99 protein-coding genes, 10 tRNA genes and 2 pseudogenes (2 of these 111 running past the window's edge) are annotated in these 115,343 nt (G+C 22.1%); 64 read left to right on the top strand and 47 right to left on the bottom strand.

The window, feature by feature from the left end:
• The 3 genes in view from leuC to leuB are tightly spaced (at most 5 nt apart) and all read left to right on the top strand, a layout consistent with a single transcriptional unit that may run on beyond the window.
• A protein-coding gene (leuC, locus tag H0H41_RS02805; protein WP_185872184.1) for a 3-isopropylmalate dehydratase large subunit crosses the window boundary here: on the top strand, positions 1–242 show its 3' portion. It extends 1,153 nt beyond the left edge of the window; the window shows 242 of its 1,395 coding nt (coding positions 1,154–1,395); its start codon lies beyond the left edge, outside the window; its stop codon occupies positions 240–242.
• Positions 217–819, top strand: a complete 603-nt coding sequence (leuD, locus tag H0H41_RS02800; RefSeq protein WP_185872183.1) for a 3-isopropylmalate dehydratase small subunit — start codon at positions 217–219, stop codon at positions 817–819. The genes leuC and leuD overlap by 26 nt, the downstream gene beginning before the upstream one ends.
• A gap of 5 nt (positions 820–824) precedes the next feature.
• Positions 825–1,883 carry a 3-isopropylmalate dehydrogenase gene (gene leuB / locus H0H41_RS02795; protein ID WP_185872182.1) on the top strand — a complete coding sequence of 353 codons (1,059 nt, stop codon included), beginning with the start codon at positions 825–827 and terminating at the stop codon, positions 1,881–1,883.
• Here leuB and H0H41_RS02790 read toward each other — a convergent pair.
• Both H0H41_RS02790 and H0H41_RS02785 read right to left on the bottom strand, forming a co-directional pair.
• Entirely contained in the window at positions 1,880–4,519 is a 2,640-nt protein-coding gene (locus H0H41_RS02790; protein ID WP_185872181.1) for a PD-(D/E)XK nuclease family protein, read from the bottom strand. The genes leuB and H0H41_RS02790 overlap by 4 nt on opposite strands.
• On the bottom strand, positions 4,503–5,441 hold the full coding sequence (locus tag H0H41_RS02785) for a bifunctional riboflavin kinase/FAD synthetase (protein ID WP_185872180.1): 939 nt from the start codon (positions 5,439–5,441) through the stop codon (positions 4,503–4,505). Before H0H41_RS02785 ends, H0H41_RS02790 begins: the two co-directional genes overlap by 17 nt.
• 74 nt (positions 5,442–5,515) lie before the next feature.
• Between H0H41_RS02785 and atpD the strand changes: the two genes are divergently transcribed.
• Positions 5,516–7,021 (top strand): F0F1 ATP synthase subunit beta, encoded by a 1,506-nt coding sequence (gene atpD / locus H0H41_RS02780; RefSeq protein ID WP_185872179.1) that lies wholly within the window; start codon positions 5,516–5,518, stop codon positions 7,019–7,021.
• A gap of 23 nt (positions 7,022–7,044) precedes the next feature.
• Entirely contained in the window at positions 7,045–7,278 is a 234-nt protein-coding gene (locus tag H0H41_RS02775) for a FoF1 ATP synthase subunit delta/epsilon (RefSeq protein ID WP_185872178.1), read from the top strand.
• Positions 7,279–7,308: 30 nt separating this feature from the next.
• On the opposite strand, the gene pdxA is transcribed toward H0H41_RS02775, so the two are convergent.
• On the bottom strand, positions 7,309–8,328 hold the full coding sequence (pdxA, locus tag H0H41_RS02770) for a 4-hydroxythreonine-4-phosphate dehydrogenase PdxA (RefSeq protein WP_185872177.1): 1,020 nt from the start codon (positions 8,326–8,328) through the stop codon (positions 7,309–7,311).
• A gap of 34 nt (positions 8,329–8,362) precedes the next feature.
• Between pdxA and H0H41_RS02765 the strand changes: the two genes are divergently transcribed.
• On the top strand, positions 8,363–8,971 hold the full coding sequence (locus H0H41_RS02765) for a riboflavin synthase (RefSeq protein WP_185872176.1): 609 nt from the start codon (positions 8,363–8,365) through the stop codon (positions 8,969–8,971).
• Here the strand turns inward: H0H41_RS02765 and H0H41_RS02760 are convergent.
• The gene (locus tag H0H41_RS02760; RefSeq protein WP_185872175.1) at positions 8,958–10,529 is read right to left on the bottom strand and encodes a phosphoenolpyruvate carboxykinase (ATP); all 1,572 of its coding nucleotides are present in this window, start codon (positions 10,527–10,529) and stop codon (positions 8,958–8,960) included. The two genes, H0H41_RS02765 and H0H41_RS02760, sit on opposite strands and share 14 nt — an antisense overlap.
• Positions 10,530–10,634: 105 nt before the next feature.
• On the opposite strand from H0H41_RS02760, the gene H0H41_RS02755 reads away from it, so the two are divergent.
• The 5 genes from H0H41_RS02755 to yihA are packed head-to-tail and all read left to right on the top strand — an operon-like array spanning position 10,635 to position 14,282.
• Positions 10,635–10,910: an acyl carrier protein gene (locus tag H0H41_RS02755; protein WP_185872529.1), complete on the top strand. Its 276-nt coding sequence runs from the start codon at positions 10,635–10,637 to the stop codon at positions 10,908–10,910.
• A 20-nt stretch (positions 10,911–10,930) separates the two neighbouring features.
• A complete protein-coding gene (fabF, locus tag H0H41_RS02750; protein ID WP_185872174.1) occupies positions 10,931–12,190 on the top strand; it encodes a beta-ketoacyl-ACP synthase II in 1,260 nt (419 codons plus the stop codon).
• Complete coding sequence (locus H0H41_RS02745; RefSeq protein ID WP_185872173.1) at positions 12,180–12,917, top strand: ribonuclease III family protein; 738 nt, start codon at positions 12,180–12,182, stop codon at positions 12,915–12,917. The genes fabF and H0H41_RS02745 overlap by 11 nt, the downstream gene beginning before the upstream one ends.
• Before the next feature lie 11 nt (positions 12,918–12,928).
• Positions 12,929–13,717 carry an alpha/beta fold hydrolase gene (locus H0H41_RS02740; protein WP_185872172.1) on the top strand — a complete coding sequence of 263 codons (789 nt, stop codon included), beginning with the start codon at positions 12,929–12,931 and terminating at the stop codon, positions 13,715–13,717.
• Positions 13,692–14,282, top strand: a complete 591-nt coding sequence (gene yihA, locus H0H41_RS02735; protein ID WP_185872171.1) for a ribosome biogenesis GTP-binding protein YihA/YsxC — start codon at positions 13,692–13,694, stop codon at positions 14,280–14,282. The genes H0H41_RS02740 and yihA overlap by 26 nt, the downstream gene beginning before the upstream one ends.
• A gap of 5 nt (positions 14,283–14,287) precedes the next feature.
• On the opposite strand, the pseudogene aroQ reads toward yihA, so the two are convergent.
• From aroQ to H0H41_RS02720, 3 genes and pseudogenes are all read right to left on the bottom strand, one after another.
• A pseudogene (aroQ, locus tag H0H41_RS02730) lies at positions 14,288–14,712 on the bottom strand (type II 3-dehydroquinate dehydratase).
• Positions 14,709–15,425, bottom strand: a complete 717-nt coding sequence (locus H0H41_RS02725; RefSeq protein WP_185872170.1) for a pseudouridine synthase — start codon at positions 15,423–15,425, stop codon at positions 14,709–14,711. Before H0H41_RS02725 ends, aroQ begins: the two are co-directional and overlap by 4 nt.
• A 24-nt stretch (positions 15,426–15,449) precedes the next feature.
• Positions 15,450–16,397 (bottom strand): GHMP family kinase ATP-binding protein, encoded by a 948-nt coding sequence (locus H0H41_RS02720; protein ID WP_185872169.1) that lies wholly within the window; start codon positions 16,395–16,397, stop codon positions 15,450–15,452.
• Positions 16,398–16,499: 102 nt separating this feature from the next.
• On the opposite strand from H0H41_RS02720, the gene H0H41_RS02715 reads away from it, so the two are divergent.
• The 4 genes from H0H41_RS02715 to H0H41_RS02700 all read left to right on the top strand — a co-directional run bounded on the left by H0H41_RS02715 (position 16,500) and on the right by H0H41_RS02700 (position 21,276).
• Entirely contained in the window at positions 16,500–17,396 is an 897-nt protein-coding gene (locus tag H0H41_RS02715; protein WP_185872168.1) for an NAD kinase, read from the top strand.
• Between the two features lie 69 nt (positions 17,397–17,465).
• A complete protein-coding gene (locus H0H41_RS02710; RefSeq protein WP_185872167.1) occupies positions 17,466–18,197 on the top strand; it encodes an isoprenyl transferase in 732 nt (243 codons plus the stop codon).
• A 59-nt stretch (positions 18,198–18,256) separates the two neighbouring features.
• On the top strand, positions 18,257–20,755 hold the full coding sequence (locus tag H0H41_RS02705; protein WP_223843725.1) for a BamA/OMP85 family outer membrane protein: 2,499 nt from the start codon (positions 18,257–18,259) through the stop codon (positions 20,753–20,755).
• Between the two features lie 20 nt (positions 20,756–20,775).
• Positions 20,776–21,276 carry an OmpH family outer membrane protein gene (locus H0H41_RS02700; RefSeq protein ID WP_185872165.1) on the top strand — a complete coding sequence of 167 codons (501 nt, stop codon included), beginning with the start codon at positions 20,776–20,778 and terminating at the stop codon, positions 21,274–21,276.
• A gap of 19 nt (positions 21,277–21,295) precedes the next feature.
• On the opposite strand, the gene H0H41_RS02695 is transcribed toward H0H41_RS02700, so the two are convergent.
• Positions 21,296–21,368: transfer RNA gene (locus tag H0H41_RS02695), tRNA-Phe, on the bottom strand.
• Positions 21,369–21,738: 370 nt separating this feature from the next.
• Here H0H41_RS02695 and H0H41_RS03060 point away from each other — a divergent pair.
• From H0H41_RS03060 to H0H41_RS02680, 3 genes are read left to right on the top strand one after another with little or no spacing between them, the layout of a single operon-like run.
• Positions 21,739–21,945 (top strand): hypothetical protein, encoded by a 207-nt coding sequence (locus H0H41_RS03060; RefSeq protein WP_223843724.1) that lies wholly within the window; start codon positions 21,739–21,741, stop codon positions 21,943–21,945.
• The gene (locus tag H0H41_RS02685; protein WP_185872164.1) at positions 21,942–23,213 is read left to right on the top strand and encodes a hemolysin family protein; all 1,272 of its coding nucleotides are present in this window, start codon (positions 21,942–21,944) and stop codon (positions 23,211–23,213) included. The genes H0H41_RS03060 and H0H41_RS02685 overlap by 4 nt, the downstream gene beginning before the upstream one ends.
• Positions 23,214–23,216: 3 nt before the next feature.
• Entirely contained in the window at positions 23,217–25,349 is a 2,133-nt protein-coding gene (locus H0H41_RS02680) for a SurA N-terminal domain-containing protein (RefSeq protein WP_185872163.1), read from the top strand.
• Between the two features lie 80 nt (positions 25,350–25,429).
• Here H0H41_RS02680 and H0H41_RS02675 read toward each other — a convergent pair.
• Positions 25,430–25,597, bottom strand: a pseudogene (locus H0H41_RS02675) (Sec-independent protein translocase subunit TatA/TatB); the annotation flags it as partial.
• Positions 25,598–25,601: 4 nt separating this feature from the next.
• The gene (gene secD / locus H0H41_RS02670) at positions 25,602–28,325 is read right to left on the bottom strand and encodes a protein translocase subunit SecD (RefSeq protein ID WP_185872162.1); all 2,724 of its coding nucleotides are present in this window, start codon (positions 28,323–28,325) and stop codon (positions 25,602–25,604) included.
• A 293-nt stretch (positions 28,326–28,618) separates the two neighbouring features.
• On the opposite strand from secD, the gene H0H41_RS02665 reads away from it, so the two are divergent.
• Positions 28,619–29,317 (top strand): DUF475 domain-containing protein, encoded by a 699-nt coding sequence (locus H0H41_RS02665; RefSeq protein WP_185872161.1) that lies wholly within the window; start codon positions 28,619–28,621, stop codon positions 29,315–29,317.
• On the opposite strand, the gene H0H41_RS02660 is transcribed toward H0H41_RS02665, so the two are convergent.
• The 5 genes from H0H41_RS02660 to folP all read right to left on the bottom strand — a co-directional run bounded on the left by H0H41_RS02660 (position 29,314) and on the right by folP (position 34,582).
• A complete protein-coding gene (locus tag H0H41_RS02660; RefSeq protein WP_185872160.1) occupies positions 29,314–30,462 on the bottom strand; it encodes a dihydrolipoamide acetyltransferase family protein in 1,149 nt (382 codons plus the stop codon). The two genes, H0H41_RS02665 and H0H41_RS02660, sit on opposite strands and share 4 nt — an antisense overlap.
• 48 nt (positions 30,463–30,510) lie before the next feature.
• On the bottom strand, positions 30,511–31,506 hold the full coding sequence (gene pdhA, locus H0H41_RS02655; RefSeq protein WP_185872159.1) for a pyruvate dehydrogenase (acetyl-transferring) E1 component subunit alpha: 996 nt from the start codon (positions 31,504–31,506) through the stop codon (positions 30,511–30,513).
• An 82-nt stretch (positions 31,507–31,588) separates the two neighbouring features.
• A complete protein-coding gene (locus H0H41_RS02650; RefSeq protein WP_185872158.1) occupies positions 31,589–32,905 on the bottom strand; it encodes a UDP-N-acetylmuramoyl-tripeptide--D-alanyl-D-alanine ligase in 1,317 nt (438 codons plus the stop codon).
• A 13-nt stretch (positions 32,906–32,918) separates the two neighbouring features.
• Positions 32,919–33,680, bottom strand: a complete 762-nt coding sequence (locus H0H41_RS02645; protein ID WP_394798447.1) for a diadenylate cyclase — start codon at positions 33,678–33,680, stop codon at positions 32,919–32,921.
• 68 nt (positions 33,681–33,748) lie between these two features.
• Entirely contained in the window at positions 33,749–34,582 is an 834-nt protein-coding gene (gene folP, locus H0H41_RS02640) for a dihydropteroate synthase (protein WP_185872156.1), read from the bottom strand.
• 80 nt (positions 34,583–34,662) lie between these two features.
• On the opposite strand from folP, the gene H0H41_RS02635 reads away from it, so the two are divergent.
• The 3 genes from H0H41_RS02635 to H0H41_RS02625 all read left to right on the top strand — a co-directional run bounded on the left by H0H41_RS02635 (position 34,663) and on the right by H0H41_RS02625 (position 36,061).
• Complete coding sequence (locus tag H0H41_RS02635; RefSeq protein ID WP_185872155.1) at positions 34,663–35,157, top strand: nucleotide modification associated domain-containing protein; 495 nt, start codon at positions 34,663–34,665, stop codon at positions 35,155–35,157.
• 51 nt (positions 35,158–35,208) lie between these two features.
• Entirely contained in the window at positions 35,209–35,967 is a 759-nt protein-coding gene (gene tpiA, locus H0H41_RS02630; RefSeq protein WP_185872154.1) for a triose-phosphate isomerase, read from the top strand.
• 20 nt (positions 35,968–35,987) lie between these two features.
• A tRNA-Arg gene (locus H0H41_RS02625) sits at positions 35,988–36,061 on the top strand.
• A gap of 54 nt (positions 36,062–36,115) precedes the next feature.
• Here H0H41_RS02625 and H0H41_RS02620 read toward each other — a convergent pair.
• The 5 genes from H0H41_RS02620 to ubiE all read right to left on the bottom strand — a co-directional run bounded on the left by H0H41_RS02620 (position 36,116) and on the right by ubiE (position 41,780).
• Positions 36,116–36,979 (bottom strand): sigma-70 family RNA polymerase sigma factor, encoded by an 864-nt coding sequence (locus tag H0H41_RS02620; protein WP_185872153.1) that lies wholly within the window; start codon positions 36,977–36,979, stop codon positions 36,116–36,118.
• Between the two features lie 11 nt (positions 36,980–36,990).
• A complete protein-coding gene (locus H0H41_RS02615; protein ID WP_185872152.1) occupies positions 36,991–39,129 on the bottom strand; it encodes a polyribonucleotide nucleotidyltransferase in 2,139 nt (712 codons plus the stop codon).
• 39 nt (positions 39,130–39,168) lie between these two features.
• Complete coding sequence (gene rpsO, locus H0H41_RS02610) at positions 39,169–39,432, bottom strand: 30S ribosomal protein S15 (protein ID WP_185872151.1); 264 nt, start codon at positions 39,430–39,432, stop codon at positions 39,169–39,171.
• A 64-nt stretch (positions 39,433–39,496) separates the two neighbouring features.
• Positions 39,497–41,005 (bottom strand): GH3 auxin-responsive promoter family protein, encoded by a 1,509-nt coding sequence (locus H0H41_RS02605; protein ID WP_185872150.1) that lies wholly within the window; start codon positions 41,003–41,005, stop codon positions 39,497–39,499.
• A gap of 43 nt (positions 41,006–41,048) precedes the next feature.
• Positions 41,049–41,780 (bottom strand): bifunctional demethylmenaquinone methyltransferase/2-methoxy-6-polyprenyl-1,4-benzoquinol methylase UbiE, encoded by a 732-nt coding sequence (gene ubiE / locus H0H41_RS02600; protein WP_185872149.1) that lies wholly within the window; start codon positions 41,778–41,780, stop codon positions 41,049–41,051.
• Positions 41,781–41,887: 107 nt separating this feature from the next.
• Here ubiE and H0H41_RS02595 point away from each other — a divergent pair, with 107 nt between their 5' ends.
• Genes H0H41_RS02595 through H0H41_RS02570 form a run of 6 tightly spaced genes read left to right on the top strand, consistent with a single transcriptional unit; the run spans position 41,888 to position 48,673 of the window.
• The gene (locus H0H41_RS02595; RefSeq protein WP_185872148.1) at positions 41,888–42,994 is read left to right on the top strand and encodes a 3-oxoacyl-ACP synthase III family protein; all 1,107 of its coding nucleotides are present in this window, start codon (positions 41,888–41,890) and stop codon (positions 42,992–42,994) included.
• Between the two features lie 16 nt (positions 42,995–43,010).
• Complete coding sequence (locus H0H41_RS02590; protein WP_185872147.1) at positions 43,011–43,265, top strand: type B 50S ribosomal protein L31; 255 nt, start codon at positions 43,011–43,013, stop codon at positions 43,263–43,265.
• A gap of 16 nt (positions 43,266–43,281) precedes the next feature.
• Positions 43,282–44,472: a putative sugar nucleotidyl transferase gene (locus tag H0H41_RS02585; RefSeq protein WP_185872146.1), complete on the top strand. Its 1,191-nt coding sequence runs from the start codon at positions 43,282–43,284 to the stop codon at positions 44,470–44,472.
• Positions 44,473–44,514: 42 nt separating this feature from the next.
• The gene (gene metE, locus H0H41_RS02580) at positions 44,515–46,818 is read left to right on the top strand and encodes a 5-methyltetrahydropteroyltriglutamate--homocysteine S-methyltransferase (RefSeq protein WP_185872145.1); all 2,304 of its coding nucleotides are present in this window, start codon (positions 44,515–44,517) and stop codon (positions 46,816–46,818) included.
• Positions 46,819–46,859: 41 nt separating this feature from the next.
• Positions 46,860–47,309: a SufE family protein gene (locus tag H0H41_RS02575; protein WP_185872144.1), complete on the top strand. Its 450-nt coding sequence runs from the start codon at positions 46,860–46,862 to the stop codon at positions 47,307–47,309.
• Between the two features lie 5 nt (positions 47,310–47,314).
• Positions 47,315–48,673 (top strand): aldehyde dehydrogenase family protein, encoded by a 1,359-nt coding sequence (locus tag H0H41_RS02570; protein WP_185872143.1) that lies wholly within the window; start codon positions 47,315–47,317, stop codon positions 48,671–48,673.
• Here H0H41_RS02570 and rpoN read toward each other — a convergent pair.
• The 6 genes from rpoN to leuS form a co-directional block, all read right to left on the bottom strand.
• Complete coding sequence (rpoN, locus tag H0H41_RS02565) at positions 48,668–50,146, bottom strand: RNA polymerase factor sigma-54 (RefSeq protein WP_185872142.1); 1,479 nt, start codon at positions 50,144–50,146, stop codon at positions 48,668–48,670. The genes H0H41_RS02570 and rpoN overlap by 6 nt on opposite strands.
• Before the next feature lie 8 nt (positions 50,147–50,154).
• Positions 50,155–51,564 (bottom strand): asparagine--tRNA ligase, encoded by a 1,410-nt coding sequence (gene asnS, locus H0H41_RS02560; protein WP_185872141.1) that lies wholly within the window; start codon positions 51,562–51,564, stop codon positions 50,155–50,157.
• Positions 51,565–51,570: 6 nt separating this feature from the next.
• Positions 51,571–52,125 carry a ribosome-recycling factor gene (locus H0H41_RS02555; protein WP_185872140.1) on the bottom strand — a complete coding sequence of 185 codons (555 nt, stop codon included), beginning with the start codon at positions 52,123–52,125 and terminating at the stop codon, positions 51,571–51,573.
• A 3-nt stretch (positions 52,126–52,128) separates the two neighbouring features.
• Complete coding sequence (gene pyrH / locus H0H41_RS02550) at positions 52,129–52,854, bottom strand: UMP kinase (protein ID WP_185872139.1); 726 nt, start codon at positions 52,852–52,854, stop codon at positions 52,129–52,131.
• Between the two features lie 45 nt (positions 52,855–52,899).
• Entirely contained in the window at positions 52,900–54,345 is a 1,446-nt protein-coding gene (locus H0H41_RS02545) for a Glu/Leu/Phe/Val family dehydrogenase (RefSeq protein WP_185872138.1), read from the bottom strand.
• Between the two features lie 122 nt (positions 54,346–54,467).
• The gene (gene leuS, locus H0H41_RS02540) at positions 54,468–57,248 is read right to left on the bottom strand and encodes a leucine--tRNA ligase (protein WP_185872137.1); all 2,781 of its coding nucleotides are present in this window, start codon (positions 57,246–57,248) and stop codon (positions 54,468–54,470) included.
• A 133-nt stretch (positions 57,249–57,381) separates the two neighbouring features.
• Between leuS and mgtE the strand changes: the two genes are divergently transcribed.
• On the top strand, positions 57,382–58,743 hold the full coding sequence (mgtE, locus tag H0H41_RS02535) for a magnesium transporter (RefSeq protein ID WP_185872136.1): 1,362 nt from the start codon (positions 57,382–57,384) through the stop codon (positions 58,741–58,743).
• Here mgtE and H0H41_RS02530 read toward each other — a convergent pair.
• Entirely contained in the window at positions 58,738–59,754 is a 1,017-nt protein-coding gene (locus H0H41_RS02530; RefSeq protein WP_185872135.1) for an RluA family pseudouridine synthase, read from the bottom strand. The genes mgtE and H0H41_RS02530 overlap by 6 nt on opposite strands.
• Entirely contained in the window at positions 59,751–60,836 is a 1,086-nt protein-coding gene (locus H0H41_RS02525) for a PASTA domain-containing protein (protein WP_185872134.1), read from the bottom strand. The genes H0H41_RS02530 and H0H41_RS02525 overlap by 4 nt, the downstream gene beginning before the upstream one ends.
• A 75-nt stretch (positions 60,837–60,911) precedes the next feature.
• On the opposite strand from H0H41_RS02525, the gene H0H41_RS02520 reads away from it, so the two are divergent.
• Complete coding sequence (locus tag H0H41_RS02520; protein ID WP_185872133.1) at positions 60,912–61,895, top strand: D-alanine--D-alanine ligase; 984 nt, start codon at positions 60,912–60,914, stop codon at positions 61,893–61,895.
• 142 nt (positions 61,896–62,037) lie between these two features.
• On the opposite strand, the gene feoB is transcribed toward H0H41_RS02520, so the two are convergent.
• The gene (feoB, locus tag H0H41_RS02515) at positions 62,038–64,104 is read right to left on the bottom strand and encodes a ferrous iron transport protein B (RefSeq protein ID WP_185872132.1); all 2,067 of its coding nucleotides are present in this window, start codon (positions 64,102–64,104) and stop codon (positions 62,038–62,040) included.
• Positions 64,092–64,334, bottom strand: a complete 243-nt coding sequence (locus H0H41_RS02510) for a FeoA family protein (protein ID WP_185872131.1) — start codon at positions 64,332–64,334, stop codon at positions 64,092–64,094. Before H0H41_RS02510 ends, feoB begins: the two co-directional genes overlap by 13 nt.
• A 102-nt stretch (positions 64,335–64,436) precedes the next feature.
• Here H0H41_RS02510 and rseP point away from each other — a divergent pair, with 102 nt between their 5' ends.
• The gene (rseP, locus tag H0H41_RS02505) at positions 64,437–65,771 is read left to right on the top strand and encodes an RIP metalloprotease RseP (RefSeq protein WP_185872130.1); all 1,335 of its coding nucleotides are present in this window, start codon (positions 64,437–64,439) and stop codon (positions 65,769–65,771) included.
• On the opposite strand, the gene H0H41_RS02500 is transcribed toward rseP, so the two are convergent.
• Together H0H41_RS02500 and H0H41_RS02495 are read right to left on the bottom strand one after the other, a co-directional pair.
• Positions 65,761–66,348 carry a 5-formyltetrahydrofolate cyclo-ligase gene (locus H0H41_RS02500; RefSeq protein ID WP_185872129.1) on the bottom strand — a complete coding sequence of 196 codons (588 nt, stop codon included), beginning with the start codon at positions 66,346–66,348 and terminating at the stop codon, positions 65,761–65,763. The two genes, rseP and H0H41_RS02500, sit on opposite strands and share 11 nt — an antisense overlap.
• An 18-nt stretch (positions 66,349–66,366) precedes the next feature.
• Positions 66,367–67,167 carry an alpha/beta fold hydrolase gene (locus tag H0H41_RS02495; RefSeq protein ID WP_185872128.1) on the bottom strand — a complete coding sequence of 267 codons (801 nt, stop codon included), beginning with the start codon at positions 67,165–67,167 and terminating at the stop codon, positions 66,367–66,369.
• Between the two features lie 143 nt (positions 67,168–67,310).
• Here H0H41_RS02495 and H0H41_RS02490 point away from each other — a divergent pair, with 143 nt between their 5' ends.
• On the top strand, positions 67,311–68,087 hold the full coding sequence (locus H0H41_RS02490; RefSeq protein WP_185872127.1) for a type III pantothenate kinase: 777 nt from the start codon (positions 67,311–67,313) through the stop codon (positions 68,085–68,087).
• Between the two features lie 5 nt (positions 68,088–68,092).
• On the opposite strand, the gene H0H41_RS02485 is transcribed toward H0H41_RS02490, so the two are convergent.
• The 7 genes from H0H41_RS02485 to recG all read right to left on the bottom strand — a co-directional run bounded on the left by H0H41_RS02485 (position 68,093) and on the right by recG (position 76,410).
• Positions 68,093–68,497, bottom strand: coding sequence for an HIT family protein (locus tag H0H41_RS02485; RefSeq protein WP_185872126.1), 405 nt, complete (start codon positions 68,495–68,497; stop codon positions 68,093–68,095).
• Positions 68,490–68,972 (bottom strand): transcription elongation factor GreA, encoded by a 483-nt coding sequence (gene greA / locus H0H41_RS02480; protein ID WP_185872125.1) that lies wholly within the window; start codon positions 68,970–68,972, stop codon positions 68,490–68,492. Before greA ends, H0H41_RS02485 begins: the two co-directional genes overlap by 8 nt.
• Before the next feature lie 259 nt (positions 68,973–69,231).
• Positions 69,232–70,548, bottom strand: coding sequence for a UDP-N-acetylglucosamine 1-carboxyvinyltransferase (gene murA / locus H0H41_RS02475; RefSeq protein WP_185872124.1), 1,317 nt, complete (start codon positions 70,546–70,548; stop codon positions 69,232–69,234).
• A 14-nt stretch (positions 70,549–70,562) separates the two neighbouring features.
• Positions 70,563–71,171, bottom strand: a complete 609-nt coding sequence (locus H0H41_RS02470; protein WP_185872123.1) for a DUF4290 domain-containing protein — start codon at positions 71,169–71,171, stop codon at positions 70,563–70,565.
• 55 nt (positions 71,172–71,226) lie between these two features.
• On the bottom strand, positions 71,227–72,219 hold the full coding sequence (locus H0H41_RS02465; RefSeq protein WP_185872122.1) for a cation diffusion facilitator family transporter: 993 nt from the start codon (positions 72,217–72,219) through the stop codon (positions 71,227–71,229).
• 10 nt (positions 72,220–72,229) lie between these two features.
• Positions 72,230–74,359, bottom strand: coding sequence for an ATP-dependent helicase (locus H0H41_RS02460; protein WP_185872121.1), 2,130 nt, complete (start codon positions 74,357–74,359; stop codon positions 72,230–72,232).
• Complete coding sequence (recG, locus tag H0H41_RS02455; protein WP_185872120.1) at positions 74,350–76,410, bottom strand: ATP-dependent DNA helicase RecG; 2,061 nt, start codon at positions 76,408–76,410, stop codon at positions 74,350–74,352. The genes H0H41_RS02460 and recG overlap by 10 nt, the downstream gene beginning before the upstream one ends.
• A 67-nt stretch (positions 76,411–76,477) precedes the next feature.
• On the opposite strand from recG, the gene H0H41_RS02450 reads away from it, so the two are divergent.
• The 4 genes from H0H41_RS02450 (at position 76,478) to ribD (ending at position 78,613) form a co-directional block, all read left to right on the top strand.
• Positions 76,478–76,552 (top strand) — tRNA-Val (locus H0H41_RS02450).
• Positions 76,553–76,583: 31 nt separating this feature from the next.
• On the top strand, positions 76,584–76,781 hold the full coding sequence (gene rpsU / locus H0H41_RS02445; protein ID WP_185872119.1) for a 30S ribosomal protein S21: 198 nt from the start codon (positions 76,584–76,586) through the stop codon (positions 76,779–76,781).
• Between the two features lie 34 nt (positions 76,782–76,815).
• Positions 76,816–77,592, top strand: coding sequence for a shikimate dehydrogenase family protein (locus tag H0H41_RS02440; RefSeq protein ID WP_185872118.1), 777 nt, complete (start codon positions 76,816–76,818; stop codon positions 77,590–77,592).
• Complete coding sequence (ribD, locus tag H0H41_RS02435; protein WP_185872117.1) at positions 77,582–78,613, top strand: bifunctional diaminohydroxyphosphoribosylaminopyrimidine deaminase/5-amino-6-(5-phosphoribosylamino)uracil reductase RibD; 1,032 nt, start codon at positions 77,582–77,584, stop codon at positions 78,611–78,613. The genes H0H41_RS02440 and ribD overlap by 11 nt, the downstream gene beginning before the upstream one ends.
• Here the strand turns inward: ribD and H0H41_RS02430 are convergent.
• Positions 78,610–79,656, bottom strand: a complete 1,047-nt coding sequence (locus H0H41_RS02430; RefSeq protein ID WP_185872116.1) for an acyl-CoA reductase — start codon at positions 79,654–79,656, stop codon at positions 78,610–78,612. The two genes, ribD and H0H41_RS02430, sit on opposite strands and share 4 nt — an antisense overlap.
• Before the next feature lie 26 nt (positions 79,657–79,682).
• Here H0H41_RS02430 and H0H41_RS02425 point away from each other — a divergent pair, with 26 nt between their 5' ends.
• Positions 79,683–80,030 (top strand): 4Fe-4S binding protein, encoded by a 348-nt coding sequence (locus H0H41_RS02425; RefSeq protein ID WP_185872115.1) that lies wholly within the window; start codon positions 79,683–79,685, stop codon positions 80,028–80,030.
• A gap of 92 nt (positions 80,031–80,122) precedes the next feature.
• Here H0H41_RS02425 and lpdA read toward each other — a convergent pair whose 3' ends face one another.
• The 3 genes from lpdA to rny all read right to left on the bottom strand — a co-directional run bounded on the left by lpdA (position 80,123) and on the right by rny (position 84,195).
• Positions 80,123–81,559, bottom strand: a complete 1,437-nt coding sequence (gene lpdA / locus H0H41_RS02420) for a dihydrolipoyl dehydrogenase (protein WP_185872114.1) — start codon at positions 81,557–81,559, stop codon at positions 80,123–80,125.
• A gap of 75 nt (positions 81,560–81,634) precedes the next feature.
• Positions 81,635–82,612: a deoxyhypusine synthase family protein gene (locus H0H41_RS02415; RefSeq protein ID WP_185872113.1), complete on the bottom strand. Its 978-nt coding sequence runs from the start codon at positions 82,610–82,612 to the stop codon at positions 81,635–81,637.
• An 11-nt stretch (positions 82,613–82,623) separates the two neighbouring features.
• A complete protein-coding gene (gene rny / locus H0H41_RS02410; protein WP_185872112.1) occupies positions 82,624–84,195 on the bottom strand; it encodes a ribonuclease Y in 1,572 nt (523 codons plus the stop codon).
• A 245-nt stretch (positions 84,196–84,440) separates the two neighbouring features.
• On the opposite strand from rny, the gene H0H41_RS02405 reads away from it, so the two are divergent.
• From H0H41_RS02405 to rplS, 9 genes are read left to right on the top strand one after another with little or no spacing between them, the layout of a single operon-like run.
• The gene (locus tag H0H41_RS02405) at positions 84,441–85,613 is read left to right on the top strand and encodes a cysteine desulfurase family protein (protein WP_185872111.1); all 1,173 of its coding nucleotides are present in this window, start codon (positions 84,441–84,443) and stop codon (positions 85,611–85,613) included.
• A gap of 54 nt (positions 85,614–85,667) precedes the next feature.
• Positions 85,668–86,324: a succinate dehydrogenase cytochrome b subunit gene (locus H0H41_RS02400; RefSeq protein ID WP_185872110.1), complete on the top strand. Its 657-nt coding sequence runs from the start codon at positions 85,668–85,670 to the stop codon at positions 86,322–86,324.
• A 27-nt stretch (positions 86,325–86,351) separates the two neighbouring features.
• On the top strand, positions 86,352–88,385 hold the full coding sequence (locus H0H41_RS02395) for a fumarate reductase/succinate dehydrogenase flavoprotein subunit (RefSeq protein WP_185872109.1): 2,034 nt from the start codon (positions 86,352–86,354) through the stop codon (positions 88,383–88,385).
• Positions 88,386–88,396: 11 nt separating this feature from the next.
• Positions 88,397–89,173, top strand: coding sequence for a succinate dehydrogenase/fumarate reductase iron-sulfur subunit (locus H0H41_RS02390; protein WP_185872108.1), 777 nt, complete (start codon positions 88,397–88,399; stop codon positions 89,171–89,173).
• An 18-nt stretch (positions 89,174–89,191) separates the two neighbouring features.
• Positions 89,192–90,154 carry an acetyl-CoA carboxylase carboxyltransferase subunit alpha gene (locus H0H41_RS02385; RefSeq protein ID WP_185872107.1) on the top strand — a complete coding sequence of 321 codons (963 nt, stop codon included), beginning with the start codon at positions 89,192–89,194 and terminating at the stop codon, positions 90,152–90,154.
• 47 nt (positions 90,155–90,201) lie between these two features.
• Positions 90,202–91,743 carry a replicative DNA helicase gene (gene dnaB / locus H0H41_RS02380; RefSeq protein ID WP_185872106.1) on the top strand — a complete coding sequence of 514 codons (1,542 nt, stop codon included), beginning with the start codon at positions 90,202–90,204 and terminating at the stop codon, positions 91,741–91,743.
• A gap of 7 nt (positions 91,744–91,750) precedes the next feature.
• Positions 91,751–92,983, top strand: a complete 1,233-nt coding sequence (locus H0H41_RS02375; RefSeq protein ID WP_185872105.1) for an ABC transporter permease — start codon at positions 91,751–91,753, stop codon at positions 92,981–92,983.
• Positions 92,984–93,034: 51 nt separating this feature from the next.
• Positions 93,035–94,423, top strand: a complete 1,389-nt coding sequence (gene glmM / locus H0H41_RS02370) for a phosphoglucosamine mutase (protein WP_185872104.1) — start codon at positions 93,035–93,037, stop codon at positions 94,421–94,423.
• A 6-nt stretch (positions 94,424–94,429) separates the two neighbouring features.
• Complete coding sequence (gene rplS, locus H0H41_RS02365) at positions 94,430–94,774, top strand: 50S ribosomal protein L19 (RefSeq protein WP_185872103.1); 345 nt, start codon at positions 94,430–94,432, stop codon at positions 94,772–94,774.
• A 71-nt stretch (positions 94,775–94,845) separates the two neighbouring features.
• Here the strand turns inward: rplS and H0H41_RS02360 are convergent, their stop codons facing one another.
• Complete coding sequence (locus H0H41_RS02360; RefSeq protein WP_185872102.1) at positions 94,846–95,115, bottom strand: hypothetical protein; 270 nt, start codon at positions 95,113–95,115, stop codon at positions 94,846–94,848.
• 202 nt (positions 95,116–95,317) lie between these two features.
• Between H0H41_RS02360 and guaB the strand changes: the two genes are divergently transcribed.
• The gene (guaB, locus tag H0H41_RS02355; RefSeq protein ID WP_185872101.1) at positions 95,318–96,778 is read left to right on the top strand and encodes an IMP dehydrogenase; all 1,461 of its coding nucleotides are present in this window, start codon (positions 95,318–95,320) and stop codon (positions 96,776–96,778) included.
• 9 nt (positions 96,779–96,787) lie between these two features.
• Here guaB and H0H41_RS02350 read toward each other — a convergent pair.
• The 3 genes from H0H41_RS02350 to mutS all read right to left on the bottom strand — a co-directional run bounded on the left by H0H41_RS02350 (position 96,788) and on the right by mutS (position 99,507).
• Positions 96,788–96,872, bottom strand: a tRNA-Leu gene (locus tag H0H41_RS02350).
• Between the two features lie 58 nt (positions 96,873–96,930).
• Positions 96,931–97,003 (bottom strand) — tRNA-Gly (locus tag H0H41_RS02345).
• A gap of 62 nt (positions 97,004–97,065) precedes the next feature.
• Positions 97,066–99,507 (bottom strand): DNA mismatch repair protein MutS, encoded by a 2,442-nt coding sequence (gene mutS / locus H0H41_RS02340; RefSeq protein ID WP_185872100.1) that lies wholly within the window; start codon positions 99,505–99,507, stop codon positions 97,066–97,068.
• Positions 99,508–99,570: 63 nt separating this feature from the next.
• Between mutS and ileS the strand changes: the two genes are divergently transcribed.
• The 17 genes from ileS to rpoC all read left to right on the top strand — a co-directional run.
• The gene (ileS, locus tag H0H41_RS02335) at positions 99,571–103,017 is read left to right on the top strand and encodes an isoleucine--tRNA ligase (RefSeq protein WP_185872099.1); all 3,447 of its coding nucleotides are present in this window, start codon (positions 99,571–99,573) and stop codon (positions 103,015–103,017) included.
• 8 nt (positions 103,018–103,025) lie between these two features.
• Positions 103,026–103,424 (top strand): TraR/DksA family transcriptional regulator, encoded by a 399-nt coding sequence (locus tag H0H41_RS02330; protein WP_185872098.1) that lies wholly within the window; start codon positions 103,026–103,028, stop codon positions 103,422–103,424.
• 15 nt (positions 103,425–103,439) lie between these two features.
• Complete coding sequence (locus tag H0H41_RS02325; protein ID WP_185872097.1) at positions 103,440–104,087, top strand: lipoprotein signal peptidase; 648 nt, start codon at positions 103,440–103,442, stop codon at positions 104,085–104,087.
• A gap of 84 nt (positions 104,088–104,171) precedes the next feature.
• Positions 104,172–104,245: transfer RNA gene (locus tag H0H41_RS02320), tRNA-Thr, on the top strand.
• A gap of 33 nt (positions 104,246–104,278) precedes the next feature.
• Positions 104,279–104,363, top strand: a tRNA-Tyr gene (locus H0H41_RS02315).
• Positions 104,364–104,379: 16 nt separating this feature from the next.
• Positions 104,380–104,452, top strand: a tRNA-Gly gene (locus H0H41_RS02310).
• Between the two features lie 15 nt (positions 104,453–104,467).
• A tRNA-Thr gene (locus H0H41_RS02305) sits at positions 104,468–104,539 on the top strand.
• Between the two features lie 31 nt (positions 104,540–104,570).
• Positions 104,571–105,758, top strand: a complete 1,188-nt coding sequence (gene tuf / locus H0H41_RS02300; RefSeq protein ID WP_185872096.1) for an elongation factor Tu — start codon at positions 104,571–104,573, stop codon at positions 105,756–105,758.
• Positions 105,759–105,785: 27 nt separating this feature from the next.
• Positions 105,786–105,858: transfer RNA gene (locus tag H0H41_RS02295), tRNA-Trp, on the top strand.
• 32 nt (positions 105,859–105,890) lie between these two features.
• Positions 105,891–106,070: a preprotein translocase subunit SecE gene (gene secE, locus H0H41_RS02290; protein WP_185872095.1), complete on the top strand. Its 180-nt coding sequence runs from the start codon at positions 105,891–105,893 to the stop codon at positions 106,068–106,070.
• Between the two features lie 9 nt (positions 106,071–106,079).
• Complete coding sequence (gene nusG, locus H0H41_RS02285) at positions 106,080–106,634, top strand: transcription termination/antitermination protein NusG (protein WP_185872094.1); 555 nt, start codon at positions 106,080–106,082, stop codon at positions 106,632–106,634.
• Positions 106,635–106,654: 20 nt separating this feature from the next.
• Positions 106,655–107,101, top strand: a complete 447-nt coding sequence (gene rplK, locus H0H41_RS02280; RefSeq protein ID WP_185872093.1) for a 50S ribosomal protein L11 — start codon at positions 106,655–106,657, stop codon at positions 107,099–107,101.
• 22 nt (positions 107,102–107,123) lie between these two features.
• Positions 107,124–107,810 carry a 50S ribosomal protein L1 gene (gene rplA, locus H0H41_RS02275; protein WP_185872092.1) on the top strand — a complete coding sequence of 229 codons (687 nt, stop codon included), beginning with the start codon at positions 107,124–107,126 and terminating at the stop codon, positions 107,808–107,810.
• Between the two features lie 7 nt (positions 107,811–107,817).
• Positions 107,818–108,366 (top strand): 50S ribosomal protein L10, encoded by a 549-nt coding sequence (gene rplJ, locus H0H41_RS02270; protein WP_185872091.1) that lies wholly within the window; start codon positions 107,818–107,820, stop codon positions 108,364–108,366.
• A 38-nt stretch (positions 108,367–108,404) separates the two neighbouring features.
• Positions 108,405–108,776, top strand: a complete 372-nt coding sequence (rplL, locus tag H0H41_RS02265; RefSeq protein WP_185872090.1) for a 50S ribosomal protein L7/L12 — start codon at positions 108,405–108,407, stop codon at positions 108,774–108,776.
• Between the two features lie 44 nt (positions 108,777–108,820).
• On the top strand, positions 108,821–112,633 hold the full coding sequence (rpoB, locus tag H0H41_RS02260) for a DNA-directed RNA polymerase subunit beta (RefSeq protein ID WP_185872089.1): 3,813 nt from the start codon (positions 108,821–108,823) through the stop codon (positions 112,631–112,633).
• 41 nt (positions 112,634–112,674) lie between these two features.
• Positions 112,675–115,343, top strand: partial view of a DNA-directed RNA polymerase subunit beta' gene (rpoC, locus tag H0H41_RS02255; protein WP_185872088.1) — the 5' portion only. Its footprint extends 1,567 nt past the window's final position; 2,669 of the gene's 4,236 nt are visible here — the first part of the coding sequence; it begins with the start codon at positions 112,675–112,677; its stop codon lies beyond the right edge, outside the window.

Raw genomic sequence — 115,343 nt, 5'->3', positions numbered from 1 at the left:
TTAAAAATTGTGGATTTGAATTTCGTCAACCTGGATGTTCTGCTTGTTTGGGAATGAATGAAGATAAAATTCCTTCAGGAAAATATTGTATTTCTACATCTAATAGAAATTTTGAAGGAAGACAAGGACCAGGATCTAGAACTTTACTGACAAGTCCTTTAACAGCTGCTATTATAGCTATTGAAGGAAAAATTGTAGATATAAATAAATATATTAATGAAAAAATTTACGACTTTAATTAGTAAAGCCGTACCATTACCTATAGTAGATATAGATACGGATCAAATTATTCCAGCTCGTTTTTTAAAAGAAATTAAACGTGAAGAGTGTAGAAAAAATCTTTTTATTGATTGGCGTTATAAAAAAGATGGATCTATTAATAAAGATTTTATATTAAATAATTCTCTTTTTTGTGGAAAAATTCTTATTTCAGGAAAAAATTTTGGTTGTGGATCTAGTCGTGAACATGCTGTATGGGCTATTTATGATTATGGATTTAGAGTTGTAATATCTAGTTTTTTTGCTGATATTTTTAAAGAAAATGCATTAAATAATGGATTACTAATTGTAGAAATATCTGAATATTTTTTAAATAGATTATTTAATTTAATTAATAAAAATCCTAATATTCAAATAAAAGTAGATTTAATGAATCAAAAAATAACAATAATAGAAACAGGAGAATTTGAAACATTTTATATACACCCATACAAAAAAAATTGTTTTTTGAATGGGTATGATGATATAGATTTTTTAATTTCTATAAAAGAAGATGTTAAAAATTTTGAAAAAAATAGAATAAAATTTTTTTTAAATTAAAAAATATGAAAAAAAATATTTCTGTTATAGAAGGAGATGGAATAGGTCCTGAAATAATGAAACAAACAATCAAAGTTTTAAATTCTATAACCAAAAAATATGGTCATAATTTTTATTATAAAAATATTCTAGCTGGATCTATAGCTATAGAAAAGTTTGGTACTCCAATGCCAAAAGAAACTATAGATACTTGTTTAAAATCAGATGCTGTTTTATTGAGCTGTATAGGAGATCCTAAATATGATAATAATACAATAGGAATGAGACCTGAAGATGGATTATTAAAATTAAGAAAAATAATGAATTTATATTGTAATATTCGTCCTATAGTAGTTTATTCTCAAATTAATAAATCTCCTATAAAAAAGGAATTATTAGATGAAGTTGATTTTATAATATATCGTGAATTAACAGGAGGTATTTATTTTGGAGAAAAAGGTCGTTCTAAAAATAAAGAAATTGCTTATGATTATTGTATTTATTCAAAAAAAGAAATTCAAAGAATTGGTATAATGGCTTTTAAAGCTTCTCTTTCAAGAAGAAAAAAAGTAACACTAGTAGATAAAGCAAATGTACTAGAAACTTCTAAATTATGGAGAGAAGTCATTCAAGAAATAGCATTAGATTATCCAGATGTAAGTTTAGACTTTTTATATATAGATAATGCTGCTATGCAAATTATCATGAATCCTAAAAAGTTCGATATTATATTAACAGATAATATGTTTGGAGATATTCTTTCAGATGAAGCTAGTGTTATTACAAGTTCTTTAGGATTATTACCTTCAGCTTCTATAGGAAATAAACAATCTATGTTTGAACCAATACATGGATCTTATCCTCAAGCAGCTGGAAAAAATATAGCAAATCCTTTGGGATGTATCCTTTCAGCATCTATGATGTTAGAATATTTTAAAATGTATAAAGAAAAAAATCTTTTAGAAGAAGCTGTCAAAAAGTCGATAGAAAATAAAGTATGTACATCAGATATTATTGATATAGAATATTCTTCAACTACTGAAGAAGTAGGAAATTATATAGATACATATATTAAAAATCATTAAATTGTTTCTATAATTGGTGTTTTTGGATCTAATATTTCTGAAATTCTATTAATGAGAAATGGTAAAAAATTAATTTTATAATCTTCATATGTAATATTTATTTTTTTTTGATCAAAAAAATTTATAGGTATTTGTAATATTATTCCATTTTTTGCAGGAGATACTATTCCTATCCCTATAGGAGTAGTTATTCTTTTTTTTTTAAAAGAAATAGAATATTTAAACCACAAATAAACATAAATTAATAATTGCATTATATTGGCGTAATTTGGGTCTTGAAAAATATTTTTAATATTTTTTAAAGAAATATTCATTTCTTTAATTTTAGAAAATCCAATTTTGTAATCAATAATACGAGTAATTCCGTCATACTCATCTATACGATCTATTATACCATGTAAATTTACTTTTATTGATCCAATATTTAACACTGTAGATATTTTATATTCTATTTTTTTTAGAAAAATTTTGTGTCCATTTTGAATAGATTTTTCATCCCATTTTATAAAATTTTTTATATAAGTTTTTATTATATAATAAAATAACATATTTTCCCCTTTCATTATTTTTTTTTTACCTAAAAGAATTTTTTTTATAATAGATTCATATATTTTTTTCATTTTATAAATATGATTAATATTTATAAAACTTTCTTTTATAGGATAATATAAAATTTTTAATATTTTATGAATAACTTTTCCTACTTCTTTTTTATTAAAATAATTTTCTTCAGGATCGTTTAAATTAAGTATTTTTTTATAATAAAATAAAAGAGGATTATAATTATATAAACGAATAGAAGAAGGAGATAATCCTTTAGTAATTAATTCATGTAAACGATGAATAATTGATTTTGTTTTTTCAATTACAATTGGTTTTTTTGTAAAATTGATAGGAAAAAATGTATTTTTTATTTTTTCTGTTGAAATTTTATAATTCATTTCTATTTGATGAATAAAACGACTTTTTTCTCCAGAATTAATTTCATCTTGTTTATTTTTATATATTAAATATATATATTTAGAATATTGAAATATTCTCATAAAATGAGAAAAATAAATGTCATTATTAAAATCTTTTATTTGTAATTTCTTACGAAGATCCAAAGAAATAAAAGAATAATTTTTTTCATAATTTTTAGGAGGAATTATACCTTCATTAAAAGAAGTAATAATCACTGTATCAAAATTTTTAAGAAAAAAATCTTCATAACCTGTTATGTGTAATCCTCTTTTATTTTTATGTATATATCTTATACTTTCTGTATTTACGAATTGTTCATATATATGAAATACGTTATTAATTCCTAAAATTAAATTTTTCTTTCTAACTATTATTCTTAATTTTTGTATATAAATTTCTAGTTTAAAAAGAAATTTTAACTCTAAAAAATGTTTATTAATATTTTTGAAAAGAAGTTTTTTAAATTTTCTAATAAAACTAATAATACTTAAAAGAATAATTTTTGTATTATAAATTGGAATTTGAAAAATAATCCATAAATCATTTTTTAATAAATATTTTTTTATTACATTTTCAGAAATCATATTGGAATCGTTATCAATTATCAATTTTTTTAATAAAAAATTTTTTTTTAAAAAAAATTTCTGAATATATCCATCAGATAATAATTTTATAACATTTTTTTTATCTAAAAATTTTACATATTTATCTTTTTTTAATAAAAATTGAAAAATATAGTAAAAAGTATAATAAATTGGAATATTTTTATATGAATAATCTATATTAATAGATAAATTAATATTTAATTTTTTTATAGAATGTAATAATGGAATTAATAAAAAATTATCTCCAGGTATTATAAGTATATTATAGGGTTTTTTTCCTTTTTGAATTAATTTTTCTATTATATTTTCTACAACTTTAACTTGTTCTAATTCTTTAGAAACTTCAATTATTTTTAAATTACTTAATTTTTTATGTTCTTTTGAAATTATATTTTTATTTTCAAAAATATTTTTATCATATAAATTATAAACTAATCCATTATCATATTGCATTATTTTTTGAACAAAAATTTTTTCACATTGATTTAATATAATATCTATGAAAAAAATAATATTTATTTTTGAATTTTTATATAAAAAAAAATTAAAATGAGAAAGAGCTCTTTTAAAAAGCATTCCTTTATAAGTGAATCCTTTTTGTAAAAATTGAGATTGCATAATATAATAATATTCACGAATTTTTTCCCAAAAAAAATTTTTTTTTTGTTCTAAAATATTAAAATTCCACTTTTTTATTTTTTCTGTAGAAATAATAGAAGAAAAAAAATATTCCACATTAATCATATTAATATCTATACTTTGAAAATCATTCAATATTTTAGGTCCCCAATGAAAAAAATTATTAAAATTTTCATGCAAAAAATCTTCTGTTTTTAACATATAAAAAAAATCAAGAAGAATAGAATGATTATTTAAAATTTTTAATCCAGAAATTTTTTCAAAAAATTTCTCCATTGTAAAAAATTCAGTTTTTTGATTAAATTTCGATTTATATTTATTTTTTATATATTCTATAATTGCATCCTCTTTTGATATGAATATGTATTTTTGATTTAAATTTATTTTTTGTAATAAATGTTGAATTATTTGATCAATTTTTTTTTTCACAAGAAAAAAATTTTTTAATATTTATTTGATCTTCTTTAATTTGTTTTCTTAATTCTTGAAGTGTATTAAATTTTTTTTCTTCACGAATCATATGAATGATTAAAATATCTATTTTTTTTCCATAAATATTTTGAAAAAAATTAAAAATATGTACTTCTATATAAATTTTTTTAGTATACTGATTAATAGTAGGATTTATTCCTATATTTAACATTCCTTGATAAATATTATTTAAATAATTAATTTTTACAGCATAAACTCCATTTTTTGGAATTAATTTTTTTAAATCTACTTGTAAATTTGCAGTTGGAAAATTAATAGTCTTACCTATACCTTTTCCTTTTATAACATTTCCGGATAATGTATAATAATATCCTAAAGCTTTATTAGCCCATTTTATATTTCCTAATAAAATAGATTTCCGTATATTAGTAGAACTGATTATTTTTTTTTTATATTTAAAAGGTTTAACTTGATAAAGTTTAAATCCGTAAATGTGAGAAAAATTTTTTAATTTTTCATAATTACATTCTCTATTTTTTCCAAAATGAGAATCATATCCAGTAATAATTCGTTTTATTTTAAATTTAGGATCTAAAATTTTTTGAAAAAAATTTTTTGTACTTAATTTTGAAAAATTTATAGAAAAAGGATGAATAATTAAATGTTCTATTCCTATTTTTTTTAATTTATATATTCTTTCGGAAAGAGTATTTAAATAGAAAAATTTTTTATTAGGATTCAATATTTCTTTAGGATGTGGATAAAAAGTAAGTAAAACAGTACAATACTTTTTTTTAGCTCTAAAAATTAAATTTTTAATAATTTCTTGATGTCCTATATGAACTCCATCAAAAACTCCAAGGGTAAATGCACATGGAAAAAAAGAAGAAAATTCATCAATAAATGAATAAATTTTCAAAATGTTTTATTACAAATATACTAAATTTATATTTAATGACTATTAAAATATGACTATTAAAAATAGATTACGTAATGTATAAAAAAAAATTAAAGGGAATAATTACTAGAATTATAGGTCCTGTAATTGACGTTTCTTTTAAAGATGTGGATTCTATTCCTAAAATTTATGATGCTTTGGAAGTTCATTTATCCTCCAAAAATAAAATAGTTTTAGAAGTTCAACAACATATTGGAGATAAAAATGTTCGTTGTATTTCAATGGAGGTAACAGATGGATTAAAAAGGGGTCAGGAGGTACAATCTATTGGAACCCCAATTAGCGTACCTGTAGGAAAATCTATAAATGGTAGAGTTTTTAATATTTTAGGAGATTGTATAGATGGGTTAGGAGATATAGATAGATCTATGACTAGACCTATTCATAATGAACCTCCTAAATTTCAGGATTTATCAACAGAAACAGAAATATTATATACAGGAATTAAAGTAATAGATTTAATAGAACCTTATCCAAAAGGAGGTAAAATTGGATTATTTGGAGGAGCAGGAGTAGGAAAAACTGTATTAATACAAGAGTTAATAAATAATGTAGCTAAAGGACATGGAGGAAGATCTGTTTTTGCAGGAGTAGGAGAAAGATCTAGAGAAGGAAATGATTTATTAAGAGAAATGTTAGAATCTGGAATTATAAAATATGGAGATTCTTTTATGAGATCTATGAAAAATGGATATTGGGATATTTCTAAAGTGGATAAAGAAGCTCTAAAGGATTCTAAAGCTGTTTTTGTATTTGGACAAATGAATGAATCTCCTGGAGCTAGAGCTAGAGTTGCTTTATCTGGATTAACATTAGCTGAATATTATAGAGATCAATATACAGAAGGAAAAGAAAAAAAAGGACAAGATGTTTTATTTTTTATAGATAATATATTTAGATTTACTCAAGCTGGATCAGAAGTTTCAGCATTATTAGGAAGAATTCCTTCATCTGTAGGGTATCAACCAACTTTATCATCAGAAATGGGTTCTATGCAAGAAAGAATTACATCTACAAAAAAAGGATCTATTACTTCAGTACAAGCTGTTTATGTTCCTGCAGATGATTTAACAGATCCTGCTCCTGCTATAACATTTTCTCATTTGGATGCAACAACAGTTCTTTCAAGAAAAATAGCATCTTTAGGTATTTATCCTGCCGTAGATCCTTTAGATTCTACTTCTCGTATTTTATCTCCAGATATAATAGATAAAGATCATTATAATTGTGCACAAAGTGTTAAAGAAATTTTACAAAAATATAATTCTTTACAAGATATTATAGCTATTCTAGGAATAGAAGAATTGAGTGAAGAAGATAAATTAATAGTTTCTAGAGCTAGACGTGTTCAGCGTTTTTTATCTCAACCATTTCATGTTGCAAAACAGTTTACAGGAATTGAAGGAAAATTTGTAAAAATTGACGATACTATAAAAGGATTTAATATGATAATAAATGGGGAGTTAGATTATATTCCGGAAATAGCATTTAATTTAAAAGGAACAATTGAAGAAGTGATCAAATCTGGAAAAAAAATGTAAAATAATATAATTAATATAATATTATGAAAATAAAAATTATTTATTATAATAAAAATTTATATAAAGAAAATATAATTTCTATTATTGCTCCTGGATTATATGGATATTTTCAAATATTAGAAAATCATGATTATTTTATTTCTATATTAAAAAATGGAATAATAAAATTTTATTCAGAAGTAGATAATCAAAAAAAAATAAAAATAAAAGGTGGAATTTTACAAGTAAAAAATAATTTTATCATTATTCTTTTATAAAAAAAAATAAATAGAAAAGAAAAAAAAATTTCATTTTATATTTTCTTTTCTATTGTTAAATATTTTTATAGCACTAAAAATAGCTTCTTCAAAAGAATTTTCATTAGCAATTCCTTTTTTTGCTATATCATAGGCAACTCCATGATCTGGAGAAGTTCGTATATGAGAAAGTCCTGCGGTAAAATTTACTCCTTGATTAAAAGTTAATGTTTTAAAAGGAATTAATCCTTGATCATGATACATAGATAAAATAGCATCAAAATGACGATATTTTTGATTTCCAAAAAAACTATCTGCAGAATAAGGTCCAAAAATGAGCCATCCTTGTTTTTGAAATAAATTATCAATAGCAGGTTTTATTTTTGTTTTTTCCTCATCTCCTATTAATCCATTATCACTAGAATGAGGATTACATCCTAAAACGGCAATTTTAGGTTTTTCTATAGAAAAATCAATAATAAGAGATTTATGTAGAATTTTTATTGATTTTATTATTTTTTTTACATTTAATTCAAAAGATACCTTTTTTAAAGGTAAATGATTAGTTACTAAAGCTACTTTTAAAAGATCATGAATCATAACCATTAAGGATTCTCCTTCTAAAATATTTTGTAAATATTCAGTATGTCCAAAAAATGAAAAATTTTTAAAATTCATATATTTCTTATTTACAGGAGAAGTAACAAGTACATCTATTTTTCCTTCTTTTAAAGCCTTAACAGCTTTTTCTAAAGATAGAATAGAATAGATTCCTGAATCTGGATTATTTATTTTTATAGATTCAAATTGAATATCTTCTTTCCATATATTAAATACATTAATTTTATAATCCATAATTTCTTGAAAATTTTTTATTTCTCGTATATTATTGATTTCTATATTTAGAATATTCTTATAAAAAAAACATAATTTAGTTGATCCAAATAATATTGGTGTAAAAAAATCTAAAAGTCTTTTTTTACGACATACTTTTAAAAAAATTTCCATTCCTATACCATTAATATCACCTGTAGTGAATCCAACTTTAATTTTTTTTTTTTTATAATTCATTGAAAATTTAATTTAATAAAAATTATTATAAACTATGTTTACTGGTATTATAGAATGTACAACAAAAGTATATAAATTTAATTTTTATAAAAAAAATCTTTATATTACTTTTATTAATCCATTTTCATATGAAATTAAAATAAATCAAAGTATTTGTCATAATGGAATATGTTTTACTATTATTCATGTAAATGAAAAAACTTATTCAGTTATAGCTTCTGAAGAAACTTTATTCCGTACTAATTTAAATTTTTTAAAAATTAAAGATGAAATCAATTTGGAAAGAGGATTAATGATGGGTGAAAGATTAAATGGACATATAGTACAAGGACATGTAGATACAACTGCCAAAATTTTAAAAATAGAAAATAGAAATGGAAGTTGGTTATTTTTTTTTAAATCTAAAAAAAAATTAACTACCAAAGTAGTAGAAAAAGGGTCTATTGCTATAAATGGGATAAGTCTTACTATTATAACATGTAATCAATACACATTTAGTGTTTCTATTATTCCTTATACTTACAAAAAAACAAATATATCTTTTTTAAAGGTCGGAGACATTGTTAATGTAGAATTTGATATTTTAGGAAAATATATTAGTAAATATATTATAAATTATAATGATATGTTTATTCTAAAATAGGTTCTCCAGATGAAATATTTTTATCTGTATATTTTCTATATATATTAAAATGATTAATGAATTTTTTTGCAAGTATTTTTACTTGATTTTGATAATCTTTTTCATTTTTCCATGAATTTTTTGGATTTAAAATATGAGAAGATATTTCTGGGCAATATTTTGGTATTTTAAAATTAAAAATTGGATATATTTCATAAGGGACATTTAATAAAAAACCATTTAAAGCATTTTCTACAATTTTTCTAGTATCATTTAATTTTATTCGATATCCTTCTGATATCAATCCTGTATTAACCATCCAAACATTTATTTCAGTATTATATAATTTTTTTATGAACATATTTGTATATTGAATAGGATGTAAAGTCATAAATGGAGCTCCAAAACAAAAAGAAAATGTAGCTTTTGGATTATTTATATTTAATTCAGTACCAGCTACTTTAGAAGTATATCCTAATAAAAAATAATAAGAAGATTGAGCTCTATTTAATTTAGAAATGGGAGGTAAAATACCAAAAGAATCATATGTAAGAAAAAAAATATTTTTAATATTAGAAGAATATAATTTTTTTTCAATATTTTTTATAAAATAAATAGGATAACTAATTCTCATATTTTTAGTAATAGAATCATCTAAAAAATCAATTTCATTATTTTCATTTTTTAAAATAACATTTTCTAACATTGATCCTTTTTTGATAGCATTATAAATCATAGGTTCTTTTTCTTTAGAAATACCCAATATTTTTGCATAACATCCTCCTTCAAAATTAAAAATAATATTATCACAAGTCCATCCGTGTTCATCATCTCCTACCAAATTTCTATTTATATCATTAGAAATAGTTGTTTTTCCTGTTCCAGATAATCCAAAAAAAAGAGCTGTATCTTTTTTATATTTTCCTACATTTGCTGAACAATGCATGGGAAAAACATTTTTATATATTGGAAGTATAAAATTTAAAACAGAAAAAATAGATTTTTTTATTTCTCCTGTATAGCCAGATCCTCCAATTAAAATTATTTTTTTAGAAAAATTTAATATAGAAAAATTTTTTTGACGTGTTCCATCATTTATTGGATTTGCTTTAAATCCTGGGGCGCAAAATAATAACCAATCTGGTATAATTTTTTTTATTTTTTTAAATCGTAAAAAAAGATTATGAATAAATAAATCCGACCATGGATATTCACTAATAGAACGAACATTTAATTGATAACGTTTATCAGAACATAGATAACCATCTCTAATATATAATGTTTTTCCAGATAAATATTTTACTATTTTTTGGTATAAATTATCAAATTTTTCTGGATCAAAAGATTGATTAAATGTTTTATTCCACCATATTTTTTTTTCTGTAATACTGTCTTTTACAATAAATCGATCTTCAGGAGATCTACCAGTAAAAATCCCAGTATTTATTGCTAAAACTCCTGATTTTGTCTCAACTCCCATTTTTTTTTGAATAATTATATTTTGTAACTCATAAGGAGTTAATTGGTAATTCTCATAAGAATTAAATATTCCGTAATTTTCTAATGAAAAAAATATCATATATTCCTCTTTCTATTTTCTATACTTTATCTGTATAACAGCAAATTTATATATGATTTATAAAAGTTTACTAATTTTGTGAAAGAAAAAAAAAATTATGATCCTATGTCTGATATTGCATCCAGAGTAAATGCTCTTATTGTAGATAAATTAAGTGTAGATGAAAGTGAAATTATTTCTACTGCTAGTTTTACTAATGATTTAGGCGCCGATTCCTTAGATATAGTAGAACTTATTATGGAATTTGAAAAAGAATTTAATATTAGTATTTCTGATGAAAAAGCGGAAAAAATAACAACAGTCGGCGAAGCCATACAGGCTATAGAATATCTTTTAATGGAAAAAAATAAAAATAATATTGATAAAAAAAAATCTGATTAGTATTTTTATTATGTATGAGTATGGAGAACTTAAAAAAAGTAGTAATAACTGGTATTGGTTCTATTACTCCGATAGGAAATAATGTAGAAGAATATTGGATTTCTCTGATTAATGGAAAAAATGGATGTGCTCCTATAACTTATTTTAATACAAAAAAATACAAGACTAAATTTGCTTGTGAATTAAAAAATTATGATCCAAACCTTTTTTTTAGTAGAAAAGAAAAACGAAAATTAGATCCATGTGCACAATATGGAATAATTGCTTCTGAAGAAGCTATAAAAAATAGTGGTATTAATTTTTTAAAAGAAAAAAAAGAAAGAATTGGAGTAATTTGGTCTTCAGGAATTGGAGGTCTTCTTAATTTGGAAGAATCTATTTCTGATTATTTAAATGGAGGAAAATATCCTAGATTTAGTCCATTTTTTATTCCTAAAATGTTAATAGATATTACTGCTGGTTTTATTTCTATGAATTATGGTATTCATGGACCAAATTACGCAACTGTTTCTGCTTGTGCATCTTCTTCTAATGCTATTGTAGATTCTTATCATTTAATATGTTTAGGTAAAGTAGATATTATGATTACTGGTGGATCTGAAGCCGCTATTACACAAAGTGGAGTAGGAGGATTTAATGCTTTACATGCCTTATCTACTAGAAATGATGATTATAAAACAGCATCTAGACCTTTTGAAAAGGATAGAGATGGTTTTGTATTAGGAGAGGGAGCAGGATGTCTTATTCTTGAAGAATATCAACACGCTAAAGAAAGAGGAGCTAATATATATGCAGAAATAGGAGGAGTAGGAATGTCTGGAGATGCTTATCATATTACTGCACCTCATCCAGAAGGAAAAGGAATAGTTTTAGCAATGGAAACAGCTATTAGAGAAGCAGGTATTAAATATGAAGATGTTGATCATATTAATTCTCATGGAACTTCTACTAAGTTAGGAGATATTGCAGAAGTAAAAGCTATTCAAAAAGTTTTTAAAAAAAATGTATATAATATATATATTAATTCTACAAAATCTATGACAGGACATTTATTAGGAGCTGCGGGGGCGATAGAAGCAATAGCTTCTATACTTCCTTTAACAAAAGGAATAATACCTCCAACTATAAATTTATTTCAATTAGATAAAAATATAGATTCTAAAATGAATTTTATTCCAAATATAGCTATCAAAAAAGAAGTACAAATTAGTTTATGCAATACTTTTGGTTTTGGAGGACACAATGTTTGTATTTTATTTAAAAAGATAAATGTTATCTAATCCTCTTTTTGAAAAAGATATAGATTCTATTTTAGTTAAAAAATTAATAAAAATATTAGGATTTTGTCCAAAAAATACTAAATTCTTAAAAGAAGTATTTATTTATAATTTTTCTACAAAAAGAAAAAATTTAAATCAAAATTATTCTATTTCTTTTCAAAGACTTGAATTTTTAGGAGATTCTGTATTAAATACTATAATATCACATTTTTTATGTGAAAAATTTCCTAAAAAAAAAGAAGGTGAATTAACTCAAATACGATCTAAAATAGTATGTAGAAAAAATTTGAATAAAATATCTAGAAAATTAACGATTACGGATATTTTTTTAAATAAACCTATTATATCTGATAATATATTGGGAAATACCCTTGAAGCTTTAATAGGATTTATTTATTTAGAAATAGGATATCAAGGTTGTAAAAATTTTGTATATCAAAAAATATTACAATTTCATATAAATATAGTAAAATTACAAAGTGAAATTTTTAGTTATAAAGTATGGATAATGGAATGGTCTCAAAAAAATAAGTTTACAATAAATTTTAAAACTTTTAGAGAAAAAGAAGAAAAAGATAAAAATATAATTATTTATTTATCGGAGTTAACTATATTAGAATGTGGAATTCAAACTGAAGGTAGAGGTACTTCGAAAAAAAAATCGGAAGAGCTTTCTGCAAAAGCAGCTTATTTTTTTGTCCAAAAAAAATATAGTAAAACTACTTAATAGCATGATTTATGTTTTTTTTTAATAAAAATAAAAATTTTCCTCATGTAAAAAAAGGAAAAGGGCACCCTTTGATTTTACTTCATGGATTAATGGGAGGATTAAGCAATTTTAAAGCGCTTTTGGATTTTTTTCCACAAAAAGGTTATAAAGTAATTATTCCTTCATTACCTATTTATAATATGCCATTATTTTTAACAAATATTTCTAATTTATCTAAATATATTATTCAATTTTTGATACAAATAGGAATTAAAAAAGCTACTTTAGTGGGAAATTCACTTGGAGGACATATTGCTTTAATTATAGCAAAAAAAAGAATAGATTTAGTACATTCTTTAGTTCTTACGGGAAGTTCAGGTTTATTTGAAAAATCTTTTGGATATGCTTTTCCAAAAAGAGAAAATTATGAATTTATAAGAAAAAAATCACAAGAAATATTTTATGATCCTAAAATAGCTACCAAAAAATTGGTTGATGAAGTATTTCATATTGTTAATGATAAAAAAAAGGGAATTAAAATTTTATATATTGCTAAAAGTGCTATGAAATATAATATGTCTAAAGATTTATCTATTATTCAACAACCTATTTGTTTAATATGGGGGAAACAAGATCATGTAACTCCACCGGAAATAGCGGAGGAATTTCATAGATTATTACCTGATTCTGAATTACATTGGATTGATAAATGTGGACATGCTCCTATGATGGAACATCCTAAAAAATTTATAGAAATATTAGATAAATGGCTTTCTAAATTTAATTTCCATCATGAAAATTTTTTCTGTAAAATTTAAAGGAAGTTCAAAAGAACTAAATAAAATTAATAATTTTAATTTTCCTGAATATGCTTTTGTAGGACGTTCTAATGTTGGAAAATCTAGTTTAATAAATTATATAGTAGGAAGAAAAAAAATAGCTAAAGTTTCTTCTTATCCTGGAAGAACTCAATATATAAACCATTTTTTAATAAATAATCAATGGTATTTTATAGATTTACCTGGATATGGATTTTTTTCAAAAAAAAGAATTAAAAAAGAAACACAAAAATTAATTTTAGATTATATTTTTTATACAAAAAATCTTTTTTGTTTATTTTTATTAATAGATAGTAGATTTTTTATACAAAAAATTGATTTAGATTTTATAAAAAAACTAAATAATCTTAAAAAAAATTTTTGTATTATTTTTACAAAAATAGATAAATTGAATCGTAAATTTATTGAAAAAAATATTTCTTTTTGTATTGAAAAAATTAAAAATAACGGTTTTATTATTCCTATTTGGTTTAAAGTTTCTGTAAAAAAAAGATATGGAAGAAAAAATATTATTCAATATATTCAAAAATTCCATAATCATTAATAATCTTATAAAAGAAAACTAATGATTCCTAATTCATAAGATTTTAATCCAAATCCAAAAATTGTTCCTTTACATACAGGAGATAAAAATGATTTTTTCCGAAAAGATTCTCTTGAATGAATATTAGAAATATGAATTTCTATAACAGGTGATGATATAGATTTTATTGCATCAGCAATTCCTATAGAAGTGTGAGTATAAGCTCCAGCATTTAATATAATTCCATCCATTTGAAATCCTAAAGAATGTAAAAGATCTATAATTTTTCCTTCACTATTATTTTGATGATAAATAATTTCTATATTATTAAAAATTTTTTTTTTTTTAATTTATTAAAATAATCTAAAAAATTTTCATTTCCATATAATTTTGGTTCTCTTTTTCCTAAAAGATTTAAATTAGGTCCATTGATAATGGTGAATTTTTTCATATTATAATATTTTCTATTTCTTTTTTATTTAAATAACACCATTTTCCTATTTTTATATTTTTTTTAGATAATCCTCCAAAATAAACTCGATCTAATTGAATTACTTGATAATCTAATTTTTTAAAAATACGTTTAATGATTCTATTCCATCCTATATATAATCCTATTTTAATTTGATTTTTTGTATAACCTTTATTTACAAAAATAACTGTCACTTTTCCTTCTTTTAAATATATTTTTCCTTTTCTAATTTTATCTAAATCTTCATTTTTAATTTCTTTATTTAACAAGACATGATAAATTTTTTTAATTTTATATTTTGGATGAGTTAATTTTTCAGATACAAATCCATCATTTGTTAAAAGCAAGACACCAGTAGTAGAACTATCTAATCTTCCTACTGGAAAAATTCTATATTTTGAAAAAAAAGGTATTAAATTCATTACTATTTTTCTGTTAAATGGATCTTTTGTAGTAGTGATATATCCTTTAGGTTTATTGAGCAATATATAAATTTTATTTTGAATTTTTATTTTTGATCCATAAAATGTAACAATATCATTTATATGAATAATTGTTCCTAATCTACAAATAGATTTTCCATTAACTTTTATGGCTCCAGATAAAATTAGTTTATCCGCTTCTCTTCTAGAAGAAATTCCAGCATTAGATAAATAATGATTTAATCTAATTTTATTATTATTAATTTGCATAATTATATTTTAATTAAAAAAAAATTAAAAACGAAAGAGAACTTCCATTGTATATTGTTTTAATTTTTTTTTTGATATATTATAATTTGGAGTAAATCCTAAAATAAATCCTCCTCCTCCAGATCCACATAATTTTAAATAATGTATATTATTCAAAAGGCCTTCTTCCCATATTTCATATATATTTTTTGGTATCATTGGACGAAAATGATAAAAAACCCATGTAGAAAGTTTTTTTACATTTTTTAATAAAATTTTGAAATCTTCTTTTAAAAAATTTTCAATACATTTTTCGTTGTATATAATGAATTCTTCTTTTAAAATTTTTTTAAATTTATTATTTTTTAATTTTTCTAAAAAAATCTTTATTACAGAAGAAGTTTTGCTAGGAATTCCAGAATTTAATAAAAAAATAGCTCCTTTTCCTTTTCTTTTTTTAGGAATTTTTATTATAGAAATATCTGTTTTTGAACGAATTAAAAGAGGTAAATTTAAATAACAAATTAAAGGATCTATTCCAGAACTTTTTATATGAAAAAAAGATTCCATTTGACTAAATATTTTTTTTAAAATTATTATATTTTCATTTATGAAACATTTTTTTAATTTATTTTTTGCATATTTATCATAAATAGCAGCAACTAATGCTCCAGAACTTCCTAATCCATATCCTTGAGGAATATTGGAATGAAAAAATAAACCATTTTGTATATCTTGATATAATTGTTTTAAATTTAATTTTTTTAAAATTTGTTTTTTTTTTAAAAAAGATAAAAAATTATAATATTTTTTAATTTTATAATTAGAAGATAAGATCTCTTCATTTTTATGAATTTTATTAAATTTATAATGTAATTTTAAAGTTCCTTTATAAAAATTATGAGGAATAGAGAGACCACTAGAATTTTCTAAAATTCCATATTCTCCAAATAATAATACTTTTGCAGGAAATAAAGATTCTGATTTTTTCATATTCTTTTTTCCTTTTTATTCAAAAAACAAATTTAATACAAACTAAACTAAATTAATTACAAATTTATTTAATTAAATAATTAATTTATAAAAAAAATTAAAATGAAAATAGCCGTATATGGACAAAATTTTTTGGAAAAAAATATACCATATTTAAATCAGTTTATCGGTTATGCATATAGTAATTCAATAGAAATTTATATTGAAAAATCCTTTTTTGATATTTTGTCTTCTTTTGAAGAATTTAAAAATTTAGATTTTCCTATTTTTTCTAATTATAAAGAATTAACTAAAGATTTTAGTTTAATGTTTACTTTTGGAGGAGATGGAACTATTTTATCAGCTATTACATTAATAAGAGATTCTGGAATTCCTATAGTTGGAGTTAATACAGGAAATCTTGGTTTTTTAGCTACTTTTAATAAAGATGTTTTTATTCAAAAAATAGATCAAATTTTTAATAAAAAATTTCATTTAATGCCTAGAAGTTTATTATATTTAAAAACTTCAATTACAAATATTAACACTAATCATAACAAATTTTTTAATTTTGCATTAAATGAAATTGTTATTCTTCGTAAAGAAACAGTATCTATGATTACTATAGATGCTTATATTGATAATGAATTTTTAACTTCTTATTGGGCAGATGGATTAATCATTTCTACTCCTACTGGATCAACTGGATATTCTTTGAGTTGTGGTGGTCCTATTATTAGTCCTGATAATCATAATTTTGTTATTACACCTATATCTCCTCATAATTTATTTTCACGTCCACTAATTATATCAGATAATCAAAAAATTCATTTAAAAATTCATAGCCGTGTAAAATATTATTCTTTATCTATGGATACTAGATTAACTTCTTTAAATAAAGAAAATGAATTATATATACAAAAAGCTCCTTTTTATATTTATCTTCTTCAAGAAGGTAAAAATACTTATTATAAAACATTACGAGAAAAACTTTTATGGGGAATAGATCAAAGAAATTGAAAATGAAAAATATTTGTTTTTTATTTATTTATATCTTTGTTAAAGATGTATTTATGATTTATATTTCTCATGAAAAATTTATTAGAAAAAATAGATTATAATAATATTCCTCATCATGTAGCTATTATTATGGATGGAAATGGACGTTGGGCGGAAAAAAGAGGAAAATTAAGAACGTTTGGTCATGAAAAAGCAATGCAATCTGTAAGAGATACTATAAATGGATGTAAAGAATTAAGAATTCCTTATGTTACTTTATATGTTTTTTCTTCTGAAAATTGGAATAGGCCACAAAAAGAAATAAATGATTTAATGCGTTTATTTCATACTAATTTAAAAATTCATTTAAAAGAAATTCATGAAAAGAATGTAAAAATTATTATAATAGGAGAAATTGAAAAATTTTCAAAAATTATTCAAAAAGAATTATTTTTTTTTATGAAAAAAACAGAAAATAATACGTCTGGAACTTTGATTTTAGCATTAAGTTATAGTGCAAGAAAAGAGATATTAAGAGCAACGAAAAATATTGCTAAAAAAGTTTCTAATGGATTTTTTTCATTACAAGATATAAATGATTCTTTTTTTCAAAATCATTTATATACTAAAGATTTACCAGATGTAGACTTAATTATAAGAACTAGTGGAGAACAACGTATTAGTAATTTTTTACTTTGGCAATCTGCTTATGCAGAATTATATTTTACAAATATTTTATGGCCAGATTTTAGGAAAAAAGATTTTTTTGAAGCTATTATAAATTATCAAAAAAGAAAACGTCGTTTTGGAAACGTTGAATAACTTTTTTATTCATGAAAAAAAATATATTTCTAATAGGCATTTTTTATTTATTAATGATAATGCTACAAATCCAACATGGATACTCTTTTAATCAAAAGAACCAACATGGATACTCTTTTAATCAAAAGAAAATTTTTAATATTCAAAAAAATGAAAATTTAAATATAGTTGTAAAATCAATTCATATAATAGGAAAATCAAAATATAATAGTCAATTTATTTCCAAATTATCTGGTATTTATGATGGAGATTTAATTGATTTTTATGGAATTAAGATAGATTTTGCTATTAAAAAATTATGGAACAGTCATCTATTTAAAAATATATCTATTTATAAAAAAAATATTTCTAAAAATGAAATAGATTTATTTTTTGAATTAGAAGATTTAATAGAAATTCATGAAGTTAAAACAATAGGAATTAGAAAAGAACAGTTCCCTAATATAAAAAAAATAAAATATGGAGATAAAATTTCTGATGATTTAATTCAAACTATAAAAAACGATATTCAAGAATATTATATAGAAAAAGGATATAATGAAATTAAGATAAAAAGTGAAATAACTAAAATAAATAATAAAAATATATTATATATATCTGTTGATAAAGGTAAAAAAATTGAAATAGAAAAAATATTCTTTGAGGGAAATAATATCATTAATGATAAAGACTTACTAAGTTTAATGATAAAAATTAGAAAAAATTTTTATATTCCAATTATAGAAAAATCTATTTATTTATTTGTTCAAGAAAATATAAAAAAAGATTTAAAAAATATTATAGATAAATATAAATCTATGGGATTTCTTGATATTCAAATATTTTTAGATTCTGTTTGGAAAGAAAAATCTGGAAATTATGGAATAAAAATAAAGGTTATTGAAGGAGATAGATATTATTTAGGAAATGTAGATTTTTTAGGAAATATAAAATTGAAAAATAATTTTTTAAAAGAAATTTTATTTTATAAAAAAGGAAATATTTATAATAAAATTGAAATTGAAAGAAATATTTTAAATGCTTCTTTTCCTAAAAGTATTTTATCTACTTACCTAGACTTAGGTTATTTATTTGTAAATATAATTTTAATAGAAAAAAGAGTAATAAATCATCAAATAGATTTAGAAATACAAATAAAAGAAAATAACCCAGTATATATAAATAAAGTTAAAATATTAGGAAATTTAATAACAAAAGATCATGTTATTAGAAGAGAATTAAAAACTTATCCAGGAGATCTTATTAATCCTAAAAATATCAGATATAGTTTATTAAACTTAGAAAATTTAAATCTTTTTGAAAAAGTACATTCTGAAATTATTCCAAATAAAAAAAATAATTTTGTAGATATAGAATGGCATATTATCGAAAAAAATACAAATGAATTTCAATTTCATGGAGGATTTGGGGGAAAAAATATGAAAAATATTATTGGTAATTTTAAATTAAATTTTGGGAATTTTTCTTTTAAAAATTTTTTTAAATGGAAATTATGGAATCCTATTCCTCAAGGAGACGGTCAAAAATTAATTATTTTTAGTCAATTAGGAAAAGATTTTTTATCTTATGGTTTTTCTTTTACAGAGCCTTGGATAGAAAAGAAAAATCCTACATCTTTAACTTTAATAGGGAATTATTCCAAAAAGAAAATAAAAAAAGAAGAAGATTTTTATTTATTATCTCAAATATATAAAAATGATAAAATTGAGGAAAAACAATTTTTAGAAAAAATAGGAACTTCTATTAGTTTAAATAAATTTTTATCTTTTTTAGATCCTTATTCAAAAATTTTAACATCTATTGATTACGATAAATTTTTTTTAAAAAAAGAAATTTCTTCTGATTTTTATCAAAAAAAAATATTACATAATATTAATTTTTTGATTTCATTACAAAGAATTTCTACAGAACCCGATGTCATATTTCCATTAAAAGGATCACAAATCCAATTAAATAGTAAATTTACTCCTCCATATTCTATTATTTTAAATAATAATGATCAAAATGAAATAAAATGGATAGAATATTTTAAATTTAAAATAAATTTTTTTTGGTATAAAAAAATTATAGAAAAAATGGTATTAAAAATAGGAAATGAATTTGGATATTTAGGACAATATGATAATTCAAAAGAATTATTTCCTTTTCAAAAATTTTATATAGGTGGAGTACAAAATAATTTATTTGTATCAAAATTAGAAAATTTTGATCATATTCCATTAAGAGGATATTCTTTTATAAAAAATAATTTTAGATATCCAATTCCAAGTAATGGAGGAGTTATTTATAATAAAATTATTTTAGAAATACGTTATTTAATTAAAAATTTTTCAAATTTAAAAATTTGGAATACTTTTTTTATGGAAGGAGGAAATGTTAGTGATTCTTATCAAAAATTTTATCCATTAAAAATGAATAAATCTATTGGATTTGGTATTCGTTTTTTTTGGAGTCCAATAGGATTTTTAGGTATAGATATAGGATATCCTATAGATGATGTAGATATAGGTAATAAATCAAAATGGAAAAAACATTTTATTATAGGAAAAGATTTGTAATTAACAATTAAAATATATATATGAAAAAAAATACAATTTTTTATTTTTTATTATTTTTCTTACTATTTGGATATTCATTTTCTTTTTCTAAAGATTGTAAACAAAAAATAGTTTGTCTTAATAGTATAGTACTTATAGAAAAAATGAAAGAATTCTCTAATGCTCAAAAAGAATTAACTAAAATTAGTAAAATGCATGAGAATATACTTGATAAATTAGCAAAAGAATTTCACAAAAAAGTAGAAAAATTTAAAAAAAATAAAAATCCAATTCTTAAAAAAGAATTAGAAATTTTACAAGCAAGAGCTCATGCATATCAAAAAAAAGCATCTGATGATTTAAATAAAAAACAAAATAAATTATTAAATCCCATATATAAAAAAATAGAAAATGCTATTTATAAAGTAATAGAAAAAGATAAAAATATTATAAGAGTGGATGATTGTAGTCCTGGAAAAGGAGTTTTAATTAATAAAGGAACAGATATAACAGAGGAAGTTAAAAAAGAATTAGGTATATAATTATATATTATATTTATAGTGGTATCTCCCGGAATCGAACCGGGGACACAAGGATTTTCAGTCCTTTGCTCTACCAACTGAGCTAAGATACCAAATAAAAAAAATGATAAACAAAAATACAATAATAAGTAATAATAATAATTCAAAAAATTCCATTATCATATTTTTTTTATTAATTTTATTTTTTTTTTCTTGTAAAGAAAAAAAATTTTTTATAAAAAAAAAATTCCTCAAAGAATTTTTATTAATACAAGTATTTTATACAAAGAAAATGGAATATTAAAAATTTTTCTTTATTCACCAATAATAAAAGAATATACATATTATACCTTATTTCCAAATGGTTTTTATTTATTAATTTACGAGAATAATACTAATAAATATACTTATATTAAAGCAAATTGGGTAAAATCAATTGGTGTTAAAAAAATAATTTATCATATTAAAGGAAATATTCAAATTATGAATTCTAATGGATACTTTGTTAAAACTGAAGAAGTTTTTTGGGATAAACAACAGAAAAAAATTTTTAATGAAAAATATACAATGATATCTAATTTAGATGGAATTATATTACATGCAATAAATGGAATAGAAGCTTCTGATGATTTAAAAAAAATTAAATTAAAAAATATTCGTGGAACTTTACCTTTGATATATATAATATGATTTTTCATATTAGTATAGTTTTAATTACTATACTTATATCTGCTTTTTTTTCTGGAATGGAAATGGCTTTAATTTCTTCTAGTTTATTTCAAATAGAATTAGAGAAAAAAAAAGGATCATTTCGTTCTAAAATTCTTTCTAAAAGCATTAATAAACCTAAAAAATTTATAACTACAATGCTAATTGGCAATACCATTTCTTTGGTTATATATGGTATTTATATGAGTAAATTATTTTTTTCTATTTTACCAAAAGAATTATTAAATAATTCTTTATGGATAATTTTTTTAGAAACAGTTTTTTCCGCTACTGTTATTTTAATTATTGGAGAATTTATTCCTAAAATAATATTTAGTGTATATTCCAATGAATTATTGAATTTATTTATTATTCCTGTATATTTTATATGTAAAATATTTTCTCCTATCACTAATTCTATTATTTGGATTTCTAATGTTTTTTTGAAAATATTAGGAGAAAAAGAAAATGATAAAAAAAAATTCTTTGATAAAGAAGATTTAATTTATTTTTTATCAGAAAATATGAGAAATAGTGTTAAAGAAAAAGAATTTATAGAATCTGAAATTGAGATTTTTCATAAAGCTTTGGATTTTTCTGAAAAAAAAGCACGAGAATGTATGGTTCCTAGAAAAGAAATAGTTTCTTCTAATATTACATTTTCTTCTATGGATAATATTCGTAATATCTTTACAGAAAGTGGATTATCTAAAATTGTTATTTTTAAAAAAAATATAGACAATATTATAGGATATATTCATTATTTAGAATTTTTAAAAAAGCCAAAAAATATTGAATCTGTAATTAGATCTGTGGAATTCGTTTATATTACTACACCTGTGAGAGAAATTATGGATCTTTTAATTAAAAAAAAAAGAAGTATAGCTATAGTTTTAGATGAATATGGAGGAACGGCAGGAATGATAACTATAGAAGATATTTTAGAAGAATTTATTGGAGATATAAAAGATGAACATGATGAAAATTTTTTATTAGATAAAAAATTGAATAATTACGAATTTTTATTTTCTGCACGTTTAGAAATAGATTTTATTAATTCCAAATATGATTTAGATCTTCCAAAATCAGAAAAATATGAAACTTTAGGTGGTTTGATAGTTACTTATACAGGAAATATTCCTAAATATGGAGAAATAATTATTATTAATAAAAATTTTTTTATTGAAATTAAAAAAGTATCTAAAAATAAAATAGAAGAAGTTTTTCTTCAAAAAAAAATATTGAATTAAAAAATGAGTTTTTTAGAAAAAATTAGAAAAAATACATGGTTAATTTTTGTATTTATAGTAATTTCTTTAATTTTTTTTATATTAGATCCTAATATTTTATTAAAATTTTTTTCTTCAAATTCTAACGTTATAGGTAAAGTAAATGGAGATAATATTTCTTTTAAAGAGTATTTTGATAATTTTCAATTTTTAAAACGATTTCGTGATGGAGAATCTGATTCTTCTTTAAAAAATGATGCTTGGAAGTTTTTAGTTCATGAAAAAGTATTAACACAACAAGCAGGTAAATTAGGAATACAAAGTACAAAAAAAGATTTTTGGAAAGCTATAGAAAAACAATCTATATATAGTAATATTATTGATTTTCAAGATGAAAAAGGTAATATGGATATAAAAAAATTTCGATTATATCTGAAAAATATAGAAAAATTATATAAAAAAAATAAAACACCTCAAATAGAGGAAGAAAAAAATATTTGGTCTTATGAAAAAAATAATATTTTAAAAAGAATTATTGCAAGAAAATATGTAGAAATGTTAATGTATGGATTAAATACTTCTTTCATAGAAGCAAAATTAAATTATAGAGATAAAAATTATTTTTCAATTATTGATTATATTTTTGTTCCTTATTCAGAAATAGAAAAAAAATATATATCAATAAAAAATTATGAGATTTATGATCATATTAAAAAAAATAAATTTCTATATAAAAAAGAAAATTTAAGGAATCTTAGTTTTGTTATATTACATTCTAATCCATCTTTAGATGATAAAAAAAATATGGAACTGAAAATCAGTAAATTATTTAATCAATTTAAATATTCTAATCATAAATCTATGATTATTTCTAATCAATCTGAAAATCCTTTTGATCCAAACTTTTATTTAAAAAAAAATCTTCCTCCTATTTTACAAAATTTTGTAGAAAAAAATAATGATATTGGTACTATATTCGGTCCTATTAAAGATAATAATATTTATATTATGGCTAAATTAACTGGAAAAAAAATGATATATAATTCTATTTTATCCAGTCATATATTAATTTCTCATAAAGAAGCTATCCGTTTTTATAATAAAAGATCTAAAAAAGAAGCTCAACATATAGCTAAAAAAATATATAATATTGTTAAAAATAATCCTTATAAATTTCATTCATTAGTAATGAAAATATCTGATGATTTTATTAATATAAAGAAAAATAAAGGAAATTTAGGATGGATCAAATATGAAGAACAAAATAATGTTCTTAAATCAGATATTTTTTCTTTAAAAAATAAAAAAGGAATAATAATTTTTTATGAAACTAGATTTGGTTATCATATTTTAAGGATAGATGATCAAAAAGATATACAGCCTGTATATCAATTCTCTATTTTTGTAAAAACACTTATTCCATCAAAAAAAACGGAAGATTTACTTCATAAAAATGTTTTTCAATTTATGAAAAATAATACTAATTCTAGTTTGAATAGATTTATTAATAATGCAAGAAAAAAAGGATATGAAACTATTTTTTTAGAAAAAGTAAAAAATAATCAATGGAATATTGATGGATTAAACTCTGAATTAGATAAAGAAATTATAAATTGGTCTTATGAAAAAAATAGAAAAGAAGGAGATAAAAAAATTTTTTATACATCAAATAGAGATTATATTATAGTATTTTTATCTAAAATTCAAACAAAAGGATATTCTATTGAAGAAATAAAAAATAATATAATACCTATTTTGATTAAAAATAAAATTTATAAAAATTTATTATTAAATAAATTTTCTTCTAAAAATTTAGAACAAATATCTGTTCATTTTTCTAAAAAAATAAATAAATCTTGTTTAATTAATTTTTATAATTCTATGATTGATCAATACATAGAACCTAAAGTAGTAGGATATGCTTTTTCTTCAAAATTATATAAAACTTCTATTCCTATTTTAGGGGAAAAAGGTATTTTTTTTGTAAGACCATTAAAACGTTTTAATACATCTAAAAATACTTCTAAAAATAATTCTTATTTTTCTTCTGAAATAGAATTTTTAAATTCTTTTTTAAGAAGAAATGTTATAGAACAATTAGGAGATGTATTAATTGATAAATCTATTATTAAAGACTATAGAAAAGATGATATTTAATAAATAAATAATTAAATAGAATATATTATATAATAAAAATATAAAATATATATTTTTTTTTGTAAAATTGGTTTTTTTTATGATCTAAAGATATCATTTTTTATTTTTTCTTTAGCATTTTTTAAATATCGTATTCCTTCTCCTAATCCACGAGCTATATCTGGTATTTTTTTTGGTCCAAATATGAGTATAGCTATAAAAATAATAAAAAAACTTTCTTCAATACTAATAAATAAAAAATTTGTCATATTTCTATATTTTTTTTTTACAAAAATCGTACACAATAGATGGTGCAATAAATAAAGAAGAATAAGTTCCAATACTTATTCCAATAAATAAAGCTAACGTAAAACTACGAAGAGTAGTTCCTCCAAATAAAAAAATAATAGTAATTACTAATAAAGTAATTAATGAAGTATGAATAGTTCTTGTTATAGAATTAATAATACCAGTGTTAATATTTTTTCTCATGTTTAAAAATATTGTTTTTTTTGAAATTTTTCTTATTTGATCATAAATAATTACAGTATCATTAATAGAATAACCAATTATAGTTAATAACGCTGCTATAAAAGATTGGTCTATTTCTAGAATAGGAAATTTTTTGTAAAAAAAAGAATATATTCCAAGTACAATAATTGAATCATGAATTAAAGAAATTATAGCTCCTAATCCAAATTGCCATTTTTTAAACCTTATAAAAATATATAAAAATATTACAACTAAAGAAACTGTGATTGATATCACAGATTTTTTTTTCATATCTTGAGCTATTATAGGTTCTACTTTTTCATAAGATAAAATTCCTAAAGGTTTATTTTTTTCTTTTTCTATGCTTTTAAAATCATTAAATTGAAAATGAATAGGAAAATAATCTTTCAAAGATAAAAACATTTTTTTTAAAATTTCTTCGTCTATTTGAGAATTTTTTTCCCATATTTTATATTTAGTTATTATTTTCAATTGATTTTCTTTTCCAAATGTCATTACCCTTGGAAAGGAAGGTTTTCCTTTTTCTAGGAATGTTTTTGATAAAATTTGTGAAATTTTATCAGGAATGATTTTTTTTTCAAAAAGAATTACATAAGAACGTCCTCCTACAAAATCTAATCCTAGATTTAATCCTTGAAAAATTAAAGAAAATATACTAAATGTTAAAAGAATAGAAGAAATTATATAAGCCCATTTTCTTTTAGATAAAAAATCCCATTGTATATTTTTAATTTTATAAAAAAAATTAATAAACATTTTATTAATAAAAGTAATTTTATTATATTTTTTTAAATGCCATTCTAATAATAATCTTCCTAAACAAGTAGAAGTAAATACAGATATTATAATTCCAATAATTAAAGTAGTAGAAAATCCTTTAATTGGACCTGTACCAAAATAAAATAAAATAATTCCACATAATAAAGTTGTAATTTGTCCATCTATAATAGAAGATAAAGCTCCATGAAATGTATAACTATTTTGAATAGATGCAAAAATAGAAATTTTATTGTTTATATTTTCTTTAATTTTTTCATAAATTAAAATATTTGCATCCATAGACATGGCTAATGTTAATATAATTCCTGCAATTCCAGGAAGAGTTAATACAGCATTGATTGAAATAATAATTCCAAAAATTAATATAATATTTAAAATTAAAATAATATTAGAATATAACCCTGGAATTGAATAATAAAAAATCATCCAAAAAAATACAAAAAATAAGGCTATTAAAAAAGATTTTATTCCTTTTTGAATAGAAACTATACCTAAATAAGGTCCTATAATATCAGTTTGTACAATATTTACTGAAATAGGATATTCTCCTGCATTTAATACATTGATTAAATCATTAGACTCTTGTATAGAAAAATGTCCAGATATTTGAGACATACCGTTTGGTATAACTGATTGAACTAATGGGGTTGCATAAACTAAATTATCAAGTACTATTGCTATATTTTTCCCTATATTTTTTTTAGTAAATATTTTCCATTTTTTAGTTCCTTCTTGATTCATTTTTATATTTATTGATATTTCATTAAATGGACCAAAAGATTTATAAGCGTTAGTTACAATATCTCCATTTAAAGAAGAATCCATTTCATTGATTTTTACAGCAAATAATTGAAAAAAATTTTTATTTAAAAAATTTTTATTTCCCCATAAAAATTTAACATTTTGTAAATAATATGGTAATACTTCTGAAGATTTCATTAAATTAAAAAAATCAGAAATTATTTTTTTATTTTTTTTATGAACTAATCCAACTATATTATTCGATTTTATATTAGATAGATTCAAAATATTTATAAAAGATTTTTTAAATTTTTTATAAAAAATTGGATCTATTTTTTGAAAAAATGGAAAAATTTCTTGAATATTATAAATTTCAAAAAAATGTAATTCTGCTTTTCTCTCTAAAATATTTTTTATTCTACTTATATCTGTTATTCCAGATAATTCTATTAATATTTTGTTAGTATTTTTAATACGTTGTATATTTGGTTGTAAAATTCCAAATTGATTGATTCTGGATATTAATATATTTTGAATAGAAATAATAGATGATTCTATTTTTTTTCTAAGAAAAGCTTTCACTTCTACATTTGAACTATTAGAATCAATTTGTCCTATATTATATCTATTTCCAAATAAATCGGGAGAAGATAAACTAATATTAAATTGATTGAAGAAATCAATAAAAAATGATAAATAATCTATATTTGTATTATTTTTTTTTTTATTATCAGCATATTCTAATGCATTTAGAAAAAAAGAATTTTTAGAATTTTCAGAAAGTTTTTTTAATAAATCCTTTTCCGATACATCTAAAATTATGCTAATACCTCCTTTTAAATCTAATCCAAGATTTAGAGTATTTTTATTATTTTTTAATAATGTACTAGAACATATATAATATAAGCAAATTATAGTCAATATTATAGTTATAAAAATTGTAAAAAAATTTCCTATACGCATTTTATTTGTTTATAAAAATAGGATTATTTAATTTAATAAAATTTCTAATAATCATTATTTTTTTTTTTGATTACTATATATTAACTATATATTATTATAATATATTTAAATCAGTAAATCAGTAAATCAGTAAATCAGTAAATCAGTAAATCAGTGAATCAGTGAATTAGTGAATTAGTGAATTAGTGAAATTATTATAAATATAAAATAATAAACTTTTATAATATAAAATATAAAATGATTTTAATTATTTAATTTATTTAAAATGGATAAAAAAATTTTTTAAAAAAAAAATGAATTTTGTAAAATATTTTATAGAAATTATTAATCATCCTATCTTATCTATAACTATTATAGGAAATTTATTTTTAATAGAAAGTATTTTATCTATAGATAATGCAGCTATGTTAGCTTCCATGATTGTTAATTTAAAAAAAGAAGATAGAAAAAAAGCTATAAAGTATGGAATTATCGGAGCTTATTTTTTTAGAGGATTATGTTTATTATTTGCTTCTACATTAATAAAAATATGGTGGTTAAAACCATTAGGAGGAGGATATTTAATTTTTATAGGATTAAATCATTTTTTGAAAAAAAAATTTTTTTTATCAAAAAATTCAAATAATTTGAAAAAAAAAGATTCTTTTTGGAGAATTATTTTTTTAATAGAAATTATGGATTTATTTTTTTCTATTGATAATATTTTTGCTTCCGTTGCTTTATCAAAAAATTTTATATTAATTTTTTTAGGTGTATTTATAGGAATTTTTTCTATGAGATTAATTTCTCAATTTTTTATTCAATTAATAAATAAATTTCCAGAATTGAAAAATTCTACTTTTTTCATAATTATTATTCTCGGAATAAAACTTATTTTTTCTTCTTTTATAAATTATAATTTTCCAGAAGAAATTTTTTCATTATTAACTCTTTTCATATTTATTTTTTCTATTTTTATTTCATTAATAAAAAAAAAATTGTATAAAAATTAAAATAATATAGTAATAGGATCTTCTAAATAATTTTTTAAAGAATAAATATAATTACTTGCTATAGCTCCATCTATAATTCTATGATCACAAGATAAAGTAATTTTCATTATGTTTCCTATTTCTATTTTAGAATTTTTAATAATTGGTCTTTTCATAATAGATCCTATAGATAAAATAGAAGAATTTGGAACATTAATAATGGAAGTAAAAGATTCTATTCCATACATTCCTAAATTAGACACTGTAAAAGTACTATTTTCTATTTCTTCTGGTTGTATTTTTTTTGATTTTGAACGAAATACTTTATCTTTAATTTCTTTGGAAATTTGTAATAATGATTTTTGGTCAGAATTTTTAATAACTGGGACTATTAATCCATCTTTTATTGCTACAGCTATTCCAATATGAATATGTGAATGAAATAAAATTTCTTCTTCATTCCAAGAAACATTCATATTTGGATTTTTCTTTAAAGATTGAGCGACTGCTTTTATAATAATATCATTAAATGATATTTTTTCTTCTAAAGAAAGTTTATCATTTAATTTTTTTCTAAATTCAATTAATTTATCTACATGAATTTCATTAAATAAGTAATAATGTGGAGCAGAAAATTTAGAAAAAGTTAAATGTTTTGCTATTTTTTTTCTCATAGAAGAATGAGATATTTTTTTATGAAATTTATTTTCCTTTAATTTTGTTTTTTTATAATATTTATCAATATCTTTTTTAATAATTCTTCCATAATCTCCACTACCTTTATTAATATCACTTAAAGATATTCCTATTTTTTTAGCCATTTTTTTTGCTAAAGGAGAAATAAATATTCTATCTTCTTTATTGATTTTATCCTTTTTTTCTTTTTGTATTTTTTTTGATTTTGAAATTAAATGATTGATATCTTCTCCTTCCTCTCCTATAATCGCTAATATATCATTAACACGTGTTTTTTCTCCTTCTTTTACACCAATAAAAAGAAGAATACCACTAACATCTATTTCAAAATCTTGAGTAGCTTTATCTGTTTCTATTTCCGCTAAAATATCTCCTTCATAAACTTTATCTCCTATTTTTTTATTCCATTTAATTACAGTGCCCTCTTCCATTGTATCACTTAATTGGGGCATAGATATTATTTCTGCCATTATTGTATTTTTTAATTATAAAAAAGGTATAATTTTATATTTTTTTATTTATATAAAATCTAAAAAAGGATAATCTTTCTCATTATAAACAACATTATACATTTCTTCTAAAGAAGGTGTATCTGAGTTTTCTGCAAATTCTACACAATATTCTACTTTCCTTTTTACTTCATTTTCTATAGTATTTAAATTATCTATAGTTTCCCATTTATTTTGTACAATAATATTTTTTAATTTTAAAATAGGATCTTTTTTTTTATATAAAATCACTTCCTCTTTATTACGATATGATTCAGCATCTGACATAGAATGCCCCCTATATCTATATGTTTTAATATCTAAAAAAGTAGCTCCTTCTCCTTTTCTCGCTTTTTCTATTGCAATAGAAGCTATTTTTGCTATTTTTTCAGGATTCATTCCATCTACAGGATAAGATGGCATTCCATATGATAAACCTATTTTATATATTTCTTTCATATTTGTGCTTCTTTTTACAGAAGTACCCATAGCATATCCATTATTTTCACATATAAATACAACAGGAAGTTTCCATATCATAGACATATTAAATGTTTCATGTAAAGATCCCTGTCTTACAGCTCCATCTCCCATAATAGTTAAAGTAACTGCATCTCTATTGAAATATTTATCAGCAAAGGCAATACCAGCTCCTAATGGAATTTGTCCACCTACAATACCGTGTCCTCCATAAAAACGATGTTTTTTGCTAAAAATATGCATAGAACCACCCATTCCACGAGATGTTCCTGTTTTTTTTCCCAAAAGTTCTGCCATAATTTTTTTTGGATCAACTCCCATAGATAATGGAAATATATGACATCTATAAGCAGTTATAATTTTATCTTTAGACATATCCATTGCATGAGTTAATCCTGCAGGTAAAGCTTCTTGTCCATTATATAAATGTAAAAATCCTCTAATTTTCTGTTTTAAGTATAAGGAACGACATTTATCCTCAAATTTTCTCCAAAAAGACATATCTTTAAACCACTTAATATAGGTTTTTGTGGTAATTTCTTTCATAAGAAAAAATTTTACAAAATTAGATTATTTTATTTATATATATACAAATGTAATTTAATAAAATTAAATTTGCAAAGAATAATTAAATGAAATCAATAAGGTTTTCTAATGAGTATTTTCTAGAACCTTTAATAAGTATATAATCAATTTTTTGTTTTTGAATAGAATTTTTTTTTATCCATTCAATAAATTTTTTTTTATTTATAAATTTTTTTATTTTTTGAGAAATTTTTAAATCAGTATTAAAAAAATTTTTTCCAATTAAAAATGTTATATTTATGTGACTTTTTTCTAAAAAAAAAATTATTTTTTTATGTTCATAATTAGAATAAAGTCCTAATTCTAACATATCTCCTAATATAGCAATTTTATTACCTTTTATATTATTATTATTAAAAAATTTTAAAGCATAAATCATGCTAGTAGGATTTGCATTATAACAATCTATAAAAATTTTTATATTTTTTTTATGTATAATTTGAGAACGATAATTTTTTGGAATATATTTTTCTACAGCATTTTTTATTTTTTTTAAAGAAACTTTAAAATATTTTCCAATAGATATAGCCGAAGCTATATTATATAAATTGTAATTTCCTATTAAATCAGAACTAATTTTTATATTATCAATATATAAAATTGATTGTAAATAAGATTCTTTCCATAAATATTTAATTTTTATATCTGATTTTTCTTTTTCAGAAAAAATAAATCTTTTAATTCCTATACTTTCTTTTAATTGAATAGGATCATCTCCATTAACAAATACTATTTTTTTATTTTTTTTTAAAAAATTATATAATTCTAATTTACCACGTATAATTCCTTCTATACTTTGAAATCCTTCCAAATGAGCTTTTCCAAAATTAGTTATATATCCATAATCTGGTTTTATGATAGAACACATTTTTTCAATTTCTTTTTCATGATTAGCTCCAATTTCGATAACAGAAATTTCTGTATTTCTAGACATAGATAATATAGTTAATGGAATTCCTATATGATTATTAAAATTATTTTTAGTAAAATGAACTTTTTTATATTTCTGAGATAAAATAACTTGAGTAAGTTCTTTTGTAGTAGTTTTTCCATTACTTCCTGTAATAGCTATAATAGGAATATGACGTAATTGGTATCTATGATACATTGCTAATTTTTGTAAAAAATGCAAAGTATTATCTACAAAAATAATTTTGTTCTTATTATTATAAGAAATAAAATTTTTATTATCTATTATGGATAATATAGCTCCGTTTAAAATGGCTTCTTTAGAAAATTGATTCCCATCAAAATTTTTTCCTTTTAAAGCTATAAAAATAGATCCTTTTCGAACTTTTTTACTATTTATTTCTATTCCTGAAGAGATCATATATAATTTATATATATTTTTTATATTCATTTTTTTCATTATTTTAAAGTAAATCTTCTTCAAGTTTCATTTTTAAATTATTTATATTAGTTATAATAGTTCTTTTTTGATCTTTAATATAAGATATATAACCTGTTTCTTCTGAAATAACAAGACAAATAGCATCTGTTTTTTCAGATATACCAATAGCGGCTCTATGACGTAGTCCTAAACGTGATGGAATTTCTTTATCATAAGATACAGGAAGTATTGCTCTTGTTCTCACTATTTTATTTCCTATAATAATTACAGCTCCATCATGTAATGGACTATTTTTATAAAAAATACTTTCTAATATAGAAATATTTACTTTAGCGTCCATTTCATCTCCATTTTGAATAAATTCTTTTAAATCTTGATGTAATTGAATTACGATTAAAATACCTGTTTTATCTCCTGAAAAAATGGCGCAAGATTTTACTATACTATCTATAGTTTCAGTTTTTATAGATACATTTGATTTTTTAAAAAAAAGAGAAAATATAAATTTTTTAAAAAAATTTTTACTTCCTACTATGAGAAGAAATTTTCTTATTTCTGGTTGAAATACAATAATTAATGCAAGGAATCCCCCTTTAAAAAAAGCACTTATAACTATGCTTAGGAGTTTCATTTCATAAATTTCTACTATTTTCCAGAAAATAAAAGTTGCAATGATTCCATAAAAAATGTTTAAAGCAGGGGTACTATAAACTAATCTATAGACTTGAAATAAAATAATAAATACTAAAAATATATCTAAAATATCAATGAAAGAGATCTTCAAAGAAAATAATAATGATAATAATAAAAAAAAGGATTTATACAAAAAATAATACAAAATTAATTAATGAATTAGTAAATATTTTTGTAATATTGTACTAATTTAATACATTCAATAGCTTCTTTGACATCATGTACACGTAATAATTTTGATCCATTTAATAGTGCAATAGTATGAATTATTGAAGTAGCATTTAATGATTTTTTATGAGAAATTTTTAGTATGTGTTGAATCATAGATTTTCTAGAAATTCCTATTAAAATTAAATGGTCTTGAAATCCTAATAAAGATAAATATTTTAATATTTGAAAATTTTGTTTTAATGTTTTTCCAAAACCAAATCCAGGATCTAAAATAATGTCTTGAATTCCATTTTTTTTTAAATAAAAAATTTTTTTTGAAAAAAAATTATTTATTTCTATAATTATATTATTTTTATAATATATATTTTTTTGCATATTTTTAGGAATTCCTTTTATATGATTTAATATATATGGAATTTTAAGTTTCCCAAGTAAAGGAAACATATTTTTATCTAAATTTCCTCCTGATATATCATTTATTATTACAGCACCTTCTTCAACAGCTATTCTTGCTACTTCACTACGAAAAGTATCTATAGATATTCTAATTTTAGGAAAATTTTTTATGATATACCGAATAGGTTTTATAACTCTTTTTATTTCTTCTTTTTCTGGTATAAATTTTGATTTTGGACGAGTAGAACAACCTCCGATATCTATAAAATCAGAACCTTCGTTTAATAAATTTTCTACATGCTTTAATATTTTATTTTTAGAATCTAATTGTCCACCATCATAAAAAGAATCAGGTGTTAAATTAACTATTCCCATAATTTTTGGTTCTTTTAAAGATAATAAAGATCCGGCACAATTAATTATCATTTAAAAATTATTTATTTGTAAATTTTATTTTTCATATATATAATTACACAAATAATAAACATATAATAAAATTATATGACATGAATTATTATTCTATTGATTTTATTATTAAAAAATGTAGAAAATTATTTTTTAATAAATTAAAAGATTATGGTTTATCATGGAAAATTTTAAAAAATTCTTCTATAATAGATCAAATTTTTATTAAAATAATTCGTATAAAAAATATTCAATCAAAAGGATATCAAAAAATACAAGAAGAAAAAATAACTGATACATATATAGATATTATAAATTATCTTATAATTATTTTAATTAAAATAGATATTTTTTTTATTTTAAATTTTAATAAAATATCATATAATGATGTTATTTTTCTTTATAATAAAAAATTTGAAAAAATACAAAATTCTTTTCATGAAAATTTCAAGTATAAAATATTTTCTATTAATAATATTATAAAAAATATTTTATACTTGAAAAAAAATAAAGAAAAAATATCATTTAAAAAATTAGAAAAATTTTATTGGAAAATGTTATTTGAAACTATTTTTATATTAAAAAAAAATTTTTGATTTTAATATAAAAATATTTATTGTTTATATATTTTAAATTAAAAAAAAAAAATGAAGAAAAAGATTGTCATAGCAAATTGGAAAATGAATCATGATTTTCATGAAACAACTTCTTTTCTTAGAAATCTTTTAAAAAAAATTTTTGAACAAAAAATAAATCATAATAAAGAAATTATTATTGCTCCTTCTTTTCCTTTCTTACATATTTCAAATCATATTCTACAAGGAAGTCCTTTAAAAATTGCTGCTCAAAATATTCATCAAATGGATAAAGGTTCATATACAGGAGAAGTATCCGCTTCTATGTTAAAATCTATAGGAATTTCTAAAGTTATATTAGGACATAGTGAACGTAGAAAATTTTTTTGTGAAAAAAATAATATTTTATTAGAAAAAATAAAAATAGCATTAAAATATGGATTTAATATTATTTTTTGTATAGGGGAAACATATTTTGAAAGAAATAAAAATCAACAATTTAATGTTATAAAAGATCAATTAAAACATACTGTTTTTCATTTTTCAGAAAATGAAATAAAATTTTTTCATATAGCATATGAACCTATTTGGGCTATTGGAACAGGAAAAAGTGCAACATATCAACAAGCTCAAAAAATGCATGAATTTATTCGTTCTTTATTTTTAAAAAAATATGGAGAAAATATTTCAAATAAAATATCTATTTTATATGGAGGAAGTATTAATAATTTTAATGCAAAAGATTTTTTTTTACAAAAAGATATAGATGGAGGTCTTATAGGAAATTTTTCATTAAATTTAGAAAATTTTTTAAAAATTATTTATTCTTGATATATATTTGTTATTTTATAGGCCTCGTAGCTTAATTGGATAGAGCATCTGACTACGGATCAGAAGGTTATGGGTTCGAATCCCTTCGAGGTCGCATTTTATTTCTATTTGATAGAAATCAAAATATATATAAATGAACTTAATTGAGTTAACCTAAATAAGGTTTAAGAATTTTACTTCTAGAAGAATGTTTTAATCTTTTTAATGCTATACTTTCTATTTGTCTTACTCTTTCTCTTGTTAAATCGCAAGATTGACCAACTTCTTCTAAAGTCATTGGAGGAGATCCATTTAATCCAAAATGTAAAATAATAACACGACGTTCTCTTTCACTTAAAGTTTCTAAAATTCTTTTAATATCTTTTCTTAAAGATTCTTTTTCTAAATGTTCATCTGGACGAGGAGATTCATCAGATCTAACTAAATCATATAAATTAGAATCTTCTCCCTCTATCAATGGTGCATCCATAGAAACATGTCTACCCGAATTTTTAATAGAATCTTCTACATCTTTTTCATTCATATTAAGATATTCTGCTATTTCTCTAGCAGAAGGAGTTCTTTGCAATTCTTGCTCTAATTGAGCAAGAGTTTTTAATATTTTATTAAGTAAAGCTAATTTATTTGTAGGTTGTCGAATGGAACGTGATTGTTCTGCAATAGCTTGTAAAATAGCTTGTCTTATCCACCAAACAACATAAGATATACATTTAAATCCTCTTGTCTCATCAAAACGTAGTATTCCTTTTATTAATCCTAAATTTCCTTCATTAATTAAATCACATAAACTTAAACCTTGATTTTGATATTGTTTTGCTACAGAAACTACAAAACGTAAATTTGCATTTACAAGTTTATTTATAGCTAAAGTATCTCCTTCCCTTGCTCTACGTGCATATTCTACTTCTTCTTCTGGAGTTAATAATGGAATTTTTCCTATTTCATGAAGATATTTATCTAATGATTCAGATTCACGATTTGTTACTTGTTTAGTTATTTTAAGTTGTCTCATTATTCTTATTTTTAATCATTTTTTTTTCCTGGACGAGGAAGCAGAACTTTTCTAGAAAGTTTCATTTTTTTATTTTTTTCATCTATTCCCAAAAATTTAACATCAATAATGTCTCCAATATGTAATTCTTCTTCTATATGATTCAATCTTTTCCATCCTATTTCTGAAATATGAAGTAATCCTTCTACACCTTTAGCTATTTCAACAAAAGCTCCAAAATCTTTTATTGATTTTACTTTTGCTTTATATACTTTTCCTAATTCAGGAATAAAAGTAATTTGTTTAATTCTATCAATAGCTTTTTCTATTTTTTCATAATCTTTTCCAATAATTTCAATATAACCAAAATCTTTTTTGTCTTCAATTAATATATTTGTATTTGTACATGACTGTATTTCTTGAATAACTTTTCCTCCTGGACCTATAACAGAACCAATAAAATCTTTAGGAATATTAAAAGTATATATTTTTGGTGCATTATTTTTCATTTTTTTTCTATATTGAGGCAATACTTCTAACATTTTCTGTAAAATATAAATTCGACCTTCCCAAGCTTGTATCAAAATTTTATTTAAAATATCATATGTAATACCTTGTATGTTTTTAACATCCATTTGACAAGCTGTAATTCCATTTTTAGTTCCCGTTATTTTAAAATCTAAATCTCCAAAATAATCTTCTTCTCCTATTATATCAGATATAATAATTTTTTTCTCATTATCTATAAATAATCCCATTGCGATTCCAGAAACTGGATTTTCAATAGAAATTCCAGAATCCATTAAAGCTAAACTCGCAGCGCAAACTGTAGCCATAGAAGAAGATCCATTAGATTCTAAAATATCTGAAACAATACGTATTGTATAGGGATTCTTAGGTATAATATTTTTTAATGCACGTTGAGCTAAATTACCATGACCAATTTCACGTCTAGAAACACCTCTTATTGGACGTATTTCTCCTGTAGAAAAAGGTGGAAAATTATAATGTAAATAAAATTTTTCCTGATTTTCCATAATAACATTATTTATTTTATTAGCATCTAAAGATGATCCTAAAGTAACTGTAGTGAGAGATTGAGTTTCTCCTCTAGAAAATAAAGCAGAACCATGTACACCAGGTAAATAATCAACAACACTAGATATTGAACGAATTTGTGTATTTGTTCTTCCATCTAATCTAATTCCTTTTTTTAAAATTAAATTTCTGATTATTTTTTTTTTAATTTCTTCATAAAATTGATCAATAAAAATTTCTTTTTTTTCTTCTATTAAAAATTTTTTTTTAAAATTTTTTAAAATAATTTGTTCTTGATTATATCTATTTTTTTTAGATAAAAAATTATTATAAATTTTTTCTATTTCTTTATAAGCAAAAGAAATTAATTCTTTTTTTAAAAATTCATTTTCTATTTTTTCTTTTTCTGATTTTTTTTCTTCATCTTCAAAGAAAAAAAAATTCTTTTTTGATAATTTTTTAGATAAACGTATTTGAGCTTCTATTTGAGGTTTAATCGCTTCATGAGCTTTAATTAAAATATTTAAAAGTTCATTTTCTTTTATTTCTTTCATTTCTCCTTCTATCATAAGAATAGAATTAATAGAACCTCCTACTATTAAATCTATATCTGCTTCTTTTAATTGATCTAAACTTGGATTAATAATAAATTTTTTTTTTAAACGTATAATACGTATTTCAGATATAGGTCCATTAAAAGGAACTCCAGCAACAGATAAAGCTGTTGATGCTGCTAATCCTGCTAATCCATCTGGTAAAACATTTTTATCATACGATAGTAAAGAAATCATAATTTGTATTTCTCTTTTAAAATATTCTGGAAATGTAGGTCTTAAAACACGATCAACTAATCTCATCGTTAATATTTCTTCATCAGAAGGTCTCCCCTCTCTTTTTATAAAACCTCCAGGAATTTTTCCACCTGCATAATATTTTTCTCTATAATCTACTGTTAAAGGCAAAAAATTTATTTCATTTTTTATTTCTTTGGAAACTACTACAGTAGCTAATAACATAGTATTACCTATACGTACTGTTGCAGATCCATCAGCTTGTCTAGCTAATTCTCCTGTTTCAATAGTAATAGCACGACCATCTTTAAGAGTGATGGTTTCTTTGACTATATCTGGCATATTTTATTTTTATTCTTTTTTTTCTACTATATGTTTTAATTATTTTCTTAATCCTAAATTTTTAATTATGTTTTTATAACTATTTATATCACGTTTTTCTATATATTTTAATAATTTTTTTCTTTTTCCTACTAATTTAACCAAAGCTCTTTCTGTATTAAAATCTTTTTTATTTTTTTTTAAATGATTACTTAAATGATTAATTCTGTAAGTAAATAAAACAACTTGTACTTTTGAAGAACCTGTATTATAAATAGATTTTCCATAATTTTTGAATATTTCTTTTCTTTTTTCTTCAGTCATACAATAATAATGAGTTTAAAATAATTAAGATGATATAAAGTTAAAAATATTTCTATTAAAATTTTTATTCTATTTTCAGAATAGAATCTATATATTTCCTATCATTAGATAAACGAGGAATTTTATTTTGTCCTCCTAATTTTTTATTTTTTTTTAACCAATCATAAAATAAACCTTTTCTAGCTACATGTATAATAGGTGGATTAAGAATAATATTTTTATATCGTTTAATTTCATAATCGGAATTGAGAGATTTTAATTCTTTATCTAAAATTTTACTAAAAATATTTAAATCTTGTGGTAATTTTTTAAATTCTATAATCCATTCATGAGCTCCAGAATTTTTTTCTCCCATATAAAATGGTCCTGCTGTATATTCATGAATAATAGAATTTGTTTTTAAACAAGTAAAATTTAAAGCTTTTTCTGCATTTTCAATAATTAATTCTTCTCCAAAAGAATTAATGTAATGAGTTGTTCTTCCTGAAATTAAAATGCGATATGGTGATAAATTAGTAAATTTAACAGTATCTCCAACTATATATCTCCATAATCCAGAATTAGTAGAAATAACTAATGCATAATTTTTATTTAATTCTACATTTTTAATAGATATAATTTTAGGATTATTTTTTTTAATATCTTCCAAAGGAATAAATTCATAAAAAATTCCATGATTTAATAAAAGCAAAAGATCTTCAACATTTTTTTGATCTTGAATTGCAAAAAATCCTTCTGAAGCACTATATATATTATAATAATTAATAGATTTTTCAAATAAATTATTATATTGAATAATATAAGGTTGTAAACTTACTCCTCCATGAAATATTACTTCAATATTAGACCATATTTCGTTAATTTTTTTTTTATTAAATTTTTTTAATAATTTTTTTAAAAAAATTAATAACCAAGAACAAACACCTAATAAAATACGAACATCTTTATGCCCTGTTTCTTTTACTATTTTTTCTAATTTTGTTTCCCATTCACTCATTAAAGCTATTTTTTTTTTAGGAATACAAATATTTTCTGCCCAAAAAGGAGTATTTTGAATTAAAATAGAAGATAAATCTCCATAAAATGTATTATAATTTTTATATAACTCATGACTACCTCCTAACCGAACAGCTTTTCCTAAAAAAATTTTTGTTTTTGGATGATTATGAATATAAATAGATAACATATCTTTTCCTGCTTTATAATGACATTCATTCATAGATATATTTGTTACAGGAATATATTTACTTTTTGTATTTGTAGTTCCAGAAGATTTAGCAAACCATTTTATTTTTCCTGGCCATAATATATTTTTTTCTCCTCTACGAATTTTTTTTATGGTATATTCTAAATCTGAATATTTACATATAGGGATTCTTTCAGAGAATTGCTGATATTTTTTAATATCACAAAATCCATATTTTTTTCCAAATTCAGTATTTTTTGCATACAAAATCAATTGATTCATCAATTGATTTTGTATTTCTATTGGATAACGCATGAAAAATTCTATATTTTTAATTCTTTTTTTTAGAAAAGTAGATGTTAAATATTCAGATAAATATTTTATCATGATAAAAAAAATTTAATTAAAATTCAGAATAAAAAAATAAAATTCATTTTATTGATAAATAAATAGAGGTAACTTCAAAAGTTAATTTTTTTGTATAAACTGTATTAAATTTATGATATTTTAAAAGTTTATTCATTTTTTTACCATAAAAAGAAAATGATTGAATAGATTCTTTTAAATAATTATATGCAAAATAATTATTTGATATAAAATTTCCTATTTTATTCATAATAAAATGAGTATAAAAATAATAAATTTTATTTATCCAATAATTAGATGGTTGAGAAAATTCTAATATTCCTAATATCCCTAAAGGTTTTAAAATTCTATATATTTCTTTTAATGAAAGATGAAGAAATTGAAAATTTCTTATTCCGAAAGCAATAGTTACTGCATCAAATGTTTCATTTTTAAATGGAATATGTTGTGAATATCCTTGAATTAATTTTATTCTGTTTTCTAAAGAATTTTTTTGTATTTTATTATGAGCTATTTGTAACATTTTATCGGATGGATCTAATCCAATAATACAAGAAGAATTATCAAATTTTTTTGCTAATAAAATAGCTAAATCACCAGTTCCAGTTGCTAAATCTAATATATTTTGAATTTTTATTCCTTGATTTTTATTAAATTGATATAATAAATAAATTATTTTTTTTCTCCAAAAAAAATCCATTCCAAATGATAATATATGATTAATTAAATCATATTTTTTATAAATATGATTAAACATATTTTTTATTTTTTTTTCTTTTAGAGAGTTTTTTTTCATAAAAATATTATATAATATACTTTAAATTTTGAATAAAAAATGGGTATTTTATTATTTAAAAAATTTTATTTTTTTACTTTATCCATTAATTTTGATTTTAAAAACAAATGATTCAATCAATCATTACAGGAACTGGTCATTATTTACCAAAAAAAATTATAAAAAGTGATTATTTTTTAAAACATAAATTTTACGATAAAAAAGGATTAAAAATTGATAAATCTAATGAAGAAATTATTAATAAATTTCAAAAAATAACGGAAATAGAAGAAAGAAGATATATAAATAAAGGATTATTGAATTCTGATATTGCAACGATTGCAGCAAAAAGAGCTTTAATGAATTCTAAAATTTATAAAGAAAAAATAGATTATATTATATCAGCTCATAATTATGGGGACATTCATCCTATTTCTTATCAATCTGATTTAATGCCTTCTATATCTTCTAGAGTAAAAAATAAACTTCAAATTAAAAATAAAAAATGTAGACCATATGATATGATTTTTGGTTGTCCAGGCTGGATTGAAGGAATGATTCTTGCTGATCAACTTTTAAAATCTAAATATGCTAAAAATATATTAATTACTAGTTCCGAAACTTTATCTAAAGTTATAGATCCACATGATAGAAATTCTATGATCTTTTCTGATGGGGCGGGAGCTGCTGTTTTATCAGGAATAGAAAATATAGAAAATGAAAAAAATGGAATTATTTATTATGAGACTCAATGTAATAATAATGAAGAATTATATTATTTAACTAATGGTCCTTCTTTAAATACCAATTATAAAAAGTCTTTACTGAACATTAGAATGAATGGAAGAAGAATATATGAATATGCATTAACAGAAGTCCCAAATATGTTAAAAAATCTTCTTGATCATGCTAATTTACATCTAAAAGATGTTAAAAAAATTCTTATTCATCAAGCTAATGCAAAAATGGATTATGCAATTTTAAAAAGATTATTAAAATTATATAATTATACTTCTTTTAAAAATTTTAATTTATCAAAAATAATGCCGATGACTATCAAAAAATTTGGAAATTCTTCTGTAGCTACTGTTCCTACTTTATTAGATTTAATTTTACAAGGAAAAATGCCATCTCATGAAATAAGACCTGGAGATATTATATTAATGGCGTCTTTAGGAGCAGGAATGAATATTAATGGAATGATTTACCGTTTTCCAAAAAAAAATATAATATAGAAATAAAATAAAAAATATGAAAAAAGAAATACATCCTAAAAATTATAGATCTGTTGTTTTTAAAGATATTAATAATGAAAAAATTTTAATTTGCCGATCAACAGTAAAAACAAAAGAATTTATTCAACTTAATGGATGTAATTATCCATTATATAAAATGGAAATATCTAGTTATTCCCATCCATTTTTTACTGGAGAAAAAAAATTTTTAGGAAAAACAGGCCCAGCAGAAAAGTTTAAGAAAAAATATGAAAAATATAAAAAAATTTAATATTTAAGTATTAATTATGAATGTTAATTTTATATTATATGATGGTATAGAATGGAAAAGTTTATTTCCTATAACATTTACTCGTCCTATATCAGAAATACGTTTAGGATTATTTACTATAAAAGAAAGATGGGAAAAATATATTGGTAAAAAAGCTTATGGTATTATTACACAACCATTTCTTTCAAAAAAATATTCATTAATAAATAATGATTTTTTTTTTAAAAATATATTATTAATAAATTCTTCTTATTTACCAAATGAAGAATTAATTCAAATGATTTTTTCTTTAAAAGAAAATGAAGCTATTTTTTTTAAAAAAAAAATTGTAGCTGTAAAAAAAAATTTTTCTTCTTATGATAAAAAAGAAAATTTAATTTCTTTTCATAAAAAATATGATATTAAAAAAATTATTCATATACAATATCCATGGGATATATTTATAAATAATAAAATTATATTAAAAAAAGATTTTATATTTTTAACAAAAGGAAAAAAATCTTTTTCTTTATTAGGAAAAAATTATATTCTTAATAAAAAAGAAATTTTTTTAGAAGAAAATATAAAAGCAAATAATGTTGTATTAAATGCTCATTTTGGTCCAATATATATTGAAAAAGGAGTTGAAATAATGGAAGGATCTGTAATAAGAGGACCAGTATGTATTGGAAAAAACTCAATATTAAATATTGGTTCAAAAATATATGGAGGAACAACTATTGGTCATTCTTGTAAAATAGGTGGAGAAATTATAAATTCTGTAATTTTTTCTTATTCTAATAAAGCTCATGATGGATTTTTAGGAAATACTATTTTAGGAGAATGGTGTAATTTAGGAGCTGGAACTAATGTTTCTAATTTAAGAAATGATTATCATAAAGTAACAGTTTGGAATTATGAAAAAAAAGATTTCATTCCTATTGATTTACAATTTTTTGGTATTATTATGGGAGATCACTCTAAATCTGGAATAAATACCCAATTTAATACAGCTACAATAGTAGGAGTTAGTTCTAATATTTTTGGATATGGATTTCCACCTAGATATATTCCTTCTTTTTCTTTTGGTGGAATACAATATAGAAAAAAAATACCTTTTTATCAAGTTTGTGAAACAGCTCATATGATGATGATAAGAAGAAATATTTATTTTTCTATTTTAGATAAAAAAATTTTAGAATATTTATATCAAATATTAGATATTTAGAAAAAAAAATTCAAAAAAATAGATAGATTTAATTAATAAAATATGCTGAAACATAATTTGGGTTATCCTCGTATAGGAATAAAAAGAGAATTAAAAAAAGCTTGTGAAGCTTATTGGTCTCAAAAAATTGATTTAAATGCTTTATTTGAAGTAGGTAGAAAAATAAGGAAAGAAAATTGGATAATGCAGGAAATAGCAAATTTAGATTTAATTCCATGCAACGATTTTAGTTTTTACGATCATGTTTTAGATATGTCCTTTTTATTAGGAAATATACCAGAATCTTATCTTTCTATAAAAACTATTGAAAATAATATTGATTTATATTTTGCTATGGCAAGGGGTTTTCAAAAGGATGGATGGGATATAAAAGCAATGGAAATGACGAAATGGTTTAATACAAATTATCATTACATAGTTCCAGAATTTTATAAAAATCAAAAATTTTATATTTTTTCAAAAAAAATTTTCGATGAATTAGAAGAATCAAAAAACTTATTCAAGTCAGTAAAAAAAATAAAGCCTGTATTAATAGGACCAATATCTTACCTTTTTTTGGGAAAAGAAAAAAAAGAAAAAGATAAATCCTTTCATAGGATGGATTTAATTGAAAATCTTGTTCCTGTTTATATAAAAATTATCAATGATTTAAAAAATAAAGGAGTAAAATGGATTCAATTAGATGAACCTATTTTAGTTTTAGATATGTCTGAAAAAGAAAAAGAAGCATTTCAATATGCTTATAAAAAAATATCTCAATTTTGTTCAGAAATTAATATTTTATTGACTTCTTACTTTGATGGAATTTCGGAAAATCTTTATCTTTTGAAAGATATTTTTATAAAAGCTTTGCATATAGATTTAGTAGAAGACTCAGAACAATTAGAAAAAATACTTTTCTTTTTCAAAGAATCAAAAATTATTTTATCATTAGGTATCATTGATGGAAGAAATATATGGAAAAATAATTATACTCATTCAATCAATAAAATTAAAAAAACAATAAAATATATAGGAGAAAATCGTGTAATGATAGCACCAAACTGTTCTCTTTTACATATTCCTATAAATATAGAATATGAAAATTTTATTCATAAAGACATCAAAAATAGAATGTCTTTTGCTAAACAAAAAATTTATGAATTAAATGATTTAGAATGTATTATAAAAGGAGATAAAAATATTTTATTAAATAATTTTTCTTTTTTTGAAAAAAATAAAAATTCTTCTATTTTTCATGATAAAAAAATAAAAGAAAGAGTAAAAAAAATAAAAGATAAAGATATACAAAGAAAAAATCCTTTTTCTATTCGACAAAGAATACAAAAAGAAAAATTTAATCTTCCTTTATTTCCAACTACTACTATAGGATCTTTTCCTCAAACGAAAGAAATACGTAGTTTACGAAATAAATTTCGTAAAAACGAATTAAATAAAGAAGAATATGATAAAAAAATACAACATTATATTATAAATGTTATTAAAAAACAAGAAGAAATAGATTTAGATGTTTTAGTTCATGGTGAATTTGAACGAACTGATATGGTAGAATATTTTTCTGACAAATTAAAAGGAATACTTTCTACTAATAATGGATGGGTTCAAAGTTATGGAAGTCGATGTGTAAAACCTCCTATTATTTATGGAGATGTTAATCGTATTGGTAATATGACTATTGATTGGATATGTTTTGCTCAATCGAAAACAAAAAAATTAATGAAAGGAATGTTAACTGGTCCAGTTACCATTTTACAATGGTCTTTTGTTAGAGATGATCAACCTATTTATTATACTGCTTATCAAATAGCTTGGGCTATTAGAGAAGAAGTTTTATCTTTAGAAAAATTAGGAATTAAAATTATTCAAATTGACGAACCTGCTCTGAGAGAAGGATTACCTTTGAAAAAAAAGAATTGGAATTTTTATTTTGATTGGGCTATTAAATCATTTCGTATTTCTTCAAGTGGTGTAAAAGATGAAACTCAAATTCATACACATATGTGTTATAGTGAATTTAATGATATATTAAAGCATATTTCACATCTTGATGCTGATGTCATTACTATGGAAACTTCTAGATCAAAAATGGAATTATTAAAAGCTTTTTCTGTTTTTTCTTATCCTAATGAAATAGGACCAGGGGTATATGATATTCATTCACCTAGAATTCCTTCTGTAGAAGAAATTTTTGATTTAATAAAAAAAGCTTCTAAAACATTACCAATTAAAAATATTTGGGTAAATCCCGATTGTGGATTAAAAACTAGAAAATGGGAGGAAGTATTAAAATCTTTAAAAAATATGACAGAAGCGGCGAAACTAGCAAGAATAAAACTTTCTAATTAATATTCTTAATTTTTTTATTTTATTTATATAAAAATTTAGAAATGACTTTACATAAAAAAGAAGAAATAATAAAAAAAGAGTTTCATATTCTAAATAGTTGGGAAGAAAAATATGAATATTTGATAGATTTAGGAAAAAAATTACCAAAAAAATCAGATAATTTTAGATCAAATGAAAAATTAATTCAAGGTTGTCAATCAAAAATTTGGCTAGATGCTAAATTAAAAGAATCTCGTATTTTTTTTTCTGCTGACGGTGATGCATTATTACCTAGAGGTATGGCAGCTCTTATGATTCGTGTTTATTCAGGTTTATTTCCTTTTGAAATTATTTATTCAAATACGAATTTTATTTATGAAATAGGATTTCAAACTTTTTTATCTCCTATTCGAGCAAATGGAATGCTTTTATTTTTAAAAAAAATAAAATTATATGCTATAGCTTTTAATGCAAAAATTTCTATTGGATTGAATGGTAAAAGTAAAATTTAAAAAAAATGTTTCAAACTATTAATCCTGTAAATAATAAAATTTTAAATAATTATTATTTTTTATCTGAAAAAAATATTAAAAAAAAATTATCTATAGCTCATAATGCATATAAAAAATGGAAAAATTTTTCCTTTAATACTAGAATTAAATATATAACGGAATTATATTTTTGTATGCAAAAAAATATAGATATTATATCCTATTTAATAACCCAAGAAATGGGAAAACCTATTACTCAATCTCGTTTAGAAGTAAATAAAAGCATACACTTATGTAAATATTATTGCCAATTAAAAGAATCTATTTTTTTTCAAAAAATATATACTGAATATGAAAAATCTTATGTATTATTTGAATCAATAGGTGCTATATTAGGAATTATGCCTTGGAATTATCCGATTTGGCAAACTATAAGGTCTACTATTCCTAATTTAGTATTAGGAAATGTAATTCTTATTAAACCAGCTTTAAATACATCAGAAAGTTGTATAACTTTGGAAAAAATGTTTATAAAATCTGGTTTTCCAAAAGGAATTTTTCAAGTTTTATTAATAGATGTTTCTAAAATAGAATTAGTTATAGCAAATCCAATAATACAAGGAGTAACATTTACAGGAAGTTCTTTATCTGGAAGTATTATAGGATCATTATCTGGAAAATATACTAAAAAATCTATTTTAGAATTAGGAGGAAATGATGCTTTTGTGATTATGAAAGATGTTGAAAATATTAAAAAAATAGCAAAAATAGCTACAGAATCAAGATTAAATAATACTGGACAAACATGTATTTCTGCAAAAAGATTTATTGTAGATAAATTGATTATTGATGATTTTATAGATATAGTTATTCAAGAAATGAAAAAATATAAAAGAGGTGATTTATATGATGAATATACTAAAATTGGTTATATTTCCCGTTCTGATTTATCAAAAAAATTATATCAACAATATAAGAATATAATATCAAATGGAGGAAAAATATGTTTAGATACTCATAAAGATGGGAATTTTTTTTCCCCATCTTTATTGATGGTAGAAAAAGATAATTTTATAATAAAAAAAGAAGAAATATTTGGGCCAATAGGAATTATTTATTCTTTTTCTATAGAAGAAGAAATTCCTGATATAGTTAATAATACATGTTATGGATTAGGGGCATCTATTTGGACAAAAGATTTAGAAAAAGCTGAAAATTTTTCTAAAAAAATAGAAACTGGTATGGTATTTATTAATGAAATTGTAAAATCAGATGTTAGATTTCCTTTTGGAGGAGTAAAAAAATCTGGATATGGTAGAGAATTATCTTTTTTATCTATAAAAGAATTTTCCAATTGGAAAACAATAATTATAAAAAAATTATAAATTTTTTCGCATTCTTGCAACAGGAATATGCATTTGATCTCTATATTTAGCTACTGTTCTTCTAGCTATTAAATAACCTTTTTTTTTGAGTATTTTAGATAACTTTTCATCAGTAAAAGGTTTTTTTTTATTTTCCTTTGCAATAGATTCTAATAAAAGTTTTTTAATTTCAATAGAAGAAATTTCTTCTCCTTCTTTATTTTTCATTTTTTCGGAAAAAAAACTTTTTATTAAAAAAGTTCCATATGGTGTATTAACATATTTACTATTAGCAACACGAGAAACTGTAGAAATACCTAAACCAATTTTTTGTGAAATATTTTTTAAAATCATAGGTTTTATTTTAATTATATCTCCAGTTAAAAAATATTCTTTTTGATAATCCATAATAGCATTCATTGTTAACATTAATGTATTTTTACGTTTTTTAATTGCATCTACAAACCATTTAGCTGAATCTATTTTTTGTTTTAAAAAAACAATAGTTTCTTCATTTTTTTTAAAACTTTTTTCTTTTGAAGATTTATAAGAATTTAACATTTTTAAATAAATAGATGAAACTTTTAATTCTGGAATATTTTTTTGATTTAAAGAAAGTTCTAATTTATTATCTACTATACAAATAGTAAAATCAGGAATAATATAATCAAAATTTTTTGTATTATCAGAATAAATTCTTCCTGGTTTTGGATTTAATTTTTCTATTTGAAGCATCGATTCTCGTAATTTTTTTTTTGTTATTCCTAACTTTTTTTGCAATTTTTGATAATTTTTTTTTATAAAAAATTCAAAATTTGATTGTATAATTTTTTTAGCTAAAATAATTTTTTTAGTTATTTTTTTTTTACCTAATTGAATAAGTAAACATTCTTGTAAATTTCTAGCTCCTACTCCGACAGGATCTAATTTTTGTATATAATTTATAATTAATTGTTCTACTTTATTTTTAGTAACTAATATTCCAAGTGTTAATAAAATATCATCTACTATAGATGTAATTTTTCTTCTTATATAACCATTATCATCTATATTTCCTAATATAAAATCTGCTATCAATAAATCTTTTTCCGTCAAAAAAAAAGTATGTAATTGATTTTTTAAATATTCTTGAAAAGAAATTCCAGAAATAATAGAAATATTTTTTTCTATTCCGTAATTTTTATGATTAACTTGAAAATCTTCCATTTCATCATAACTGAAATATTCATCAATATCAGAAATATTTATAGATTGATTTTGATTTTCTATAATATCAGAATCATAATTTTTTTCTTCTAATTCTAATATTTCTGATTCTGAATGTTTTTCTTCTAAATCAGAAAAATATTCTTCTTCTAAAGCAGGATTTTCTTCTAATTCTTTTTGAACTCTTTGTTCAAAATCTAAAGTAGATAATTGAACTAATTTCATTAATTTAATTTGTAATGGAGAAAGTTTATGTAGTCCTCTTTGGGATAATTGATGTTTTAACATAATATGTTTTAAAATTCTGCATTATTTGGAGTTCTTGGGAATGGAATAACATCACGAATATTATTCATTCCTGTGATAAATTGAACTAAACGATCAAATCCTAACCCAAATCCACTATGAGGGACAGAACCAAAACGACGTGTATCTAAATACCACCAAAGTTTATTTTTATCCGTATTTGTATCTTTTATGCGTTGTAATAATATTTCATAACGTTCTTCTCTTTGAGATCCTCCAATAATTTCTCCTATTTCTGGAAATAAGATATCCATAGCTCTAACTGTTTTTCCATCATTATTAATACGCATATAAAAAGCTTTAATACAAGAAGGATAATCAAATATAATAACAGGTATTTTAAAATATTTATTAACTAAATATTGTTCATGTTCTGATTGTAAATCCATACCCCAAATAATTGGATGAAAAAATTTTATATTTTTATTTTTTTCTTCTTTAAGAAGAATTTTTATAGCTTCTGTATAAGAAATTCTTTTAAATGGAAATTTTAAAATGAGATATAATTTATCTAAAAGATATTTTTTATCATTTTTGTTCCATTTTTTAAAATATTCATTTAAAAAAAATAAATCTTCTATATTCTTATTAAGAATATATTTAATAATAAATTTTAAAAAATCTTCAGCTAAATTTATATTTTCTTCTAGATTATAAAAAGCAATTTCTGGTTCTATCATCCAAAATTCGGATAAATGTCGTGAAGTGTTAGAATTTTCTGCACGAAATACAGGTCCAAATGTATAAACTTTTCCTAATCCTAAAGCGGCTGTTTCTGCTTCTAATTGTCCAGATACACTTAAATAAGTTTTACATTTAAAAAAATCTTTTGTAAAATCTATTGGATTTTTTTTAAAATCCATAGTAGTAATTTGAAACATTTTTCCACTACCTTCACAATTTAAAGTAGTGATTATTGGAGTATGAATATAAAAAAAATCATTAATATGAAAATATTTATGAATACAAAAAGCTATATGATGACGAATTCGCATAACACAACTAAAAATATTTGTTCTAAAACGTAAATGAGCTTGTTCACGAATTTTTTCAAAACTATGTTTTTTAGGTTGTAAAATAGATTTTTGAAGAATTGATGAATTTACAGATTCATATATAGTAATATCTGAAGATAGTAATTCTATGTATTGTTTTTTTCCGATACTTTTTATTACAGTTCCTATAACTTGAATGGAAGTTCCAATTGTTATTTTTTTATAAATTTTTTTTTCCAATTTTTTGGATAAAATAATTTGCAAATTTTTAATTGTAGATCCATCATTTAAAATAATAAAAATAGAATAACGAAAAGAACGAATCCATCCTTCAACTAAGACTTTTTTATTTATAACATCTTTTCCTTTATTTAATAATTCTTTAATTGAATATTTTTTTATCATTATACATTATATTATCAATATTTCTTGTTCTTTATAAAGAAATAAATCTTCTATTTTTTGTATATATTCACTTGTTATTTTTTGTATTTTATTTTCTCCTACTTTTAAAAAATCTTTAGATATTTTTAATTTTCTTATATATTGTTTATTTTTTTTTCGTACATTTCTTATAAGAATTTTTGTATGTTCTGTTTGTAATTTAATTTTTTTTATTAAATTTTTTCTTCCTTCTTCTGTAATAATTGGTAAATGTATATGAATAAATTCTCCTTTATTAGTTGGCATAAATCCTAAATTAGCATCTATTATAGCTTTATCTATATGTGTTATAATAGAACGATCCCAAGGATGAATCGTTATATTCATACTGTCTAAAACAGTAATATTTGCTACTTCTATAAGTAGGAAATAACTTCCATAACATTTTATTTTTATTTTTCCTAAAAAAGAAGATATAGATTTACTACCTAATCGAATACGATGAATTTCTTCTTTTAATTTTTTTAAAATTTTTTCCATATCTTTTTTACAAGAAAAAAAAATATTGTTTAATTCATCCATAATTCATATATTATATTTTTTTTTAGAAACTAAAGTTCCTATTTCTTCTCCAGAAATTACTTTTTTAAAATTTCCTTTTCTATTAATATCAAAAATTATAATTGGTAAATTATTTTCATTTCCTAAAATAAATGCAGTTTGATCCATAACTTTAATTCCCATTTGGTATACCATATCAAAAGATATATTTTTAATTTTTTTTGCATATTTATCTTTTTCAGGATCTGTAGTATAAATTCCATCAACTCTAGTTCCTTTTAATAAAATATCGGCTTTAATTTCTATAGCACGTAAAACAGCAGCTGTATCTGTAGTAAAATAAGGATTTCCTAATCCTGCGACAAATATTACAACTCTTCCTTTTTCAAGATGATGAATAGCTCTATCTTTACCAAAAGGTTCTGCTATTTGATCCATTTTAATAGCTGTTTGAATATAAGCACATATTCCTATATTTTCTAAATATGATTGAAAAGCTATACCGTTAATAACGGTAGCTAACATACCCATATAATCTCCTTCTATACGATTTATAGTCTTTTCCTTTATTCTAGAAAATCCTCTAAATATATTTCCTCCTCCAATGACTATAGCTACTTGAGCTCCCATATCTACTACTTTTTTAACTTCTTCAGCATATTGTTGAAGACGAGTAGAATGAAGTCCAAATTCGTTGTTTCCCATTAAAGCTTCTCCGCTTAATTTCAATAATGATCTTTTGTACTTCATGAAAAAGATATTTACATAAAAATATATTTTTTAAGAAAAAGGATTTTATGGAAAAATTCCTAATTTTTCATAAGAATCTACAATTTTATTTATAGCAAAAACAAATGCTGCAGTACGCATATTTTCTATTTTTAATGATTTTTGTAAATCACGAATTTTATGAAATCCACTAATCATTGTATCTTCTAATCCACTTCTAACTAAATCTATTTCTCTTGGTCCTCTTAATATTATTTTTTTTTCTTCTTTTGAAATTTTTTTTTTGCAAATAGTTTCAACAATTTGTAATAATTCTGCATTCATATTTTCACTAAATCTTTTTTCCATTCGTCCATAACGAACATGACTTAAATTTTTTAACCATTCAAAATAAGAAACAGTTACTCCACCTGCATTTAAATAAATATCTGGAACTATAATAATTCCTTTTTTTTCCAATATTTCATCAGCTTCTGGAGTAATAGGACCATTTGCAGCTTCTCCAATAATTTTAGCTTTAATACGATTTGCATTATTTTTATGAATAACATTTTCTAATGCTGCAGGAATTAAAATATCACATTCTAATTCTAGAGCATGTTCTGTATTTTCAATATTTTTTGCTTCTGGAAAATTTAATATAGATCCAGTATTTTTTAAATGTAAAATAACTTCGGAAATATTTAATCCTTTTTTATTATAAATAGCTCCTTCTCTTTCTGCTAAAGCAATAATAATAGCTCCTGATTCATGAAAAAAAGTAGCAGCATGATAACCAACATTTCCTAATCCTTGTATTATAATTTTTTTATCTATTAATCCTACATCAAGTCCTATAGATTTCATATCTTCTTTGATAGAACATAATTCTCTAATACCATAAAAAACACCTAATCCTGTTGCTTCTTTTCTTCCTCTAACCCCTCCCTGGGATACAGGTTTTCCTGTTACACATGCTAATGCATCTACATCTCCCGGACGTATAGATAAATAAGTATCAAAAATCCAACTCATTTCTCTTTCTCCAGTTCCATAATCAGGAGCTGGAACATCTATTCCTGGACCAATAAAATTTTTTTTAATTAATTCAGAAGTATAACGACGAGTTATTTTTTCTATATTCTCATATGATATAATTTGTGGATCAATTTTAATACCACCTTTAGCTCCTCCAAAAGGGACATCTACTATAGCACATTTATAGCTCATTAAAGCTGCTAAAGTCATAATTTCATCTTGATTAACTTTTATGCTGTATCTAATTCCTCCTTTACATGGTAATTTATGATGAGAATGTTGAACTCTATAAGCTTCAATAACTTTTATTTTTTTTCCTATTTTTACAGGAAAATTCATATGATATACAGAATTACAAGCTTTAATATGTTCTAAAAGACCTTTTTCAATAGAAATAAATCGTGTAGCTTTATCAAAATTTTTTTCTATACAATTAAAAAAACTGTATGTACCAGTTTTAATTTGTTTTTTTTTGACATAAAAGTTTTTACACATTTTTTATTTTTTTAAAATAAAATATAAAAATGTTCTAAATACATAATACAAATCTACATTTTATGTAGAAAATTTTAATATAAAACTTTATAATACTTTATAATATATATCATATCGATGATTTAATCATGTAAAATATTTATTATTTTTTTAGGAATTATAATTATTTTTTTTATTTTTTTTTCTTGTAAAAAAGATTTTATTTTATAATGATTTAAAATTTGATTTTTTATTTCTTTTATTGAAATATTAGAATTAAATTTTTCTGTAAACTTTAATTTTCCATTAAACATAATAGGATAGATAATTTTATCTATTATTAGATATTTTGGATGAAAATTAGGAATTAAATAATGAATAATAGATTTATTTTTTCCTAATTTAAACCATAATTCTTCAGCTATATGAGGAGAAAAAGGTGCTATTAATTGAACTAAAGGTTCCAATATTTTTCTTTTATTACATTTTAATATGGTTAATTCATTTACAAAAATCATCAATGAACTAATTGATGTATTGAAAGAAAAAGATTCTATTTTATCCTGTATATTTTTAATATTATGATGTAAAATTTGTAATTCTTTAAATGTTGGATTTATTTCACTAACTTGAAATTTATTATTATTATGAAATAAACGCCAAAATTTATTTATAAAATTTTTAATTCCATTTATTTTTTCATCATTCCAAGGTTTAGATTGAGTAATAGGACCTAAAAACATTTCATACATTCTAAATATATCTGATCCATATTTATTACAAATATCATCAGGATTAATTACATTATATTTAGATTTAGACATTTTTTCTAATTTTCTTTTACAAAGAAAAATTTCTCCTTCTAAAAGGAAAGTTGAAAAACGAAATTCTGGTTTATTTTTTTTAAATTTTTCTATATCTAATTCTTTATTATTCCTTATTAAGGAAATATCTACATAAATTTCTTGAAATAAAACATTTTTTTTCTTTTTTCTTAATCCATAAGAAATAAAAGTATTTTCTCCTATAATTTTGAGTATAAAAGCAGAATAATTTAGAATCATTCCTTGATTTAATACCTTTTTAAAAGGTTCTTCAGTTGTAACCCATCCTCTATCCTTTAAAAATTTATGCCAAAATCTTGCATAAATTAAATGTCCAGTACTATGTTCTGATCCTCCAATATATAAATCAATATTTTTCCAATAATTTTCTTTTTTTTTATCAAGAAAAAATTTGTTATTATGAACATCCATATATCTTAAAAAATACCAACTAGATCCGGCCCAACTTGGCATTGTATTTGTTTCTATTGGAAATATATTTTTATAATCAATTAATGTATTTGAAACTATTTTCATATTTTTTTCATCCCATGCCCAATTTTTTGCTCTAATTAATGAAGATTTTCCGTTTTTTGGATGATAATTATTTATTTTTGGTAAAATAATTGGTAATTTATCTACAGGAATTGTTTTTGGAATTTTATTTTTAAAATAAATAGGAATTGGTTCTCCCCAATATCTTTGTCTAGAAAAAATAGCATCACGTATTTTATACGTAATATTTTGTTTACCTATTTTTTTTTCTATTAATATTTTTATAATTTTTTCTCTTGCTTGTTTTTTATTTAATCCATTTAATAAATCAGAATTAATACATATATCATTTTTTTCAAAAACTTGAATAATTTCTAATTTAAATTTTTTAGCAAAAATATTACATTTTTCTTCATATACAGGAATTCCTATCATAGATTTTATTTTTTTATTGATAGAAAAAAAACTACTAATATAAATAGGAATTTTTTTATTTTTAATAATGGGATGAAAAACATAATTTCCTGTAAAAATTCCAGAAGGTTTTTTTATATATTCATCAGAATCAAGTTTTTGCATTAAATATGTTAAAACCTTTTCCTTATGAAAAGGAACACTAATTTTAGTTACAAGTGGATGATCTGGAGATAAAATAATAAAAGTCATTCCAAATATCATTTCTGGAAATGAAATAAATAATTCAATTTTATCAATATTATTAATAGTGTATACAATTTTTAATTGTAAAGAAATTTCTTTTGATTTTCCTATCCAATTTAATTGTAATTTTTTAAGAGATAGAGAAGAGTTAATTAAATTTAATCCTTTTATAAGCCTTTCTGCATATGCACTAATTCTTATATGCCATTGTAACATTTTTTTTTTATAAACTGGATATCCCCCTCTTTGACTTTTTCCATTTTTAATTTCATCATTAGCTAAAACAGTTCCTAATCCTGGACACCAATTAACAATATTTTTACATAAAAAAGCTAACCTATAGTTTAAAAGAATAGATTCTTTTTCGTAAAAATTTAATTTTTTCCATATTTTTGAATTAAATTTATACTTATAAGAAGTACTTGCATTAATAAAATTATTTCCATTTTTATAAAATTCTTCAATTAAAAGATTTATAGGTTTAGCTTTTTCACAATTTTTATCATACCAAGAATTAAAAATTTGAATAAACATCCATTGAGTCCAACGATAATAATTTGGATCACTAGTGAAAAATTTACGATTCCAATCAAAAGAAATACCTATTTGATCCATTTGATTTTTATATTTTTTTGAATTTTGAATCGTGGTATTATAAGGATGTTTTCCTGTTTGTATTGCATATTGTTCTGCTGGTAATCCAAAAGAATCAAATCCTATGGGCATTAAAACATTATATCCTCTTGCACGTTTATATCTTGCATAAATATCTGACGCAATATAACCTAAACAATGACCAATATGTAGTCCTGCTCCAGAAGGATAAGGAAACATATTTAAAATATAATATTTTTTATTTTTTTCATTTTCTTTAGTAAAAAAAATATTATATTTTTTCCAATATATTTGCCAACGTTTTTCTATTTCTTTAAAATTATATTCCATTTTAAATTTTTTTATATAAAAATTGCAATGATTACGTAATTTTAACTTTTATACAGTAAACTTCATATAATGAATATATCGAATATATAACATATAAATATTCAGAAAAAAATTTCTATAAAAAAAGAAAAAAATGTTTAATAAGTATCAATATTATTTAAATAATGATGAATTTTTAAATAATCAAACTATTAGTAGTTTAATAAAAATTATTCATCATTATCCAAATGATGTTATTAAAATATTTAATTTATTAAAATTATATAAATCTATTTCTGTTTTTAAACAATTGGATTTTTCTATAAAAAAAAAAATTATACAAGAGTTACCTTCTATTAAAAAAATGGAAATATTAAATAATTTATCAGTAAATGATCGTATTTCTTTTTTAGAAAAAATTCCTAAAAATTTATTAAAAAATTTAATTAAATATTTAAGTATAGAAGAAAAATGTAAAATATTAATATCACTAGGATATCCTAAAAATAGTATAGGACGTTTAATGGGCCCATATTATATTGCTATTCCAAAAACTTGGAAAATCCAAAAAGTTTTAGATTATATACGAAAAGAAGTAAAAAATAGTAATATAATAGAAATTATTTATATTATTGATAAAAAAGGAAAATTAATATATGATATAAAAATTAAAGAATTTTTATTAATAGATCCAAATAAAAAAGTATATAATTTAATGGAAAATAATCGATTTTATACTTCTTTTAATCTTACAGATACAGAAGAAGAAGCTTGTAAAATATTTTCTAGAAATAATAGACTTTCTATTCCAGTTATTGATGATCATAATTTTTTATTAGGAATAGTAACAATAGATGATATTTTATGGGTATTAAATGAAAATTATAGAGAAAATATTAAAAAAATAGGAGAAATAGAAAAAAAAACATTATTAAATTCATCATATTTAAATGAACCTTTATATAGATTAATTAAAAAAAGAGCAGGATGGTTAATTTTATTGTTTATTGGAGAAATGTTAACAACAACAGTTATGCAAAAATTTTCAAGTTTTATTGAAAAAGCAGTAGTACTTGCTTTATTTATTCCTTTAGTTGTTTCAAGTGGAGGAAATAGTGGATCTCAAGCAGCTAGCATAATTATTCAAGCAATGGCTTTAGGAGAGGTAAAAATAAAAGATTGGTGGATTGTTATGCGAAGAGAAATTATTTGTGGTTTTTTTTTAGGTAGTATTTTAGGATTGACTGGATTTATTCGTATAATTGCTTGGCATAAAATTCATTTTTTTAATTATGGACATCATTGGATGTTAGTTGGATTAACTGTTTTTTTATCTTTAATTGGAGTAGTTTTATGGGGGACTTTGAGTGGAGCTATGTTACCTTTTATAATTAAAAAATTTATAGGAGATCCTGCTAGTTCTTCTGCACCTTTTGTTGCAACATTAGTTGATGTTATTGGATTAATAATATACTTTTCTATATCTTATATTCTTTTACGTGGAACTTTGTTATAAAAGTATATTTCTACAATTTTCTAAAACTGTTTTGAAATCTTTAGGTATTGGACAAAAAAAATGACATTTTCCATTTTTAGGATGAATAAAAGAAAGAGAAATAGCATGTAATGCTTGTCTTTTTAAAATTTTTAAACAGTTGTTTAAAAATTTTATCTTTTTATTTGAACATTGTTTTTTCATAAAAATTTTATTTCCTCCATAAATAGAATCATGAAATAATGGATGTCCTAAATATTTAAAATGAGCTCTTATTTGATGTGTTTTTCCCGTTTTTATATTACAAATAATATATGTTAAATATTTAAATCTTTCTAATACTTTATAATGTGTAATAGAATATTTTCCTCTATTTTTATGATCTTCTTTAAAGATTGTCATTTTTTTTCTATTTTTAGGATCTCTTCCAATAAAACCAGTAATAGTTCCTTTTTCTTGAATTAAATTACCCCATATTAAAGCTATGTATTTTCTTTGAATTGTTTTATAATAAAATTGTTGCAATAAATGATTTTGAGAATATTCATTTTTAGCTAAAACTAATAAACCTGATGTATCTTTGTCTAATCTATGAACTAATCCACATCTATATAAATTAAAATTATTTAAATTTGAATGATTCAAATAATATTTAATTCCATGAATTAATGTTCCTGTTTCATTTCCAAATCCAGGATGTACTACCATTCCTGCAGGTTTATTTATAACAATAATATCTTCGTCTTCATGAATAATATTTAGATTGATTTTTTCTGCATTAATATTTTTATATTCTAAATAATCTAAAATAGTAGTAGTAGGTGTTGAAATTTTTATTTCAATAAAATCCAAAGGCTTTATTTTATAGTTTTTTTTTATAATTTTTTTATTTACTATAATGTTTCCTAATGTTGCATATTTTTGAATTTGATTTCTACTAATATTTTTTATTTTTTTTTTTAAAAATTTATCAATACGGATTTCTTTTTGGTTTTTATTTACAATAATTTTAATTAGTGTTGATTTATTCATTTACTTCGTAAGTATAATATTTTTTCTCCTTTCTTTTTTTCTCCTTTCTTTTCTTCTCCTTTCTTTTTTTCTCCTTTCTTTTTTTCTCCTTTCTTTTTTTCTCCTTTCTTTTCTTCTCCTTTCTTTTTTTCTCCTTTCTTTTCTTCTCCTTTCTTTTCTTCTCCTTTCTTCTCTTCTCCTTTCTTCTCTTCTCCTTTCTTCTCTTCTCCTTTCTTCTCTTCTCCTTTCTTCTCTTCTCCTTTCTTCTCTTCTCCTTTCTTCTCTTCTTCTTTCTTCTCTTCTTCTTTCTTTTTTTCTATTTTTAGATTATCAAATATTTCCTTTGAAGTTAACCATAGATCAACAGATTTGTTTTTATTTTGAATTTCTCCAGGATATGGTTTTTGACGATATACTTTTGCATTTTGATCAGGGGATATTATTGATTTGTCATAATAAAAATTAATAATATGAAAAAATTTTTCTTTTAAAATCAAATTTGCAGATTGTAATGACATTCCAATTACATTTGGAACTATTAAATTATTTTTTTCATATCCTTTTCCAATAATTAAAGTGATTCCTTTTTGATTTTTATTATAAGGAAAAATGTATCCATATTGGATTAATTTATTTTCATAAACAATTTTAATAACAATATCTTTAGAAAAATCATTAATATATTTAATTTCTTTAATTGGAATATGGTTATCATGAAGTAATTTTATTGCAATATATTTGTTTTTATTTATGATTTTTGGTAAAATAATAGTAGGATATTTTGATTTAGAATATACTTGTAAATATATATGTCTCCCTTCTTTTACATGATCACCAGCTTCTGGAGAAAAGGATATTATTTTATTATTCATCAAATTAGAATTATAACGTAATCCATCTAGATCATATTTTAATCCTAATTTTTTTAAAATAGATATAGATTGAGATAAAGTCAAATAACGCAAATTAGGAACAACAACATAAGAACCATGTTTAGTATAAATATCAACCCACTTTAATGCAAGTCTAGTAATTTTGTATAAAAAAAATATGGATATTAATAAATTAATAATGAATATTACAAAATATTTTGAATAATTCATACAAAAAAATATTTATTTAAATATAAAAAATCATTTTTATATTCAATAAAAATTGAAAAATAAGAAAAGTAAATCATGAAAAAAATTGCTGTTATAATGGGTGGATATACAAAAGAATCTGCAATTTCGATAAAAAGTGGAAAAGTAGTTTATGAAAATTTATGCAGAAAAGAATTTATACCCTATAAAGTATATATATTTAAAGATAAATGGTTTGTTAAAGATGAAAAAAATAAAGAATATCCTATTGATAAATATGATTTTTCTTTTTCTGTAGTAGAAAATAAAATACATTTTGATTGTGTATTTAATGCTATTCATGGAACTCCAGGTGAAGATGGAATATTACAAGCTTATTTTGAATTATTAAAAATTCCTTATACAGGATGTAACTTTCATCATGCTAATATGACTTTTAATAAAAAATATTGTTTAACTCTATTAAAACATTTTGGTATTAATACTGCTATATCTATTTTTTTAAATAAAAATCAAACTATTTGTCAAAATAAAATTTTAAAAAAAGTAGGACTTCCTTGTTTTGTTAAACCTAATCGATCTGGATCAAGTATAGGAATTAGTAAAGTTTATGAAGAAAAAGATTTATCTAATGCAATAGAGAAAGCATTTATAGAAGATGAAGAAATTATTATTGAATCCTTTCTTAAAGGAAGAGAAGTGTCAGTAGGTGTTTTTTCATTCAAAAATGAAACTTTTGTTTTACCTATCACAGAAATAATTAGTCATAATGATTTTTTTGATTTTGAATCTAAATATTCTGGGAAATCTCAAGAAATCACACCAGCTAAATTTCTTCCAAATATTCAAAATAAAATAAAAAAAGTTGCAAAAAAAGTATATAATTATTTAAATTTATCGGGAATATCTAGATCTGAATATATTATTGTAAATGGAGAACCTTTTTTTTTAGAACTTAATACAGTTCCAGGTCTTTCAAAAGAAAGTATTTTTCCACAACAATTAAAAATAGCTGGAATATCTTTATCTGATTTTTTTAAAGATTGTATTAATTTTTCTATTAAAAAAATGAATAAATAATATAATTTTTTTATAATTTACAATTGCATTTTTTTTGACATAAATTTTTTTTATCAAAAAAATAATTTATAATTTTTTTTATCAAAAAAATAATTGAATATAAAAATAATATTCCTATTATTATGTATTGATACATATTATTTTATTTTAAAATTTGATATGTCATAAATGAAGTTATATAAGATAATATAGTCATAAAAATAAATTGTATTATTGGCCACTTCCAAGATTTTGTTTCTTTTTTTATTACAGATAAAGTACTCATACATTGCATAGAAAATGCATAAAAAAATAATAAAGAAATTCCTGTTGCTAAATTATAAATAGGTTTTTTTGTATTATACAAAATTTCTTTTTTCATTTTTTCTTTTAAAAAATTTTCTTTTTTTTCTATTTTATAGACAGAAGACATAGTACTAACAAAAACTTCTCTTGCAACAAAAGATGATAATAATCCTATTCCAATTTTCCAATCATATCCTAATGGATGAATAATTGGTTCTATTTTTTTTCCAATAAGACCTAAATATGAATGAGATAATTCTTTTTTTTGTATATATTTCAATATAATTGATTTTTTATTTGAAAAATTATCTGAAGGTCCAAAATTTCCTAAAACCCAAATTAATATATTTATTAATAAAATCATTTTACCTGCATTTATAATAAATGATTTAATATTTATCCATAAAGTAATTAATATATTTTTAAATACAGGAAATTTATAAGTAGGTATTTCCATAATAAGATGACTTTTATAATTGTTTTTTAAACATTTATGTAAAATCATTGATACACCTAAAGCAGATATAATACCTAATAAATACATAGACATAAGAGCTATTCCTCTTAATTGAATAAAATACCATCTATAATCCGGTATAATTAAAGATATAATTAAAGTATAAACAGGTAATCTTGCAGAACAAGTCATAAAAGGAATAGCTAAAATAGTAATTAAACGATCTCTTGAATTTTCAATATGTCTAGATGACATTATAGCTGGAATAGCACAAGATATACTAGATAAAAGAGGAACAACACTCTTTCCATTTAATCCAAAAGGACGCATAATTCTATCCATTAAAAAAATTACTCTACTTATGTATCCACTTTCTTCCATAAGAAGAAGAAAAAATAGTAATATAAAAATTTGTGGAATAAAAGTAATAATAGTACTAATACCAGGTATTATTCCTTGTAATAGAAAGTTATTTAAAGGCCCTGGATAAATATTTTCTAATTTTTTTTGAATAAAAGAAAAAAAAAATTCTATAAATTTTTTAGGTATTTCGGACCAGAAAAAAACACATTGAAAAATGAAAAATAAAAAAAAGAAAAAAATAAAATACCCCCAAAAAGGATGAAGAATTAAATCATTATCTATTTTTTTTGAAAATTCTAAATAATTTTGTTTTTTATCTAAAACTAATTTAGAAACTGTTTTAGATAAAATTTTTTCTATTTCTTCATATCTGTCTAATGTTTCTTTTATTTGCAATCTTTTAGATATAATATTATGTTTTTTTTTTATTTTATTTAATTTTAATAAATCATCTTTTTGTAATGATTTTCCATTATATACTAAATAATACCAAGCTTTATAAGTATTAATTTTACAATTATTGTAACTATTTTTTACATCATTAATAGCAATAGAATAACGTAATCCTGGATTAAAAAAATAATATTTTTTTGTTTCTTTTTTATATAAATTTTTGATTTTTTTTTTCATTTGTTCCAATCCTATTCCTTTTCTTGCATTAATTAAAACAATTTCTGTTGTAAGAATTTTTTTTAATTTATCTATATTAATAAATATTCCTTTTTTTTTTGCCTCATCTAGCATATTTAGTATAAATAAAACAGGAAATCCTAAATCTTGTATTTGTCTAAATAAAAGAAGACTTTTTTTTAGATTGGAAGAATCTGCTATAACCATAATTTTATCTGGATAGTCTAAATCATCAATATTATTAAGTAGTTTACTAACTACTTCTTCATCTTCAGATGAAGGATATATACTATAAGTTCCAGGAAGATCGATAATTTTATAATGTATATTTTCATAATAAAAATGTCCAATTTTTTTATCGACTGTAACTCCTAAATAATTTCCAACTTTTTGATTAAGTCCAGTTAATTGATTAAATAAAGAAGTTTTTCCTACATTTGGATTTCCAATCAGTGCTAATTTTATTTTTTGCATTTTTTTAAAGGTTCTATTATTATATTCTCAGCTTCTTTTCTACGTAAAATCAAACAAGATTGATTATAAATTATGCATAATGGATCATAAAAAATAGAAACAAAAAGTATTTCAAATTTTACTCCAGGCAAAACACCTAATTCTAACAATTTAATAGGAAAATCTTCATTTTTATATTTATAACCCTTAATAATTCCTTTTTCTCCTTTTTTAAGATTAGATAAATTCAAAGTTTATATATTTTATTTTTTAAAAAAGAAAAATAGAAAATAAATTTTTAGTAATAAAAAAAAATAAAATAAAGGTTTAAATTTATTTTTTATTATTTATAAATGATATCTATTTTGGTTAAATCTATACAATTACTTCTTAGTATTTCTATACTAATTTTTATTCATGAATTAGGTCATTTTCTTATAGCTAAAATTTTTAAAGTAAGAGTTGAAAAATTTTTTTTATTTTTTGATCCTTGGTTTTCTATTTTTAAAAAAAAGATAGGACATACTATTTATGGTATTGGGTGGTTGCCTTTAGGTGGATATATAAAAATATCTGGAATGATGAAAGATAAAAAAAATATTTCATCAAAAAATGAAATTGATAAAAATTGGAAATTTTATTCAAAATCAGCAATTAAAAGATTATTAATTATTTCTGGAGGAATTATTTCTAATATATTATTATCTATTTTTATTTTTTCTTGTTTATTATTTAAATATGGAGAAACATATCTTCCTACAAAAAATGTTAAATATGGAATAGAAGTCGATTCTTTAGGAGAAAAAATAGGATTAAAAAATGGAGATACAATTTTATTTGTAAATGATAAATATGTTCCATATTTCAATGAAATTCCTAAAGAAATTATTTTAGGAAATTCTATTACTATAGATCGTATGGGAAAAATAATAAAATTATCATTAAATAATAATAAAAAAAAATTTATTTTTGATAGAAAAGAAATTAGTTTTTTTATTAAACCTCGTGTTCCTCCTATTATAAATTGTATTATTAAAAATTCAAAAGCAGAAAAATATGGATTAAAAAATAATGATGAAATATTATCTATTAATTCGGAATTTGTTTCGTTTTCTGATCAATTAAAGGATTTATTATTAAAATATAAGAATAATAATATAATAATCTCAATTAATAGAGATGGAAATTTTATTCAAAAAAAAATTTTTTTAGATTCAAAAGGAATTTTGGGAATTTATTTAAAAAATTTTATGGATTTAGATAAAATTTTTTCATTTCAAAAAAAGAATTATTCTTTTTTTGAAAGTATTCCTCATGGAATTATAAAATCTTTAGATGTTTTAAAAAATCAAATATTTTTTTTTAAAAATGTTTTTCATATAGAAACTAAAGCCTATAAACAAATAGGAAGTTTTTTTTCTATGGCAAAAGAATTTCCTTCTAAATGGAATTGGGATATTTTTTGGACTTTAACTGCTACTTTATCTATTTGGTTAGCTTTTTTAAATTTATTTCCTATTCCATCATTAGATGGAGGTTATATATTTTTCATTTTAATAGAAATAATCACAAAAAAGAAAATTAATGAAGAAATTATTGAACGTAGTACTATTTTTGGATTTATAATAATTAGTTTAATTATGATAATGATTATTATTTGGGATATATTTAAAGTTTTTATTTATTAATTTTTTTTAAAAAAAAAATATGATCTGGTGTTATACCTATATCTATTGATAAATCATATTTATGAATATCCGTAATTTTTTTTACAGGATAAAAAAAACTTAAACCTATTTTTAAAACATTTTTTTTACATAAAAAAATAAATCTATCATAAAAACCTTTTCCATAGCCTATTCTATACCCTTTTAAATCAAAAATTAATAATGGAATAAATATAACTTCAATTAAATAAGGTGAAACTATATATTTATGTGAAGGAATAGGTTCAAAAATTCCATAATTATTTTTTTTTAATAAAATATTTTTATTAAAAAAACAATTTTCTATCGAAAGATGATGAAAATTAGAATAAGGTATAGTTATATATTTTCCTTTTTTTAATAAAAAATTGATAATTATAAATGTATTTACTTCTTTATATTTTTGTATAGGTAAAAAAATATGATAATATTTTTTTACCCAAATAAATAATATTTTTTTACATCTTAAAAAGATTTCAAAACTTTTTTTAAAAACTTCTTTTTTAGATAATGACTGTCTATAAAGAAAATATTTTTCACGTAATTTTTTTTTATTCATTATTATCAAATAATATAATTATTGAAAAATTATATTATTTATAAATTTTTTTAATATTTTTATTATTTCTTTAGGTTTTTCTATATGTCCCATATGACCTGTAGGAATTTTAATAAAATAAGTTTTATTTCCATTTTTAGCTTCTTGACATATTTTTCGTACATCAAGAATTAAATCATATAAACCAATTATATATAATTTTGGAAATTTTGTTTTTTTTAATAAAAATTTTCTATCTATTCGAATAGACATTCCTTTTAAAAAAGAAATTACACTATTTATTTTTGTAGATAAAGCTATTTTTTTTATAAAAAAAATCTTTTCTTTTAAAGAAAATAATTCATTAGGATTAAATAATTTATTTATACTTCTATCTATAAACATAGAATAATTATTAATTGCTAATTTTATAGACTGCATACGTATTTTTTTTTTTATATCAGAATCTGATTCTGCTGTAGAATGAAGTAAACATAATCCCAAAAATATTTCTGGATATTTTTCTGATAAAGCTAAAGCAATATATCCTCCCATAGAATGACCAATAAAAAATGCTTTTTTTATATTTTCTTTTTCTATAATTATTTTTACAAATTCTGCTGCTTTTTCCATACTAAAAATAGTATCATTTTTTAATGAAAAACTTTTACCATGACCTGGAAGATCAATTAAAATAACCTTATATTCATTAGAAATATCTAAATATATATCATTCCATACTTCTAAACTTTCCATAAATCCATGTAATAAAACAATTGGAATTCCTTTACCTTTTATTTTAAAATTTATTTTTTTGTAGATATTATTATTTATAAACATATAATGAATATGAAAAAATTGCAAATATTAAATTATTAAATACAATATTATTATGATATAAATTAAAGTTTTTATATAAGTGAAAAAAATAGATTAAATAATTAATTGATTCAAAATACGTTTTTATTATTTAATAATGAATCATGTTATTAACAATAAATATTGGAAATTCTAGTATTCGTTTTGGATTATTTAATAATAATCATTATAATTTAAAATGTAATCGATCATGGATTATTAATAGTACACCATATAGATCATTAGATGAATATATTTTATTATTTAGAAATATATATCACCAATATGGTATTTTATCTCAATTAATACAAAATATTGTAATTGGATCAGTAGTTCCTCCACTTACAAACATTGTAGAACAATCTTTATATGAAATACACAAAATTAAACCTTTAATAGTAGATAGATATTCATCTTCTCCTATAAAACATTATTCTCATCAATTAGGATCAGATTTATATGCAAATGCTATAGCTGCATATACATTATATAATAATAATAAAAATACAACTTTAGTAGTTGATTTTGGAACTGCATTAAGTTTAACTTGTATTGATACAAATGGAATACTTAAAGGTATTATTATTGCTCCAGGAGTAAATAGTTCTTTAACGGCATTAATTGGAAATACCGCTCAATTATCACAAATAGAACTAAAAAAACCTCCTAGTATATTAGGATTATATACAGAGACATGTATTCAAAGTGGAATTATTTATGGTTATTTAAGCATGGTAGAAGGATTAATTAATAGAGTGAATGAAGAATTGAAAACAAATTGTTTTGTTATTGCTACTGGGGGACTTTCCCATATATATACACCTTTAACAAAAAAAATTCATATTAAAGATAAATTACATACAATAAAAGGTTTAAAAATTTTATTTGATTATAATAATTGATAAAATTATATTTTAATATATTTTTTTATTTTTTGTGATAAAATTTGAAATTTTTTTTCAGATAAAGGAATTCTTTTTTTTGAAAAATTTCCATCACTTTCTTTATCCATAGGAATAAGATGAATATGTATATGAGAAATTTCGAATCCCATAACGAATATACCTACACGATTACACGGAATTATTTTTTCTATACCTAAAGATACTTTTCTAGTAAAAGACATAATAGAAAGAAATTCTTTTTCAGAAAGAGAAAAAATTTTATCTTTATCACTTTTTTTTGGGATAACTAAAGTATGTCCTATTTTTATAGGATAAATATCTAAAAAAGCTAAATGATCATAATCTTCTGCTACTTTATAAGAAGAAATTTCATGATTAATTATTTTTTGAAAAATATTTTTATTCACTAAATGCTATTTCTAAAATTTCATAATCCAATATCATTTTATTAGGTAATTTAACATGAGCAATTTGTCCTACTTGTTTTCCTAATAATCCTGTAGATATAGGAGTATTAATAGATATTTTTCCTGATTTTAAATCAGCTTCTCCTTCTGGAACTAAAGTATATATTTGTTCTCCTCCATAAGTTAAATTTTTTACTCTTACTGTAGAAAGAATAGATACTCTATTTTTATTTATTTGTGATCCATCTATAATACGTGCGTTAGATAATTTTTTTTTTAACTTAGCTATATTCATTTCTAAGAATCCTTGTGCTTCTTTGATTGCATCATATTCTGCATTTTCTGAAATATCTCCTTTATCTCTTGCTTCTGCTATTTGCATAGATATTTTTGGACGTTCTATATTTTCTAGTCTTTCTATTTCTTTTTGCAATTTTATTAATCCTTCTTTAGTTATATATTCAAATTTTTCCATAATTTTTCATTATTATTTTTTCTGGATTTTTTTTCATTTATTTATTTTTATATAGTGTCATGAAATTATATTTTTTTATAAAAAAAAATTATTTTTGATATACAAATGCATAAAACAAAATATAATAATATTTATTTTGATTATTGCATGTTCATATTTTTATATTCTAAAATTACGAATTTTTGTGTTTTTCTTTTATTTTTTTTTATTTTTAATTTTTATGAAAATATTTTTAATAGAAATAAAATTGTATTATTAACTATTCTATTCTTAAAATATTTGCTCCTAAAAATCGTAATCTTTGATCTATATTTTCATATCCTCTATCTATTTGTTCTATATTTTTAATAATACTAGTTCCTTTAGCAGAAAGAGCTGCTATTAAAAGAGATATTCCTGCTCTTATATCTGGAGAATTTAATATAGAACCTCTTAAATAAGATTTATGATTTAATCCAATGATAGTTGCTCTATGAGGATCACATAATATAATTTGCGCTCCCATTTCAATAAGTTTATCTACAAAAAATAATCTACTTTCAAACATTTTTTGGTGTATTAAAACACTTCCTTGTGCTTGAGTAGCTACTACTGTTAAAATACTTAATAAATCTGGAGTTAATCCAGGCCATGGAGAATCAGATATTGTTAATATTGCATTATTTAATAACTTTTTAATTTTATAAGATTTTTGTGATGGTATGTATATATCATCTTTTTCTTTTTCTAATTTAATACCCATTTTTTGAAATGTTATTGGAATAATTCCTAAATTATTCCAACTAACATTTTTAATTCTTATTTCAGAACAAGTAATAGCAGATAATCCTATCCAACTTCCTATTTCTACCATATCAGGCAATATAGTATGAATACAATCTCCTACTAATTTTTTGACTCCTATGATATGAATTAAATTAGATCCTATTCCTATTATTTTAGATCCCATTTTATTTAACAATTTGCATAATTGTTGAATATATGGTTCACAAGCAGCATTATAAATAGTTGTTTCTCCTTTAGCTAAAGTTGCCGCCATTATAATATTTGCTGTTCCAGTTACGGAAGCTTCTTCCATAAGAATATAATTTCCATTTAAATTTTTATTATTTGTATGCAAATGAAAATATTTATATTCATGATTATAAGATATATGGCTGCCTAATAATTTTAATCCTGTTAAATGAGGATCTAATCTTCTTCTTCCTATTCTATCTCCTCCAGGTATAGGAATACAAACTTTACCAAATCTAGTAAGTAAAGGACCTGCTATCATAATAGATCCTCTAATTAATTTTCCATATTCTAAAAATTTTTTTGTATTTAAATATTCAAGATTTATATTTTTTGCTTGAAAAGTATAATCTCCAATATTATTTTTTTTTATTATAACTCCTAAGTTTTCAAGTATTTTCATTAAACATTTAACATCTCCTATTTCGGGAATATTTTTAATTCTTAATTCATCTGAAGTTAATAATACAGCACATAAAACTTGTAATGATTCATTTTTTGCTCCTTGCGGTTTTATTTCTCCTTTTAAAGGGAATCCACCTTTTATTTTAAAAATTCCCATTTATTTTTAATAAATTATATAACTTTTTCTTTTTTTCTTTTTAAAATTTTTTTTCTTTTATATTTTAAAATATGAGAACATTGTAATAATGGATCTGTATTTATTAAACATATTTTTCCTTTTGAAATTTCTTTTAAATCTTTAAAAATAATATTATCTTCCACTATATTTTTATTCCATCTTAAATAATTTTTTTTCATAGTATTAGCTATTGCATAAAATAATCCTTCTTTTTTTTGTACATTTTTACAATGTACTGCTACATGTATCATATTTCTAATTATTTTTCCATAATATTTAAAATCATTTAAATATTTAGGATATACTACTTTTTTATAAGATAATTCTTTTATTTTTTTTGGTTTTGGTTTAGGAAAAGGTGTATCTATATCTAATTTATAATTAGACATAATAAATAATTGATTCCATAATTTATGTTGAAAATAAGGAATTGATTTTTTTAATCTAGGATGAATAGAGTCTGTCATTAATTTTATAATTACCCATGCACAACGATTTCTTTTTTTTCTATTTTTTATTTGTATTGCATAATTTATCATTTTATGAATATTTCTACCATATTCTGGTCTCACTAATTTTAACCTATTAGTATTATATTCCATATTTTTTATATTTATGTGATCTAAATCTAAGAATATTAGCTAAAAATTTTTATATTTATTTATTATAATACGATGTTTTATTTAAAGTCCAAAGAATTTTTTTTTGAAAAAAATTCTTTCTTACTTTACATGAATGATTAAAACAAAATATACAATGATTATTAGTACAAGCTTCAACATAAACAGATAATTCTACTTTAGATCCAAATTTATTTTTTGTTAATTGAGTTAATAAATAAACTTCTTTATTAGCCTCTTTTATATTAAAAAACCATGGAACCGTTAAATGACAATCTACATGTAAAGCACTTCCGTATTTAATAACTTTTAAATGATGGAGATCTATCCAATGAACATCTCTTTTTTTATTAAGATAAAAAGACAATTTTTTTAAAAGTTTTTTATCAGATTCATCCATTATTCCGGCTGCAGCATTTCTTAATAATTTTAATCCAGTATATAAAATTACGGATGAAAAAATAATAGAAATAATAGGATCTATCCATATACATTTTGTAATATTTAATAAAATTAACCCAATAACAATTCCAAAAGTAGAATATGTATCAATTTGAAGATGTTTTCCACTAGCTATTAATGTTAAAGTTCCATTTTTTTGTCCTATTTTACATGCTAAAAATCCTAATAAATAATTAATAATAGCAATAAAAAACATTAAAATTATTCCATAATCTAATCGAGATAAAACAACTCCATTTATATGATTTTTAATACGTATTAAAGTATTTATTAAAATAGTTATTCCTACAATAAAAATTAAAATACCTTCAATTGCAGTGGATACAAACTCTATTTTTCCATGTCCATATGGATGATTTTGATCTTTAGGTAAATAAGATATATAAAGACTACATAATCCAATAAATCCACTAATTATATTTATTAAACTTTCCATTGCGTCACTAAATATGGAAAGTGAAGAAGTAATATATGAAATAATTAATTTTATCAAAAAGAAAATAATAGCTACAAAAAAAATAATTTTCTGTAAATGAATACTTATTTTAACTTTTTTTAAATCATCCATAATTAAATTTTTATGAATAAATAACCAGTTTTTCTAATTTCAGTAGTATTCTTTTTTTTCCTGATTTTATAAATTTAATTAAAGCTATTTTATTTTCATTTTGTAAATCTACAATTGTACCTATTCCAAAATTTTTATGAAAAACTTTCACTCCTATTTGAAAATTTTTTTTTTGATAATTATTATTATTTTTTATAAAATTTATTTCTTTTTTTTCTAATTTTTCTATAAAAAAAGATGTTGAATTTTTATTTTCTATATCAATAAAATTTTTATCCAATTCATAAATAAAACGACTAGGAATATTTTTTTTTCTTTCTCCCCATAAAAATCTATATTTTGTATAAGTTAATATGGCCTTTTTTTGAGCCCTAGTTAAGGCTACATAAAATAAACGACGTTCTTCTTCTAATTTTAATTGATTATTAAAACTGGATTTAGAAGGAAATAAATTTTCTTCTAATCCTGCAATAAAAACAATAGAAAATTCTAATCCTTTTGATAAATGAATAGTCATTAATGAAACCTTATTTTTTTCATCTTTATCATGATTTATATTACTTTCTAAATAAAAATATTGTAAAAATCCTGATAAACTAGTATCTCCATTCTTTTGTAATTTTTTTTGTTCATTTACATAATAAAATATATTATCAAGTATAGATTGAAAATCTTCATTTTTATAATTTTTTGGATCTTTTTCTAATAAAAAATCTACAATATCTTTTGCTATTATCCATGCATCTTTTTGTTTTATTTTTAAACGTAATTTTTCTATTACAAAAATTAATTTTTTAAGTTTATTTTTTATTTTTATATTTATATTTAATAAATATTGATAATTTTCTATATATTTTATTATTTTATAAACTGAAATTTTTGTTTTTTTAGATAATTCTAATATAATTTTAATAGTTTTTTTATTTTCTTTTTTTAGAATACGTAATAAAGATTCTTCATCATTTGAATTAGAAATAATTTTTAAATAGGCTAAAAAATCTCTTATTTCTTTTTTCTTTTCAAAAGAAATAGATCCATAAATTTCATAAGGTATATTTTTTTCTTTTAATGCATATTCTATAATGTTAGATTGCATATTTGCTCTATAAAGAATAGCAAAATTATCATAATGATATTTTGTTTTTTTTTTGATTGAAAGAATAGAAGAAGCAATATATTGTGCTTCTTCTTTTTCAGAAAAAGCACAATATATTTTAACTTTTTCTCCTTTTTCATTATTTGTCCATATTTTTTTTAAAATTTGATTTTTATTAAAAGAAATAATATTATTAGAAGCTTGAACTATATGATGAGTAGAACGATAATTTTGTTCAAGACGAAAAATTTTAGCATTTTTATAATCAATATGAAAATTTAAAATATTAGAAATATTTGCCCCCCGAAAAGCATAAATACTTTGAGCATCATCTCCTACAACAAAAAGATTTTTATGTTTAAAAGCTAAATTTTTTATAATTCTATTTTGAGATAAATTAGTGTCTTGATATTCGTCAATTAATATATATTGAAATTTATTTTGATATTTTTTTAGAATATTTGGAAATTTATAAAATAAATGATTAGTATGTAACAAAATATCATCAAAATCTAATGCTTCTGATTGTAAACATCGTTTAATATAAAATTTATATATTTTAGATAAACATTCTAATTTTTTATTACTTTTATTATTTATTATATATAAGTTGTTTTTATATTCAGATATTATTCTTCTTATTTCTTTAGGAGTTAAGGAAATATCTAAATTAACATCCTCTAATATTTTTTTTATTACATTTTCTGAATCTTTTTGATCATAAATTGTATAATTTGATTTATATCCTAACCAATGAGATTCTTTTCTTAAAAGAAGAGAAAATATAGAATGAAAAGTTCCTAATGTAATCTGTTCAAGATTTTTTTTATCTATCATATTAGAAATTCTATTCTTCATTTCTTTAGCTGCTTTTTTAGTAAAAGTTAAAGCTAAAATATTAGAAGGATTAATTCCTATATTTTGAATCATATGAACAATACGATATGTAATAACACGAGTTTTTCCAGATCCTGCTCCAGCGATAACAAGAATAGGTCCATTGATAGTTTCTATAATTTTTTTTTGAGAACTATTCAAAAGCATATACCAATTTTATTTCTTATGATTTTATGAAAAATATTTTTTCTTTTTTGAAAAAAATCAGGATTTTTTCGAAAAAAATTTGTAGCAATTGGAAAAACATCTTTGATTAATTTATAATCTTTTATAAGATTTACAATACGAAAATAATTTTTACCGCTTTGTTTCGTCCCTATTAAATTTCCTTCTCCACGTAATTTTAAATCTTCTTTTGCAATTTCTAATCCTTCATTTGTTTTACACATTTTTTTTATTCGTAAAAAACCTTCTATACTTATTTTTGGATTAGTAATAAGTATACAATAACTTTGATGTATACCTCTTCCTACTCTTCCTCTTAATTGATGTAATTGAGATAATCCAAAAAAATCTGCATTTTCTATTAAAATAACTGATGCGTTTGGAACATTCACTCCTACTTCTATAACTGTAGTTGCTATTAAAATTTGAGTTTCTCCACGTAAAAATTTGTTCATTTGCATGTTTTTTTCTTGAAAATTCATTTTTCCATGTAAAATTCCAATTTTATTTTTTATTTTTTGAAATTTTTCTTGAATTTCTTGATATCCTTTCATTAAATTCATATTTTTTTTTTTTAAAGAAGTATTTATAGTAGGATATATAATATATATTTGTCTTCCTTTTATAATTTGATTTTTTACTATTTCAAAAGCTTTTTCTCTATTTTTATTCCAAAAATGAATAGTTTTAATAGGTTTTCTTCCTAAAGGCAATTTTTTAATAATGGAAATATTTAAATCATGATAAATAATCTTGGCTAATGTTCTAGGAATAGGTGTAGCTGTCATAATTAAAATATGAGGAAACTTATTTTCTTTTTTCCAAATTTTATCTCTTTGTTCTACTCCAAATCTTTGTTCTTCATCTATAATTGCTAATCCTAAATTTTTAAATTGAACTTTTTCTTGAATTAGAGAATGAGTTCCTATTAAAATTGAAATTTTTCCTGTTAATGTTTCATTATAAAGACATTTTCGTATAGAATCAGATGTAGAACTTGTTAATAAAGCTATTTTAATTCCAATTTTTGAAAGCATTTCTTTGATAGAAGAATAATGTTGTATAGCTAGAACTTCAGTAGGAGCCATTAAACAAGATTGAAATCCATTATCTAAAGCAATTAACATTGATAATATAGCTATTATAGTTTTACCACTACCTACTTCACCCTGTAATAATCTATTCATTTGAATAGGTTTTTTTAAATCATTCCATATTTCTTTAAGTACTTTTTTTTGTTCTTCTGTTAAAGTAAAAGGTAAAAAATGTTTATAAAAATTATGGAAATTTTTTCCTATTTTTGGAAATGGTTTGCTATATATTACTTTTTTTTTTGATAAAAAAAATAATTTTAATAAAAATAATTCTTCAAATTTTAAAGAATATTTCGCTTGAAATAAGTTTTCTAAAGATTCTGGAAAATGAATTTGAATTAAAGCATTTTTTCTGGACATTAATTTTTTTTTAATATATTTTTGAAAAAAAAATTTTTCTATATAATTTTTCGATTCTTCTATTAAGTTTTTTAATAAATTAATCATAAAAAAATTATTAATTCCTTGTTTTTTTAAATGATAAGGGATAGAATAAACTGGATATATAGAATATTTTTTTTCTGAAAATTGTATATTTGGATGAATAATTTGAATTTTTTTTTGAAAAAATTGAATTTTTCCAAAAACTATTATTTTTGTATTTTTTTTTATATTTTTTAATATATTATTTTTTTGAAACCATACTAATTCGATAAAACCTGTTTTATCTTCTAAACGAGCAATCCATATTGTTCCTTTTTTGTAATTTATTTCTTTTAAATCCGTTATATTTCCTAATATTTGTACAAAATTATTATTATTATTATTTGATAATTCTGATATATTTTTTAATGTATATAAATGTATATATCCTTTAGGATAAAAAAATAACAAATCTTCGTATGTATAAAGATTTAATTCATTATTAAATAAATAAGCTTTTTTTAAACTTAATCCTTTTAAATGTTCTATAGATTTTTGAAAAATATTGCAGGACATATTTGAAATAAAATAGATTATTATCCGTTATATTTTTAAAAAATACTTAATTTTGTTGATTTTAAAAGGACATTTAGCTCAGTTGGTTTAGAGCGCTACTTTGACAGAGTAGAGGACGTCGGTTCAAATCCGATAGTGTCCATATAAATAAAAAATTTTCAATTAAATAATTTATGGTTTTAATTACTACAGTTAGAGAAGGAGAAGCTATTGATAAGGCTTTAAAAAAATGTAAAAAAAAATTTGATAAAACTCGTATTTTAAAAGAATTTAGAGAAAAACAACAATATATAAAACCTTCTGAAGGAAGAAGAAATGAAATATTAAGAGCAATATATAGAGAACGTATGAAACTTAAAAAAGAAGAATAAAAATTTAATAAATATTAAATAACATTTTTTATTTATGAAAATAAAAAATTTAAAATTTATTTTTGGATTAATTGGAAAAAATATTAGTTATTCTTTTTCAAGAAAATTTTTTTTAGAAAAATTTAAAAAAGAATCTATTTATTATACAGATTATAAAATTTTTGATATACCTAAAGTAGAAAATGTATTATTAATATTTAAAAATAACCTTATAAAAGGATGTAATGTTACTACTCCTTATAAAATAAGTATTATTCCTTTTTTAAATAAAATTGTTACAGAAGCAAAAATTATAGGATCTGTTAATGTTATTAAAATTGATAAAAATAGACATACAATTGGATATAATACAGATGTTTTAGGTTTTGAATTATCCTTTAAAATGGGAATTAATAAATTACCTTATAAAAAAAACTTAAAAGCATTAGTTTTAGGGACTGGTGGAGTATCAAAAACAATTTTATTTGTTTTAAATAAATTAAAAATTCCATATTTATGTATTTCTAGAACTAGAAAAAAAGATTTTTTAGTTTATGAAGAAATAAATAAAAATTTATTAGAAAAATATAAAATTATTATTAATTGTACTCCTTTAGGAACATTTCCTAATATTAATTTTTGTCCTTCTTTACCTTATCAATATGTTTCTTCAGAACATTATTTTTATGATTTAATTTATAATCCAAGTAAAACTTTATTTTTAAAAAAAGCCGAGGAAAAAGGAGCTTTTATTAAAAATGGATTAGAAATGTTATATCTTCAAGCGGAAGAATCTTGGAAAATATGGAATTCAAAAATTGATGAATCATGAAGAATTTTTTATGATGAGAGCTATTCAATTAGCTAAAAATGGATTTGGAATGACATCTCCTAATCCTATGGTTGGTTGTGTTATAGAAAGAAATGGATTTATTCTTTCAGAAGGTTGGCATTATAAAAAAGGAATGAATCATGCTGAAGTAAATGCTATTCAACAAATAAAAAATAAAGATTTATTTTTAAATTCCACTCTTTATGTTACATTAGAACCATGTGTTCATTTTGGAATAACACCTCCATGTGTTGATTTAATAATTAAAAATAATATACCAAGAGTTGTAATTGGAGTACAAGATCCTTGTGATAAGGTTAGTGGATTAGGAATAAAAAAATTAAAAGAATTTGGAATAGAAGTTATAGAAAATTTTTTAAAAGATAAATGTCGTATTTTAAATAAACGTTTTTTTACTTTTCATGAAAAAAATCGTCCTTATGTTATTTTAAAATGGGCTCAAAGTTACGATGGATTTATAGATTCTTATTCTATAAATAAAAAAAAAACTTGGATTAGTAACATATATGCTAGACAATTAAATCATAAATGGAGATCTGAAGAAGATAGTATTTTAGTAGGAAGAAAAACAGTATTAAATGATAATCCAAAATTAAATGTTAGAAAATGGTTTGGTAAAAATCCTATTAGAATTTTTATGGATAAAAAATTAAGAATATCTAATTCTTATTTTATTTTAGATGGAACACAAAAAACAATTATTTTTACAGAAATAAATAAAAAAAATAAAAAAAATATAGAGTATGTTCAAATTTTTTTTGATAAAAAAATAATAAATAATATATTAAATTTTTTATATAAAAAAAACATACTATCCTTAATAGTAGAAGGAGGAAAAAAAACATTAGAAAGTTTTATAAAAGAAAACATATGGGATGAATGTAGAATTTTTATATGTGATACAATATTAAAAAATGGTTTAATAGCACCGAAAATAGGTGGTAAAATTTTAAAAAAAATGAATCTTGGAAAAGATAAACTTTTTATTAAAATTTTTTAATTTAAAAATAAAATTGTATCAATTCCATCTGCATAATCTTCTAATTTTGGATATTGTGTTTTTCCAAAATGAATTTCTTTTTTTAAGAAATTTTTTGATACAATACATTGTATATATTGATTATTATTTGTAATAATTTTTTTTAATTGATTTAAATTATTATAAAATTCATAATAAACAACAGATATTGGACTAAAAAAATTATGTTCTTCTTTGAAAATAAGAAAATGATTTTTTTGAAAAATTATATTATTCATAGTATAAATAGAAAGAAAATATTTATAATTATCTATATATTTAGAATTTTTTGTTACATATTCATATATAAATGATTTTTCTAAAATCAAATTAATATCATAATTATAAGGAATAAATATTTTTCCTACATTTCTGCATCCCCTTCCAGAATAAGTAAGTATATCTTTATTTAGATTAATTAGTTCTTCTTTTTTCTCATTTCCTTGTAATATTGCAATAGAAATTTTACTTTTTCTAAGTAATAAAGGGTATTTACTAAAGTAATATTCAAAATAACGTGCAGTATTATTATTTCCACTAGCTATAACATAATCAAATTTTTCAGAAAAAATATTTTTTGTAAATTTTATTTTATGTTTTAAAATATATTTTTTATTTATTATAATTTTGCATAAAAAAGGAAATAATAAATTGTCTTCTTCAGATAATTTAATAATAATATTATGTCCTGATAATAAAACACATAAAAAATCATGAAATCCTACTATTGGTATATTTCCAGGCATAATAACAAGAACTGTTTTTGAATTTTTTTTTTTTAAAGAATATTTATTAATCCAAGATTCTAATTTTTCTTCTTTGAGAGAATTTCCCCATTGATCAATACTTATTAATAAATCTTCTTCTCTGAACCAACTATTTTTAATAGTTATTTTTTGAAAAATTTTTTTTAAATCTAAAAAACAATTTTTATAATATTTAGGAATATATTTATTTTTATTATATTTATAATATTTTTTAAATTTTCTTAGAAAGAAACCAATTTCATTAAAAGTTTTAATCATAATTTTTTTTTAATTATAAAATTACAATGTCCATAAAAATTACAGAAGAATGTATTAATTGTGGGGCTTGTGAACCTGAATGCCCTAATCATGCAATTTATGAAGGAGGAAAAAAATGGAGAATGTCTGACGGAACTACTTTACATGATAAAAAAAATCCTCATTTTTTTATGAATGATATTATAGAAAACCCACCAAAAAAAAAAGATATATATTTTATTGTTTCAGAAAAATGTACAGAATGTGTTGGATTTTATAATAAACCACAATGTGTTATAATATGTCCCGTTCAATGTTGTGTTCCAGATAATGATAATATAGAAACTAAAGAAGAACTTTTTATAAAAAAAAATTTATTGCATGGTATTAATTAAAATATATATTTGACATTATAAAATTATATAATTATCCAAATTCTCCATATGCATATATATATATGTATATATTATGTAAATATGATAAATAATTACATATGAAGAGAACGATTTTCAAAACATAATAAAGCTGCTTCTTTAAAAGATTCACTAAAAGTAGGATGCGGATGACAAATTCTATATATATCCTCTGAAGAGGAACGAAATTCCATAGCAACAGATGCTTCCATTATTATATTTTCAGCATTATCTCCAATTATATGAACTCCTAATATTTCATCTGTTTTTTTATTAGAAATCATTTTTAAAAAACCTTCTATACAACCACTTGTATGGGCCCTCCCCAAAATTTTCATAGGACAAGTTCCTACATTATATTCTATTTTTTCTTTTTGAATTTGATTTTCTGTATAACCAACACTAGCTACTTCAGGATATGTATATATTATTGATGGTATTAAATTATAATTTAATTTATTTGGTTTTTGACCAACAATATGTTCTACTACATATAACCCTTCTTCTTCTGCTTTATGCGCTAACATTTTTCCTCCTATAACATCTCCAATTGCATATATATTTTTTACGTTACTTTGTAACGATCTATTTACTAATATAAATCCCCTTTTATCTTTTTTAATTCCTATATTTTCTAATTCTAAATTTTTAGTATATGGTTTTCGACCTATTGATAGTAAACAATAATCTCCTGTAAATTTGATTTTTTTATCATTTTTATTTTTTGTATAAATTGATATTTTTTGATTATTTTCTTCTTTTTCTTCTAAAATATTGGTAATAACTAAAGAAGTTTCTATTTGTATAGAAGATTTTTCCAAAATTTTTTTTATTCCTTGGCTTAAAGAATAATCCATATTTGATATAATTTGATCTTGACCTTCTATAATAATTATTTTACTTCCCAATCTATTAAAAATAGAACCTAATTCTAATCCAATAATACCTCCTCCAATTATTATAATTTTATGAGGTATTTCTTTTAAAGAAAGAGCTTCTGTAGAAGAAATAATTTTATTTTTAAAATTTAAATTAGGTAAACATAAAGGTTTAGATCCTGTTGATATGATACAATATTTAAATTGTATTTCTTGTTTTTTTTGTAATGATTTTCTTTCTTTTCTAGATATAGAAAGAATATTTTTAGTTTTAAATGATGCTATTCCTTCATATAAATCAATTTTATTTTTTTTCATTAAAAATTGTATTCCATTATTCATATTTTTGATTATTTCATTTTTTCTATTCATCATTTTTTGAAAATCAAAAAATAATTTTTCAAAAAAAATTCCATGTGAATAATAATGGTTTTTAGCTAATGAAAAATATTTAGAAGAATCTAAAAGTGATTTAGAAGGAATACATCCTACATTTAAACATGTTCCACCTAGTTTTTTATATTTTTCTATAATTGCAGTACGAAGACCTAATTGACTAGCTCTAATAGCGGAAATATATCCTCCTGGTCCAGATCCAATAATAACAAGATCGTATACATTATTATTGTTCATGATATTATATATTTATTTATTAATCATTTAAATTCAAATTTACATATTTACATAAATACTTATACTTATTGACATTTACATATTCAAAACATAAGCAAAAATAAGTGGAGCTACTATAGTAGCATCTGATTCTATAATAAATTTTGGAGTATCTTTATCTAATTTTCCCCAAGTTATTTTTTCATTTGGAATAGCTCCTGAATAAGATCCATAACTTGTAGTAGAATCTGAAATTTGACAAAAATAAGACCAAAAAGGTATAGTAGAAAATCCTATATCTTGAGATAACATAGGAACTACACAAATAGGAAAATCTCCAGATATTCCTCCTCCAATTTGGAAAAAACCTATTTTATATTTCATAGATTCTTTTTTATACCATTTAGCTAAATACATCATATATTCAATTCCGTTTTTTACAAGAGAAGTTTCAAATTCATTTTTCATACAATATGAAGCAAAAATATTTCCTATAGTACTATCTTCCCAACCTGGTACTACTATTGGTAAATTCTTTTTTGCAGCAGCTAATACCCAACTATCTTCTGGATTAATATTATAATAAGGTTCTAAAATACTTTTTAATAATAATTGATAAATATATTCATGAGGAAAATAACGTTTTGATTCTTTTTTTGCTTTTTTCCATACTTGAAAAATACATTTTTGTAATTTTTTAAAAGCTTGTTCTTCTGGAATACAAGTATCTGTAACCCGATTATATCCTTCTTTTAAGAAATTTTTTTCATTATCTGGAGTTAAATCTCTATAATTTGGTATTTTTTTATAATGAGAATGGGCAATTAAGTTTAATATATCTTCTTCTAAATTAGCTCCAGTACAAGAAATAATATGAACTTTATCTTTTCGAATCATTTCCGCTAATATTTTACCTAATTCTGCAGTACTCATTGCTCCTGCTAAAGCGATCATCATTTTTCCATTATTTTTATTAATATGATATTTATATGCTTTAGCAGCTTCTGACAAAGTTAAAGCATTAAAATGAAGAAAATATTTTTCAATAAAATAAGTAATAGAAAATTCTTTCATAATTTTTATTTTTATCTAGCTATTTGGATGGCTCTAGTTTCTCTAATCACTGTTACTTTTATTTGACCAGGATAAGTCATTTCATTTTTTATTTTTTCTGTTATATCACAAGATAATTGAAAAGCTTTTTTATCATCAATTTTATCGCTCTCTACTAAAACACGTAATTCTCTTCCTGCTTGTATAGCAAAAGCTTTATTAACTCCATCAAAACTAAAAGCTATATTTTCTAAATTTTTTAATCTTTTTAAATAGGATTCGAAAGAATTTCTTCTTACTCCAGGTCTTGCTCCACTAATAGAATCTGAAATTTGTACAATAGGAGATATTAGAAATTTCATATCAATTTCATCATGGTGAGATCCTACTGCATTGCAAACTTCCATATTTTCTCCATATTTTTCCGACCATTGCATTCCTAAAATAGCATGAGGTAGTTCTGATTCACTTTCAGGAACTTTTCCTATATCATGAAGTAATCCTGCACGTTTTGCTAATTTTGCATTTAAACCTAATTCGGAAGCTAATATTCCTGATAAATGTGCTACTTCTCTAGAATGTTGTAATAAATTTTGTCCATAAGAAGAACGATATTTCATTCTTCCTATTATTTTAATTAATTCTGGATGTATTCCATGAATACCTAAATCAATTATATTTTTTTTTCCTATTTCTATTATTTCTTCTTCAATTTGTTTTTCTGTTTTTGCTACGATTTCTTCAATTTTTGCAGGATGTATACGTCCATCAATTACTAATTTATGAAGAGATAATCTTGCAACTTCTCTTCGTATAGGATTAAAACAAGATAAAAGAATAGCTTCTGGAGTATCGTCTACAATAATTTCTACTCCTGTTGCTTTTTCTAAAGCTCTTATATTTCTTCCTTCTCTTCCAATAATACGTCCTTTTACATCATCTGATTCTATATTAAAAACAGATACTGCATTTTCTACGGATTGTTCTGTTCCAATTCTTTGAATTGCTTGAATAATAATTTTTTTAGCTTCTATTTTTGCAGTTAATTGGGATTCTTCTATAATATTTTGAATATAAGATTGAGCTTTTATTTTTGCTTCATTTTTAAGAATTTCAATGAGTTCATTTTTAGCTTCTTCAGAAGAATAATTTGATATTTTTTCAAGTAATTCTACTTGTTTAATATGCATATTTTTAAATTCTTCTTGTTTCTTTTTAAGAATTTTATATTTTTTTTCATAATCAGAAATTTGTGTTTCTAAACGATTATTTCTTTTAAAATAAATTTCTATTTCTTTAGATAATCTATTTTCTTTTTCTTTTATTTGATTTTCTATATCGATAATTTTTTTTTCTCTAAAATGAACATCTTTTTCATGTTTTAATTTAAGTTCTATAAATTTTTCTTTTGCTTGAAGCATTTTCTTTTTTTTTATAGATTCACCTTCTTTTTCTGCATTCTTTCTAATTTTTTTAGCTTGAAAATTAGCTTTTTCTAATAATTGAATATATTTTTTTAATATGGTTTTTTTTCCAAAAAAATAAGATGCAATAATTCCAATCACAAACCCCATTAGGACCAAAAATCCAACATTTATTTTCATATTTACTCAATTTAAATAAAAATAAAATAGACATTTTAATAACATTTTTAAAACAAAAAATATTTTATAAAAATTATTAAATTTTTTTTCAGAAAAATTTTAATTGAATAATTAAATAAAGAAAATAAAGGAATTATTATAATTAAATATACAAAATTAAATATGATATTTTTTTTAAATACATTTTTAATAAACAGAATTTGAATACATTATATATTTGTATATAAAATTGAAATTTTCAATGAATGAAAAGAGCATATTTAGATAATGCAGCTACAACTCCTATAAGAAATGAAGTAATTAAAGTTATGAAAAATGCATTAAAACACTCATTTGGAAATCCTTCATCTATTCAATATAGTTATGGAAGAGAATCACGTTCTATAATAGAAGAATCTAGAATAAAAATAGCAAAAAATATAATAGCATCTCCTTATGAAATTATTTTTACTTCTGGAGGAACTGAAGCAAATAATCTTGTATTAAGATCTTCTATATTAGATTTAGGAGTTCAACATATTATAACTTCTCAATTAGAACATTATTCTGTTTTACAAACTGTTTTATATTTATCTTATAAATATCATGTTTATGTAAATTTTGTTCAAATTAAAGAAAAAGGAATATTAAATTTAAATCATATGGAAGATATTTTGAAAAAAAATTCTTCTAAAAAAACACTTGTAAGTTTAATGTATGCAAATAATGAGATTGGAAATTTATTAGAAGTAGATAAAGTTATTTTTTTATGTAAAAAATATAATGCTTATTTTCATTCAGATACAATTCAAATTATAGGTAATATTCCTATTAATATGGAAAAATTATCTTTTGATTTTGTAACGGCAAGTGCTCATAAATTTTATGGTCCAAAAGGAATAGGTTTTGTTTTTATTAGAAATCATATTTTAAAAAAAATAAAATATTTTATGACTGGAGGATTTCAAGAATATGGTATTCGTTCTGGAACAGAAAATACATATGGAATAGTAGGATTGTCTAAAGCTTTACAATTATCTTATTCTAATTTTTCACATCATATAGAAAAAATAAAAAATTTAAAATTTTATTGTATATCAGAATTGAATAAAATTATTCCAAATATTATTTTTAATGGATTATCATCCCACTTTGATAAAAGTATTCCTTCTATATTAAATTTTTTATATCCAACAAAAAAAAAATATCATTTATTATATTTTCATTTAGATTTAATGGGAGTAGCAGTATCCAAAGGAAGTTCTTGTAATAATGATATGAAAAAAGTATCTCACGTTATTAAAGCTATAACAAATAAAAATTTGTTAAATAAAATGATGCCTATTAGAATTTCTTTTGGAATTTTTAATGAAAAAAAAGATATAGATATCTTAATAGAAGCTTTACAAAAAATTAGAAAAAAAAAAAATTGTTTATAGTTTTAAATATCTTATTATATTTACTAACCAATGATTAAGTTAATTCTATTAATAGTGAATCAGTGTAAATATAATTTTTTTCAATCTTCTATTGGTAAAAAAGTAGTTATGGCAACTACAGGTATTTTTCTTATGATTTTTTTATTATTACATTTAAGTGTTAATATTTTTCTTTTTTCAGGAGAAAAATCTTTTAATGAAGCTGTTGATTTTATGAGAAAAAATTTATTTATTCGTATCATGGAATATGTTCTTTTTATAGGTTTTTTAATTCATATTTTATTTGGAATTAAATTACATTTACAAAATAAAAAAGTAAAAGGAAAAATAAATTATGCCGTAAATTATTATTTTACTACTTCATTTAGCAGTAGAACAATGATATATACTGGAATTTTGATTTTATGTTTTTTAATTTTACATATTATAAATTTCATGATTCCTATGAAATATTCCAATAATAATCATATTTCAGATTATGAAATAGTTATTTCTTTGTTTAAAAATCCTTTATATACATTTATATATGTATTTTCTTTCTTTATTTTAGGAATTCATTTGAATCATGGATTTCAATCTTCTTTTCAATCTTTAGGATTATCTAATAAAAATAGATTAATTTGGATACAAAAATTGGGTTTTTTTTATTTTTTATTCATTTGTTGTGGATTTTCTATTATTGCTATTTGGTTTTTTTTCAATGGTAATTAAATTAAAATAACCAATATTTTTTTATTAATGATTAAAAATTCTTTAAAATTAAATTCAAAAATTCCAGAAGGTACTATTAGTAAAAAATGGGAGAATCATAAATCTTATTTAAAATTAGTATCACCTAATAATAGATCTAATATAGAAATTATTGTTATAGGAACTGGATTATCTGGTGGATCTGCTTGTGCTTCTTTGTCTGAATTAGGATATAAAGTGAAAGCTTTTTGTTATCAAGATTCTCCTAGAAGAGCACATTCTGTAGCCGCTCAAGGTGGAATTAATGCTTCTAAAAATTATAAAGGAGATAATGATTCTATTTATAAACTTTTTTATGATACAATCAAAGGAGGGGATTATAGATCTAGAGAAGCCAATGTTTATCGGTTAGCAGAAATTTCTTCTAATATTATTGATCAATGTGTAGCTCAAGGAGTACCATTTGCTCGTGATTATGCTGGATATTTAGAAACTAGATCTTTTGGTGGAACACAAGTTTCTAGAACATTCTACGCTAAAGGACAAACCGGTCAACAACTTTTATTATCTTGTTATTCTGCTATGTCTAGACAAATAGGTAAAGGTAGAATAAAAATGTATAATCGTCATGAAATGCTTGATTTAGTAGTTATAGATGGTACAGCTAGAGGAATTATTGCTAGAAATCTTATTTCTGGAGAAATAGAAAAACATACAGCACACGCTGTGGTTATAGCATCAGGAGGATATGGAAATGTATTTTTTTTATCAACTAATGCAATGGGATCTAATGCAAGTGCTATATGGAAAGTTCATAAAAAAGGAGGATTTTTTGCTAATCCTTGTTATACACAAATACATCCTACTTGTATTCCAATTCATGGAAATTATCAATCTAAATTAACATTGATGTCTGAATCATTAAGAAATGATGGAAGAATATGGGTGCCAAAAAAATTAGAAGATGCTATTTCCATACGAAATGGAGAAAAAAAACCTACAGATATAAAGGAAGAAAATAGAGATTATTATTTAGAAAGACGTTATCCTTCATTTGGAAATCTTGTACCAAGAGATGTTGCATCTCGAGCATCTAAAGAACGTTGTGATAAGGGATTTGGAATAGAGAATAATGAAAAAAAAGAAGGCGTATTTTTAGATTTTTCTTTTTCTATAGATAAATATGGAAAAGAAAAAATCAATGAAATTGGAATAAAATCATATAAAAATTTAAAAATTAAATCTTTAGGAGAAAAAGTTCTAGAATCTAAATATGGAAATTTATTTCATATGTATGAAAAAATAACTAATCAAAATCCTTATAAAAATCCTATGAAAATTTATCCTGCGGTTCATTATACAATGGGAGGTTTATGGGTAGATTATAATTTAATGTCTTCTATACCTGGATGTTATGTAATAGGAGAGGCAAATTTTTCAGATCATGGAGCGAATAGACTTGGAGCATCTGCATTAATGCAAGGTTTAGCTGATGGATATTTTATTTTACCATATACTATAGCAGATTATTTATCTATATATGTAAAGAATCCAAAAAAAATATCTATAAAGCATGAAGAATTCAATAAATCAGAAAAAAATGTAAAAAATAGAATTAAAAAACTTTTTCAAAATAATGGAAATACGACAGTTGATTTTTTTCATAAAAAACTTGGAAATATTATGTGGGAATATGTAGGAATGAGTAGAAATCATACAGGTTTATATAAAGCTATTAAAAATATACAAGAACTTCGTAATGAATTTTGGAAAAATGTTTTTATTCCTGGAAAAATTGAAGATGGATTAAATTCTGAATTAGAAAAAGCAGGAAGGGTTGCAGATTTTTTAGAATTAGGTGAATTAATAGCTATGGATGCTTTAAATAGAAAAGAATCTTGTGGTAGTCATTTTAGAGATGAATTTCAAACAAAAGAAGGAGAAGCTCTTCGTGATGATATTCATTATAAATACGTTTCTGTATGGAAAAATAAAGAAAATCAATCTATTAGTAATGAAATTATGTATAAAGAAAATTTAAATTATAATTTTATTAAAATGCAATCACGATCTTATAAATAAATAAGAAAAATATGAAAAAATTTATGAAGTTTGAATTAAAAATATGGAGACAAAAAAATAATGAAAGTAAAGGGTTTTTTAAAACTTATCAAGTTATTGATATATCTCCTAATAGTTCTTTTTTAGAAATGCTAGATATTTTAAATAATCAACTTATAAAAAAATATAAATATAAAGAAGAATATTATAATTCTCCAATAGCATTTGATCACGATTGTCGTGAAGGTATTTGTGGTATGTGTTCTTTATATATTAATGGAAGGGCTCATGGTCCAGATAATTTAATTACGACTTGTCAATTACATATGCGTCGTTTTCATGATGGTGAAACTATATATATTGAACCTTGGAGATCTAAAACTTTTCCTATTATTAAAGATCTTATTGTAGATAGATCTTCTTTTGATAGAATTATCATATCAGGTGGATTTATTTCTGTAAATACATTAGGAAAAACAATAGATGGAAATATGATTCCTATTTCAAAAAATGAATCTGATAAAGCTTTTGATGCAGCAATATGTATTGGATGTGGGGCATGTGTGGCCGCATGTAAAAATAGATCTGCTATGTTATTTGTTTCTGCAAAAGTTTCACAATTTTCATTATTACCTCAAGGGAAAATAGAAAGAAAAAAAAGGGTATTGAAAATGGTGAATAAAATGGATGAAGAAGGATTTGGTTCTTGTACTAATACAAAAACATGTGAAATAGAATGTCCAAAAGGAATATCTACAGAATATATTTCTATGATGAATAATGAATATATACGTTCATTTACTATTTAATAAATTTTTTTCTATAATATGGAATACTTAGATTTTGAAAGACCGATACAAGAAATTAAAAATCAATATCTTAATTGTATTTTAATAGAAGAAAAAAGTGGTATAAATATGAAAGAGGTTTGTAATCAATTACAATCCAAATTAGAAAAAACAATTAAAAAATTACATAGTAATTTAACTCCTTGGCAAAGAGTTCAATTATCTAGACATCCAAATAGACCTTATACTTTAGATTATATAGAATTTATAACAAAAAAAGATTCTTTTATAGAATTACATGGAGATCGATATTTTGGAGATGATAAAGCAATAGTAGGAGGTTTTGGAAAAATAGAAGATCATACTTTTATGTTAATAGGAACACAAAAAGGAAGAAATACTAAGGATAGACAATATAGAAGATTTGGAATGCCTAATCCTGAAGGATATAGAAAAGCATTACGTTTGATGAAACTAGCAGAAAAATTTCGTAAACCTATTATTACTTTTATTGATACACCTGGAGCCTTTCCTGGAATTGAAGCAGAAAAAAGAGGTCAAGGAGAAGCTATTGGAAAAAATATTTATGAAATGATGTGTTTAAAAGTTCCTATAATTGTTTTAATTATAGGAGAAGGAGCTAGTGGTGGGGCTTTAGGAATTGGAATAGGTGATAAAATTTCTATGATGGAAAATTCATGGTTTTCTGTTATTTCTCCTGAAAGTTGTTCTACAATACTTTGGGGAAAATGGGATAAAAAAGAAAAATCAGCAGAATCATTAAAATTAACAGCAGAAGATATGTATAAATTAAATTTTATAGATGATATTATTAAAGAACCTTTAGGAGGAGCTCATTTTTATCCAAAAAAAGCTTTTAAATTAGTAAAAAAACAAATTATAAAATATTATAAACAATTATCTATTATTAATATAGAATCTATTATTAAAAAAAGAAAAGATAAGTATATATCTATAGGTTTTTTTGATGAAAATATTTAAAAATTTTATTTATACTTTATTTTTTTTTGAAATTATTTTAAAATAAAATGAATTGGATACAACAAGTAGAAGAAAATAATTTTTATTCTAAAAAAGAAAAAATACCTCCTCAAGCATTAGATTTAGAAGAAGCTATAATAGGAGCTATTATGATAGATAAAAAAGGATTAGATGAAGTTATTGATATACTTTTTCCTGAAGTTTTTTATAAAAAAAAACATCAATATATTTTTGAATCTGTACAAAAATTATATCATAATTCTAAACCAATTGATTTATATACAGTTTCAAATGAACTTAATAAAAGTGGAAAATTAGAATTAATAGGAGGAGAGTTATATTTGATAAAATTAACACAAAAAGTTATTTCTTCTGCACATATAGAGTATCATAGTAGGATTGTATTACAAAAGTTTATTTTAAGAAAATTAATTAGTATATCTTCTGATATTATTCAAAAATGTTATGAAAAAAGTACAGATATATTTGATCTTTTAGATTATGCAGAATCTAAACTTTTTGAAATAAATCAAAAATATTTTGTTACAAAAAAATATGAAACAACTCAAGGTTTAATAAAAAAAGCTATTGATAAAATAAAAAAAGTAGAAAAAGAAGGATTAAGTGGAATTTCTTCTGGATTTTATAAAATGGATAAAATAATATCTGGATGGCAAAATTCTGATTTAATTATATTAGCATCTAGACCTGGAATGGGGAAAACAACTTTTATGTTATCAATGGTTAAAAATATTGTAATAGAACAAAAAATTCCGGTTTTAATTTTTTCATTAGAAATGTCTTCTATTCAATTAATAACAAAATTAATTTCATCAGAAACTGGTATTTCTTCAGAAAAAATAAAAAAAGCTAATTTAGATAAATTCGATTGGGAATGTTTAAATAATAAAACAAAAAATTTAAAAAATGCACCTTTATTTATAGATGATACACCTTCTTTATCTATATTTTCTTTTCGTACAAAATGTCGTAGGTTAATATCTCAACATGGAGTAAAATTAATATTCATAGATTATTTACAATTAATGGTTATTAATGATAATGGATCTAAATTGCAAAATAGAGAACAAGAAATATCAGTTATTTCTAGAAATTTAAAATCTCTAGCTAAGGAACTTGATATTCCTATTATAGCTTTATCTCAACTTTCTAGAGCTGTTGAAACAAGAGGTGGAAGTAAACGGCCTTTATTATCTGATTTACGTGAATCAGGTGCAATAGAACAAGATGCAGATATAGTTTTATTTATTTATAGACCTGAATATTATGGATTTAAAATTTGGGATTCTGATGAAAATAATGATTCTTGTATTGGTCAAGCCGAAATTATAATAGCTAAACATAGAAATGGAGGATTAGATAAATTTCGTTTAAAATTTATAAGTGATCAAGCAAAATTTGTAAATTTAGAAGAAGAAAAATCTTCTTCATTAATTTGGGAAGAAGATTATAAAAATAATTTTTTAGATTTAGAAAACTCTTTTATGTCGTCTTATGATGATTTTGACAAAAATTACCCAAAATATAATTCAAATAATGAAAATTATTTAGATGAAGATATAAAATAAAAAAATATTGAATTTTGAATGGTTTTTTTCTAAAAAAACAATTTGGAAAGATTGTAGTAAAAATAAAATACTTAGAACAATAGTAATTATTACTCAAACAACAATATCTTTTGGTATAATTATTATAATTTTAACATTTTCTATAGGATTTGGATTTAAGAAAATCATAAAAAATAAATTTTTAAATATTAGAGGACAAATTATTGTTGAAAATAAAAATTCATTTTTTTATAAAAAAAATCAAAAATTTTATTTAAAAAAATATTTTGATTATAATTTTATTAAACAAATTCATGGAATTATTGAAAATAATATAATTATTGGAAATAATAATACAATAGGAAGATATATATATAAAGGATTGTATCAAGATTATAATCCTATTTTTTTTCAATATTTTTTAATTAAGGGGAATTTTTACAATAAAAAAAAAAATTATAACTACAATAACAACGTTATTTTATCAAAAAAAATATCCCAATCATTAAAATTAGATATTGGATCAAATATAAAAATCGATTTTATTTTTTTCAAAAAAAAAGGTATTCCTGTTATATTATCCAAAAATTTTATAGTATCTGGTTTATATGAAACAGGTATTCCAGAATTTGATAATTTATACATCATTGGAAATATAAAAGATATTCAAAAAATTTATGGATATAAACAAGATTTATTTAAAAAATTTGAAATTTTTTTATATTCTTTTCATAAAAAAAATATTGAAAAAAAAATTTTAAAAAAAGTATCTAATAATTTTTTAATTCAAAATATTTATGATCATAATAACTATGATATTCTAGAATGGATAAATATATTTGATATAAATATTATCGTGATTAGTTTTATTGTTTTTATATCATTGGTAATAAATATGATTGTGTTTATTTTAATACTGCTTTTAGAAAGAATTAGAACTATAGGTATTTTAAAAACTTTAGGAGCTAGAAACAAGGTTATACATAAAATATTTATATTTTATATTTTACAAATATTTATTCCATCATTAATTATAGGAAATTCTATAGGAATTACTTTATTAATTCTGCAAAAAAAATTTCATTTAATATCACTAAATAAAATACAATATTTTGTAGAATATGTTCCAATTGATATTAATATAATTCATATTTTTATTATTAATGCATCTATTATTTTGATTTGTTTTGTTACAATATTTTTTCCTATTTTTTTTATTATTAATAAAATTTCTACTATTAAAGTAATAGAATTTGAATAAATTTTAATTTTGTATTTTTGTTTTTTAAATAAAAAAAAATTTTATTAATTTTTGACACTTGTAAAATCTTCATCTGGAATAAGAGGTACATTAGGAGGAAAAGTAGGAGAAGGTTTTTCTCCTATAGATATAATTAAATTTTCTGCTGGATATATTTCTTGGATGAAAAAAAAATATAAAAAAAAGAAAAAATATGTTATCATTTTAGGTATAGATGGTAGAATTACTTCTTATTTATTTCAAGATTTTTTAATAATTACTTTTAGAACTCTTGGAGTAGATGTTATAAATATTGGTTTATCTACAACTCCTACTGTTGGTATAGCTATTATAAATGAAAAAGCAGATGGAGGAGTTATGTTAACAGCTAGTCATAATCCTAAAAATTGGAATGGATTAAAAATGTTTAATTCTTATGGAGAATTTTTATCTGAAGAAGATTTTAAAAAATTATTTGATATAACAAAAAAAGAAAATTTTAGATTTTATTCTTATAAAAAATTAGGAAATCTTTTTTATAAAAAAAATTATATTCAAAAACATATAGAAAAAATTCTTGCATTACCTATTATAGATATAAATATTATTAAAAAAGCAAAATTTAAAATTGTAATAGATGGAATTAATTCAACAGGAGGAATCGCCGTACCTATACTTTTAAAAAATTTGGGAGTTCATGTGATAGAAATGCATTGTAATCCTCATGGAGATTTTATTCATAATCCTGAACCTATTAAAAAAAATTTAAAAGAAATATGTAATAAAGTTCCAAAAATAAAAGCAAATTTTGGAATATCTGTAGATCCAGATGTTGATCGTGTAGTATTTATTTGTGAAAATGGAGATTTTTTTGGAGAAGAATATACTTTAGTATCTATAGCTGATTATATATTATCTAATAAATTAGGGCCTGTTGTTACTACTTTATCTTCCTCTCATGCATTAAAAGATCTTGCTATAAAAAAAGGAGTTCCTTATTATTCTACTTCTGTAGGAGAAGTTCATGTTATTAAAAAAATGAAAGAAGTTCATGCTGTTATTGGAGGAGAAGGAAATGGAGGTATTATTTATCCTGAATTACGTTATGGTAGAGATGCGTTAGTAGGAATTGCTTTGTTTTTAACTCAAGTAGCTAAACTTTCTAATATTTCATTATCAAAATTAAAAAAAAAATATTCTAATTATTTTATGTCAAAAAAAAAGATACGATTTTCTTCTCATGATAAAATTAAAACATTATTGAAAATAATCATAAAAAAATACAAAGGTACAAAAATGAATTTTAATGATGGAATTAAAATTCATTTATTAAATAATGAATGGATTCATATAAGAAAATCTAATACTGAAAATATTATTAGAATACATACAGAAAGTTTTTCAAAAAAAAGAGCTGATTTATTAGCAAAAAAAATTGTATATGAAGTACAAAAATTATAAATATTTATGTTACAAAATTTGATTAAATACACGGAAGAAAAATTTATTTCTAAAAATGATTTTCCTTTATTTCATTCTGGAGATACCATTACTGTTTTTTTTGAAATTAAAGAAGGAGAAAAAAAAAGAATTCAATCATTTAAAGGAGTAGTTATAAAGAAACAAGGAAAAGGATTAACTAAAACATTTACTATTCGAAAAATAAGTGTTGGAATAGGAATAGAACGTATATTTATTTTGAATCAACCAAATATAAAAAAAATAGAAATTAATAAAAAAGGAAAAGTTCGTAGAGCGAAAATTTATTATTTTCGATTTCTTAAAGGTAAGAAAGCAAGAATTAAAAGTTGATTATTTTTTTTATTAAAAAGCAAAAAAGAGCGCACGACGGTTCTCTCTTTTTTGCTTTTAATTTTTTAAAATTATTTATTATTTTTTTCGTTTTCTTCAGTAGTTATTTTGTCTTTTTCAGACGCAGTTCCATTTTCCTCATTATTATTTTTTGAGGTCTCCTCAGAAGTTGTAGGAGAAGTATTTGTAGTAGTGGAATCTGTTTGATTTTCATTATTATTAGCCGTTTTTTCCTCTTCTGTTGTAGGAGAGGAATTTTTATTTTTATTATTACAACTTACAGTAAATAAAAATATCGCTAATAAAATCGTAGTAACAGTAATTCTTAATTTTTTCATCATAATCAATAGTATTTCAATTATTACATATTCTCGGCAAATTTATATAAAAATTTGAAATGAAAAAATATATCATGATTTGTATTTTTTTAAAAAACCCGATAAAACAATATAATTAAGTTTTTTCAGTTTGAAAATAAGAATATTATAAAATTACGTTTTTTATGAAAGTAAACAAAATTATATATTTTTATAAATAAAAATTATGTTTTTAAATAAAAAAATTTTAAAAGAAGCTCTAACTTTTGATGATGTTTTGCTTGTTCCTTCTTACTCATCAATTATTCCATCAGAAGTTTCTCTTAAAACTTATCTAACTCCTGATATTTCTCTCAATATTCCTATATTAAGCGCAGCTATGGATACAGTTACTGAATATGCTTTAGCTATATCTATAGCTAGAGAAGGAGGAATAGGTATTATTCATAAAAATATGAGTATTAGTAATCAATCAGAAGAAGTTTATAAAGTAAAAAGAAGTGAAAGTGGAATGATTGATGATCCTATTACACTTTCTAGAAATTCTACACTAAAACATGCTCAATATCTTATGAAAAAATATAAAATATCTGGACTTCCAGTTATAGAAAAAGATCATTCATTAGTAGGAATTATTACCAGAAGAGATATAAAATATCGTACAGATTTAGATTCTTTAGTGGAAGAAGTAATGACAAAAGAAAATTTAATTATTTCAAAAATAAATAATATCACTCTAGAAAAAGCAAAAAATATTTTATTAAAAGAGAGAATAGAAAAACTACCTATTGTAGATACTAATAATAAATTAGTAGGATTAATCACCATTAGAGACATTGATAATTTAATTGAGTATCCTGATGCATGTAAAGATTCTAGAGGTCGTCTTCGTGTAGGTGCAGCTGTAGGTATAGATAAATATACTTTAAAAAGAGTAGATTCTTTAGTAAAAGTAGGTGTAGATATTATAGCTATAGATTCAGCTCATGGTCATTCATCTAGAATATTACAAATTATTAAATTAATACGTTCTTCTTTTCCTAAGATATCATTATTAACTGGTAATGTAGTAACAAAAGAAGGAGCTAAAGATTTAATAGATGCAGGTTCTACTGTTTTAAAAGTAGGAATAGGATCTGGTTCTATTTGTACAACAAGAGTAATAGCTGGAGTAGGAATGCCTCAAATAACAGCTATTAATGATGTATATGAATATGCTAAACAAAGAAATGTAAATGTTATATCAGATGGTGGAATTAGATATTCAGGAGATGTTGTCAAAGCTATTGCCGCAGGAGCTAGTTCTGTTATGATAGGTAGTTTATTTGCAGGTACAGATGAATCTCCGGGAGAAGAAGTTATTTTTCAAGGTAAAAAATTTAAAACTTATGTTGGAATGGGATCTTTAATTGCTATGAAAAGAGGAAGTAAAGATCGTTATTTTCAATTTAATGAAAAATCTGTTCCAGAAGGAATAGAAGCAATAGTTCCTTATAAAGGAAAAATGAAAGATACAATTTATCAAATTTGTGGAGGATTACGTTCTGGTATGGGATATTGTGGTGTTTCATCGATAACAGAACTTATAAAAAAGGGAAAATTTGTAAAAATAACTAATTCAGGATTAAAAGAAAATCATCCACATAGTGTAAATATAACAAAAGAAACTCCAAATTATAAATTATAATAAAATAAATACCCGGGACGGGATTTGAACCCGTACGATCATAATGATCACAGGATTTTAAGTCCTGTGTGTCTACCAATTCCACCACCCAGGTTAGTATATATTAGTATATATATATTATAAATATAATTAATATATAATAATTTAAAAAAAGCGAGAAACGGGAATTGAACCCGTGGCCCCGACCTTGGCAAGGTCGTACTCTACCAACTGAGCTATTCTCGCAAATTATTCTAATTTAAAAACACTTTTATATATATAGCAAATTATTTAAATAATATTTAAAATCAATTTTTATTTTTTTTCATTTTTAATATTTTTAATATTTCTTTTGCTCTATCTATAATTTGAATTGGCATTCCCGATATTTTTGCTACATGAATTCCAAAACTATGATCACTTCCTCCAATCATTAATTTTCGCATAAAAATAATATTATCATCAATTTTTTTTACAGAAATATGATAATTTTTAATTCTTTTAAAAAGAGAACTCATTTCATTTAATTCATGATAGTGAGTAGCAAATAAAGTTAGAGGGCGTAAACTATTTTTATGTAAAAATTCAATAATCGATTTAGCTATTGAAATTCCATCATAGGTACTTGTTCCTCTTCCTATTTCATCTAAAATAATAAAACTTCTATTGGAAATATTATTTAATATGCTTGCTGTTTCGTTCATTTCTACCATAAAAGTAGATTCTCCTAAAGAAATATTATCTGTAGCTCCTACTCTACTAAATATTTTATCTATTAATCCTATTTTTGCATATTGAGCTGGAACAAAACTTCCAATATGAGCCATTAGTATGATAATGGCTGTTTGACGTAAAATAGCAGATTTTCCAGACATATTAGGACCTGTAATGATCATAATTTGTTGATCTGATTTATTTAAAATAATATCATTTGGTATGTAAGATATTTTTGATATGAATTGTCTTTCAATAACTGGATGTCTTCCTTTTATAATACATATTTTTGAAGATTGATCTATTTTTGGTTTAATATAATTATTTTCTAATGCTATTTTAGAAAAAGAACATAATACATCTAATTTTGCAATATTTTTTGCATTTTTTTGTAAATGTTTTAAGTATTTCAATATTTGATCTATTAAATTAGAAAATATTTTTTTTTCTAAAAAAAATATTTTTTGTTCAGCATTTAAAATTTGTAATTCATAATTTTTTAATTTTTCTGTTATATATCTAATAGAATTAATTAATGTTTGTTTTTGAATCCAATGAGATGGAACTTTATGTTTTTTTGAATTTTTTACTTCAAAAAAGTACCCAAAAATATTATTATATCCAATTTTTAAGTTTTTAATTCCTGTATTTATTTGTTCTATTTTACAAAGTTTTTCTAGATATTTTTTTTGTGAAAAATATAATGTTCTAATTTCATCTAATTCTTTAGAAAATCCTTTTATAATTACATTTCCTTTTCCTTTTTCAATTTGATGTGGAAGATTTTCATGTTGTATTGTATTCATAATTTTATGAGATATAATATTACAATCTTGAAAAGAATTTGCTAATTCTATAAGAATTTTAGATTCTTGAGATAAAAATTTTTTTTTTATTTCATGAATAGAAATTAAAGATTTGTGTAATGTGTATATTTCACGAGGAGATATTTTTCCAATAACCATTTTTGAAATTATTCTTTCTATATCATAAATATCTTTAAGTTTTTTTTTTATAAAATTTCGTATAATATTATTAGAATATAATTCTTGTACTATTTGATAACGTTTTTTTATATGAAAAATATTTATTAAAGGAAAAAGAATCCAATTTTTTAATAATCGACTTCCCATAGAAGTCATTGTTTTATCTAAAATATTTATTAAAGGAATTCCTTCTTTATTCAAAGAATGAAATATTTCTAAATTTTGAAAAGTAAAATCATCAATCCACATATGTTCTTCTTTTTTTATTCTTTGAATATTAGAAACATGTTTAATATTAAAATGTTGTGTATTATCCAAATAGGATAATATTACTCCAGAAGAAATAATTCCTAATTTTAAATTATCAATTCCAAATCCTTTTAAAGAATTTGTTTTAAAATGTGATATCAGTTTTTCATATGCAAATTCATAATTAAAGATCCAATCTTCCATTAAAAAGGTATAATATTTATTTTTTAAAAATTTATCAAAAAATTTTTTTTCTTTTCTTTGAAAAAGAATTTCACTAGGATTAAAAAATTTTAAATATTGTAATACATTATTTTTTTTATCTTCTGTTATAAAAAATTCTCCTGTAGAAATATCTAAAAAACTTAATCCTAAATTATTTATTCCTACATGAATAGATGCTAAAAAATTATTTGATTTTTTTTGTAAAATATTATCATTGATAACTGTTCCTGGAGTTACTAATTCAACAACTCCTCTTTTAACAATATTTTTATTTCCTTTTATAGGTTCTTCTAATTGATCGCAAATTGCTACACGTAATCCTGAATGAATTAATTTTGGTAAATAATTATTTAAAGAATGATAAGGAAATCCTGCTAAATGAGTATTAGATCTTTTAGTTAAAACAATATTTAATATTTTAGAACATTTAATAGCATCTTCTCCAAATATTTCATAAAAATCTCCAACTTGAAATAATAAAATTGTATCTGGATATTTAGTTTTTATATTATTATATTGCCTAATTAATGGAGTTTCTTCTTTTTTTTTATAATAAAATTTATCGTTTTTATTCATAAATAAAATATTTTTTTATAGTAAAATAGAAGATTTTTAATTTTTTATCATAAAAAAAACCTTATGTCAAAAATATTTAGAGAATATAAAAAATTGGATCTTAATAAGATAAGCATAGAAATATCTGAATATTGGAAAAAACATAAGATTTTTCAAAAAAATTTTAATTTTTCTAAAAATAAAAAAAAATCATTTTTTTATATTTTATATGAAGGACCTCCTTCTTTGAATGGAAAACCTGGAATTCATCATATATTATCTAGAACTATAAAAGATATTTTTTGCAGATTTAATACTTTAAAAGGAAAAAAAGTATTTAGAAAAGCAGGTTGGGATACTCATGGACTTCCTATTGAATTAAATGTTGAAAAAGAAATAGGTATTACTAAAAATGATATAGGAAAAAAAATTAGTATACATAAATATAATCAATTATGTAAAAATTTTGTAAAAAAATCATTAAAAGAATGGTTATTATTTACAGAAAAAATAGGTTATTGGATAGATATGGATAATTCATTTATAACTTATAATACAAAATATATAGAAAGTGTATGGTGGTTAATCAAAAAATTATATTGTAAAAATTTTATTTATAAAGATTTTACAATTCAACCTTATTCTCCAGCAGCAGGAACTGGATTAAGTTATCATGAGTTAAATATGCCTGGTACTTATAAAAAAGTAGAACAAATATCTCCTTTTTTAAAATTTAAAGCAATAAAAGAAACTCTTCCAAAAGAATTAAAAAATATTTTAGGAGATATTTATTTTTTATCATGGACTACCACACCTTGGACTTTACCTTCAAATACAGCATTAGCTATTGGATCTAATATAGATTATGTTTTGATCAATACTTATAATACTTATACTTTTTGTCAAGAAAATATTATTTTATCTGAAAAATTGATTCATAAAATATTATTACCAAATAAATTTTATCCTGTTTTTAATAATATTGAATTAAATATATCAAATATTAAAAAACATAAAATTCCTTATTTTATAGAAAAAAAAATTAAAGGTAAAAAATTAATCTATAGTAGATATGAACAATTATTACCTTGGGTGAAACCTTATGATAATGAAAAAAATGCATTTCAAATTATAGAAGGAGATTTTGTTCATATAAATGAAGGTACAGGAATTGTTCATATAGCTCCTACATTTGGAATAGAAGATTTTATAGTAGCTAAAAAATATAAAATTCCTCCAATGTTAGTTTTAAATAAAGAAAAAATTCCTGTTCCTTTAGTTGATTTACAGGGTAAATATTTAAATATTCTTCCAAATGGATTTGGAGGAAAATATATAAAAAATGATTTTAATCCAAATAATTTAAATAAAAATAAAATTTCAATAGATCAAGAAATTATTTCTTTTTTAAAAAAAGAAAAAAAAATATTTAGAACAGAAAAATATATTCATTCTTATCCACATTGTTGGAGAACAGGAAAACCAATACTTTATTATCCTTTGAATTCATGGTTTATTAAAACTACAAAAGAAAAAAATAAAATGATTTTTTTAAATCAAAAAATAAAATGGCATCCAGAATTTATAGGTAAAAAACGTTTTAATTCTTGGTTAAAAAATATAAAAGATTGGAATTTTTCAAGAACGAGATATTGGGGAACTCCTCTTCCTATTTGGAGAACAGAAAAAGGAGATGAAGAAATAGTTATTGGATCTATTAAAGAATTATTTATAGAAATTCAAAAATCAATTCAATATGGTTTTATGTCTAAAAATATTTTTAAAGATTTTATAATCAATGATATGAGTGATAATAATTATAATAAAATAGATTTACATAAACATATTTTAGATGATATTATTTTAGTATCTCCTAAAGGAATTCCTATGAAAAGAGAACCTGATTTAGTAGATGTATGGTTTGATTCTGGAGTTATGCCATATGCTCAATTTCATTATCCTTTTGAAAATAAAGAATATATAGATAATAATTTATTATTTCCTTCTGATTTTATTTCTGAAGGAATAGATCAAATAAGAGGATGGTTTTTTACTTTACATACAATTAGTAGTATGTTATTTAATTCTATATCGTATAAAAATGTTATATCAACAGGATTAGTTTTGGATAAAAATGGACATAAAATGTCTAAAAGTAAAGGAAATACTATTAATCCTTTTCATTTAATTAATGATTATAGTTCTGATGCAATACGTTGGTATATTATATTTAATTCTGATCCTTGGGATAATATAAAATTTAATATAGAAGGAATTACTAACGTAATTAATAAATTTTTTGGAACATTATATAATATTTATTCTTTTTTTGTTTTATATGCTAATATTGATGGATTTATTTATAAAGAAAAAGAATGTTACAATTATACAAAATTAGATTTTTGGATTATTTCTGAATTAAATACTTTGATTAAAAAAACAGATAATTATTATTCCAATTATAATCCAACAAAAGTTACACGTTTAATTTCATCTTTTGTTTTAGATAAATTGAGTAATTGGTATATAAGATTATGTAGAAGAAGATTTTGGAAAGAAAAATATACAGAAAATAAAATATCTGCATATCAAATACTTTATAAGTGTTTAATTGTTTTAGCAAAATTAACTTCTCCTATTATTCCATTTTTTTCAGATAAACTTTATTTAGATTTAAATTCTATTACTAATCAAGAACCTTATAAAAGTGTCCATTTAACGAAATTTCCAAATTATGATATAAAATTCATTAATAAAGAATTGGAAAATTCAATGTTTTTAATTCAAAAAATAATTACTATGATTTTTTCAATTCGAAAAAAAAATGGAATTAAAATTCGTCAACCCTTACAAAAGGTTCTTATTCTTATTTCTGATGAAGAAATACGTTTTCAATTAAAAAAATTATATAAAATTATTTTAAAAGAATCTAATATTAAAAAAATAGAATTTTCTGATTCTTATAAAAATTTAGAATTAGTTAAATATATTAAACCAAATTATAAATTTTTGGGTTCTAGATTTGGAAATAAAACTCAAATTATTTCTAAAATAATAGAAAAATTTAGTCAAGAAAAAATTAGAGAAATAGAAAAAAATAAAAAATGTATAATTTCTTTACAAAAAAAAGAAATTTTTCTTTTTTTAAAAGAAGTAAAAATAACGACTGAATATATTAAAGATTGGTCTATTTTATTTGATAATGAATTAACAATAGCATTAGATTTACGTATAACAGATTCTCTTCGAGAAGAAGGATTTATAAGAGAATTAATTAGAAATATTCAAAAATTGAGAAAAAAACGTAACTATGATGTAGTTGAAAAAATATTTTTATATATAAAAACTGTTAAAAACATACAATTAATTATACAAAAAAATAAAGATTTTATTTGTAAAGAAACTCTTGCCTATGATATACTTTTTTCTTTTAAAGAAATGAAAAAAAAAGAAATGGAATTTTATTTTATAGAAAATTTTGAAGAAAAATTAATGTTATATATACAAATTAAAAAAGTCGAAAATATATAAATAAAAAAATGGAAGAAAAAGGAAAAAAAAGATATTCTAGATATTCTATGAAAGAGAGAAAAGAGTTTCGTAAAATTATACTTGAAAAATTAAAAAAAGCTAAAAAAGATTTATTGATTCTTCAAAATTCTTTTTCTAATAATCAAAATAATGGAACAGATGATACTTGTCCAACTTTTAAAGCTTTTGAAGAAGGTTCAGAAACTTTAAGTAAAGAACAAAATGCTCAAATTATGGATCATTTACAGAAGTTTATAAAGAGTTTAAATTCGGCTTTGATTAGAGTAGAAAATAAAGATTATGGAATTTGTCGAATTACAAAAAAATTAATTCCTAAAGGACGCCTTATGGCTGTTCCTCATACTACTCTAAGTATAGAAGGAAAAGAGCTTGTAGAAAAGAAATAAGTAAATTTTAATTTTTTGAAAAAAATTTTTTTTATTATTTTTTTTATTTTATTAATAGATCAATTTTTAAAAATTTATGTTAAAACTCATTTTGAATTGGGGAGTAAATTTTATCTTTTTCCTTTTTTTTGGATTTTTTTTGTAGAAAATCCTGGAATGGCCTATGGAATTTGTCTTGGTAATGGATATTATGGAAAAATAATGTTAAGTATTTTTCGTTTTTTTTTAATTATATTAATGTTTTTTTTTCTTTATAAAAATGTGAAAAAAGGATCTTCTAATTATTTAACAATTCCTACCAGTTTAATTTTATCAGGATCCATAGGAAATTTTTTAGATAGTGCATTATATGGATTTTTATTTGATAAAGGAACAATTTATAATGATGAATATCATAAATGGATTCCATATTCAGGAATATCTAAAATAAATTATTTATTTCATAATAATGGTGGATATTCTTCTATTATGGAAGGATGTGTTGTTGATATATTTTATCTACCTATAATAGATATTTATTTTCCTAATTGGATTCCTTTTTTGGAAAATTTTCATTTTCAATTTTTTAAACCAATTTTTAATGTATCTGATATTTCTATATTTATTGGAGTAATATTATTTTTATTATTTAATAATAGAATTAAAAATATGAAAATTTTATGATATTTATTATTTTTTTGAGAATTATAAAAATCTCTATAGATTTGTATTATTCTGATTTTCATTGTTACGAATAAAATTTTATTTGCCGGTGTAGCTCAGTTGGTCAGAGCACGTGATTTGTAATCTCGGGGTCGTGGGTTCGAATCCCTCTACCGGCTTGAATCTTTTTTTTAAAGAAGATGATTTTAAAAGGGGAGATACTCAAGTTTGGTTAACGAGGACAGACTGTAAATCTGTTGGCTTTTGTCTTCGCAGGTTCGAATCCTGCTCTCCCCATTAATTAAATAAATAAGCGGAAGTAGCTCAGTTGGTAGAGCATCAGCCTTCCAAGTTGAATGTCGCGGGTTCGAATCCCGTCTTCCGCTCTAGATTTAATTATGGCCAATGTAGCTCAGTGGAAGAGTACTTCCTTGGTAAGGAAGAGGACACGGGTTCAATTCCCGTTATTGGCTTTTTTAAACTAAATTTTTAATAATCTTTATCATGTCAAAAGAAAAATTTAAACGAGACAAACCACATTTAAATATAGGAACAACAGGTCATGTTGATCATGGTAAAACTACTTTAACTGCTGCTATTACAAAAGTATTATCAGAAATAGGATTAGCAAAAGAAAAAAGTTTTGATGCTATAGATAATGCTCCTGAAGAAAAAGCGAGAGGAATTACTATTAATACATCTCATGTAGAATATGAAACAGTAAAACGACATTATGCTCATGTTGATTGTCCCGGACATGCTGATTATGTAAAAAATATGATAACAGGAGCAGCTCAGATGGATGGAGCCATTTTAGTTGTAGCAGCTACAGATGGTCCTATGCCTCAAACCAGAGAACATATATTATTATCTCGTCAAGTAGGTGTTCCTAAAATTGTAGTTTTTATGAATAAAGTGGATCAAGTTGATGATCCTGAATTATTAGAATTAGTAGAAATGGAAATTAGAGAATTACTTTCTAAATATGAATATGATGGAGAAAATATTCCTATAATACAAGGATCTGCATTAGGAGCTTTAAATGGAGAAGAAAAATGGATAAAAAAGATTAAAGATCTAATGAATATATTAGATGATTATATTCCTGAACCTATTCGTGAAATGGATAAACCATTTTTAATGCCTGTAGAAGATGTTTTTACAATAACTGGAAGAGGAACAGTTGCAACAGGTCGTATAGAAAGTGGTATAATTAATACAGGGGACTTAGTGGATATTATAGGAATGGGAGATAAAAAATTATCTTCTACTGTAACGGGAGTTGAAATGTTTAGAAAAATTTTAGATAAAGGTCAAGCCGGAGATAATGTTGGTCTTTTATTACGTGGAATAGAAAAAAAAGATATTAGAAGAGGAATGGTTATTGGTGCACCAGGTTCGATAAAACCTCATAAAAAATTTAAATCTGAAGTATATATTCTTACAAAAGAAGAAGGAGGTAGACATACACCATTTCATAACAAATATCGTCCTCAATTTTATTTAAGAACAACAGATGTAACAGGAGAAATTTATCTTCCAAAAGGAGTAGAAATGGTAATTCCAGGAGATAATATTTCTATGGATGTAGAATTACATCAGCCTGTGGCATTAAGTGAAAATTTACGTTTTGCTATTCGTGAAGGAGGAAAAACAGTAGGAGCTGGACAAGTTATTCGTATAATGGATTAATATTATTATTTTATTATTATTTTTAATACGGATGTAGCTTAGTTGGTAGAGCATCGGTCTCCAAAACCGAAGGGCGTAAGTTCGATCCTTACCATCCGTGCATGATTTGTGTAAAAAATCGTAAAAAAAAATATGAAAAATTTTTTATTAGAAATTTATAATGAATTTTTTCATTGCATTACATGGCCTAAGTGGGAAACTTTACAAATAAAAACAATGATGGTATTTTTTTTTTCTATATTTCTATCCATATTTTTGTATGGAGTAGATATTTTTTTCATTTTTTTAATTAAAAAATTATTTTCTTTATAAAAAAGATATATGAGTGATTTGGAAAAAAAATGGTATGTTATTAAAACTATTAGTGGACAAGAAAATAAAGTAAGATTATATATTGAAAACGAAATTAGGGATAATGGATTTCAAGAATATATAGGAAAAGTATTGGTTCCTATTGAAAAAGTTATACAAATGAGAAAAGGTAAAAAAATTCATAGAGAAAAAGTTCATTATCCTGGATATGTTATGATAGAAGTAAATTTAGAAGGAGAAGCTGTTCATGCAATTAAAAATGTTCCTGGAGTTATTAATTTTTTAAGTGAAGGTAAAGGAGTAACCGCGGTTCCAATTCCTATGAGAAATGATGAAGTTAATAAAATGTTGGGTAAAATAGATCAATTATCGGAAGATTATGAAAATATTAATATTCCTTTTATAGTTGGAGAAACAATTAAAGTTATAGATGGTCCTTTTACTGGATTTAATGGAACAATTGAAAAAATTAATGAAGAAAAAAGAAAATTAGAATTATCTGTTTTAATTTTTGGAAGAAAAACTCCATTAGAATTAAATTTTACACAAATAGAAAAAATTTAAAATTAAATTAATTGTGAATCATGGTTAAAATTAAAGGAAATAAAAAAGTAATTAAAAAAGTTAAAATTCAAAAAATAAATGGAGGACAAGCTAGCCCTGCTCCACCCATTGGTCCTATTTTAGGAAGTTCAGGAGTTAATATCATGGAATTTTGTAAACAATATAATTCTCTTACTCAAGAAAGTAAAGGAGAAATATGTCCTGTTGTAATCACTGTATATGAAGATAAATCATTTTCTTTTATTATAAAAAAATCACCAGTTTCTATTCAATTATTAAATATGATGAAAATAGAAAAAGGATCAAAAGAATCTAATAGATCTAAAATTGGAAAAATAAGTTTAGATAAGATTGAAATGATAGCAAAATATAAAATGGTAGATTTAAATTGTTTTTCAATAAAATCTGCTATTTCTATGGTTTCTGGAACTGCAAGATCTATGGGAATAGAAATAGAAACTTCTTAAAAATATTCTATTTATTTTCGGTATGTTAAAAAAAATAACTAAAAATAGAAATAAAATTATAGAAAAAATTTCTAAAAAAAAATATTCTTTAGAAGAAGCAATTTCTCTTTTAAAGGAAATAACTTTTGTAAAATTTGATGCTTCTGTTGATATTTCTATAAATCTGGGAATAGATGTTCGTTTACCTAATCAAATGGTAAAAGGAACTGTTAAATTACCTTATGGTATAGGTAAAAATATTTGTGTATTAGCTTTAGTTAATAAAGAAAAAGAATTAGAATCTAAAGAAGCTGGGGCAGATTACGTAGGATTAGATTATATTGAAAAAATTAAATCTGGATGGACGAATATTGATATTATTGTTGCTACTCCTTCTGTAATGAATCAATTAGGTCCTATAGGAAAAATATTAGGACCTAAAGGATTGATGCCTGATCCTAAATTAAATACAGTTTCTGAAACACCAGAAAAATCTATTAAAGAAATTAAATCTGGTAGAATTTCTTTTAAAACAGATCGTTATGGAATTATTCATGCTTCAATAGGAAGAATTTCTTTTTCTGAAAAATATTTAATGGATAATATTAAAGAATTTATGGTAACAATAATTCGAAATAAACCATCTACTTCTAAAGGAATTTATATAAAAAGTATTTATTTATCTACTACGATGAGTAATAGTATTCCATTAGATTCAAAAGTTTTTTGAAGAAAATATGAATAATAATAAAAAGAAAAAAAAAGAAAAAGAATTATTGGAATTATTTTCTATATTATCCAATAATAAAACAATATATTTTATCAATATATCTAATTTAAATTCTAATCAAATATTTATTCTTAGAAAAAATTTTTATGAATTTAATATTAAAATGAAAGTAATAAAAAATACTTTATTAAAAAAATCTTTAGAAAAAATAGAAAATAAAAAATTTTCTTCATTTTTTTCTATTTTAAATGGAAATACTACTATTTTATTTTCAAATTTAGAAAATGGAAATATAGCTTCAAAAATTATAAAAAATTTTCATATTCAAGAAAAATGTGAAAGTCCATATTTAAAAGGAGCTTATGTTAATGAGTCTTTTTATTTTGGAAATAAAGATTTGGATATTCTAATTAATATTAAATCTAAAGAAGATTATATTATTGATATATTATATATACTGCAATTTCCAATAGAAAATATTATTTTATCTATTAAAGATAAAATATGTAATATATTAGAATCTATTAGAAGAAAAAAAATACAAAATATAAATTGAAATTATTGAAATTTAAGTATTACTAATATTAAATAAATATGATAGAAAAGCTAGCAGAACAATTAGTAAATTTAACTGTTAAACAAGTTAATGAATTAGCCTCAATATTAAAAAAAAAATATGGAATAGAGCCATCTAGTTTTGTAAAAACAGAAAATATTTCTTCTCAAGAAGATAAAATTTCTAAAAAAGAGGAACAAAATATTTTTAATATAATTTTAAAATCATCCGGTAATTCTAAATTATCTGTAGTAAAATTAGTAAAAGAAATAACAGGAAAAGGACTTAAAGAGTCTAAAGATTTAGTAGATAATATTCCTAGTACTCTTAAGGAATCTGTTAATAAAAAAGAAGCAGAAGATTTGAAAAATAAATTTGAAGAAATAGGAGCTGAAGTAGAATTAAAATAATATAGTTTTTTTTTGAAAAAAAATTTTCTATTAAATTAAAATTGGTGAATACAGAAAAAATATCAGAAAGAATAACTTTTGCTTCAGTAGCAAAAAAAATTGAATATCCTGATTTTTTGGATATTCAAATAAAATCATTTAAAGAATTTTTCCAATTAGATACAAAACCTGAAAATAGAAAAAATGAAGGATTATTTAAAGCTTTTACAGAAAATTTTCCTATTTCTGATGCAAGAAATTCTTTTGTTTTAGAATTTAAAGGTTATTCTATAGATTCTCCTAGATATTCTATAGAAGAATGTATTGAAAGAGGATTAACTTATAGTGTTCCTTTGAAAGCTAAATTAAAATTATACTGTACAGATCCAGAACATGAAGATTTTGAAACAGTATATCAAGATGTTTATTTAGGAACATGTCCATATATGACTCCTTCTGGATCATTTATTTTTAATGGAGCAGAAAGAGTTATTGTCTCTCAATTACATAGATCTCCAGGTGTTTTTTTTGGTCAATCTCATCATGCTAATGGAACTAAACTTTATTCAGCTAGAATTATTCCATTTAAAGGATCATGGATTGAATTTGCTACAGACATTAATAATGTAATGTATGCATATATCGATAGGAAAAAAAAATTACCGATGACAACTTTGTTACGTGCTATAGGATATGAAAGAGATAAAGATATATTAGAGATTTTTGATTTAGCTGAAGAAGTTAAAATTATAGATGATGGAAAAAATATTTTAAATAGAACTTTAGCTGCTAGAATATTAAGAATATGGCATGAAGATTTTGTAGATGAAGATACAGGTGAAGTAGTTTCTATAGAAAAAAATGAAGTTCTTGTAGATAGAGATGTTCTTTTAAAAGAAGAACATCTTGATCTTATAAAAAATCATGAAATAAAAACTATTTTATTGCATAAAAAAGGAGGAATAAAAAAAGATTATTCAATTATTTATAATACTTTACATAAAGATCCAACAAATTCAGAAAAAGAAGCTGTAGAATATATTTATAGACAACTTAGAAATACCGAACCTCCAGATGAAGAAACTGCTAGAGGAGTTATTGATAAACTTTTTTTTTCTGATACAAGATATAGTTTAGGTCCTGTAGGAAGATATCGTTTAAATAAACGTCTTGGATTAAATATAGATTCTCATTATTTAGTTTTAACAAAAAAAGATATTATTGCAATTGTAAATCATTTAAATGCTTTATTTAATTCAAAAAGAGAAGTAGATGATATTGATCATTTATCTAATAGACGTGTTAGGACTGTAGGAGAACAACTTTATACTCAATTTAGTATTGGTCTTGCAAGAATGTCTAGAACTATACGAGAAAGAATGAATGTTCGTGATAATGAGGTATTTATGCCTGTAGATTTAATTAATGCTAAAACATTATCATCTGTTATAAATACTTTTTTTGGAACAAATCAATTATCTCAATTTATGGATCAGACAAATCCTTTATCTGAAATTACTCATAAAAGAAGGCTTTCAGCTTTAGGTCCAGGAGGGTTATCTAGAGAAAGAGCTGGTTTTGAAGTTCGAGATGTTAATTATTCTCATTATGGTAGATTATGTCCAATTGAAACTCCAGAAGGTCCAAATATAGGATTAATATCTTCTCTTTCTGTATTTGCAAAAATTAATAATATGGGTTTTGTAGAGACACCATATAGGACAGTTATTCATCAAAAAGTAGATTTTAAATCTAAAGTAAAATATTTAAGTGCAGAGGAAGAAGAAGGAAAAATTATTGCACAAGCTAATGCAATTGATAAAAATGGTAGTTTTTTATCTGATAGAATTATAGCTCGTGAAGATGGAGATTTTCCAATAGTAAAAGCAAATCAAATAGATTATATAGATGTTGCACCAAATCAAATAGCTTCTATATCTGCTTCATTAATTCCTTTTTTGGAGCATGATGATGCGAATAGAGCTCTTATGGGCTCTAATATGATGCGTCAAGCAGTTCCATTATTAAAACCTGAATCTCCAATTGTAGGTACTGGATTAGAAAAACAAATAGCAAGGGATTCTCGTATTTTAATTAATGCAAAAAGAAATGGTATAGTAGAATATATTGATTCTAGAAAAATAATTATTCATTATGATAAAACAGATAAAGAATCTTTAGTTAGTTTTGAATCTGATATTCAAATTTATGATTTAATTAAATTTAGAAAAACTAATCAGAATACATGTATTAATTTAAAACCTATTGTTAAAAAAGGAATGAGAATTATAAAAGGACAAATATTATGTGAAGGATATGCAACAGAAAATGGAGAATTAGCTTTAGGAAGAAATTTAAAAGCTGCATTTATTCCATGTAATGGATATAATTTTGAAGATGCTGTTTTAATTTCTGAAAAAGTAGTTAGTGAAGATTGGTTTACTTCTATACATATAGATGAATATTCTTTAGATGTTCGTGATACAAAATTGGGAATGGAAGAATTTACTAATGACATTCCTAATGTTAGTGAAGAAGCTACTAAAGATTTAGATAAAAATGGAATTATAAGAGTTGGAGCAGAAGTAAAACCTGGTGATATTCTTATTGGAAAAATAACACCAAAAGGAGAATCTGATCCTACTCCAGAAGAAAAATTATTAAGAGCTATTTTTGGAGATAAAGCAGGAAATGTAAAAGATGCTTCTTTAAGAGCTGAACCATCTTTATTTGGAATTGTTATAGATACAAAACTTTTTACTAGAAGTATAAAGGATAAAAAAACAAGAGTTCAAGATAAAATTCAAATAGAATCTTTAGAAAAAGAATATGAAAAAAAATTTTTAGATATTAAAAATATTTTAATAAAAAAATTGTTATTTATTTTAAATGGTAAACTATGTTATAGTTCTGTTTTTAATAATCAAAAAAAAGAAATAATAGAAAAAGGTAGTGAATTTAATATTAAAATATTTGATAAAATATCAGATTATATAGGCATTTATTCGGATAGTTGGACGGATAATGATGAAACAAATGATTTAGTTTCTGAAATATTACATAATTATAAAATATCAATAGGAGATTTAACGAGTACTTTAAAACATAAAAAATTTTCTATCACAGTTGGAGATGAACTTCCTTCTGGAATTGTTAAAATGGCAAAAGTATATATTGCTAAAAAAAGAAAATTAAAAATAGGAGATAAAATGGCAGGTAGGCATGGAAATAAAGGAGTAGTGGCACGTATACTTAGAGAAGAAGATATGCCTTTTTTAGAAGATGGGACTCCTGTTGATATTGTTTTAAATCCATTAGGAGTTCCTTCTAGAATGAATATAGGACAAATATATGAAACAGTATTAGGATGGGCTGGTAAAAAATTAAATATTAAATTTTCAACACCTATATTTGATGGTGCTACGATAGATCAAATATGTGAATTTACAGATAAGGCTAAAATTTCTCGTTTTGGAACTACTTATTTATTTGATGGAGGAACAGGAGAAAGATTTGATCAACCTGCAACAGTTGGTGTTATATATATGTTAAAATTAGGTCATATGGTTGATGATAAAATGCATTCTCGTTCTATAGGTCCTTATTCTTTAATTACTCAACAACCTTTAGGTGGTAAAGCTCAATTTGGAGGGCAACGTTTTGGAGAGATGGAGGTATGGGCTTTAGAAGCTTTTGGAGCATCTAATATTTTACGTGAAATATTAACGGTTAAATCAGATGATGTAATAGGAAGAGCTAAAACTTATGAATCAATAGTAAAGGGAGAAATTATGCCTGAGCCTAATAATCCAGAATCTTTTAACGTTCTTTGTTATGAATTAAAAGGATTAGGATTAGATATTCGTTTAGAAGAATAAGAGTAAATTTTTATTAATTAATTATATGTTTAAAAAAAACAATGAATAGAAAGAAAAACAATAAATTTAATAAAATAATTATTAGATTAGCTTCTCCAGAAGTTATATTAAAAGAATCTCATGGTGAAGTTTTAAAACCAGAGACGATAAATTATCGGACTCATAAACCAGAAAGAGATGGTCTCTTTTGTGAAAGAATTTTTGGACCAGTTAAAGATTATGAATGTGCATGTGGAAAATATAAAAGAATTCGTTATAAAGGAATTGTTTGTGATAGATGTGGTGTTGAAGTAACTGAGAAAAAAGTTAGAAGAGAACGTATGGGGCATATAAGTCTTGTAGTTCCTATTGTTCATATTTGGTGTTTTCGTTCATCTCCAAATAAAATTGGATATTTATTAGGACTACCTTCTAAAAAACTTGAAATGATTATTTATTATGAACGATATGTTGTTATTCAAGGAGGTATAGCTTTTCGTTCAGATGGTTCTTCTTTTCAAAAAGGTGATTTTTTAACTGAGGAAGAATATTTATATATTTTAAATAAAATCCCAAAGGGAAATCAGCAATTAGAAGATTCTGATCCTAATAAATTTATTGCTAAAATGGGAGCAGAATGTATAGAAGATCTTTTAAATCGTATTAATTTAGATGTTTTATCTATTGAATTAAGGGATCAAGCTAATCATGAAACTTCTAAACAAAGACGTATTGAAGCGTTAAAACGGTTACAAGTAGTAGAAGCATTTAGAGAAGGAAAAAAAAATGGAGGGAATCCATCTTGGATGATTATTCATGTATTATCTGTAATTCCTCCTGAATTAAGACCATTAGTACCTTTAGATGGAGGTCGTTATGCTGCTTCTGATATGACCGATTTATATCGTCGTGTACTTATCAGAAATAATCGTTTAAAAAGACTTATAGAAATTAAAGCTCCTGAAGTTATTTTAAGAAATGAAAAAAGAATGCTTCAGGAAGCAGTTGATTCTCTTTTTGATAATTCAAGAAAAGTATCTGCAGTAAAATCAGAAGCTAATCGTCCTTTAAAATCTTTATCAGATGCTTTAAAAGGAAAACAAGGTCGCTTTAGACAAAATCTTTTAGGTAAAAGAGTTGATTATTCAGCAAGATCTGTTATTGTCGTTGGTCCACATTTAAAATTACATGAATGTGGACTTCCTAAGGATATGGCAGCAGAACTTTATAAACCATTTATTATCCGTAAATTAATTGAAAGAGGTATAGTCAAAACAGTAAAATCTTCTAAAAAAATTATTGATAAAAGGGATCCTATGATATGGGATATTTTAGAAAATGTTTTAAAAGGACATCCTATATTATTAAATAGAGCTCCAACTTTACATAGATTAGGAATTCAAGCTTTTCAACCTAAATTAATAGAAGGTAAAGCTATTCAATTACATCCTTTAGTTTGTGCTGCTTTTAATGCAGATTTTGATGGAGATCAAATGGCAGTTCATTTACCATTGTCATATGGAGCTATCTTAGAAGCTCAACTTTTAATGTTAGCTTCTCAAAATATATTAAATCCGGCTAATGGATCTCCAATTACAGTACCTTCTCAAGATATGGTTTTAGGATTATATTATATGACAAAACCTTTATTATCAGATAATAAAAATAAAGTAAAAGGAGAAGGATTTATTTTTTATTCACCAGAAGAAGTTGAAATAGCATATAACCAAAAAGTTGTTGATTTACATGCCTTAATTAAGGTTAAAGTTAATTTTCGTGAAGAAGATAAATTTTTTAATAAATTAATAGAAACTACTGTTGGTAGAGTTTTATTTAATCAAGTTGTACCTAAGAAAGTAGGATTTATTAATGAATCTCTTACAAAAAAATCATTAAGAGAAATTATAAGTAAAATATTATTACTCACAGATGTTCCAACTACTGCAAATTTTTTAGATGATATTAAAGAATTAGGTTTTTATAATGCATTTAAAGGAGGTCTTTCTTTTGGATTAGGTGATATTATTATTCCTGATAAAAAAAAAGATATGGTAAATCATGCTATAAAACAAGTTGATAATATCAAAATGAATTATAATATGGGATTAATAACGAATAATGAACGTTATAATCAAGTTATTGATATATGGACAAATACTAATGCTATTCTTACAGAGAAAGTAATGAAATATATGAGAGAGGATAAACAAGGATTTAATCCTGTCTATATGATGTTAGATTCTGGAGCTAGAGGTTCTAAAGAACAAATACGTCAATTGTCTGGAATGCGTGGATTGATGGCGAAACCACAAAAAGCTGGATCTTCTGGAGGAGAAATTATTGAAAATCCTATTTTATCTAATTTTAGAGAAGGTCTTTCTATTTTAGAATATTTTATATCTACTCATGGAGCTCGAAAAGGATTAGCTGATACTGCATTAAAAACAGCAGATGCTGGATATTTAACAAGACGTTTAGTAGATGCAGCACAAGATGTAATTATAAAAATGGAAGACTGTAATACATTACGTGGTTTAGAAATATCAGCATTAAAAAAAAATGAAGAAATAGTAGAAACTTTATTTGATAGAATTTTAGGTCGTATATCTTTAAATAAGATTTATCATCCAAAATCGGATCAATTAATAATTGATTCTGGTGAAATGATTGATGAAAAAATAGCAAGAATAATTGATAAATCTGGAATAGAAATGGTAGAAGTACGATCTCC

Source organism: Blattabacterium cuenoti (assembly GCF_014252255.1).
In the GTDB taxonomy this organism is placed as follows: Bacteria; Bacteroidota; Bacteroidia; order Flavobacteriales; family Blattabacteriaceae; genus Blattabacterium; species Blattabacterium cuenoti_J.
This window is presented reverse-complemented; position numbering and strand designations above follow the sequence as displayed.

Coding starts and splice junctions, on each gene's coding strand:
- H0H41_RS02650 (WP_185872158.1), bottom strand. CDS start 32,905: ATGAATATAAAAAATATATATAAATTATATATGATCTCTTCAGGAATA.
- leuB (WP_185872182.1), top strand. CDS start 825: ATGAAAAAAAATATTTCTGTTATAGAAGGAGATGGAATAGGTCCTGAA.
- H0H41_RS02715 (WP_185872168.1), top strand. CDS start 16,500: ATGAAAATAGCCGTATATGGACAAAATTTTTTGGAAAAAAATATACCA.
- rplS (WP_185872103.1), top strand. CDS start 94,430: ATGTTACAAAATTTGATTAAATACACGGAAGAAAAATTTATTTCTAAA.
- H0H41_RS02755 (WP_185872529.1), top strand. CDS start 10,635: ATGTCTGATATTGCATCCAGAGTAAATGCTCTTATTGTAGATAAATTA.
- H0H41_RS02585 (WP_185872146.1), top strand. CDS start 43,282: ATGAATGTTAATTTTATATTATATGATGGTATAGAATGGAAAAGTTTA.
- rpsU (WP_185872119.1), top strand. CDS start 76,584: ATGGTTTTAATTACTACAGTTAGAGAAGGAGAAGCTATTGATAAGGCT.
- rpoN (WP_185872142.1), bottom strand. CDS start 50,146: ATGTTAAAACATCAATTATCCCAAAGAGGACTACATAAACTTTCTCCA.
- atpD (WP_185872179.1), top strand. CDS start 5,516: ATGTATAAAAAAAAATTAAAGGGAATAATTACTAGAATTATAGGTCCT.
- H0H41_RS02520 (WP_185872133.1), top strand. CDS start 60,912: ATGAAAAAAATTGCTGTTATAATGGGTGGATATACAAAAGAATCTGCA.
- dnaB (WP_185872106.1), top strand. CDS start 90,202: ATGAATTGGATACAACAAGTAGAAGAAAATAATTTTTATTCTAAAAAA.
- rny (WP_185872112.1), bottom strand. CDS start 84,195: ATGAAAATAAATGTTGGATTTTTGGTCCTAATGGGGTTTGTGATTGGA.
- yihA (WP_185872171.1), top strand. CDS start 13,692: ATGAAAATTTTTTCTGTAAAATTTAAAGGAAGTTCAAAAGAACTAAAT.
- H0H41_RS02490 (WP_185872127.1), top strand. CDS start 67,311: ATGTTATTAACAATAAATATTGGAAATTCTAGTATTCGTTTTGGATTA.
- H0H41_RS02685 (WP_185872164.1), top strand. CDS start 21,942: ATGATTTTTCATATTAGTATAGTTTTAATTACTATACTTATATCTGCT.
- secD (WP_185872162.1), bottom strand. CDS start 28,325: ATGCGTATAGGAAATTTTTTTACAATTTTTATAACTATAATATTGACT.
- lpdA (WP_185872114.1), bottom strand. CDS start 81,559: ATGAACAATAATAATGTATACGATCTTGTTATTATTGGATCTGGACCA.
- secE (WP_185872095.1), top strand. CDS start 105,891: ATGAAAAATTTTTTATTAGAAATTTATAATGAATTTTTTCATTGCATT.
- asnS (WP_185872141.1), bottom strand. CDS start 51,564: ATGATAAAAAAATATTCAATTAAAGAATTATTAAATAAAGGAAAAGAT.
- H0H41_RS02570 (WP_185872143.1), top strand. CDS start 47,315: ATGTTTCAAACTATTAATCCTGTAAATAATAAAATTTTAAATAATTAT.
- fabF (WP_185872174.1), top strand. CDS start 10,931: ATGGAGAACTTAAAAAAAGTAGTAATAACTGGTATTGGTTCTATTACT.
- pdxA (WP_185872177.1), bottom strand. CDS start 8,328: ATGAATTATAAAAAAAAAAAAATTAAAGTTGGATTCACTACAGGTGAT.
- recG (WP_185872120.1), bottom strand. CDS start 76,410: ATGTCCTGCAATATTTTTCAAAAATCTATAGAACATTTAAAAGGATTA.
- H0H41_RS02775 (WP_185872178.1), top strand. CDS start 7,045: ATGAAAATAAAAATTATTTATTATAATAAAAATTTATATAAAGAAAAT.
- H0H41_RS02425 (WP_185872115.1), top strand. CDS start 79,683: ATGTCCATAAAAATTACAGAAGAATGTATTAATTGTGGGGCTTGTGAA.
- H0H41_RS02665 (WP_185872161.1), top strand. CDS start 28,619: ATGAATTTTGTAAAATATTTTATAGAAATTATTAATCATCCTATCTTA.
- H0H41_RS02545 (WP_185872138.1), bottom strand. CDS start 54,345: ATGTGTAAAAACTTTTATGTCAAAAAAAAACAAATTAAAACTGGTACA.
- H0H41_RS02680 (WP_185872163.1), top strand. CDS start 23,217: ATGAGTTTTTTAGAAAAAATTAGAAAAAATACATGGTTAATTTTTGTA.
- H0H41_RS02440 (WP_185872118.1), top strand. CDS start 76,816: ATGAAAATAAAAAATTTAAAATTTATTTTTGGATTAATTGGAAAAAAT.
- H0H41_RS02705 (WP_223843725.1), top strand. CDS start 18,257: ATGCTACAAATCCAACATGGATACTCTTTTAATCAAAAGAACCAACAT.
- H0H41_RS02660 (WP_185872160.1), bottom strand. CDS start 30,462: ATGGCAGAAATAATATCTATGCCCCAATTAAGTGATACAATGGAAGAG.
- H0H41_RS02740 (WP_185872172.1), top strand. CDS start 12,929: ATGTTTTTTTTTAATAAAAATAAAAATTTTCCTCATGTAAAAAAAGGA.
- H0H41_RS02430 (WP_185872116.1), bottom strand. CDS start 79,656: ATGATTAAAACTTTTAATGAAATTGGTTTCTTTCTAAGAAAATTTAAA.
- H0H41_RS02470 (WP_185872123.1), bottom strand. CDS start 71,171: ATGGAATATAATACTAATAGGTTAAAATTAGTGAGACCAGAATATGGT.
- H0H41_RS02605 (WP_185872150.1), bottom strand. CDS start 41,005: ATGATAAAATATTTATCTGAATATTTAACATCTACTTTTCTAAAAAAA.
- H0H41_RS02530 (WP_185872135.1), bottom strand. CDS start 59,754: ATGAATAAATCAACACTAATTAAAATTATTGTAAATAAAAACCAAAAA.
- guaB (WP_185872101.1), top strand. CDS start 95,318: ATGTTTTTAAATAAAAAAATTTTAAAAGAAGCTCTAACTTTTGATGAT.
- H0H41_RS02720 (WP_185872169.1), bottom strand. CDS start 16,397: ATGAAAAAATCAGAATCTTTATTTCCTGCAAAAGTATTATTATTTGGA.
- H0H41_RS02415 (WP_185872113.1), bottom strand. CDS start 82,612: ATGAAAGAATTTTCTATTACTTATTTTATTGAAAAATATTTTCTTCAT.
- H0H41_RS02710 (WP_185872167.1), top strand. CDS start 17,466: ATGAAAAATTTATTAGAAAAAATAGATTATAATAATATTCCTCATCAT.
- H0H41_RS02590 (WP_185872147.1), top strand. CDS start 43,011: ATGAAAAAAGAAATACATCCTAAAAATTATAGATCTGTTGTTTTTAAA.
- rplL (WP_185872090.1), top strand. CDS start 108,405: ATGATAGAAAAGCTAGCAGAACAATTAGTAAATTTAACTGTTAAACAA.
- H0H41_RS02460 (WP_185872121.1), bottom strand. CDS start 74,359: ATGCTTTTGAATAGTTCTCAAAAAAAAATTATAGAAACTATCAATGGA.
- tuf (WP_185872096.1), top strand. CDS start 104,571: ATGTCAAAAGAAAAATTTAAACGAGACAAACCACATTTAAATATAGGA.
- H0H41_RS02330 (WP_185872098.1), top strand. CDS start 103,026: ATGGAAGAAAAAGGAAAAAAAAGATATTCTAGATATTCTATGAAAGAG.
- rpsO (WP_185872151.1), bottom strand. CDS start 39,432: ATGACTGAAGAAAAAAGAAAAGAAATATTCAAAAATTATGGAAAATCT.
- H0H41_RS02595 (WP_185872148.1), top strand. CDS start 41,888: ATGATTCAATCAATCATTACAGGAACTGGTCATTATTTACCAAAAAAA.
- rplA (WP_185872092.1), top strand. CDS start 107,124: ATGTTAAAAAAAATAACTAAAAATAGAAATAAAATTATAGAAAAAATT.
- ubiE (WP_185872149.1), bottom strand. CDS start 41,780: ATGAAAAAAAACTCTCTAAAAGAAAAAAAAATAAAAAATATGTTTAAT.
- H0H41_RS02395 (WP_185872109.1), top strand. CDS start 86,352: ATGATTAAAAATTCTTTAAAATTAAATTCAAAAATTCCAGAAGGTACT.
- H0H41_RS02760 (WP_185872175.1), bottom strand. CDS start 10,529: ATGATATTTTTTTCATTAGAAAATTACGGAATATTTAATTCTTATGAG.
- rplJ (WP_185872091.1), top strand. CDS start 107,818: ATGAATAATAATAAAAAGAAAAAAAAAGAAAAAGAATTATTGGAATTA.
- H0H41_RS02525 (WP_185872134.1), bottom strand. CDS start 60,836: ATGAATTATTCAAAATATTTTGTAATATTCATTATTAATTTATTAATA.
- H0H41_RS02390 (WP_185872108.1), top strand. CDS start 88,397: ATGAAAAAATTTATGAAGTTTGAATTAAAAATATGGAGACAAAAAAAT.
- H0H41_RS02465 (WP_185872122.1), bottom strand. CDS start 72,219: ATGGATGATTTAAAAAAAGTTAAAATAAGTATTCATTTACAGAAAATT.
- H0H41_RS02745 (WP_185872173.1), top strand. CDS start 12,180: ATGTTATCTAATCCTCTTTTTGAAAAAGATATAGATTCTATTTTAGTT.
- murA (WP_185872124.1), bottom strand. CDS start 70,548: ATGGGAATTTTTAAAATAAAAGGTGGATTCCCTTTAAAAGGAGAAATA.
- greA (WP_185872125.1), bottom strand. CDS start 68,972: ATGGAAAAATTTGAATATATAACTAAAGAAGGATTAATAAAATTGCAA.
- H0H41_RS02405 (WP_185872111.1), top strand. CDS start 84,441: ATGAAAAGAGCATATTTAGATAATGCAGCTACAACTCCTATAAGAAAT.
- H0H41_RS02615 (WP_185872152.1), bottom strand. CDS start 39,129: ATGCCAGATATAGTCAAAGAAACCATCACTCTTAAAGATGGTCGTGCT.
- pdhA (WP_185872159.1), bottom strand. CDS start 31,506: ATGAAAGAAATTACCACAAAAACCTATATTAAGTGGTTTAAAGATATG.
- H0H41_RS02725 (WP_185872170.1), bottom strand. CDS start 15,425: ATGCAAATTAATAATAATAAAATTAGATTAAATCATTATTTATCTAAT.
- feoB (WP_185872132.1), bottom strand. CDS start 64,104: ATGCAAAAAATAAAATTAGCACTGATTGGAAATCCAAATGTAGGAAAA.
- H0H41_RS02500 (WP_185872129.1), bottom strand. CDS start 66,348: ATGAATAAAAAAAAATTACGTGAAAAATATTTTCTTTATAGACAGTCA.
- nusG (WP_185872094.1), top strand. CDS start 106,080: ATGAGTGATTTGGAAAAAAAATGGTATGTTATTAAAACTATTAGTGGA.
- H0H41_RS02360 (WP_185872102.1), bottom strand. CDS start 95,115: ATGATGAAAAAATTAAGAATTACTGTTACTACGATTTTATTAGCGATA.
- leuD (WP_185872183.1), top strand. CDS start 217: ATGAAAAAATTTACGACTTTAATTAGTAAAGCCGTACCATTACCTATA.
- H0H41_RS02635 (WP_185872155.1), top strand. CDS start 34,663: ATGAATTATTATTCTATTGATTTTATTATTAAAAAATGTAGAAAATTA.
- H0H41_RS02620 (WP_185872153.1), bottom strand. CDS start 36,979: ATGAGACAACTTAAAATAACTAAACAAGTAACAAATCGTGAATCTGAA.
- pyrH (WP_185872139.1), bottom strand. CDS start 52,854: ATGAAGTACAAAAGATCATTATTGAAATTAAGCGGAGAAGCTTTAATG.
- tpiA (WP_185872154.1), top strand. CDS start 35,209: ATGAAGAAAAAGATTGTCATAGCAAATTGGAAAATGAATCATGATTTT.
- mgtE (WP_185872136.1), top strand. CDS start 57,382: ATGTTTAATAAGTATCAATATTATTTAAATAATGATGAATTTTTAAAT.
- ileS (WP_185872099.1), top strand. CDS start 99,571: ATGTCAAAAATATTTAGAGAATATAAAAAATTGGATCTTAATAAGATA.
- ribD (WP_185872117.1), top strand. CDS start 77,582: ATGAATCATGAAGAATTTTTTATGATGAGAGCTATTCAATTAGCTAAA.
- rplK (WP_185872093.1), top strand. CDS start 106,655: ATGGTTAAAATTAAAGGAAATAAAAAAGTAATTAAAAAAGTTAAAATT.
- H0H41_RS02700 (WP_185872165.1), top strand. CDS start 20,776: ATGAAAAAAAATACAATTTTTTATTTTTTATTATTTTTCTTACTATTT.
- mutS (WP_185872100.1), bottom strand. CDS start 99,507: ATGAATAAAAACGATAAATTTTATTATAAAAAAAAAGAAGAAACTCCA.
- metE (WP_185872145.1), top strand. CDS start 44,515: ATGCTGAAACATAATTTGGGTTATCCTCGTATAGGAATAAAAAGAGAA.
- H0H41_RS02385 (WP_185872107.1), top strand. CDS start 89,192: ATGGAATACTTAGATTTTGAAAGACCGATACAAGAAATTAAAAATCAA.
- folP (WP_185872156.1), bottom strand. CDS start 34,582: ATGATAATTAATTGTGCCGGATCTTTATTATCTTTAAAAGAACCAAAA.
- rseP (WP_185872130.1), top strand. CDS start 64,437: ATGATATCTATTTTGGTTAAATCTATACAATTACTTCTTAGTATTTCT.
- H0H41_RS03060 (WP_223843724.1), top strand. CDS start 21,739: ATGAATTCTAATGGATACTTTGTTAAAACTGAAGAAGTTTTTTGGGAT.
- H0H41_RS02495 (WP_185872128.1), bottom strand. CDS start 67,167: ATGTTTATAAATAATAATATCTACAAAAAAATAAATTTTAAAATAAAA.
- H0H41_RS02765 (WP_185872176.1), top strand. CDS start 8,363: ATGTTTACTGGTATTATAGAATGTACAACAAAAGTATATAAATTTAAT.
- H0H41_RS02555 (WP_185872140.1), bottom strand. CDS start 52,125: ATGGATGAATTAAACAATATTTTTTTTTCTTGTAAAAAAGATATGGAA.
- leuS (WP_185872137.1), bottom strand. CDS start 57,248: ATGGAATATAATTTTAAAGAAATAGAAAAACGTTGGCAAATATATTGG.
- H0H41_RS02575 (WP_185872144.1), top strand. CDS start 46,860: ATGACTTTACATAAAAAAGAAGAAATAATAAAAAAAGAGTTTCATATT.